The 115,343-nt window shown below is 70.4% G+C and carries 97 protein-coding genes, 1 tRNA gene, 4 pseudogenes and 2 riboswitches (2 of these 104 running past the window's edge); of the genes and pseudogenes, 50 read left to right on the top strand and 52 right to left on the bottom strand.

The genetic code is table 11. From position 1 onward, the window contains the following. On the bottom strand, window positions 1-344 hold the 5' end (the start) of the coding sequence (locus tag AC6JBM_RS01190) for a methyl-accepting chemotaxis protein (protein ID WP_497981748.1). It extends 1,225 nt beyond the left edge of the window; only the first 344 of its 1,569 coding nucleotides appear in the window; it begins with the start codon at window positions 342-344; the stop codon falls past the left edge of the window. A gap of 110 nt (window positions 345-454) precedes the next feature. Between AC6JBM_RS01190 and AC6JBM_RS01185 the strand changes: the two genes are divergently transcribed. The 3 genes from AC6JBM_RS01185 (at window position 455) to AC6JBM_RS01175 (ending at window position 3,212) form a co-directional block, all read left to right on the top strand. Further along, complete coding sequence (locus AC6JBM_RS01185; protein WP_497981747.1) at window positions 455-1,819, top strand: ferredoxin reductase family protein; 1,365 nt, start codon at window positions 455-457, stop codon at window positions 1,817-1,819. After that, window positions 1,819-2,244: an FMN-binding protein gene (locus tag AC6JBM_RS01180; protein WP_497986395.1), complete on the top strand. Its 426-nt coding sequence runs from the start codon at window positions 1,819-1,821 to the stop codon at window positions 2,242-2,244. Before AC6JBM_RS01185 ends, AC6JBM_RS01180 begins: the two co-directional genes overlap by 1 nt. A 98-nt stretch (window positions 2,245-2,342) precedes the next feature. After that, window positions 2,343-3,212, top strand: a complete 870-nt coding sequence (locus AC6JBM_RS01175; RefSeq protein WP_497981746.1) for a type 1 glutamine amidotransferase — start codon at window positions 2,343-2,345, stop codon at window positions 3,210-3,212. Window positions 3,213-3,215: 3 nt separating this feature from the next. Here AC6JBM_RS01175 and AC6JBM_RS01170 read toward each other — a convergent pair whose 3' ends face one another. Both AC6JBM_RS01170 and AC6JBM_RS01165 read right to left on the bottom strand, forming a co-directional pair. Continuing rightward, a complete protein-coding gene (locus AC6JBM_RS01170; protein WP_497981745.1) occupies window positions 3,216-3,410 on the bottom strand; it encodes a hypothetical protein in 195 nt (64 codons plus the stop codon). Next, entirely contained in the window at window positions 3,407-4,009 is a 603-nt protein-coding gene (locus AC6JBM_RS01165) for a TetR/AcrR family transcriptional regulator C-terminal domain-containing protein (RefSeq protein ID WP_497981744.1), read from the bottom strand. Before AC6JBM_RS01165 ends, AC6JBM_RS01170 begins: the two co-directional genes overlap by 4 nt. 49 nt (window positions 4,010-4,058) lie before the next feature. Here AC6JBM_RS01165 and AC6JBM_RS01160 point away from each other — a divergent pair, with 49 nt between their 5' ends. Beyond that, window positions 4,059-4,907, top strand: a complete 849-nt coding sequence (locus tag AC6JBM_RS01160; RefSeq protein ID WP_497986394.1) for a quinone oxidoreductase family protein — start codon at window positions 4,059-4,061, stop codon at window positions 4,905-4,907. On the opposite strand, the gene AC6JBM_RS01155 is transcribed toward AC6JBM_RS01160, so the two are convergent. The 4 genes from AC6JBM_RS01155 to AC6JBM_RS01140 all read right to left on the bottom strand — a co-directional run bounded on the left by AC6JBM_RS01155 (window position 4,848) and on the right by AC6JBM_RS01140 (window position 11,088). Next, window positions 4,848-6,080, bottom strand: coding sequence for a low temperature requirement protein A (locus tag AC6JBM_RS01155; RefSeq protein ID WP_497981743.1), 1,233 nt, complete (start codon window positions 6,078-6,080; stop codon window positions 4,848-4,850). The genes AC6JBM_RS01160 and AC6JBM_RS01155 overlap by 60 nt on opposite strands. A gap of 10 nt (window positions 6,081-6,090) precedes the next feature. Continuing rightward, entirely contained in the window at window positions 6,091-8,280 is a 2,190-nt protein-coding gene (locus tag AC6JBM_RS01150; RefSeq protein ID WP_497981742.1) for an MMPL family transporter, read from the bottom strand. Between the two features lie 16 nt (window positions 8,281-8,296). Continuing rightward, entirely contained in the window at window positions 8,297-9,697 is a 1,401-nt protein-coding gene (locus AC6JBM_RS01145; RefSeq protein WP_497981741.1) for an L-serine ammonia-lyase, read from the bottom strand. After that, window positions 9,689-9,790, bottom strand: a riboswitch (glycine riboswitch). Its footprint overlaps the gene before it by 9 nt. A gap of 4 nt (window positions 9,791-9,794) precedes the next feature. Continuing rightward, window positions 9,795-9,885, bottom strand: a riboswitch (glycine riboswitch). Between the two features lie 33 nt (window positions 9,886-9,918). Next, window positions 9,919-11,088: an AbfB domain-containing protein gene (locus AC6JBM_RS01140; RefSeq protein WP_497981740.1), complete on the bottom strand. Its 1,170-nt coding sequence runs from the start codon at window positions 11,086-11,088 to the stop codon at window positions 9,919-9,921. Between the two features lie 192 nt (window positions 11,089-11,280). On the opposite strand from AC6JBM_RS01140, the gene AC6JBM_RS01135 reads away from it, so the two are divergent. Beyond that, window positions 11,281-12,114, top strand: a complete 834-nt coding sequence (locus tag AC6JBM_RS01135) for an LLM class flavin-dependent oxidoreductase (protein ID WP_497981739.1) — start codon at window positions 11,281-11,283, stop codon at window positions 12,112-12,114. On the opposite strand, the gene AC6JBM_RS01130 is transcribed toward AC6JBM_RS01135, so the two are convergent. Then, entirely contained in the window at window positions 12,111-13,217 is a 1,107-nt protein-coding gene (locus AC6JBM_RS01130; protein ID WP_497981738.1) for a sugar kinase, read from the bottom strand. The genes AC6JBM_RS01135 and AC6JBM_RS01130 overlap by 4 nt on opposite strands. After that, window positions 13,214-13,861 carry a bifunctional 4-hydroxy-2-oxoglutarate aldolase/2-dehydro-3-deoxy-phosphogluconate aldolase gene (gene eda / locus AC6JBM_RS01125; protein WP_497981737.1) on the bottom strand — a complete coding sequence of 216 codons (648 nt, stop codon included), beginning with the start codon at window positions 13,859-13,861 and terminating at the stop codon, window positions 13,214-13,216. Before eda ends, AC6JBM_RS01130 begins: the two co-directional genes overlap by 4 nt. 29 nt (window positions 13,862-13,890) lie before the next feature. Between eda and AC6JBM_RS01120 the strand changes: the two genes are divergently transcribed. Further along, window positions 13,891-14,634 (top strand): IclR family transcriptional regulator, encoded by a 744-nt coding sequence (locus tag AC6JBM_RS01120; RefSeq protein WP_497981736.1) that lies wholly within the window; start codon window positions 13,891-13,893, stop codon window positions 14,632-14,634. A 160-nt stretch (window positions 14,635-14,794) separates the two neighbouring features. Here the strand turns inward: AC6JBM_RS01120 and AC6JBM_RS01115 are convergent, their stop codons facing one another. Continuing rightward, complete coding sequence (locus AC6JBM_RS01115; RefSeq protein ID WP_497981735.1) at window positions 14,795-16,030, bottom strand: ROK family transcriptional regulator; 1,236 nt, start codon at window positions 16,028-16,030, stop codon at window positions 14,795-14,797. 305 nt (window positions 16,031-16,335) lie between these two features. On the opposite strand from AC6JBM_RS01115, the gene mmsA reads away from it, so the two are divergent. The 6 genes from mmsA to AC6JBM_RS01085 all read left to right on the top strand — a co-directional run bounded on the left by mmsA (window position 16,336) and on the right by AC6JBM_RS01085 (window position 23,869). Further along, window positions 16,336-17,883: a multiple monosaccharide ABC transporter ATP-binding protein gene (gene mmsA, locus AC6JBM_RS01110; RefSeq protein WP_497981734.1), complete on the top strand. Its 1,548-nt coding sequence runs from the start codon at window positions 16,336-16,338 to the stop codon at window positions 17,881-17,883. Next, window positions 17,880-19,178, top strand: a complete 1,299-nt coding sequence (gene mmsB / locus AC6JBM_RS01105) for a multiple monosaccharide ABC transporter permease (RefSeq protein ID WP_497981733.1) — start codon at window positions 17,880-17,882, stop codon at window positions 19,176-19,178. The genes mmsA and mmsB overlap by 4 nt, the downstream gene beginning before the upstream one ends. 70 nt (window positions 19,179-19,248) lie before the next feature. Next, window positions 19,249-20,367, top strand: coding sequence for a substrate-binding domain-containing protein (locus tag AC6JBM_RS01100; protein ID WP_497981732.1), 1,119 nt, complete (start codon window positions 19,249-19,251; stop codon window positions 20,365-20,367). 127 nt (window positions 20,368-20,494) lie between these two features. After that, on the top strand, window positions 20,495-21,682 hold the full coding sequence (locus AC6JBM_RS01095; protein ID WP_497981731.1) for an ROK family protein: 1,188 nt from the start codon (window positions 20,495-20,497) through the stop codon (window positions 21,680-21,682). Between the two features lie 316 nt (window positions 21,683-21,998). Beyond that, on the top strand, window positions 21,999-22,487 hold the full coding sequence (locus AC6JBM_RS01090) for a SigE family RNA polymerase sigma factor (RefSeq protein WP_497981730.1): 489 nt from the start codon (window positions 21,999-22,001) through the stop codon (window positions 22,485-22,487). Continuing rightward, window positions 22,484-23,869, top strand: a complete 1,386-nt coding sequence (locus AC6JBM_RS01085; protein WP_497981729.1) for a hypothetical protein — start codon at window positions 22,484-22,486, stop codon at window positions 23,867-23,869. Before AC6JBM_RS01090 ends, AC6JBM_RS01085 begins: the two co-directional genes overlap by 4 nt. 7 nt (window positions 23,870-23,876) lie before the next feature. Here AC6JBM_RS01085 and AC6JBM_RS01080 read toward each other — a convergent pair whose 3' ends face one another. The 6 genes and pseudogenes from AC6JBM_RS01080 to AC6JBM_RS01055 form a co-directional block, all read right to left on the bottom strand. Then, window positions 23,877-24,566 (bottom strand): polysaccharide deacetylase family protein, encoded by a 690-nt coding sequence (locus AC6JBM_RS01080; protein WP_497981728.1) that lies wholly within the window; start codon window positions 24,564-24,566, stop codon window positions 23,877-23,879. 172 nt (window positions 24,567-24,738) lie between these two features. Beyond that, window positions 24,739-25,293: a DUF7158 domain-containing protein gene (locus AC6JBM_RS01075; protein ID WP_497981727.1), complete on the bottom strand. Its 555-nt coding sequence runs from the start codon at window positions 25,291-25,293 to the stop codon at window positions 24,739-24,741. A 344-nt stretch (window positions 25,294-25,637) separates the two neighbouring features. Further along, window positions 25,638-29,066: pseudogene (locus AC6JBM_RS01070) on the bottom strand (glycoside hydrolase family 38 N-terminal domain-containing protein); the annotation flags it as partial. Window positions 29,067-29,073: 7 nt separating this feature from the next. Beyond that, window positions 29,074-29,880 (bottom strand): carbohydrate ABC transporter permease, encoded by an 807-nt coding sequence (locus AC6JBM_RS01065; protein WP_497981726.1) that lies wholly within the window; start codon window positions 29,878-29,880, stop codon window positions 29,074-29,076. After that, the gene (locus AC6JBM_RS01060) at window positions 29,877-30,737 is read right to left on the bottom strand and encodes a carbohydrate ABC transporter permease (RefSeq protein ID WP_497981725.1); all 861 of its coding nucleotides are present in this window, start codon (window positions 30,735-30,737) and stop codon (window positions 29,877-29,879) included. Before AC6JBM_RS01060 ends, AC6JBM_RS01065 begins: the two co-directional genes overlap by 4 nt. Beyond that, on the bottom strand, window positions 30,734-32,086 hold the full coding sequence (locus AC6JBM_RS01055; protein WP_497981724.1) for an extracellular solute-binding protein: 1,353 nt from the start codon (window positions 32,084-32,086) through the stop codon (window positions 30,734-30,736). The genes AC6JBM_RS01060 and AC6JBM_RS01055 overlap by 4 nt, the downstream gene beginning before the upstream one ends. Window positions 32,087-32,192: 106 nt before the next feature. Here AC6JBM_RS01055 and AC6JBM_RS01050 point away from each other — a divergent pair, with 106 nt between their 5' ends. Next, a complete protein-coding gene (locus AC6JBM_RS01050) occupies window positions 32,193-33,203 on the top strand; it encodes a LacI family DNA-binding transcriptional regulator (protein WP_497981723.1) in 1,011 nt (336 codons plus the stop codon). A 101-nt stretch (window positions 33,204-33,304) separates the two neighbouring features. Beyond that, complete coding sequence (locus AC6JBM_RS01045; protein ID WP_497981722.1) at window positions 33,305-33,772, top strand: Rieske (2Fe-2S) protein; 468 nt, start codon at window positions 33,305-33,307, stop codon at window positions 33,770-33,772. Between the two features lie 81 nt (window positions 33,773-33,853). On the opposite strand, the pseudogene AC6JBM_RS01040 reads toward AC6JBM_RS01045, so the two are convergent. Continuing rightward, a pseudogene (locus tag AC6JBM_RS01040) lies at window positions 33,854-35,606 on the bottom strand (putative bifunctional diguanylate cyclase/phosphodiesterase). 654 nt (window positions 35,607-36,260) lie between these two features. Between AC6JBM_RS01040 and AC6JBM_RS01035 the strand changes: the two are divergent. Both AC6JBM_RS01035 and AC6JBM_RS01030 read left to right on the top strand, forming a co-directional pair. Continuing rightward, window positions 36,261-36,704 (top strand): DinB family protein, encoded by a 444-nt coding sequence (locus AC6JBM_RS01035; RefSeq protein WP_350624904.1) that lies wholly within the window; start codon window positions 36,261-36,263, stop codon window positions 36,702-36,704. 21 nt (window positions 36,705-36,725) lie between these two features. Further along, window positions 36,726-37,361: an acVLRF1 family peptidyl-tRNA hydrolase gene (locus tag AC6JBM_RS01030; RefSeq protein WP_497981721.1), complete on the top strand. Its 636-nt coding sequence runs from the start codon at window positions 36,726-36,728 to the stop codon at window positions 37,359-37,361. Between the two features lie 50 nt (window positions 37,362-37,411). On the opposite strand, the gene AC6JBM_RS01025 is transcribed toward AC6JBM_RS01030, so the two are convergent. Next, on the bottom strand, window positions 37,412-40,066 hold the full coding sequence (locus AC6JBM_RS01025) for a pectate lyase-like domain-containing protein (RefSeq protein WP_497981720.1): 2,655 nt from the start codon (window positions 40,064-40,066) through the stop codon (window positions 37,412-37,414). A gap of 214 nt (window positions 40,067-40,280) precedes the next feature. Beyond that, window positions 40,281-42,185 (bottom strand): diguanylate cyclase domain-containing protein, encoded by a 1,905-nt coding sequence (locus tag AC6JBM_RS01020; RefSeq protein ID WP_497981719.1) that lies wholly within the window; start codon window positions 42,183-42,185, stop codon window positions 40,281-40,283. A gap of 211 nt (window positions 42,186-42,396) precedes the next feature. On the opposite strand from AC6JBM_RS01020, the gene AC6JBM_RS01015 reads away from it, so the two are divergent. After that, complete coding sequence (locus AC6JBM_RS01015; protein WP_497981718.1) at window positions 42,397-43,812, top strand: diguanylate cyclase domain-containing protein; 1,416 nt, start codon at window positions 42,397-42,399, stop codon at window positions 43,810-43,812. On the opposite strand, the gene AC6JBM_RS01010 is transcribed toward AC6JBM_RS01015, so the two are convergent. The 4 genes from AC6JBM_RS01010 to AC6JBM_RS00995 form a co-directional block, all read right to left on the bottom strand. Then, entirely contained in the window at window positions 43,789-44,199 is a 411-nt protein-coding gene (locus AC6JBM_RS01010; protein WP_497981717.1) for a hypothetical protein, read from the bottom strand. The genes AC6JBM_RS01015 and AC6JBM_RS01010 overlap by 24 nt on opposite strands. Further along, window positions 44,190-44,984 (bottom strand): hypothetical protein, encoded by a 795-nt coding sequence (locus AC6JBM_RS01005; protein ID WP_497981716.1) that lies wholly within the window; start codon window positions 44,982-44,984, stop codon window positions 44,190-44,192. Before AC6JBM_RS01005 ends, AC6JBM_RS01010 begins: the two co-directional genes overlap by 10 nt. After that, window positions 44,981-45,271 (bottom strand): hypothetical protein, encoded by a 291-nt coding sequence (locus AC6JBM_RS01000; RefSeq protein ID WP_497981715.1) that lies wholly within the window; start codon window positions 45,269-45,271, stop codon window positions 44,981-44,983. Before AC6JBM_RS01000 ends, AC6JBM_RS01005 begins: the two co-directional genes overlap by 4 nt. A gap of 65 nt (window positions 45,272-45,336) precedes the next feature. Beyond that, window positions 45,337-45,732, bottom strand: coding sequence for a VOC family protein (locus tag AC6JBM_RS00995; protein WP_497981714.1), 396 nt, complete (start codon window positions 45,730-45,732; stop codon window positions 45,337-45,339). A gap of 105 nt (window positions 45,733-45,837) precedes the next feature. Here AC6JBM_RS00995 and AC6JBM_RS00990 point away from each other — a divergent pair. Together AC6JBM_RS00990 and AC6JBM_RS00985 are read left to right on the top strand one after the other, a co-directional pair. Next, window positions 45,838-45,911: transfer RNA gene (locus tag AC6JBM_RS00990), tRNA-Pro, on the top strand. Between the two features lie 195 nt (window positions 45,912-46,106). Then, window positions 46,107-47,312 (top strand): restriction endonuclease, encoded by a 1,206-nt coding sequence (locus AC6JBM_RS00985; RefSeq protein ID WP_497981713.1) that lies wholly within the window; start codon window positions 46,107-46,109, stop codon window positions 47,310-47,312. 159 nt (window positions 47,313-47,471) lie between these two features. Here the strand turns inward: AC6JBM_RS00985 and AC6JBM_RS00980 are convergent, their stop codons facing one another. The 4 genes from AC6JBM_RS00980 to AC6JBM_RS00965 all read right to left on the bottom strand — a co-directional run bounded on the left by AC6JBM_RS00980 (window position 47,472) and on the right by AC6JBM_RS00965 (window position 51,519). Beyond that, window positions 47,472-48,908 carry a pentapeptide repeat-containing protein gene (locus AC6JBM_RS00980; protein WP_497981712.1) on the bottom strand — a complete coding sequence of 479 codons (1,437 nt, stop codon included), beginning with the start codon at window positions 48,906-48,908 and terminating at the stop codon, window positions 47,472-47,474. A 297-nt stretch (window positions 48,909-49,205) separates the two neighbouring features. Further along, on the bottom strand, window positions 49,206-49,964 hold the full coding sequence (locus AC6JBM_RS00975; protein WP_497981711.1) for an HNH endonuclease: 759 nt from the start codon (window positions 49,962-49,964) through the stop codon (window positions 49,206-49,208). Window positions 49,965-50,083: 119 nt separating this feature from the next. Then, complete coding sequence (locus AC6JBM_RS00970) at window positions 50,084-51,316, bottom strand: tyrosine-type recombinase/integrase (protein WP_497981710.1); 1,233 nt, start codon at window positions 51,314-51,316, stop codon at window positions 50,084-50,086. Further along, a complete protein-coding gene (locus tag AC6JBM_RS00965) occupies window positions 51,316-51,519 on the bottom strand; it encodes a helix-turn-helix transcriptional regulator (protein ID WP_497981709.1) in 204 nt (67 codons plus the stop codon). The genes AC6JBM_RS00970 and AC6JBM_RS00965 overlap by 1 nt, the downstream gene beginning before the upstream one ends. Before the next feature lie 265 nt (window positions 51,520-51,784). Here AC6JBM_RS00965 and AC6JBM_RS00960 point away from each other — a divergent pair, with 265 nt between their 5' ends. Beyond that, on the top strand, window positions 51,785-52,264 hold the full coding sequence (locus tag AC6JBM_RS00960) for a hypothetical protein (RefSeq protein ID WP_497981708.1): 480 nt from the start codon (window positions 51,785-51,787) through the stop codon (window positions 52,262-52,264). A gap of 271 nt (window positions 52,265-52,535) precedes the next feature. Here AC6JBM_RS00960 and AC6JBM_RS00955 read toward each other — a convergent pair whose 3' ends face one another. From AC6JBM_RS00955 to AC6JBM_RS00910, 10 genes are all read right to left on the bottom strand, one after another. Then, the gene (locus AC6JBM_RS00955) at window positions 52,536-53,096 is read right to left on the bottom strand and encodes a hypothetical protein (protein WP_497981707.1); all 561 of its coding nucleotides are present in this window, start codon (window positions 53,094-53,096) and stop codon (window positions 52,536-52,538) included. Beyond that, complete coding sequence (locus AC6JBM_RS00950; protein WP_497981706.1) at window positions 53,012-54,109, bottom strand: hypothetical protein; 1,098 nt, start codon at window positions 54,107-54,109, stop codon at window positions 53,012-53,014. Before AC6JBM_RS00950 ends, AC6JBM_RS00955 begins: the two co-directional genes overlap by 85 nt. A gap of 73 nt (window positions 54,110-54,182) precedes the next feature. After that, window positions 54,183-55,334 (bottom strand): bifunctional DNA primase/polymerase, encoded by a 1,152-nt coding sequence (locus AC6JBM_RS00945; protein WP_497981705.1) that lies wholly within the window; start codon window positions 55,332-55,334, stop codon window positions 54,183-54,185. Further along, window positions 55,331-55,966, bottom strand: coding sequence for a DNA cytosine methyltransferase (locus AC6JBM_RS00940; protein WP_497981704.1), 636 nt, complete (start codon window positions 55,964-55,966; stop codon window positions 55,331-55,333). The genes AC6JBM_RS00945 and AC6JBM_RS00940 overlap by 4 nt, the downstream gene beginning before the upstream one ends. Next, window positions 55,963-56,304 carry a hypothetical protein gene (locus AC6JBM_RS00935; protein ID WP_497981703.1) on the bottom strand — a complete coding sequence of 114 codons (342 nt, stop codon included), beginning with the start codon at window positions 56,302-56,304 and terminating at the stop codon, window positions 55,963-55,965. The genes AC6JBM_RS00940 and AC6JBM_RS00935 overlap by 4 nt, the downstream gene beginning before the upstream one ends. Further along, entirely contained in the window at window positions 56,301-56,582 is a 282-nt protein-coding gene (locus AC6JBM_RS00930) for a hypothetical protein (protein WP_497981702.1), read from the bottom strand. Before AC6JBM_RS00930 ends, AC6JBM_RS00935 begins: the two co-directional genes overlap by 4 nt. A 156-nt stretch (window positions 56,583-56,738) precedes the next feature. Beyond that, window positions 56,739-58,940, bottom strand: a complete 2,202-nt coding sequence (locus AC6JBM_RS00925) for a cell division protein FtsK (protein WP_497981701.1) — start codon at window positions 58,938-58,940, stop codon at window positions 56,739-56,741. A gap of 79 nt (window positions 58,941-59,019) precedes the next feature. Next, window positions 59,020-59,634: a hypothetical protein gene (locus AC6JBM_RS00920; protein WP_497981700.1), complete on the bottom strand. Its 615-nt coding sequence runs from the start codon at window positions 59,632-59,634 to the stop codon at window positions 59,020-59,022. Continuing rightward, the gene (locus AC6JBM_RS00915) at window positions 59,631-59,966 is read right to left on the bottom strand and encodes a hypothetical protein (RefSeq protein ID WP_497981699.1); all 336 of its coding nucleotides are present in this window, start codon (window positions 59,964-59,966) and stop codon (window positions 59,631-59,633) included. The genes AC6JBM_RS00920 and AC6JBM_RS00915 overlap by 4 nt, the downstream gene beginning before the upstream one ends. A 73-nt stretch (window positions 59,967-60,039) precedes the next feature. Continuing rightward, the gene (locus AC6JBM_RS00910) at window positions 60,040-60,516 is read right to left on the bottom strand and encodes a hypothetical protein (protein WP_497981698.1); all 477 of its coding nucleotides are present in this window, start codon (window positions 60,514-60,516) and stop codon (window positions 60,040-60,042) included. A gap of 158 nt (window positions 60,517-60,674) precedes the next feature. On the opposite strand from AC6JBM_RS00910, the gene AC6JBM_RS00905 reads away from it, so the two are divergent. Further along, a complete protein-coding gene (locus tag AC6JBM_RS00905; protein WP_497981697.1) occupies window positions 60,675-61,934 on the top strand; it encodes a hypothetical protein in 1,260 nt (419 codons plus the stop codon). A gap of 5 nt (window positions 61,935-61,939) precedes the next feature. Here AC6JBM_RS00905 and AC6JBM_RS00900 read toward each other — a convergent pair whose 3' ends face one another. Continuing rightward, on the bottom strand, window positions 61,940-63,103 hold the full coding sequence (locus AC6JBM_RS00900; protein ID WP_497981696.1) for an NAD-dependent epimerase/dehydratase family protein: 1,164 nt from the start codon (window positions 63,101-63,103) through the stop codon (window positions 61,940-61,942). Continuing rightward, window positions 63,088-64,653, bottom strand: coding sequence for a hypothetical protein (locus tag AC6JBM_RS00895; RefSeq protein WP_497981695.1), 1,566 nt, complete (start codon window positions 64,651-64,653; stop codon window positions 63,088-63,090). Before AC6JBM_RS00895 ends, AC6JBM_RS00900 begins: the two co-directional genes overlap by 16 nt. 1,721 nt (window positions 64,654-66,374) lie before the next feature. Between AC6JBM_RS00895 and AC6JBM_RS00890 the strand changes: the two genes are divergently transcribed. After that, window positions 66,375-67,334, top strand: a complete 960-nt coding sequence (locus AC6JBM_RS00890; protein WP_497981694.1) for a tyrosine-type recombinase/integrase — start codon at window positions 66,375-66,377, stop codon at window positions 67,332-67,334. 89 nt (window positions 67,335-67,423) lie between these two features. Further along, window positions 67,424-68,482 (top strand): hypothetical protein, encoded by a 1,059-nt coding sequence (locus tag AC6JBM_RS00885; protein ID WP_497981693.1) that lies wholly within the window; start codon window positions 67,424-67,426, stop codon window positions 68,480-68,482. Between the two features lie 367 nt (window positions 68,483-68,849). On the opposite strand, the gene AC6JBM_RS00880 is transcribed toward AC6JBM_RS00885, so the two are convergent. Next, on the bottom strand, window positions 68,850-69,803 hold the full coding sequence (locus AC6JBM_RS00880; RefSeq protein WP_497981692.1) for a tyrosine-type recombinase/integrase: 954 nt from the start codon (window positions 69,801-69,803) through the stop codon (window positions 68,850-68,852). A gap of 496 nt (window positions 69,804-70,299) precedes the next feature. On the opposite strand from AC6JBM_RS00880, the gene AC6JBM_RS00875 reads away from it, so the two are divergent. Then, a complete protein-coding gene (locus AC6JBM_RS00875; protein WP_497981691.1) occupies window positions 70,300-71,067 on the top strand; it encodes a hypothetical protein in 768 nt (255 codons plus the stop codon). A 343-nt stretch (window positions 71,068-71,410) separates the two neighbouring features. On the opposite strand, the gene AC6JBM_RS00870 is transcribed toward AC6JBM_RS00875, so the two are convergent. Next, complete coding sequence (locus AC6JBM_RS00870; protein WP_497981690.1) at window positions 71,411-72,781, bottom strand: zeta toxin family protein; 1,371 nt, start codon at window positions 72,779-72,781, stop codon at window positions 71,411-71,413. Continuing rightward, window positions 72,778-73,089: a hypothetical protein gene (locus tag AC6JBM_RS00865; protein WP_497981689.1), complete on the bottom strand. Its 312-nt coding sequence runs from the start codon at window positions 73,087-73,089 to the stop codon at window positions 72,778-72,780. Before AC6JBM_RS00865 ends, AC6JBM_RS00870 begins: the two co-directional genes overlap by 4 nt. 207 nt (window positions 73,090-73,296) lie before the next feature. Here AC6JBM_RS00865 and AC6JBM_RS00860 point away from each other — a divergent pair, with 207 nt between their 5' ends. The 10 genes and pseudogenes from AC6JBM_RS00860 to AC6JBM_RS00815 all read left to right on the top strand — a co-directional run. Then, window positions 73,297-74,622 (top strand): M48 family metalloprotease, encoded by a 1,326-nt coding sequence (locus tag AC6JBM_RS00860; RefSeq protein ID WP_497981688.1) that lies wholly within the window; start codon window positions 73,297-73,299, stop codon window positions 74,620-74,622. 5 nt (window positions 74,623-74,627) lie between these two features. After that, on the top strand, window positions 74,628-76,040 hold the full coding sequence (locus AC6JBM_RS00855) for a type IV secretory system conjugative DNA transfer family protein (RefSeq protein WP_497981687.1): 1,413 nt from the start codon (window positions 74,628-74,630) through the stop codon (window positions 76,038-76,040). After that, window positions 76,037-77,272 (top strand): zinc ribbon domain-containing protein, encoded by a 1,236-nt coding sequence (locus AC6JBM_RS00850; RefSeq protein WP_497981686.1) that lies wholly within the window; start codon window positions 76,037-76,039, stop codon window positions 77,270-77,272. Before AC6JBM_RS00855 ends, AC6JBM_RS00850 begins: the two co-directional genes overlap by 4 nt. Further along, window positions 77,269-77,904: a hypothetical protein gene (locus AC6JBM_RS00845; RefSeq protein ID WP_497981685.1), complete on the top strand. Its 636-nt coding sequence runs from the start codon at window positions 77,269-77,271 to the stop codon at window positions 77,902-77,904. The genes AC6JBM_RS00850 and AC6JBM_RS00845 overlap by 4 nt, the downstream gene beginning before the upstream one ends. Window positions 77,905-78,110: 206 nt before the next feature. Continuing rightward, entirely contained in the window at window positions 78,111-78,620 is a 510-nt protein-coding gene (locus tag AC6JBM_RS00840) for an SMI1/KNR4 family protein (protein ID WP_497981684.1), read from the top strand. A 237-nt stretch (window positions 78,621-78,857) separates the two neighbouring features. Further along, window positions 78,858-79,301 (top strand): hypothetical protein, encoded by a 444-nt coding sequence (locus AC6JBM_RS00835; protein ID WP_497981683.1) that lies wholly within the window; start codon window positions 78,858-78,860, stop codon window positions 79,299-79,301. Window positions 79,302-79,350: 49 nt separating this feature from the next. Beyond that, a complete protein-coding gene (locus AC6JBM_RS00830; protein WP_497981682.1) occupies window positions 79,351-79,674 on the top strand; it encodes a transposase in 324 nt (107 codons plus the stop codon). After that, the gene (locus AC6JBM_RS00825) at window positions 79,671-80,456 is read left to right on the top strand and encodes an IS3 family transposase (RefSeq protein ID WP_497981681.1); all 786 of its coding nucleotides are present in this window, start codon (window positions 79,671-79,673) and stop codon (window positions 80,454-80,456) included. The genes AC6JBM_RS00830 and AC6JBM_RS00825 overlap by 4 nt, the downstream gene beginning before the upstream one ends. Further along, window positions 80,396-81,745 carry an IS30 family transposase gene (locus AC6JBM_RS00820; RefSeq protein ID WP_497986495.1) on the top strand — a complete coding sequence of 450 codons (1,350 nt, stop codon included), beginning with the start codon at window positions 80,396-80,398 and terminating at the stop codon, window positions 81,743-81,745. Before AC6JBM_RS00825 ends, AC6JBM_RS00820 begins: the two co-directional genes overlap by 61 nt. Window positions 81,746-81,755: 10 nt before the next feature. Further along, window positions 81,756-82,052: pseudogene (locus AC6JBM_RS00815) on the top strand (integrase core domain-containing protein); the annotation flags it as partial. A 132-nt stretch (window positions 82,053-82,184) separates the two neighbouring features. Here the strand turns inward: AC6JBM_RS00815 and AC6JBM_RS00810 are convergent. Beyond that, window positions 82,185-82,328 (bottom strand): hypothetical protein, encoded by a 144-nt coding sequence (locus tag AC6JBM_RS00810; RefSeq protein ID WP_497981680.1) that lies wholly within the window; start codon window positions 82,326-82,328, stop codon window positions 82,185-82,187. An 806-nt stretch (window positions 82,329-83,134) separates the two neighbouring features. On the opposite strand from AC6JBM_RS00810, the gene AC6JBM_RS00805 reads away from it, so the two are divergent. Continuing rightward, on the top strand, window positions 83,135-83,776 hold the full coding sequence (locus AC6JBM_RS00805) for a DUF4145 domain-containing protein (RefSeq protein ID WP_497981679.1): 642 nt from the start codon (window positions 83,135-83,137) through the stop codon (window positions 83,774-83,776). 538 nt (window positions 83,777-84,314) lie between these two features. On the opposite strand, the gene AC6JBM_RS00800 is transcribed toward AC6JBM_RS00805, so the two are convergent. Further along, window positions 84,315-84,647, bottom strand: a complete 333-nt coding sequence (locus AC6JBM_RS00800) for a hypothetical protein (protein ID WP_497981678.1) — start codon at window positions 84,645-84,647, stop codon at window positions 84,315-84,317. Between the two features lie 25 nt (window positions 84,648-84,672). On the opposite strand from AC6JBM_RS00800, the gene AC6JBM_RS00795 reads away from it, so the two are divergent. Further along, the gene (locus AC6JBM_RS00795) at window positions 84,673-88,134 is read left to right on the top strand and encodes an ATP-binding protein (RefSeq protein ID WP_497981677.1); all 3,462 of its coding nucleotides are present in this window, start codon (window positions 84,673-84,675) and stop codon (window positions 88,132-88,134) included. A 79-nt stretch (window positions 88,135-88,213) separates the two neighbouring features. Continuing rightward, a complete protein-coding gene (locus tag AC6JBM_RS00790; RefSeq protein ID WP_497981676.1) occupies window positions 88,214-89,587 on the top strand; it encodes an FAD-binding oxidoreductase in 1,374 nt (457 codons plus the stop codon). Here the strand turns inward: AC6JBM_RS00790 and AC6JBM_RS00785 are convergent. Continuing rightward, on the bottom strand, window positions 89,584-90,036 hold the full coding sequence (locus tag AC6JBM_RS00785; protein WP_497981675.1) for a DUF2267 domain-containing protein: 453 nt from the start codon (window positions 90,034-90,036) through the stop codon (window positions 89,584-89,586). The two genes, AC6JBM_RS00790 and AC6JBM_RS00785, sit on opposite strands and share 4 nt — an antisense overlap. 749 nt (window positions 90,037-90,785) lie before the next feature. On the opposite strand from AC6JBM_RS00785, the gene AC6JBM_RS00780 reads away from it, so the two are divergent. The 7 genes from AC6JBM_RS00780 to AC6JBM_RS00750 all read left to right on the top strand — a co-directional run bounded on the left by AC6JBM_RS00780 (window position 90,786) and on the right by AC6JBM_RS00750 (window position 102,275). Continuing rightward, window positions 90,786-91,403, top strand: a complete 618-nt coding sequence (locus tag AC6JBM_RS00780; protein ID WP_497981674.1) for a glycoside hydrolase family 31 family protein — start codon at window positions 90,786-90,788, stop codon at window positions 91,401-91,403. Further along, window positions 91,400-92,194 carry an NAD-dependent epimerase/dehydratase family protein gene (locus AC6JBM_RS00775; RefSeq protein ID WP_350624350.1) on the top strand — a complete coding sequence of 265 codons (795 nt, stop codon included), beginning with the start codon at window positions 91,400-91,402 and terminating at the stop codon, window positions 92,192-92,194. Before AC6JBM_RS00780 ends, AC6JBM_RS00775 begins: the two co-directional genes overlap by 4 nt. Before the next feature lie 97 nt (window positions 92,195-92,291). Then, on the top strand, window positions 92,292-94,994 hold the full coding sequence (locus tag AC6JBM_RS00770; protein ID WP_497981673.1) for a glycosyl hydrolase family 28-related protein: 2,703 nt from the start codon (window positions 92,292-92,294) through the stop codon (window positions 94,992-94,994). A gap of 32 nt (window positions 94,995-95,026) precedes the next feature. Continuing rightward, the gene (locus tag AC6JBM_RS00765) at window positions 95,027-97,702 is read left to right on the top strand and encodes a glycosyl hydrolase family 28-related protein (RefSeq protein WP_497981672.1); all 2,676 of its coding nucleotides are present in this window, start codon (window positions 95,027-95,029) and stop codon (window positions 97,700-97,702) included. 17 nt (window positions 97,703-97,719) lie between these two features. After that, a complete protein-coding gene (locus AC6JBM_RS00760) occupies window positions 97,720-98,004 on the top strand; it encodes a hypothetical protein (RefSeq protein ID WP_497981671.1) in 285 nt (94 codons plus the stop codon). Continuing rightward, window positions 98,001-100,658, top strand: coding sequence for a GH116 family glycosyl hydrolase (locus AC6JBM_RS00755; RefSeq protein ID WP_497981670.1), 2,658 nt, complete (start codon window positions 98,001-98,003; stop codon window positions 100,656-100,658). The genes AC6JBM_RS00760 and AC6JBM_RS00755 overlap by 4 nt, the downstream gene beginning before the upstream one ends. 12 nt (window positions 100,659-100,670) lie before the next feature. Then, complete coding sequence (locus AC6JBM_RS00750) at window positions 100,671-102,275, top strand: glycoside hydrolase family 13 protein (protein WP_497981669.1); 1,605 nt, start codon at window positions 100,671-100,673, stop codon at window positions 102,273-102,275. Here the strand turns inward: AC6JBM_RS00750 and AC6JBM_RS00745 are convergent. Further along, window positions 102,259-103,071 carry an alpha/beta hydrolase fold domain-containing protein gene (locus AC6JBM_RS00745; protein ID WP_497981668.1) on the bottom strand — a complete coding sequence of 271 codons (813 nt, stop codon included), beginning with the start codon at window positions 103,069-103,071 and terminating at the stop codon, window positions 102,259-102,261. The two genes, AC6JBM_RS00750 and AC6JBM_RS00745, sit on opposite strands and share 17 nt — an antisense overlap. Window positions 103,072-103,379: 308 nt before the next feature. Here AC6JBM_RS00745 and AC6JBM_RS00740 point away from each other — a divergent pair, with 308 nt between their 5' ends. Together AC6JBM_RS00740 and AC6JBM_RS00735 are read left to right on the top strand one after the other, a co-directional pair. Continuing rightward, window positions 103,380-103,748 (top strand): helix-turn-helix domain-containing protein, encoded by a 369-nt coding sequence (locus AC6JBM_RS00740; protein ID WP_497986763.1) that lies wholly within the window; start codon window positions 103,380-103,382, stop codon window positions 103,746-103,748. Between the two features lie 51 nt (window positions 103,749-103,799). Next, window positions 103,800-104,216 carry a hypothetical protein gene (locus AC6JBM_RS00735; RefSeq protein ID WP_497981667.1) on the top strand — a complete coding sequence of 139 codons (417 nt, stop codon included), beginning with the start codon at window positions 103,800-103,802 and terminating at the stop codon, window positions 104,214-104,216. A gap of 837 nt (window positions 104,217-105,053) precedes the next feature. On the opposite strand, the gene AC6JBM_RS00730 is transcribed toward AC6JBM_RS00735, so the two are convergent. Continuing rightward, entirely contained in the window at window positions 105,054-107,234 is a 2,181-nt protein-coding gene (locus AC6JBM_RS00730) for a malate synthase G (protein WP_497981666.1), read from the bottom strand. 87 nt (window positions 107,235-107,321) lie between these two features. On the opposite strand from AC6JBM_RS00730, the pseudogene AC6JBM_RS00725 reads away from it, so the two are divergent. Beyond that, window positions 107,322-107,495 (top strand): annotated as a pseudogene (locus AC6JBM_RS00725) (helix-turn-helix domain-containing protein); the annotation flags it as partial. 114 nt (window positions 107,496-107,609) lie between these two features. On the opposite strand, the gene AC6JBM_RS00720 reads toward AC6JBM_RS00725, so the two are convergent. After that, entirely contained in the window at window positions 107,610-107,999 is a 390-nt protein-coding gene (locus AC6JBM_RS00720; RefSeq protein ID WP_497986770.1) for a hypothetical protein, read from the bottom strand. A gap of 483 nt (window positions 108,000-108,482) precedes the next feature. On the opposite strand from AC6JBM_RS00720, the gene AC6JBM_RS00715 reads away from it, so the two are divergent. The 3 genes from AC6JBM_RS00715 to AC6JBM_RS00705 all read left to right on the top strand — a co-directional run bounded on the left by AC6JBM_RS00715 (window position 108,483) and on the right by AC6JBM_RS00705 (window position 112,077). Next, window positions 108,483-109,424, top strand: a complete 942-nt coding sequence (locus tag AC6JBM_RS00715; RefSeq protein ID WP_497981665.1) for a zinc-binding dehydrogenase — start codon at window positions 108,483-108,485, stop codon at window positions 109,422-109,424. Between the two features lie 459 nt (window positions 109,425-109,883). Then, entirely contained in the window at window positions 109,884-110,750 is an 867-nt protein-coding gene (locus AC6JBM_RS00710) for an SMP-30/gluconolactonase/LRE family protein (protein ID WP_497981664.1), read from the top strand. A gap of 10 nt (window positions 110,751-110,760) precedes the next feature. Further along, on the top strand, window positions 110,761-112,077 hold the full coding sequence (locus AC6JBM_RS00705) for an LLM class flavin-dependent oxidoreductase (RefSeq protein ID WP_497981663.1): 1,317 nt from the start codon (window positions 110,761-110,763) through the stop codon (window positions 112,075-112,077). On the opposite strand, the gene AC6JBM_RS00700 is transcribed toward AC6JBM_RS00705, so the two are convergent. From AC6JBM_RS00700 to AC6JBM_RS00685, 4 genes are all read right to left on the bottom strand, one after another. After that, window positions 112,069-112,332 (bottom strand): hypothetical protein, encoded by a 264-nt coding sequence (locus tag AC6JBM_RS00700; protein WP_497986762.1) that lies wholly within the window; start codon window positions 112,330-112,332, stop codon window positions 112,069-112,071. The genes AC6JBM_RS00705 and AC6JBM_RS00700 overlap by 9 nt on opposite strands. Window positions 112,333-112,370: 38 nt before the next feature. Beyond that, window positions 112,371-112,526 (bottom strand): aldehyde dehydrogenase family protein, encoded by a 156-nt coding sequence (locus tag AC6JBM_RS00695; protein WP_497986761.1) that lies wholly within the window; start codon window positions 112,524-112,526, stop codon window positions 112,371-112,373. A 93-nt stretch (window positions 112,527-112,619) separates the two neighbouring features. Further along, a complete protein-coding gene (locus AC6JBM_RS00690; RefSeq protein ID WP_497981662.1) occupies window positions 112,620-113,699 on the bottom strand; it encodes an ABC transporter ATP-binding protein in 1,080 nt (359 codons plus the stop codon). 3 nt (window positions 113,700-113,702) lie between these two features. Then, window positions 113,703-115,343, bottom strand: partial view of an ABC transporter permease gene (locus tag AC6JBM_RS00685; RefSeq protein WP_497981661.1) — the 3' portion only. 21 nt of this gene lie beyond the right edge of the window; 1,641 of the gene's 1,662 nt are visible here — the last part of the coding sequence; its start codon lies off the right edge, out of view; its stop codon occupies window positions 113,703-113,705.

Below are 115,343 nucleotides of genomic sequence, written 5' to 3'. Positions count from 1 at the left end.
TTCGACTCGAGCTCGTCGCCGACCTGCTGACCGGCGGCCGGGTCGCTGCGACGGTACTTGTCCAGCGCGGCCCCGAACGTCTTGACGTCGGCGGCGAAGGCATCCGCGTACTGCTGCTGCGTCGCCGCGTCCGACGAGATCATGTTGTTGGCCAGGTCGACCCGCGCCTGCTTCACGGCCAGGCGCAGATCGCTGACGGAGTTGATGGTCAGCAGGTTGCTGCTGTAGATCGACTGAGCCGCGTCGCTGGCCTTGCGCAGCGCCAGCAGACCGGTGACGCCGACGAGCAGGGCCACCGCCGCGGCCACGGCGATCGCCCCGAGAATCTTGACCCGAACACTCACATGATCCACCGTAAAACTTCCTCACCTTTCACCGTGGCCGATTCGCGCTCACAGGCAACTCCCAGTCCCGCCCCAGCACACGGGCAACAAGCTCCGAGATGGTTGAGCACATGACTACCGACGCCGTGCCGGTCCGGCGCGCCGAGACACCGTGGTGGTGGGCCGACGCCGCCGGGATCGCCGCGGCGGCCAGCCTGCTCGTGGTCGCCGTGCTGTGGATCGGCGGCGGCGGCGCGAGCGAGCTGATCGGGGGCGGCTGGACGGCGGTCACGGCCGCGGCCCGCCTCTTCGGCCTGCTCGCCAGCGACCTCATGCTGCTGCAGGTGCTGCTGCTGGCCCGGATCCCGGCGGTGGAGCGGGCGTTCGGGCAGGACCGGCTCGCCCGCTGGCACCGCTGGGTCGGGTTCGCCTCGTGCAACCTCATGGTGCTGCACGTGGTGCTGGTCGTGCCCGGCTACGCCGACGGCCGGGCGAACCCCTTCGCGCAGCTGTGGGACCTCGTCACCGGCTACCCCGGCATGCTGCTCGCCGCGGCGGGCACGGCCGCACTCGTGATGGTCACCGTGACGTCGCTGCGGGCCGCCCGGCGCCGGCTGCGCTACGAGTCGTGGCATCTGCTGCACCTGTACGCGTACCTCGGCGTCGGCCTGGCCCTGCCGCACCAGCTGTGGACGGGCGCGGACTTCATCGGCTCGGCCGCCGCGCGCGCCTACTGGTGGACGCTCTACGCCGCGGCCGCCGGTGCCGTGCTGCTCTACCGCGTCGGGATCCCGCTGTGGCGCAGCCGCCGGCACGCCCTGCGGGTCGGTGAGGTGCGCCCCGAGGGGCCGGGGCTGACGTCGGTGTACCTGCACGGCGAGCGACTCGACCGGCTGCCGGTGCGCGCCGGGCAGTTCTTCCTGTGGCGCTTCCTCGACGGCCCGGGCTGGTCGCGGGCGCACCCCTACTCACTGTCCGGCCCGCCCCGCTCCGGCCTGCTGCGCATCACCGTCAAGGACCTCGGCGACGGCAGTGCCCGGGTCGCGGCGCTGCGGCCGGGCACCCGGGTGCTCATCGAGGGCCCCTACGGCCGGCTCACCGGGGAGTCGTACCGCGGCGGCCCCGTCACGCTCGTGGCCTGCGGCATCGGCGTCACCCCGCTGCTCGCCCTGCTCTGGGACCTGCCCTACGCCGACGGGGAGGCGACGCTGCTGTACCGCGCCCGATCCGAGGCCGACCTGGCCTTCCGCGACGAGCTCGCCTGGCTCGCCCGGCACCGCGGGGTCCGCCTGGTGCCGCTGGTGGGCCCGCGCGCGCCCGGCTCCTGGCTGCCCGGGCCGGCCGCGGGCGCCTCGCTGCCGGGGCTCGTGCCCGGGATCGCCGGGCATCAGGTGTACGTCTGCGGCCCCGACGACTGGACGGCGACGGTCGTGCACGCGGCCCGCTCCGCCGGGGTGCCCGCCGACCGGCTGCACACCGAACGCTTCGCCTGGTGATGGGGGACTCGTCGATGCGCCGCATCGTGCTCTGGCTGGCATCCACCGCCGTCGCGCTCGTGCTGCTGTTCAGTTACCGTCCGTCATCGGGTGGCGCCCCGGCCGGCGTGGCAACTCCGGCCGGGGCCGGCACCGCGGCCGGCTCCGGCAAGACGTACGACGGCCCGGCCACGCCGACGCGGTGGGGCCCGGTGCAGGTGCGCATCACCGTGGAGGGCGGCAAGGTCACCGACGTCGAGGCGGTCACCTACCCCACGGCCAACCGGCGGGACCAGCAGATCAACGCGTACGCCCTGCCCCAGCTGCGCACCGAGGCCCTGCAGGCGCAGAGCGCGGACATCGACTCCGTCTCGGGCGCGACGGTCACCAGCGAGGGGTACAAGACCTCGCTGCAGGCCGCCCTGGACGCCGCCGGCATCGGCTGAGGCGGGGAGAGGATATTCGGGGGAACCGAAGCGCGGCCGTCACGCTATGCTCCACAATCGGCCAAGTCCGCCGACGTCTTCTCGGGAGCATGCCCAGCATGACGGCAACCGTCGACCACCGCGCCACCGCCCGACCCGGCGGCGCCCGGCGCCCGCTGCACGTCCGCCAGCGGTGCCGCCTGCTCTTCCTCAACATGCAGGAGCAGGCGCCGGTGCGGGAGATGGGGCTGACGCCGTACCGCGACTGGATCGCCGAGGTGACGCGCCTGTCCCCGGACCAGATCCACTGCGTGAACGTGGCCGACGGCGAAGCACTCCCGGACACCATCGAGGCGCACGGCATCATCGGCGGCGGCTCGGGCCACTCCTCCTACGAGGAGCTGCCGTGGATCCGCCGGGTGAAGGGGTTCCTGGCCGCGGCCCAGCGCCAGGGCGTGCCGGAGCTGCAGGTCTGCTGGTCCCACCAGGCCAAGGCCGAGGTCGCCGGCGCCGTGTCCAAGGTCGGCCACCAGGGCCGCCGCTTCGGCATCGAGACGCTGACGCTGACCCCCGAGGGCCGCCGGGACCCGCTGTTCCGCGGCCTGCCGGACTCCTTCGACGTCTTCACCTCCCACGTGGACGCGGTCTACGACGTGCCGCCCGCCTGCGAGTTCGGCCCCATCACCGAGCTGGCCTACGGCGTGTACCGCAACGAGGCCCTGGCCATCGGCGCGACCGCCCGCACCCTGCAGATCCACCCGGAGCTGACCTCGGGCATCACGGCGGCCCTGGCCAAGGTGCGGCGGCGGCAGCTGATCGCGGAGGGCCACCTGGGCCCGTCGGACGCCGACTACGCCGCCTTCCTGGAGTTCCTGGACTGGGCGGACCGGGACATCCGCGCCCGGATGCGAACCCTGCTGGACAACTGGCTGCGCTACTACGTGGCCCCGGCCATGTCCCCACCGGCCGCGGCCGCCCTGCACGCCTAGGCCTCACCCGCCGGCCCGGTCGTGGGCCGCGTCCAGGAGCGCGAGCTCGACGGCCCGGCGCAGCACCGCGATCGCCGACTCCCGGTCGCGGGGCACGGCCCGCGGGTCGAAGGCCGCCCCGACCTGCGGCAGCCGCATCGCGCCGAATCCGACCCGCCGCACGACGAGGTCCCCGAGCGGCCACACCCCGGCGCTCACGCGGCACCGATCCCGGCGAGCACGATCCGCAGCCCGAACTCGAAGTGCTCCTCCGGGTGGGGCGCCGCCACGTGCGGCAGCGCCGCGGCCAGGTTCGGGTGCCGCGCCGGGTCGACGGCGGCGGTCAGGCGCGAGGCCGCGGCGGCCGGGTCGGGCTCGGACGCGGCCATCTGCTCCTCGATGACGTGGCCGATCACGTGGTACGTCACCGTGTCCGCCGCCCACGCCGCCTCCCGCGCCCCGAGGCCCCCCGCGCGCAGGGCCGCGATCAGCGCCTCCCCGTAGGCGAGGGCGTTCGGCAGCGGGAAGAAGCGGCCCGAGAACAGCAGCGCCCCGTCGCGCCGGGACAGCAGCGCCCGCCGCAGCCGCCGCGCCAGCTCGGCCACCGGCGGCCCGCCCGCGGCCACCCCGGCGATCAGCGCGTCGGCCATGGCCTCCAGCAGCGCCTGTTTGCTGCGGAAGTGCCAGTAGGTCGCGCCGTTCTGCACGCCGAGCGCGGACGACAGCCGGCGCATGCTCAGCGCCTCCAGCCCGTCCGCGTCCAGCAGGTCCAGGGCGGCGGCCAGCACCCGGTCGCGGTCCAATCGGTTTGACGGCACGCCCGAGTATCGCAGAGACTTCAACACCGTTGAAGTCTTGGGGGTGTCGATGGAAGCGGCGGCGGGACAGCTGGTCGTCCGCGTCGAGGCGGCCGGGGTCGGGGTCGCGCTCCGGCGCGTGCTCCGCGACGATCCGGGCGCCGACCCCGGCGGCGAGATCGTCGGGCGGGTCGAGTCGGTCGGGGCCGGGGTCGACGGGTTCGTGCCCGGCGACCGGGTCGGCGGGGTGGTGTTCGCGGGGGCCTACGGCGAGCGGGCGATCGGCGTGCCCGGGCTCGTCAACCGCATCCCGGAGGAGCCGGACGCGGGGACGGCGGTCGCCGTCGTGCGGGGCGGGCTGGTCGCGCTCGGGGCGCTGCGCGCGTCCGGGTTCCGGGCGGGGGAATCGGTGCTCGTGACGGCGGCGGCGAGCGGGGTCGGGCATCTGGCCGTACAACTGGCGAAAACCCTCGGTGCGAAGCGGATCGTCGGCGTGGCCGGGCCGGGCGGCAAGGCCGGATTCGTGCGCGCGTGCGGCGCCGACGAGTGCGTGACCTACGACGAGGACTGGGGCGCGCCCGTCGACGTGGTGCTCGACGGCGTGGGCGGCGACGTGCTGCGGCGCGGGACCGGCGCGCTCGGGCCGTTCGGGCGGCTGGTGGCGTTCAGCGCGGGCGGGGGCACGCTCGACGCGGGCGAGCTGCTCGGCGGGGGCCGCACGGTCACCGGGTTCACGGTCGGCCTGTGGCACTGGCTCCGGCCGGCGGTCGTGGACGGGTGGCGGGCCGAGCTGTGGGACCTGCTCGCCGCGGGCCGGATCAGCCCCCGCTACCAGGAGCTCGACGACCTCGGCGCGGCGCTAGACCTCGTCGCCCGCCGGCGCAACCTCGGCCGGGTCGTCGTGCGGACCGGGCGCTGAGACCCCGCTGACCCGGCGGTACGCGATGTGCCACAGCGCGGCGGCCAGCACCACGCCGAGCAGCCCCGCCGCCGGCAGCGGGCCGCCGAAGATCCCGGCCGCGAGGCACACGAGCACCGACGGCAGGCCCCAGCCCAGCACCCAGCGCCAGCTCGCCCCGCCGCGGGCGCCGATCAGCGTCGCGGTCAGGAAGTACAGGGTCGCGCCGGCGCACAGGACGAGCCGCGTCGCCGTCTCGACGTGCCCCTGCGGGTGGGCGGCGGCCGAGCCCAGGCCGGCCGCGATGACCACGATCGAGACCGTCGTCAGGTAGTGCGCGGGCATGGTGAGGCGCAGGGTGAACACCCGCATGCCGTAGGTCGGGGCGGCGCTCGGGCCGTAGCGCAGCGTGAGCCACCACAGCGCGACGAGCAGCCCGAAGCCGAGCACGACCACGAACCACAGGCCGCTGCGCCAGTCCTCGACCCCGGCGGCGGCGTTGACGAGCTGGGCGACCGCCTCGCCGAGCACGATGATGACGAAGAGGCCGAGGCGCTCGCCGAGGTGCGGCCGGTCGGGCCGCGCGGCCTCCAGCTGGTCCAGCCGCGCGATCTCGGCCTCGCGGTGGTGGCGGCGCAGCGAGCGCTCGCGGTCCCGGCGCTCCTCGGCCAGCAGGGCCTGCGGGTCGCGGGAGCGGGCGATGGAGAAGACGAGGTCCAGCGCGATGCCCGCGAGCCAGAGCCAGTAGCGGGTCGGGGTCTCGAAGCCCAGCGACGCGATCCACGGGATGACGCCGACGGCCTGCTGCACGCCGGGCCACTCGGTCACGATCCGGTTCTCGCGCTTGAACGAGTTGATGCTCAGGAAGCGGCAGTACACGTACGCGAGCACGAACGCGGCCGGCTGGTCGCGCTCGACGAGCGGGATCGACGCGGCCATCACCGCGATGCCGAACATCGCCAGCAGCATGGCCCGCTGGCGGGTGCGGATGCCGGTGACGTTCGCGTAGAGGGTGAACGCGGTCCACACGCTCCACATCGCGTAGTACGCGACGCCGAAGAGCAGCACCTTCTCCCACGTGATGTCCTCGTGCAGCAGGTGCGCCAGCTGGGCGACGGCGGCGACGATGACCAGGTCGAAGAAGAGCTCCAGCCAGGTCGCGTGGCGTTCCTCGGCGCTTGCGGGGGTGGACATGATCGCCAGATTAATCGACGGTGACCGGTTCCGCGGTCCGGGCGGGCGCGGCCTCGGGCAGCGCGTGCTCCCGCAGGCCGATGCGCGCGTGCAGGCGCCGCAGCGGGCCGGGCGCCCACCAGTTGTAGCGCCCGAGGAGCGTCATCGTCGCCGGTACGAGCAGGCAGCGCACCACCGTCGCGTCGATCACGACCGCGGTGAGCAGCCCGAGCCCGACCTGCTCGATCTGGCCGAGATCGGCCGCGGCGAAGCAGGCGAAGACCACGACCATGAGCAGCGCGGCGGAGGTGATGATCCGGCCGGTGTGCTGCAGGCCGCGGCGCACGGCGGTGTCGGTGTCGTCGCCGCGCCCGACGTACTCCTTGATCCGCCCCAGCAGGAAGACCTCGTAGTCCATCGAGAGCCCGAACGCGAACGCGAACACGATCACCACGACGAACGGGTCCAGCCCGCCGACGGTGAGCGTGTGCAGGACCCCGGATCCCCAGCCGTGCTGGAACACGGCGACCATCACGCCGAACGTGGCCCCGAGGGACACGACGTTGGCCAGCACGGCCTTCACGGGTACGACCAGTGACCCCGTCATCGCGAACAGCAGCAGCACCATCGCCACGAGCGTCACCGCCACGGCGCCGGGCAGGTCCTCGACGATGAGCCCGACCAGGTCGATGAGGATCGCGGCGTCGCCGACCACCCACGACTGCACCCCGGCGGGCCGGTCGGCGCGCAGCCGGTGCACGAGACCCTGGGCCGCGTCGTCCTCGTTTCCGCCGCGCAGGGCGAGATCGACCGTCGCGACCCCCGGGCCGGCGGCCTTGGCGGGCTGCACGCCGGCCACCGCCGGGTCGGACGCCCACCTGGCGGCATACGTGTCGAGCGATGCGGCATCGGTACGGGCCACGACGGTCACCACCGGCCGGTACGCGCGGCCGAAGCGCGACCCGAGCTCGTCGGCGACGCGGGCCGACTCGATGCTGCGCGGCACGCCCTCGAGCCGGGGCAGCTTGAGCGTGAGCCCGAGCAGCGGCGACCCGGCGGCGAGCAGCACCACGGCGGTGCCGAGCGCGATGAGCACCGGGCGGCGCTGGACGAATCTCGACAGGCTCGCGAAGAATCCCCGCTCGTCGTCCTGGACGGTGACCCTCTTCGCGCGGGGCTTGATGCGCTTGTGGAACAGGCCGATGAGCGCCGCGGTGAACGTCAGTGCGGCCAGCATCGCGACGACGGCGATCGACACGCCCCCGGCGCCGAGCGCGCCGAGCTGGTGGATCGAGAACATCATGAGGCCGGAAAGGGCCGCGGCGACGGTGAGCGCGCTGAAGAAGATGGTCCGCCCGGCGGTCGCCCAGGCCCGGCCGATCGCCTCCGGGGGCTCGAAGCCGGCCGCGACCTCCTCCCGGTAGCGGGCCACGAGCAGCAGCCCGTAGTCGATCGACAGGCCGAGACCGAGCAGCGTGACCACGGTGACGACGTTCTGGTCGAGGTCGCTGACCCGGCTGAACACCCACAGCAGGGGCATGGCCGCGGCCACCGACACGACGGCGGCGAGCACCGGCAGACCGGCCGCGACCAGGCCGCCGAAGACGAACACGAGCACGATGAGGGTGAGCGGCAGCGAGATCAGCTCGGCCCGGCCGAGGTCGCGCTTCTGGGCCCCGCGCACCTCGGCGTTGAGCACCGGGTTGCCGCCGACCTCGACCGTCGCGTCCGGCACTCCCGCCGCGGCCAGGTCGGCGTCGAGCCGGTGCAGCCGGGTGCGCAGGGTGTTCAGCACGGTGTCGCGCTCGCCGATGTCGAGCTTGGCGAGGGTCGCGACGAGCAGCAGGCCGTGCCCGTCGGCGGCCAGGTAGGCGGGGGCCTTCGCGGCCGGCACCGAGAACGGGGTGTCGACCGCGGTGACGCCGGTCGACCCGGCCAGGTCGGCGGCCGCGGCGCCGACGGCGGTGCGGACGGCCGGGGCCTGCGGGTCGACGTGGTCGACGAGGCCGATGACGGTGCCGCTGGAGTCGTTGCCGGTCGCGATGGCGTCCAGCCCGTCGATCGACTCGACGTGCCTGGGGTTGCTCGCGTCCGCGATCGCGCTGAAGACCGGCCCGAACGTGAGGCCGCCGAGCACGACCACCACCAGCCACACCCCGATCACCGACCAGCGGTGCCGGAAGCAGAACCGGCCGATCCTCGCCATCACGCCGAGCGCCATAGCGCACAGCTTCGCATCAGCACTCGATCACGGTGACGGCAAGGCCTCCCCGGGCGGTCTCCTTGTACTTCACCGACATGTCCCGCCCGGTCTCCCGCATGGTGCGCACGACCTTGTCGAGGGTGACGTGGTGCGCGCCGTCGCCGTTGAGCGCGAGCCGGGCCGCGTTGACCGCCTTGACGCTCGCGATCGCGTTGCGCTCGATGCACGGGATCTGCACCAGGCCGCCGACCGGGTCGCAGGTCAGGCCGAGGTTGTGCTCGAGGCCGATCTCGGCCGCGTTCTCGACCTGGCCGGGCGCGCCCCCGAGGGCCTCGCAGAGCCCGGCGGCGGCCATCGCGCAGGCGGAGCCGACCTCGCCCTGGCACCCGACCTCGGCCCCGGAGATGGACGCGTTGCCCTTGATGATGATCCCGACGGCCGCGGCGGCGAGCAGGAACCGGACCACGCCGTCGTCGTCGGCGCCCGGGACGAAGCGGCCGCTTTTCGGAAATACCGCGTAGTGCAGGACGGCCGGGATGATGCCGGCCGCGCCGTTGGTGGGGGCGGTGACGACCCGCCCGCCGGACGCGTTCTCCTCGTTGACGGCCAGCGCGTAGAGGTTGAGCCAGTCCATGACGTGCAGCGGATCAGATATATCCGATTTTTCGCATAGATCCCTGTAGAGCCGTGGCGCTCGCCGACGCACCTTGAGCCCGCCCGGCAACACGCCGTCCGGACGCGTGCATCCGCTGCGCACACACTCCTGCATGACCGCCCAGATGTGGAGCAGCCCGGCGCGGACCTCGGCCTCCGAGCGCCAGGACAGCTCGTTGGCCAGCATCACGTCGGAGATCGAGCGGCCCTCGCAGTGCGCGAGCAGCTCGGCGCCGGTGGTGAACGGGAACTTGACCGGCACGTCGGCCTCGGCGACGGCGCCGTCCGGGCCGACCACGAAGCCGCCGCCGACGGAGAAGTAGGTGCGGGTGAGCAGCTCCTCGCCGGCCTCGGTCCAGGCCGTGAAGCGCATGCCGTTCGGGTGCTCGGGGAGGCTGCGGCGGCGGTGCAGCACCAGGTCGGCGTCGGCGCTGAAGGGGATGTCGTGCTCGCCCAGCAGCGCGATCCGCCCGTCGGACGCCACCTCGGTCCCGGTGTCCACGGTCGCCGGGTCCTCGCCCCGCAGGCCCAGGACGACCGCCCGGGCCGAGCCGTGGCCGTGGCCGGTCGCGCCGAGGGAGCCGAAGAGCTCGGCCTTGACGCGACCGGTGCGCGGCAGGAGCCCGGCCTCGGCCAGGCGGACGGCGAAGCGGCGGGCGGCGCGCATCGGCCCGACCGTGTGCGAGGAGGACGGGCCGATGCCGATGGAGTACAGGTCGAACGCGCTGAGCGTCACGGGAGGCTCCCTGTTGTCGAGGGTCGAGCCTCCCCGCTCTGTCATCGAATGCCTGAGAGCTTCACCGGCACGGCCGCCCGTAGGGTGGCCGGCGGTTTGCACCGTGGGCGCGGGACGCGGCGTCCCGGCTTTCCAGAGTCGCCTTCCCGCGGCGGTACGTGGGCCTGAGAGATTCCCGGGGAGGAGTTGCTCCTTCGGCGCCCCGTTTCCAGGGACTCTCCCGTCGCGGGTCGAGCAGCGCGTATGCGGTTGTCGGGCCGACCGTACTACGGGGCCCACGGCGCGGCAACGGCCCACGTGATGTCGGGAACCAGGCTGCCGGCGGTGTCCCGGGCCGCGGTGCCGCCGGGCGTGGCCAGCCACAGCTCCGCGTTGATGTGGCGCAGGTAGGAGCCGGGGAAGTTCCAGGACGCCAGCCGCACCCCGCCGGGGGCCGTCTTCGCGCACCAGGTCGCGTCCGCGCGGGTCAGGGCCGTGCCGTCGTCGGCGCTGATCTTCACGCGGCCGTTCTGGTGGCGCAGGTAGTAGCCCGGGTAGTTGCGCGACTGGAGGGAGTAGCACCCGCCCGCGAGGCCGGGCACCACGCGCCAGGTGGCGTCCTGCTTGAGCAGCTGGTCGCTGGAGGAGGACACGTTCTCGGTGTACCCGAGGCCGTTCATGTGGCGGACGTACCGCGTCGTGCAGCACGCCGTCGTGGCCCGCAGCGAGATGGAGGAGCCGGACGGCAGCGTGGTCGCGGCCCCGTCGTCGCCGGCCGAGCCGGGCACGGCGGCCAGGGCCGAGGCCCAGCGCACGGCCATCTTGTCGTAGCCGGCGCGGGTCGGGTGCACCCCGTCGGCGAGGTCGCCGGTGCCCAGCGCGGCGTGCATGTCGACGAAGTGGACCTTGGCGCCCTTGCCGGCCACGATGCCGGGGATGGTGGCGTTGAACGCGTTCGCGGCCGACTCCCGCCCGGCGTCGGCCAGCGGGATGATCGAGGCGACGAAGACGTCGGCGCCGGGCGCGGCCGCGCGCACGTGGTCGACGAGCGCGGACAGGCGCGCGGGCGCGTTGCCGAGGTCGTAGTTCTGCACCACGTCGTTGGTGCCCAGGTGGATGAGCACGCTGCGGGGCGCGGTGGACGACACCCAGGCGCTCGCGTTCGCGTCCACCTGGTCGATGCGCCAGCCGGGGTGGCCCTCGTGGTCGTGGTCGGGCAGGTCGGCGGGGCCGTTGAACTGGGAGCCCACGAAGTCGACGGGGTGGCCGGCGCCGGCCAGGGCGCGCCACAGGTTGATGCGGTAGCCGCCGGGCACGTTGAAGCCGTCGGTGATCGAGTCGCCGAGGGGCAGGATGCGCACCCCGCCGTTGGACTCGGCGTGGGCGGCGGAGGGCGCGGCGAGGAGCGCGGCGACGGTGGCGGCCGTCGCGGCTAGGGCGGTGAGCAGTCGACGCATGAGCCTGAAGGTATGTGTCGGTTTCATTGTTGTACATGTTTGGATTTTGTGGGTCTGGTACAGTCGGCCTTGGAACTCCGCATTCCGCGCCCCAGAGATACGTCGCAGAACGGGCGCGGGACCCCGCCGCAGTCGCGGGGAGGAGGTGGCGACAGCACTGTCCGCTGCCCACCTTGCTTCTGGGAGTACCACATGGAAATCGGTCTCGGCCTGCCCGTCAGCGACCCCGCGCGCCTGCCCGAGTGGGGCCGCCGCGCCGAGGCGGCCGGCTTCGCCACCGTCGCCCTGCTGGACCGGCTCGCCTACGACAACCCCGAGCCGCTCGTCGCGCTGGCCGCCCTGGCCGGCGCCACCACCCGCATCCGGCTGCAGACCGAGGTGCTGCTCGCCCCGCTGCGCGGCACCGCGCTGCTGGCCAAGCAGGCCGCGACCCTGGACCGCATGTCGGGCGGGCGCCTCACGCTCGGCGTCGGCATCGGCGGCCGCGACGACGACCACGCCGCCGCGGGCGTCCCCCTCGACCGCCGCGGCGCGATCATGGACCGGATGCTGACGGACCTGGCGGCCATCTGGTCCGGATCGCCGTACCCGCTCGCGCCGATCGGCCCCTCCCCCGTCACGCCGGGCGGCCCGCCGCTGCTCATCGGCGGGTTCGCGCCGCCCGCGCTGGCCCGGGTCGCCCGCTACGGCGCCGGGTTCCTGTGTGCCGCGCCGCTGCAGTGGGCCGGCGGCCTCGTGCGCACCGTGCGGGACCAGTGGGCCGAGGCCGGCCGGCCCGGTCGCCCGCGGCTGGTCTGCCAGCTCAACGCCGCGGCCGGCTCGCCGGAGTCGATCGCCGGGGCCCGCTCGGCGGTCGCGGCGTACTACGCGTTCACCGGCCGCGAGGGCTGGGGCGACCCGATCTCGGACCCGAAGCAGCTCGCCGACACCGTTGCCGCCTACCGCGACTTCGGCGCCGACGAGCTGGTCCTCTACTGCTGGGGCGACGACCCTGCGCAGATCGAGATCCTGGCTTCTTTGCTTTAGCGCTGCACCCGCGCGCCGGCCCCGGCGACGAGCGCCTCGACCTCCTTGAGGCTCGCCATCGAGGTGTCGCCGGGCGTGGTCATCGCCAGGGCGCCGTGGGCCGCGCCGTATTCGACGGCCTGTTGAAGGTCGCCGAAGGTCATCAGCCCGTAGATGAGGCCCGAGGCGAAGCTGTCGCCCCCGCCGACCCGGTCCAGGATCTCCAGGGCCGGGCGGTGGGTGGCCTCGGCGAAGTCCCCGCCGGACGCCGTTTTCCACCAAGCGATCGCACCCCAGTCGTTCACGGTGGCGGTGTGCACCCCGCGCAGGGTGGTCGCGACGACCTGGAAGTTCGGGTAGGCCGCGACCGCCGCCGCGATCATCGTGCGGAAGTTCGCCGAGTCCAGCGCGCCCGCGTGGATGTCGGTGCCGGGCACCTCGAGGCCGAGGCAGGCGGTGAAGTCCTCCTCGTTGCCGATCATCACGTCGACGAGCCCGGCCAGCCGCCGGTTCACCTCGCGGGCCCGCTCCTGTCCGCCGATCGCCTTCCACAGGCTCGGCCGGTAGTTGAGGTCGTAGGAGATCACGGTGCCGTGCCGGCGGGCGGCGCTCAGGCAGGCCTCGATGGTGTCCGGGGTGGTCTCGGACAGGGCCGCGTAGATGCCTCCGGTGTGCAGCCAGCGCACGCCCAGCTCGCCGAAGAGGTGCTCCCAGTCGACGTCCCCGGCCTTGAGCTGGGCGGCGGCGGTGTGCCCGCGGTCGGAGACGCCGACGGCGCCGCGGACGCCGAAGCCGCGCTCGGTGAAGTTGAGGCCGTTGCGGACCGTGCGGCCGATCCCGTCGTACTTCACCCATTGCACGAACGTCGTGTCCACCCCGCCCTGCAGGATCAGATCCTCCAGGAGCCGGCCCACGTCGTTGTCCGCGAACGCGGAGACGAGCCCGGTGCGCAGCCCGAAGCAGCGGCGCAGCCCGCGGGCCACGTTGTACTCCCCGCCGCCCTCCCACGCGCGGAACTGCCGGGCGGTGCGGATGCGGCCCTCGCCCGGGTCGAGGCGGAGCATGACCTCGCCGAGGGAGACAAGGTCGTAGCGGCACTCGGCGGCCGGCCGAACGGTGATCATCGGGCCTGCTCCAATGCGTCTCGGGTGCGGCTGGTGACGGCGGCCCAGTCGCGGGCGGCCAGCAACTCGGGCGCCACCATCCAGGTCCCGCCCACGGCCAGCACCGACTTGACCGCGAGGTAGTCGGCGAGGTTGGCGGTGTTGACGCCGCCGGTGGGGATGAACCGGACGGTGCGGAAGGGGGCCGACAGGGCCTTCACCATCGGTACGCCACCCAGCTGCTCGGCGGGGAAGAACTTCACGGTGTCCAGGCCGGCGTCCAGGGCCTGCATGATCTCGGACGGCGAGGCGACGCCGGGGAACACCGGCACGCCGTGCTCCTGGCAGCGCGCCACCACGGACGCGCTGAAGCCGGGGCTCACGACGAACTTCGCGCCCGCCTCGACGGCCCGGTCCACCTGGGCGGCGCTGAGCACGGTGCCCGCGCCCACGAGCATGCCGGGGCGCTCGGCCATGGCCCGGATGGCGTCGGCCGCGGCGGCGGTCCGGAACGTCACCTCGGCACAGCCCAGGCCGCCGGCGACGAGGGCGTCGGCCAGGTCGGCGGCGTCCGCGGCGTCCTCGAGCACGACGACGGGCACGATCCTCCCGGCCGCGATGGTTTCGACAACGGGGTGTTGTTCAGTATGCTGAACGTCGGTCACACATGTGACCATAGTGCACCGGAGGCCGCGTGACCACTCCCGTCAAGTCCGCCGACCGAACCCTCGACATCCTGGAGGCCCTGGCGACCGGCGGCCCGTCGACGCTGTCGGAGCTCACGCGCGCCCTCGACATCCCGAAGAGCAGCCTGCACGGCATCCTGCGCACGATGGCGGCCCGCGGCTGGATCGAGACGACGCAGACCCGGTTCCGGCTCGGGCTGCGGGCCCTGCAGGTCGGCGCGGCCTACCTCGACGCCGACGACACCGTGGGCCTGCTCGCCGGCATCCTCGACGATCTCGCCGCCCGCTTCGGGGAGACGACCCACCTGGGACGGCTGGACGGCGCGGACATCACCTACGTGGCGAAGCGGGAGTCGGTGCACCCCCTGCGCCTCTACTCCGCGATCGGCCGCCGCCTCCCGGCCCACGCCACGGCGCTGGGCAAGGCCCTGCTGGCCGCGCGCACCCCGGAGGAGGTCGACGCCCTGCTGCCCGACCCGCTGCCGGCCCTGACCCCGCACACGATCACGGACCGGGCCGCGCTGCGGGCCGAGCTGGCGTCGATCCGGGCGCTCGGCTACGCGGTGGACCGCGAGGAGAACACCGAGGGCATCGTGTGCGTGGCGCGCGTGGTGCCGGTGCGCGACCCGGCGACGGACGCGATCAGCCTGTCGATCCCGCGCACCCGCGTGTCGTCGTCCACAGTGGACGAGGTGGCGGCGGCGCTCGCCGAGGCCGTGGACAAGGCCTCCAGCGCGCGCCGGTTCCTCTAGGGCCTGTTTCACAACTGAGGCGGGGCTGCGGCGGGCCCAGATTTCGCCTGCGCGCACCCCGCGAAGGCCGGGTTACAACACCGGTAGCCAGGCCTCCGCGGGGCACACGCAGGCGAAATCTGGACTCCGCCTCGCTCCCACCCCAGTTGTGAAACAGGCCCTAGCCGGCCAGCAGCGCGGAGACCTGGGGCGAGTACGTCGAGTGCAGCACCAGCGCCGCGCCGCCGATCACGGCCGCGTCGTCGCCCAGCGGGGACAGGGCCACGTCCACGGTGCGGATGCGCCGGGCGATGGCCCGCTCCCCCAGCGCCCGCACCACCGCGGTGCGGAACTGCGACTCCACGTGCCGGATGCCGTGCCCGCCGACGATGATCAGCTCGACATCGACGATGTTCACCACGTTCACGGCCACCGCGGCGAGGCGCTCGGCGGCCCGGCCGATCACCGCCTCGGCGAGCGCGTCCCCCGCGGCGGCCGCCCGGCACAGGGCCCCGTGGTCCACAGTGGACGGTGACCGCCGGAAGGCCTTCGTGAGAGCGCTCTCACCGCCGGCCGCGAGCCGCCGGTGGGCGTCGGCGACGAGTGCCGCCGGGTTGATGAGGCTCTCGAGGCAGCCGCTGTTGCCGCAATAGCAGTCGGGGCCACTCTCCGTAACCGAGGTGTGCCCGAACTCGGCGGCGTTCATGGAGCCGCCCCGGTGGACCTGGTGGCCGAGCACGAGACCGCCGCCGACGCCGGTGCCGAGGAAGAAGTACGCGAAGTTCGCGACCCCCCGCCCGGCCCCCGCCCAGCGCTCCCCGATCGCCGCGGCGGTCGCGTCGTTGTCCAGCGTGACCGCCAGCCCGGTGGCGTCGGCGACCATCTGCTTGAGCGGCACCCGGGTCCAGTCCGACAGCTGCGGCGGCGAGATGACCTCGCCCAGCGACTGGTCGATCGGGCCCGGCGCGGCCAGCCCGACGCCGAGCACCCGCTCGCGCTCGACCCCGGCCTCCTGCAGAACCTCGCCCACGAGCTCGGCCATCGCCGCCGTGACCTTCACCGGGTCCATGTCGGCGGGGGTCGGGCGGCGGGCGGTGACCAGCGGCCGGCCCAGCAGGTCGACCACGACACAGGCCAGCTCGATCGGGTCGAAATGCAGCCCCACGGCCCGCCCGGCGTCGGCGTTGATGCGCAGCACGGTGCGCGGCTTGCCGCCGCTGGACGAGCGCGCGCCGTCCTCGCGCACGATCCCCTCGTCGATCAGCCGGCGCACGATGCCGGAGACCGTCTGCGGCGTCAGGCCGGTGTGCTCCGCGATCTCCACGCGACTCGTACCGTCGGCCAGCTGGATCTGATCCAGCACGACCGCCCGGTTGTACTGGCCGACCTTGGGGAGATTTGTCCCGACTTGCCGCACCCAGCCTCCCGCCTACGTACCGTTACCTACATGATGCCCTGCGCCGTTGACTTAGTAAAGCAATTAGATTTAGAGTCCGACACGCGCAGCTAACGCCCCGGACACGTGAGAGCGCTTCCCCGGCCGCTGCGATGGCGACCAGGGCACTAGATCATTGCCGGATTGTTACCAAGAAACGATCGGCGGGACTGGGCAGGATCGCCACACTGGAATAAGTTGGTCGTCACAACAAACCTGGCCTTGCGGCAGTGGTTCCAGCAGCCCCTCGGAGGCAACATGATGTCGGTGACAAGGGGGCTCGAGGTATGAGCACCGCACCGGTTCTGCTCGAGATGCGGTCCATCACCAAGGAGTTCCCGGGCGTCAAGGCGCTCAGCGACGTCAACCTGGTGGTTCGCGAAGGCGAGATCCACGCGATCTGCGGCGAGAACGGCGCCGGGAAGTCGACGCTGATGAAGGTGCTCAGCGGCGTCTACCCCTACGGCTCGTACAGCGGCCAGATCTTCTACCAGGGCTCGGAGAGCCGCTTCAACAACATCCGGTCGAGCGAGAAGGCCGGCATCGTGATCATCCACCAGGAGCTTGCCCTGGTGCCGCACATGTCGATCACGGAGAACCTGTTCCTGGGCAACGAGCCCCGGCGCAACGGGGCCTACGACTGGAAGGGCGCCAACCGCCGGGCGCACGAGCTGCTGGCCCAGGTGGGCCTGCGCGACGACCCCGACACCCTCATCAAGGACATCGGCGTCGGCAAGCAGCAGCTGGTGGAGATCGCGAAGGCGTTCGCGAAGGACGTCAAGCTGCTCATCCTCGACGAGCCGACCGCCGCGCTCAACGAGAACGACTCCAAGCACCTGCTCGACCTGCTGCGCGAGTTCAAGCGGCAGGGCATCACCTCGATCATGATCTCGCACAAGCTCAACGAGATCGAGGAGATCGCCGACTCCATCACGATCCTGCGCGACGGCAAGACGGTGGAGACCCTCGAGGTCGGCGCCGAGGGCGTCAACGAGGACCGCATCGTGCGCGGCATGGTCGGCCGCGACCTGGAGAGCCGCTTCCCCGACCACACCCCGAACATCGGCGAGGTCTTCTTCGAGGTCCGCAACTGGACCGTGCGCCACCCGATCTCGGCGGACCGGCTGGTCTGCAAGAACTCGAGCTTCAACGTCCGCCGCGGCGAGATCGTGGGCTTCGCCGGCCTCATGGGCGCCGGGCGCACCGAGCTGGCGATGAGCCTGTTCGGCCGCTCCTACGGCGTCTACCAGTCCGGGCAAATCTTCAAGGACGGCCAGGAGATCCAGCTCAAGTCGGTGGCCGAGGCGATCGGCCACGGCCTGGCGTATGTCAGCGAGGACCGCAAGTCCATCGGGCTCAACCTGCTCGACGACATCAAGACCTCGATGGTCGCCGCCAAGCTGTCGAAGATCACCCGCCACGGCGTCATCGACGAGGTCGCCGAGCACAAGGCGGCCGAGGAGTACCGCAAGGCCCTGCGGGTCAAGGCCCCCACGGTCGACGAGGGCGTCACCAAGCTCTCCGGCGGCAACCAGCAGAAGGTCGTCCTGGCGAAGTGGATGTTCACCGACCCCGACCTGCTGATCCTCGACGAGCCGACGCGCGGCATCGACGTGGGCGCCAAATACGAGATCTACGGCATCATCCAGCGGCTCGCCGACCAGGGGAAGGGCGTCATCGTCATCTCCTCGGAGCTGCCGGAGCTGCTCGGTCTGTGCGACCGCATCTACACGGTGTTCGAAGGCAACATCACCGGTGAGGTCCCCCGCAGTGAGGCCAACCCGGAACTCCTCATGAAGCAGATGACCTCTACGAAGAAGATGCCGACGCGATGAGCCGATTCAAGGACCTCCAGAAGAACCTGTTCGGGGGCACCACCTCGAACGCCCGTCAGTTCACGATGATCTTCACCCTCGTGGCGATCATCCTGCTGTTCCAGTGGCTGACCGACGGGCTGACCCTCAACTCCGGCAACCTGATCTCGCTGACCCAGCAGTACGCGTACATCTCCGTGCTGTCCATCGGCATGCTCATGGTGATCGTCGCCGGCCACATCGACCTCTCGGTCGGCTCGATCGCCGCGTTCGTCGGCATCATCGTGGCCAAGTCGATCCGCGACGGCGGCGTGCCGTGGTGGGTCGGCATCCTGATCGGCCTCGGGGTCGGCGCCGTGATCGGCGCGTGGCAGGGCTTCTGGGTCGCCTACATCGGCGTGCCCGCGTTCATCGTCACGCTCGCCGGCATGCTCATATTCCGAGGCGGCAACCAGTACATCGGCAACGCCGAGACGGTGGCGGTGCCCAAGGCGTTCACCCAGATCGGCGCCGGATACCTGCCGGAGTGGGGCCCCAACACGGGGTACAACAACAGCACGCTGATCCTGGGCCTGGTCGCGTGTCTGGCCGTGGTGTGGCGCGAGTTCCAGTCGCGCAAGACCCGCCGCCAGATGGAGGCCGAGCAGAGCCCGATGTGGGTGTCGATCCTGCGCATGGCCATCATGGTCGCCATCATCGTGTTCGCGACCCTGCGCTTCGCCGGCGGCCGCGTCGGCACCAGCTTCCCGATCTCGGGCTGCATCCTGGCCGTGCTGGTCATCGCGTACTCGTTCTACACCCGCAACACCGCGGGCGGCCGGCACATCTACGCGGTCGGCGGCAACGCCCGCGCCGCCGAGCTTTCCGGCGTGAAGCTGCGCCGCGTCAACTTCTTCGTCATCATGAACATGTCGATCCTGGCCGCGCTGGCCGGCATGATCTTCGTGGCCCGCTCCGGCGCCTCCGGCCCGCAGGACGGCCTCAGCTGGGAGCTCGACGCGATCGCCGCCGTCTTCATCGGCGGCGCCGCGGTCGCCGGCGGTATCGGTACCGTCAGCGGCTCCATCGTCGGTGGTCTGGTCATGGCCGTGCTCAAGAACGGCCTGCAGCTGCTGGGCATCGGCACCGACCGCGAGCAGATCATCCGCGGCCTGTTCCTGCTGCTCGCCGTCGCGCTGGACGTCTACAACAAGAGCCAGGGGCGGTTCTCGATCATCGGATCGATCATGCGCCCCTTCCGTCGGCAGGAGAACACCGATCCGGCCGCGCCCAACCAAGCCGGGCAGGAGTCCATCAAGGCTCCGGTCGGCGGCTGACCCACCCGCCGCAACCGCGGCAGACGCCCCTATCCCCAGTAACATCCCGAAAGAAAGGGCTTTACAAGCCATGCGCAAGTTCCTCACCAGGAGCCTCGCGGTCAGCGCCGTCGCGCTGGTTGCGCTGAGCACCGCCGCGTGCGGCAGCAGCGACCGCGACGACTCGTCCACCGGCGCCTCCGGCGGCGCGGCCAAGGGTTTCGCCAAGGACGCGCTGATCGGCGTGGCCCTGCCGTCGAAGACCTCGGAGAACTGGGTCCTCGCGGGTGACCTGTTCACCAACGGCCTCAAGGACGCGGGCTTCAAGTCCGACGTGCAGTACGCCGGTGCGTCGACCACGGTCGCCGACCAGCAGTCGCAGATCTCCTCGATGGTCACCAAGGGCGCGAAGGTCATCGTCATCGGCGCGACCGACGCCGCGCAGCTGGGCACCCAGGTCAAGCAGGCCAAGGACTCCGGCGCGATCGTCATCGCCTACGACCGGCTCATCACCGGCACCGCCGACCTCGACTACTACGTCGCGTTCGACAACTTCAAGGTCGGCCAGCTGCAGGGCCAGGCCCTGCTGGACGGCATGAAGGCCAAGAAGCCGACCGGCCCGTGGACCATCGAGCTGTTCTCCGGCTCGCCGGACGACAACAACGCCGGTGTCTTCTTCAACGGCGCCATGGACGTGCTCAAGCCGCTCATCGACAAGGGCGACCTGATCGTCGGCTCCGGCCAGAAGGACGTCAAGCAGACCGCCATCCAGGGCTGGAAGGCCGAGGGTGCGCAGTCGCGCATGGACACCATCATGACCTCGACCTACGCCAAGGGCGACAAGACGCTGGACGGCGTCCTCTCCCCGAACGACACCCTGGCCCGCGCGATCATCACCTCGGTGAAGGCCGCCGGCAAGCCGGTCCCGGTCGTCACCGGCCAGGACTCCGAGGTTGAGTCGGTCAAGAGCATCATGGCCGGCGAGCAGTACTCCACGATCAACAAGGACACCCGCAAGCTGGTGGCCGAGACCATCAACATGGTGAAGGCGCTCCAGGGCGGCGGCGAGCCGACCATCAACGACACCAAGTCCTACAACAACGGTGTCAAGGTCGTCCCGGCCTACCTGCTCCCGCCGGTCATCGTGACCAAGGCGAACGCGGCCGAGGCCTACGCCAACGACCCGAAGCTGTCCCCGCTCACCAAGTAAGACACACCGGCAACAGCGTCGTGGGTCCCCGGAGCGCCTTTCCGGGGACCCACGCGCGTTCCAGCCAAGACACAGCCCCGTCGGCCCGGACCCAGTCGGCCGGCGGCGGCGCCAGGAGGCGTGAAGCGTGTCCTCCTCGACCAGCCCGCAGGAGTCGGTGCGCCGGCAGAACCTGGGGGCCCTGCTCCGCTACATCCACGTCCGCGGCGCCACGTCGCGGGCCGAGCTGACGAGCCGGCTCGGCCTGAATCGCAGCACCATCGGCGCGCTCACGGCCGATCTCGCCACCGCCGGTCTGGTCGACGAGGGTGTACCGCACGAGACCGGTCGCGCCGGCCGCCCCTCGATCGTGGTGCGTCCGCGGTCGTCGCGCGTGTACGGGTACGCGCTGAGCCTGGAGCTCGACCGTCTGCGGGCCGCCCGCGTCGGGCTCGGCGGGAAGGTCCTCGACGGCCGCACCGCCGAGCGCCCGCCCGGCCCCGACCCCGCCCCGACCATCGCCGCGCTGGCCGGCTTCGTCGCCGACATGCAGCGCACCGCCCCCGCCGACGCCGTGCTCGTCGGCTCCGGCCTCGCCGTGTCCACATCGGTGCGCCACCACCTCGGCTGGGCGGATGAAACGATCGAATCCGAGCTCGCACACGGCCTGGCGGACGCCCTCCGGCCCCGGCTCGGCCCCTCGGCCGGCCCGTTCCTGGGCGGCATCGCCGACCTCGCCGCCCTGGCCGAGCACACCCGCGGCGCCGCGACGGGCGCCGACAACGTCATCTACCTGCACGGCGACGCGGGCATCAGCGCGGGCATCATCGCCGGCGGCCGGCGCATCACCGGCTACGGCGGCCACGGCGGCGAGGTCGGCCACATGGTCGTGAACCCGTCCGGCCGGCTGTGCGGCTGCGGCTCGCGCGGCTGCTGGGAGACGGAGATCGGCGAGCGTGCCCTGCTGCACCTCGCGGGCCGCCCGGTCCCGACCCCGGGCGCGGCGGTGACGGCCGCGGTGCACGCCGCCCGGTCCGGCGACCCGGACGCGAGCGCGGCCGTGGCCCACGCGGCGGACTGGCTCGGCTTCGGCGTGGCCAACCTCGTGAACATCTTCAACCCGACGGTGGTCGTCTTCGGCGGCACACTGCGGGAGTTGTACCTGACCGGCGCCGACCACGTGCGCAACCGCCTCTTCACGATGGCCCTGCCGGCGTGCCGCGCCCACGTGGCGCTGCACACCCCCCAGCTCGGCGACGACGCTCCCCTGGTGGGCGCGGCGGAGCTCGCATTCGAGTCCCTGCTGTCGGACCCCCTGTTCGCCGGCCGCCCCTGAGGCCGACGGCTCGGACGCGGTCAGGGCAGCAGCGCCAGCTTGCCGCCGGTGGCGCGGGCCTCCAGCTCGGCGAGCGCCTTCGGCCACCATCCGGGACCGGCTCACCCGCGGCGTCACCGACGGCGATCTGGCCGCGGCGCCCGCCGCCCTCGACGCCACCGCCCGCTACTCCACGACCATCGTGCAGGGCCTGTCGATCCAGGCCCGCGACGGCGCGACCCGGGCCGAGCTGGAAACGGTGCACTGACGTGCCGCTCAACCTTTCGCGCCGCTCCCGCGTGCATGCTGTGACGGCGTCCGACGGGAGGCGGCAGGCGTGCCGGGTGATGGCTTCGAGCAGTTCGTGCGGGTCCGGTACACGGAGCTGCTGCACACCGCGTATCTGCTCACGGGCTCGCAGCCCGCGGCCGAGGATCTCGTGCAGAGCTGTCTGCTCAAGATCATGCCGAGGTTCGAGCGGATCGCGGAGCCGATGCCGTACCTGCGCCGGGCCATGGTCAACCAGCGCACGAGCTGGTGGCGGGCGCTGCGCCGGGAGCTGCTGAGCCCCGAGCCGCCCGACGGTGCGCGGCCCGACCCCACCGGCGCGTTCGCCGAGCGCTCGGCGCTGGTCGCGGAGCTGGCCCGGCTGCCGGAGCGGATGCGGGCGGTGCTGGTGCTGCGGTACTGGGAGGACCTGTCCGAGGCCGAGACCGCCGAGGCGCTCGGCTGCTCGGTCGGGACGGTGAAGAGCCAGGCGTCGCGCGGGCTCGCGCGGCTGCGGGTGCTGCTGGAGTCGGGCGACGCGCAGAGGAGCGAGCGATGAGCACCCTGGAGGAGCGGCTGCGCGAGGAGATGGCGCGCTCGGTCGCGGGGGTTCGCCCGGCACCGGACCCCTTCGGCCGCCTCCTGCGCCGCCGCCGTCGCGGTCACTGGCGCTGGGGCGGCGCGGGCATCGGGGCCGTGGTCGTCGCCGCCCTGCTCGGCACCCAGGCCCTCACGGCGAGCAGCCCGAACCCGGCGCCGAGCCCGACGCCGACCCACACCACTTCCGGCTTCCGGCCCACGCGGCCGCTGAGCGTGTGGACGCGCCAGATGATCGCCGCACCGACCCGCGGCGACCTCGCCGGCGACACGGCCCTCGTCGAACAGCTGACCACGGCGCTGGACGGCGCGCGCACACAGCTGCGCATCCGCGCCGAGTTCGACCGGGTCAAGGTGTTGTACCTCGCCCGGTTCGGGGGCGACTGGGTGTACGGCGCGGCGTTCTACAACACCGAGGAGGCGGTGTTCTCCGGGGCCTCCGGCCCGGCCGGCAGCTCCGTCGGCGACCTCGTCACGAACCGCCGAGTCATCTCGGGCGGTGACCTGTCGGAGTTCATGGCGATCGGCCTGCCCGACGGCTACTCGGTCGCGTTCGCGCCGCCCGGCTGCGGCCTGGAGGCGGCCGAGTCGAGCACCGTGCGGCCCGACGGCACCGTCGAGCACACCTGGGCGAGTCACGGCGACTTCACGGTGCTGCCGACGTCCGACCATCTCTGGCGGGTCACCTGTGCCGGCACGGTGCGCGAGTTCGCCTACCGCTCCTTCGCCGACCCGCGGCATACGGTCGCGCCGCCGCCGGTCGAGCGCGGCACCGCCGACGCGCAGACGGCCGCCGCGGCGCTGTCGTACTGCCCGCGCGTGCCCGGCCTCGAGGTGCGCTCGTGGCGGGTGCTGTGGGGCGGCACCCCGCCGGGCGAACGCCGGCCGAGCGTCGTCATGCTCGGGATGCTGGATGGGGGCTTGAACGGTGGCGCGGCCGAGGTGTGCGCGCTCACCGGCACCGGCGATCCGATCCTGGTCAGCTATGTGCACGGCGAGCCGCCGCCCGCGAAGATCAAGGACTTCCCCACGGCCCGGCTGACCACGGCGCTCGCCGCGTCCGACGCGCTCGTCGTGGTGCGGCTGCCGCACGACGAGGACGTGGCGCTGTCCGACCGGCTGCTCGTGGTCGCCCCGCCCGGCGCGAACCGGCTGGAAGTCAGCGGCCACGGCCGGCTGACCCTCACCGACGGCGTGGGCGTCGTCGAGGCCCCGGTGCCGGCGAGCCTGAGCATCGAGGCGCTGGACGCCTCCGGCGCCGTCGTCGCCCGGACCACGGTCGCCGAGCCGACCGGCGCGGATCGGTTCACCGTGGGCGAGCCGTCGCTGCACGATTGGGGCTGACCGCGCCTCAGCTCACGTAGTCCTCCAGCAGCGCGGGCGTGAGGCCGGCGGCGGCGATGGCGTTGAGCACGGCCAGGAAGTCGTCGACGAAGGCGGGCCGGAAGTGCATGAGCACGATGTCGCCGGCCTTGACCTTCTGGCCGGACTGGTAGCGCACGATGCCCTTGTCCGTCGTCTCCTTCCAGTAGAACGCGGCCTTCATCCCGCAGTCGTGCACCACTCGCAGGGTCGTCGCGTCCTTGTCGCCGAAGGGCGGCCGGAACAGCAGCGGCCGTCGCCCGTAGAGCCGGCCCAGCTCGTCGGCGGAGCCGCAGATCTCGCGCTTCTGCACGTCGTAGGACTTGCCCTTGAGGTCGGGGTGGGAGATCGTGTGCGCCTCGATGACCGCGCCCGCCTGCTGCAACCGGGTGAAGTAGCCGGGGTCGGACTTGATCGCGTTGATCTCCAGGAACAGCGTGACGGGCACGTGCGCGGCCTCGAGCAGCGCGAGCGCGTGCGGGTCCTTCGTCCAGCCGTCGTCCATCGTGATGAACGCGACGGGCTGGCCGGTCGGGATCGCGCTGTACCACCCCGCGGACGGGCCGGCCGGGACGGTGACCGGCTGGGGCGCGGGCGCGGGGCCGAAGTGCGGGATCCGGGCCAGCTGCGCCGAGCTGAGCCCGGATCCACCGGGCACCTCCGGCCTCGAGGCCGTCACCGAAGGACCGGGCCGCCCCTGGGCGGGTTCGCCGCCATGGGCTGCACACCCGGACGCGAGCAGTGACACGGCGACGAGGGCCAGGAGACGTGACCGCACCGCCCAAGTCTCGGGGGCGGCGCCCGGGCCGGCCTCGGTGCCGTCCCGCACCCCGGTTGCGGGTTTCCCGCAGTCAGTGATGATGCGTGTAGTCGGGCTGGGCCGGATCGCCCGGGTGCTCGAAGCCGGGCATGAGCCGGACCCGGGCCGCGCAGCGCTCGTCCAGCCAGCGCGTGAAGTGCCGGTCGCGCGCCTCGCGCAGCAGCAGGGCGGCGATGGCGTCCCGGCACCGCGCGTAGGGCTCGTGGTGGCGGTCCCGGTTGCGGTCCCAGTAGTCGCGCACCCGCTCCTCGCCGACCGTCACGTCCGCGGTCACCGCCGCGTAGACGTCCGGGCGGGCGGCGAGGACGGCGGCCGTGACCCCGCCGAGCCGCAGCGCCCTGGGCAGTGTCGGCGGCAGGGCCGGCGGCTCGGCGGGCGGGGCCGCGGGCAGCCCGAGGCCGCGCGCCTCCTGCTCCACGACGGCGGTGGCGGCCAGCAGCTGCACGAGCCACCGGCGCAGGTTGCGGCCCTCGGCCGAGCCCGGGTGCGGCAGCCGCGCCGCCAGCGGGCCGGCCCGCATGCCGGCCAGGCGCGCGTTGACGTCGGCGACCGTGATGGGCACGTCACCGACCAGGGCGGCGATCACGGCTCGACCGTCACGGTGACGGGCTCGGTGTAGAACAGCGCCCCGGCGTCGGCGATCCGGGCCAGCAACCACCAGGTGCCCGGCGGATGCCCCTCGGGCACGCGCACCGCGAACTCCACCGTGGACCCGCCGGCGTGCACGGCCGGGGTGCGGACGAGCTCCCACGTGTGCCACGGGCCGATCAGATGCACCTCGGCGTCCGGCGCGGACGTGTCGAGCCGCAGCACCGCGGTGTCGCCGCGGCGCAGGCGCAGCGCGGGCGGGGACAGGGCGCCCGACACCGCCTCGTCGGCGCCGCCCGGCAGCCGGGCCACGTCGTAGACGCCGGACGGCAGCGAGGCCCGGAGGCGATGCGGACCCGGCGCGGGATCGGCCGGCGGGGTGACCGCGATCGGGAACTCGGCGTGGCCGCCGGGCGGAAGGTCGAAGTCCAGCGACGACGGCGATACCGTCCAGCCCTCGGGCGGGGTCAGCTCGACGGTGCCCGTAGCGCCGGTGTCCACCAGGCTCGAGGACACCGTGACGCGATCGGGGTCCACGAAGACCGACAGCGGCATGTTCCCGATCGGCGCCGGCCCGGTGTTGTGCAGCCAGTAGCGCGAGTAGGCGGCCTGCGGCGCGGCGACGGCGGCGGGCAGCGACCGGCCGACGCCGAGGAGCATCTGGCCGATCCCGGCACCATCCAATGTGGACGAGTCCAGGCGGTCGCGCTCCAGCAGGTCCACCGCGCGGGCGGAGAGCACCGGCGCCGGCAGTCCGATGTGGACGTCGGCCGGGGAGCCGGCGGACTCGTAGTACCGCGCCAGGATCGACGACACCGGCCCGGGCACGCGCCCGGACGCGAGCGGGTCGCCCGCCGGCTTCAGCGCCGTGAGCACCACTGTGGACGGCGAGACGGTGACCAGCCGCTCCTCGGCGGGCGGTCCGGGCGGGGCGAGCCGGGCGTGCAGCGGGTGGTTGACGGCGTGCCCGGCGGCGACCAGCCCCGCGGCCCGCCAGTCCCCCGCGCCCGCCACGATCGCGTAGTCGAACTCGTGCGTCCAGTGCTGCTGCTGGAAGGTGGACCCGTCGGGCGCGGTGCGGCGGGGCGGGTCGATCCACACGCCGGACGGCCAGCCGGTGCAGGAGCGGATCAGCGACAGGTGCAGGGCGCCGCCGGGGTCGACGGCGAAGCCGGGCATCCCCCGGTTCACGATGCCGACGGTGTAGTCCTCCAGCTGCGGGTCCGGGTCCCCGTCCGCCGCCGGGGCCGTGATCGCGCCGGTCTGTGCCAGCTCGGCACAGGCCGCGGCGACCTCGGCCGCGGCGAGGACGAGCACCGGCAGGTCGCGGGGGCCGGTCAGGTCGGCGTTCGGCGTCCACACCTCGGTCAGCGGGCGCTCGGCCGGGAGCCAGCGGCGCGGCACATCCGGGGCGTCCTCAATGCGGAAGCGCACGTCGGGGAGGTTGGAGTCGACGGCGAGGGAGCCGTAGCGCGGGCCCTCGGCGCTCGAGCAGGTGGCCGTGACCCCGCGCCGGACGAGCGCCAGGGCCAGGTCGCGCGCGGCCGGGCCGCCGCCGATGATCTCGGCGACCCCGATCGCGCGGGTGTGCCCACCGGCGCGGATCCGCGCCGTCGAGGACAGCGCGAACCAGTGCTGCGCCGGGTTGTCGAGAGTCCAGGGCGCCGGGCCGGCGTCGGTGTCGATGAGGCCGAAGCCGCGGCCGACCACCGCGTTGCCGACCTCGCTGACCGGGAGCGCGCCCGGGATCGCCGCGGGCCAGCGGACGCGGACGAGGTGGTCGGCGCCGGCGAACTCGTCGAGCCGGGTGCACACGTCCAGGCGGGGCACGCCGCGCCACAGGGTCAGGATCTGGGTGTACCGCGCCGGCCCGACCGCCCCCGTGACCGTCACGCGCTCCCCCAGCGGCCCCGCCTCGACGGTCACCGACAGCGCCGGGGCGTCCGCCGAGCCCACCGCCGGCGGCCCCTTGGGCAGCAGGTGCCACGGCCCCTCGTGCACCTCCGGGTGGGCCGGGTACTCGTCGTACACGACCAGCTCGTTGCCGACCCGCCCCGCCGCGAGCAGCTCCCGCCCGGCGGCCAGGTCCACCATGGACGAGACGGTCCCGCCGCGCGCGGGATCGACGGTGAGGCGGAAGGCCTCGTTCTCGATGGTCAGACCTTCCCGGGCCGTCCAGCCGTCCACTGTGGGCAGCTCGAAGGTCTTGTAGCCGACGCCCGGCACGTCCGTCGCGAGGAACTGCACGCCTTCGGCCCGCACGATGTCCGTGCGGGTCCACGAGGACGGGTTGAAGACCACCACCCGGCGCGGGCCGTCCCCCGAAGGCAGCCCGGCGACGAGCGCGTCCAGGGACTCGTCCAGCACCCCGGAGGCGAGGTCGTGGGCCTGGCGCCAGCCGGTGAGCAGGTCGAGGTACACCTGATCGGACTCCGAGCCCGTGATCCCGTCGTGGTGCGCGCCGAAGACGAGCTGCCGCCACGCCATGTCGATCCGCTCGTGCGGGAACGGAACATCGTCCAGGGCCGCCAGGGTCGCGAACATCTCGGCGTCGGTCAGCAGCGCCTCGGTGTGCCGCTGTGCCTGCTTGGTGTCGATGAACGACACGTCCTTGCCGGTGTAGATCGGGTTCATGTCCCGGGTCTGCGGCGAGAACCCGCTCGCCTGCGCGCGCACGGCCGCGAAGAACTCGCGCGGCAGCCCGCACACGAACCGCGGCCAGGTGTAGCGGGCGTTCCAGTCGCGGTGGATGTCGACGACCCACTTCGCCGGCGGGCTGTAGTCGGTGCCGACCGGCAGCAGGATGTTGCGGGTGCGGGCGACCTTCTTCAGCAGCAGGAAGAGCCGGTAGATGTTGTCCTCGGCGGCCTGCAGCGTCGGCTGCCCGTCGATGTGCCAGCCGGCCGAGTAGTGCGCGGGCATGTAGTGGGTCAGCACGCCGAGCCCGTTCGGCGACAGCCACTCGAACTCGGCGTCGAACTGCATGGTCGACGGGTCGCCCCAGCCGCGCTCGCCCGGCGTGTACGTGGTCTGCATCGGGCCCCACTGGTGGAACGGCCCGCGCGCCCACGACGAGGAGTCCAGGCCCGCGGCGGCGGCCAGGCCCGGGAAGTTCGGGTCGTGGCCGAACGCGTCGAGCTGCCAGGCGGTGCGCGGGTGGCCGCCGACGACGTCGCGCTGGAAGCCGATGCCGTAGCGGAAGTTGCGGATCGTGGTCTCGGCCAGGGTCAGGTTGGTGTTCGGCTCGTTGTAGGTGCCGCCGACCAGCTCCAGCCGGCCCTCGGCGAGCAGCCGCCTGATGTGGGCGCGGTCCAGCGGGAACGCGTCCCAGTAGGGCTTGAGGTAGTCCAGCTCGGCCAGGACGAACTTGTATTCGGGGTGCAGGCGCGCGGTCTCCAGGTGCAACCGGACGAGTTCGAAGCCGGTGCGCTGGAAGTCGCCGCGGAACTCCCCGCCCAGCAGACCCGGCTGATCCCAGGTGGCCGTATACGCGGCCTGGGTGTTCCACCACACCGGGTCGTAGTGGAAGTGCGAGACCATCCAGACGGTCCAGCCGGGCTCGGCCACCACCAGATCGGCGTGGCCGGTCTCACCGCCCGCCTGGACCGTGATGGGGATGACCGTCCCAGGTGGAGCGTCGACGCTGACCGGCACCTCCCCCGTGCCCTCCCCGAAGACGCCGTCGCCGCGGACGGTCGCCGGGCCGTCGACGTCGGACACCCGCACGACCTGGCGGTCGCCGATGAACAGCTCGGTGGACTCGATGCGCATGCTGTGCCTATCCCTTCACCGCACCGGTGAGGCTGAACGCCCCGCCGAACACCCTCGACAACACCGAGTACATCAGCACGACCGGCGCCGTGTAGAGGATCGCGAACGCCGCCAGCTGCCCGTAGGCGACCTGGCCGTAGGTCGAGAAGAACGTGTAGATGGTGACCGAGGCCGGCTGGCTCTCGGGCGCCTGCAGCAGGATGAACGGGACGAAGAAGTTGCCCCACTGCAGGACGAACGTGAAGACGAAGACGACCGTCAGGCCGGGGACCATGAGCGGGAGCACGATTCGGCGCAGCGACTGCGCCCAGCCGGCCCCGTCGGTCCACGCCGCCTCCTCGAGCTCGACCGGGACGCCGTCCATGAAGTTCTTCATCATCCAGATGCCGAACGGCAGCGAGGACGCGGTCATGAACAGGATGAGCGCGGGGACCGAGTCGGTGAGCTCGAAGCGGCTGTACAGCGTGTAGACCGGCACCATCACGGCGGTGATGGGCAGGCAGGTGGAGAACAGGATGGTGTACATCAGCGCCCGGCCCGAGCGGCTGTGGTGGCGCGACAAGGGGTACGCCGCCAACACCGCCGCGACCACGGTGAGCAGCGCGGTGCCGCCGGAGATGACGAGCGAGTTGAGCATCGGGACGAACACGGTCTCGGCGTCGAGCACGTCGGCGAAGTTGCGGGTCGTGAAGTGCCAGTCGATGTGGGCCGACAGCGCGGCCCCCGGCTGCACGGAGGCGACCAGCAGCCACACGAACGGCAGCAGGAACAGCACGGCGACGAGGGCGAGCACGGCCCGGGACGCGAGTCTCACGCCTCCTCCAGCCGGATCACACGCACGTAGACCAGCGAGAACACGGCGCCGATGAGCAGCAGGACCAGGGCCATCGCCGTGCCGTAGCCGAGCTTGTAGAACTGGAAGGACTCCTGGTACATGTAAATCGGCGTCGTCTGGCTGCGGTTGCCGGGCCCGCCCTTGGTCATCACGTAGATGAGCCCGAAGGACGCCAGGGTCTGCAGCGTGATGAGCATCAGGTTGCTCACGATCGAGCGGCGGATCAGCGGCAGGGTCACGTAGCGCAGGCGCTGCCACACCGAGGCCCCGTCGACGGAGGCCGCCTCGTGCAGCTCCGGCGGGACGTCGTCCAGCGCCGCCTGGTACACCAGCATCGAGAAGGCGGTGCCGCGCCACACGTTGGCGAGGATGACGGCGAGCATCGGGGCGGTGTAGAGCCAGTTCTGGCGCAGCCCGAGCGGCCCGGTCAGGGCGTTGAGGGTGCCCTCGCGGTGCAGGAACGAGTACCAGCAGAAGCCGGCCACGGTCTCCGGCACCGTCCACGCGGCCACCACGATGCCGGTGACCCCGGCCCGGGTGACCTTGCCGACGCCCTTGAGCAGCAGCGCGATGAGCAGCCCGAGGGTGTTCTGGCCGATCACCGCGGAGCCGACGACGAAGATGAGCGTCAGCTCGAGGGAGTTCCAGAACTGCTTGTCGTGCCACATGGTGACGAAGTTGTCGGCGCCGACGAAGTGCACCTCGGAGGTGCCGGTGAGCGCGAGGTCGGTGAAGGCGCTGTACACGCTCCACAGCAGCGGCCCCGCGAAGAACACGCCGAGCAGCAGCAGCGCGGGCGCCAGGGCCGCCGCCCGCGCTGCGAACGCGCGACTCATGACGCGGTCGTCACCTTGTCGTCCCCGCCGACCGCGGATCTCACCTGTTCCGCGAACGTCTTCGCGGCCGCCTCGGGGGTCGCCTGGCCGGTCATCACCGACTCCATCGCGACCTGGATCGCGTCGGAGACGTGCGGGTAGTCCGGGTACGCCGGCCGGAAGTGGGTCACCTTCACCAGATCCGTGAAGAACCGCAGGGCCGGGTTCGACTGGAGGTACTTCGGGTCGGCGGCGACATCGGCCCGCTCGGCGATCTGCTGGGCGGCGATGTCGTAGGCGAGCGCGTTGTCCCTGTTGAGCATCGTGGTGACGAAGTCGAACGAGGCCTGCTTGTTCTTCGTGTGCGCGCCGACGGAGAGCACCCAGCCGCCGGACATGCTGGTCCGGCCGGGCGCCTCCCCGTGCTGGGTCGGCATCGCGGCCTCCCCGAGCACCGTGCTCCACTGCGGCCACGGCTTGCTGCCCGTCGGAAGCCACGTGCTGGACAGCCACGAGCCGTCGAGGTTGATGGCGAGCTTGCCGGTCGGCAGCAGCTCGGTGGAGACGCGGGTGCCCCAGTTCGGGTCGAGGGCGTCCTGCGGCTCCGGCGCGAGCTTCTCACCGAAGATCGTCTTGATGAAGCCGAGCGAGTCGTCGAAGCCCGGGCTGCCGACGACCCACTTCCTGGACGCGTCGTCGTAGAGGGTGTGCCTCGTGCCGTACAGCAGCATCTCGAAGCCCTGCATGGTGGAGCCCTCGCCCGCGCCCTTGCCGGAGTACACGTTCAGCGGCGTGACCCCGGGCAGCTTCGCCTTGATCGTGCGCGCCGCGGCCAGGATGTCGTCCCAGGTCTTCGGCTGCCAGGGCACGGGCAGGCCGGCCTGCTGGAACAGGTCCTGGTTGTAGTAGAGGGCGCGGGTGTCGGTGCCCATCGGCACGCCGTACGTCTTGCCGTCGAGCCCCTTCGCGGCGCTCTTGGCGGCGTCGCTGAACTGGCTCCAGTCCGGCCACTTGGCGAGCTGGTCGTCCAGCGGCGCCAGGAACCCGGCCGCGATGTCGGTGTTGACCAGGAAGGTGTCCTCGTACAGCACGTCGGGCGCGGTCTTCGGGGACCGGTTCATGAGCGAGAGCTTGGTGTAGTAGTCGTTCTCGGACGCCTCGATCGGCAGCAGCTTGACGGTGTAGCCGGGGTGGGCCGACTCGTACTCGCCCTTGACCCGCTTGAGCTGGTCGTCGAGCTGGATGAAGGCGCCGAACTTCTGGTAGGCGACGGTGATCGTCTTGGCGTCGTCCCCGCTGGACGAGCCGCACGCGGCGGCCCCGGCAAGCAGCAGGGCGGTCAGGGCGAGGGTGGCTCCTTGTTTGAGCATGGCGTACCTCCCCAGGTGGCGGCCTGGTTTTAAAGATCAACGTCTATGTGAACGTTTTCAGAAAACGTAATCATGTACGGTATCCCCCGTCAAGAGAGGAGCCTCGATGTCCTTGCGCCGCCCCACGATGCACGACGTGGCGCGCGAGGCCGGCGTGAGCGTCGCGACGGTCTCGCGGGTGGTCAACCACGAGCGGTACATCCGCGCGGAGACCCGCGAGGCGGTCGAGCGCGCCATCGCCGCGCTCGGGTTCCGCCGCAACGAGTCGGCCCGCACGCTGCGCCCGGGGCAGAACACCCACACGGTCGCGCTGGTCATCGAGGACGTGGCGAACCCGTTCTGGTCCGGCATCACCCGCGGCGCCGAGGACGTGGCCCGGCGGCACCGGCACATGCTCGTGGTGGGCAGCACCCGGCAGAGCTTCGACACCGAGCGGGAGCTGCTGCACGACCTGGTGCTGCGGCGGCGGGTCGACGGGCTGCTCGTGGTGCCGACCTCCCATTCGCAGCGCGCGCTGCACGACGAGCTCGCCGGCTGGGCGCCGATCGTGTTCATCGACCGCGCGCCCGGGCGGGTCGCGGCCGACTCCGTCGTGCTGGACAACCACGGCGGCGCCCGGGAGGCGGTGGGACGACTGCTGCGGCTGGGGTACCGCCGCATCGCCTACATCGGCGGCGACCCCTCGGTCGGCACGGGCGCGCGGCGGCTGGCCGGCTACCGGCAGGCGCTCAAGGCCGCCGGGGTCGCGGCCGACCCGGCGCTCGTGCACGTCGGCGTGCACACGGTCGAGGCGGCCCACGCGACCGCCCTGGCGCTGCTGCGCGGCCCCTCCCCCGCCGACGCGGTCTTCGCCGACAACAACCGGATGGCGGTGGGCGTGCTGCACGCGGTGCGGGCACACGGGGGCGGGGCGGGCGTGGCCGCGTTCGACGACCTCGAGCTGGCCGACCTGCTCCCGACGCCGGTCACGCTCGTCACCTACGACGCGGCCGAGCTCGGGGCCCGGGCCGCGGAGCTGCTCTTCGCGCGCATCGGCGGCGCGGACGGTCCGCCCCGGCGGGTGGTGCTGCCGACCAGGGTCGTCACCCGCGGCGGCGGGCCGGCCAACTCTGGTTAATCTTCTATATGTCTATGTATCATTGCCGAGCCCTCAACTAGCCGCGCCACAGTGTGGTGGCGGGGTGTGCCGTGCCCGCACGCCGAGAGGACATCGTGGCAATGACCGAAGTACCCGCGCAAACGCTGCCGTGCGCCCACCGCCGGGCCCTGCTCGCCGGCCTCGGCGGCCTGAGCGCCGCTGCCCTGCTGGCCGCCTGCGGCGACAGTGACGCCACCGCGAAGGCCCCGGCCGCGGCACCGCCGGCCCCGGCCGAGTCGTCCGAGTCGTCCGGCCCTGCGAAGACCACGGTCGGGGACACCGCCCAGGTACCCGTCGGCGGTGGCATCGTCGCCAACGGCGTGCTGATCACGCAGCCGGTGAGTGGAACTTTCAAGGTGTTCGACGCCGCCTGTCCCCACAAGGGAATCCTGGTGACCGCGCCGCAGAACGGCATCGCGGTCTGCCCCGCGCACCAGTCGAGGTTCAGCATCGCCGACGGCTCGAAGATCGACGGCCCGACCCCGACGGGCCTGAAGCTGCTCAAGAGCGAGGTCGACGGGACCTCGATCGTGCGTCTGCCCGACTGACCGGGCGATGGCGGCGGCCCCCCGCCCGGGCCGCCGCCGTCAGCCCGCCGCTGCCAATCCGCCGCTGCCAATCCGCCGCTGTCAGTGCGCCGCGACCCGCCCGGCGGGGGCCTGGCCCAGCGTCGTGAGCTCCTCGGCCGGGACCGGGCGGCCGTAGAGGTAGCCCTGCGCGTACTGGTAGCCGAGCCGGCGCAGCGCCTGCGCCTGGGCCTCGGTCTCGACGCCCTCGGCGACCGCGCGCAGCCGCAGCCCGTCCGCGATGCCGATGAGCGCCTCGGCGATGACCGAGCGGGCGCCGGCCTCGGTCACGTTGTCCACGAAGGACTTGTCCACCTTGAGCACGTCGACCGGGCAGGTGCGCAGCAGGCCCAGCGAGGAGTGCCCGGTGCCGAAGTCGTCGAGGGCGACCTGCACCCCCAGCCGCTTCACCTCGTGCAGCTCGTCCAGCGCGGAGCCGCCGTCGAACACCGCCGTCTCGGTGACCTCGACCATGAGGCACGCCGGCGGCAGGCCCGCGGCGCGCAGCTCGTCGCGCAGGCGCCCGGCGAACCCGGACTCGCGCAGCTGGCGGGGGGGAGACGTTGACGGAGACGTACCGCAGCGCCTCCGGCCCGAGCTCGCGCCGCCAGCGGGCCGCCTGCCGGCACGCCTCGGCCAGCACCCACTGCCCGACGGGCACGATCATGCCGGTGCGCTCGGCGGCCGGGATGAACAGGTCGGGCCGGATCAGGCCGCGCTCGGGGTGCACCCAGCGCACCAGCGCCTCCACGCCGACCGGGCAGCCGTCGTCGAGGCGCACGATGGGCTGGTAGAACACGCGCAGCTGGCCGGTGTCCAGGGCGGTGCGCAGCTCGGCCGCGACCCGGGCCTGCTCGGCGCCGCGCTGGTCCATCGCCGGGTCGTAGGCGACCTGCCGGCCCTTGCCCTGCACCTTGGCCGCGTACATGGCCACGTCCGCGCGCCGCAGCAGCTCCCCCGCCGTGGTGCCCGGGCCGCCGATCGCGACCCCGATGCTGGCCTCGACCACGAGGGCGTGCCCGGACGCGTCGAGCGGGCGGCGCAGCCCGGTGGCGAGCGTGCCGAGGAACCGCAGCGCCGCGGGCTCGTCGGCGGCCGGGAACACCAGCGCGTACTCGTCGCCGCCGAGCCGGGCCACGAGCGACCCGGGGGCGACCAGCTCCTCGAGCCGCCCGGCCACCGCGCGCAGCAGGGCGTCGCCGGCCCCGTGCCCGAGGTCGTCGTTGATCGCCTTGAAGTCGTCGATGTCCACGAGTGCGACCGCGATCCGCGCCTGCCCGGTCAGCGCGCCGGCCACGTGCTGGCTGAGCAGGCGCCGGTTGGCCAGCCCGGTGAGCGAGTCGTGGGTGGCCTGCCAGGCGAGCGTCTGCACGAGCCCGGTGTTGTCGCGCAGCACGGTCAGCTGCCGCGAGGCCACGAGCACCAACAGCACGACGGTGCCGGCGGCGACGCCGAGGATGTCCCCGCCGCGCACCCAGGCGTCGGCGAGCAGGAGCACGCAGGTGGCGGAGACGGCCGTGTAGGACACGAACCCCGGCCGCTCCCGGCGCGCCGGCGTCGGCGGGGTCGCCCGGGCGGCGCGCCGCTGCCGGTCCGCGGCCAGCCCCAGCACGAGGCACGTGACGGGCAGGATGACGGGCGTGCCGTTGAGGTACGGGCGCGACTGCAGCAGCGGCGCGAGGGCCCCGCCGAGCGCCCCGACCCCGCCGGCCGAGGCGAGCAGGTACAGGGCCCGCCGGTCCAGCGGCCCGGTCCCGGTGAACGCGATCTTCACGAACGCGAAGACGCACACGGCCGCGCAGGCCAGCAGCGACATCACGGCCCGAGCCCCTGTCGCGTTGCCGCCGGACCATGCCTGCCAGTCGCTGAGCAGGAAGTGCCACGCGAAGGTCATGACGGCGACCAGGACGGTGGCCGAGTCGAGCCCGAAGCGCAGCCACTCCCCGCGGGTCCGCCGCGCCCCGGGGATGCGCAGCATCGCCCACAGCAGCACCGCCAGCCCCGCGACGTAGATCCCCGCGGTCAGCGGCCCGACGTGCTGCGGCCGCACGATCCCGCGCAGCATGTCGACGCCGTTGCTGATTCCGCCGAGCCCGACGAGGGCCATCGCGATCGCGACGTGCCGCCAGAACCGGGCCGCCCCGGGCGCGATCCCGTCCGCGGCGGCGGCCCGCAGGCAGCCCGCCACGGCGAACCCCACCGCGAGCGGCACCGCCACCCAGCTGACCAGCTCCGGCGTGGGGTGCAGCAGCCCGACCCCGAACCAGATCTCGGCCCCGGCCGCGAGCGTCGCGGCCGCGATGAGCAGCCGCGTCGGTCGCCAGGTCGCCACCCTCTCCACGCCGCCGAGATCGGCACCGCGCCGCCGTTCATGAACATTCCCGCCCTGTGGCCCCCGAATCCGCGTAGCGTGGAAAACGCGGGAATCCGTTCGGCCGGGCCCGAACGGTCGCGCCGCTAGGTTCCCGGCATGGAACTCGTGAACGTCATCGACGCCGCCGTCGACGAGGTGCTGCGCACGGCCGCGGCGTGGCTCGGGTGGGACGGGCGCCCCGTGCGCTTCGACGGCAACGCGTGGACGCCGCACAAGTCGCTGCGGCGGGTCACCGACCACCTCATCGACCACCTCGCCGAGATCGAGTGCCGCCTCGCCGGGCTGGACCCGCTCCCCGACCACTGGCACGGCCGCGCCGTCACCACGCACGCGGACTTCGCGCGGTTCACCGAGACCGACCTCGAGGAGGCCACCAGCCGGCTGACGCGGCTCGCCGTCTCGTACCGGGCCCGCCTGCACGGCCTGCCGGAGGCGACGCTGGACGAGCGGCCCGGCCCGGACACGTGGACCCTGCGCGAGGTCGTCCACCACGTCGCCGGGGTGACCTACTACGCGCGAGCGATGGCGGGCGATGCATGATGGTCGCCTAGGATCGGACGCATGGTGACGGCCAAACCGGCGGCCGGCGGCGGTCGCTGGGTGGAGATCTCCCCGGAGCGCCTGCGGGGCTGGCTGGACGGCTTCTACGGCCGGCATCAGGGCGCCGACGAGGATGGGCTGACCCTGACCGGCACGAGCAACGGCGACAAGGCGACCCTGCACCCGCCCCCCGGCCTGGACGCGGCCGAGGACATCGACGCGCTGCTGCGAGGGGTCGCCTCCCCGCCCCGCATCGGGCTCCTCCTGGCCCGCAAGGGCGCGGTGGCGGCTGGGATCGCCGACGGCGGCGCCATCACGTCCTCGAAGGTCGAGCGGTTCCACGTCCACGGGCGCACCGCCGCCGGTGGCTGGTCCCAGCAGCGCTACGCGCGCCGGCGTGACAACCAGTCCGACGCGGTCGCCGGCAAGTCCGCGGACATCGCCGAGCGGGTGCTGCTGCCCGAGGTCGCGAGCCTCGCCGCGCTCGTCTGCGGCGGCGACCGCGGGATGGTCGACGCGATCCTGGCCGACCGGCGCCTCGCCGCCCTGGCCGCGCTGCGCCACCCGCACCTGCTCGAAGTCGCCGAGCCGCGCCTGACCGTCCTGGAGGAGGCCGCGGTCACGGCCCGCAAGGTGCGCATCCACCTGGTGCCGTAGGCGGACGGGCCGCCCGGCGGGATGCCGGGCGGCCCGTTCGCGGTGCGGTCCTACGGGAAGTTGATCACGTTGTGCGGGACGACCGCGCTCGGCAGGGCGGCATCACCGGTGTCGTTGATGACGTGGGTGATGGAGCCCTTGCCCAGGGAGACGGTCAGGATGTTGTGGAACTTGACGTTGGCGTTGACCGGCGTCTCGTAGGAGTGGTAGGCGGCGATGGATTCGTCGCTGGTGAAGACGCAGTAGCTGCCCATGCCCCACGCCTCGTGCGAGGTGACATTGTTGGCGACCTTGTAGGCGGCGTAGCCGGTGATCCCGTCGTGGGACCAGGCGGCGGCCGACGGCGGGTCGTAGGGCAGCTCGTTCTGGAAGAAGATGGTCTTGCCGCCGTTGCCGTTCCAGATGACGTTGTACTTCTCGAAGTGCTCGACGAACAGGCCGTAGGCGGTCACGTTCTGGCCGTTGACGATGAGCCCGGTGTCGGAGGGGTTGGACGTCCAGCCCGCTCCGGCGCCGTGGTCGGCCCGCCAGGCCCAGATGTGGTCGATGATCGTGTTGTTGTTGTTGACCACGAGGGCGTTGGTGACCTTGGCCGCGCCCGCGCCGCCGACGCGCAGGAACACGTCGGAGATCAGGTTCGGGGCACCGGCGTGGTTGCCCGTCGCGCCGTTCGGGCCGACCTGCAGCAGGGCCGGGGAGTTCGTCGGGCCGGCGTCGAAGAGCAGGCTGGCGATCTTGACGCCGTCGACGTCACCGACGGCCATCGGCAGCGCGCCGTTGTCCGCCACGATCGTCGCGTAGCCCAGGCCCAGAACCACGGTGTTGGCGCGGTTGATGTTGACGGTCGAGTTCAGGTGGTACACGCCGGGGGTGAACAGCAGGTTCAGGCCCTGCGCGACCGCCTGGTTCAGCGTCGCCGCGGTCACGCCCGGCTTGGCCACGTAGAACTGGCTCAGCGGGAGCGAGGTGCCGGGGGTCTGGCCGTTGATCCAGGTCGCCCCGCTGCTGTTGGTCCGCAGCGACGGCACGAACACCCGGTAGCCCGACGCGTCCGCGTAGAGGTACGGCTTCTCCTGCGTCACCGGCGAGGTGCCCAGGACGGTGTACGGCGGGTTCGGGAAGCTGTTCGCCGGAGCGCCCTGCACGCCCGAGAACACCATGTTCCACACGGAGCCGTTCCAGCTGCCGATCGTGGAGTCACGGGTGAACCACTGCTGCTGCGAGCAGGGGTTGATGTTGCCGCTGACCCGCGAGTCGGCGATGTAGCCGCCCGACGCCCAGCCGCAGTTCGGCGACGCGAGGGTCATGCCGCCGTGCACGTCCATCCGGCGGAACGGCGCGGCCTGCGCGACGGCCCAGCGGTCGACACCGGAGACCGGGTAGACCGAGAGGTTCTCGGCCGAGCGCCAGAAGTTCTGGGTCGCGTTGCCCTGGAACCAGCCCGCGTCGACGGTGATGTCGCCGTGGATCTGCACGTCCTGCGGGTTCTGGCCGAGGCCGTTGATCGACGTGTAGAAGCCGATCTGGGCGTTCAGGCCGCTGTAGGAGCCCGGCTTGAACAGGAACTGGTAGCGCTCGGTGCCGAACTGGTTCGTCTCCTGAGCGGTGAAGACCTGGTCCAGCTTCGCCTGGATGGTGGCGGAGGACTGGCTCGGGTCGAACACGATCACGTTGGAGCCGAGGTCGCCGCCGCCGGGCAGCTGCGGGCCGGTCGGGGTCGGCGTCGGGCTGGTGGTCGGCGACGGCGACGACGTGGTCGGCGACGTGCCACCGGTGTTGACGATGAGCTCCCAGATCGAGTAGCCGTAGCCGGTGCCGCGGGCCGTGCCGTAGACGCGGATGTAACGGCCGGAGCCGCTCAGGCCGCTGAGCACCTGGTTGCCGCCGGTGCCGCCGGTGACCGTCTTGATGGTCGTCCAGTTGGCGTTGTCGGTCGACGTCTGGATCTGGAAGTCCTTGCCGTAGGCGGCCTCCCAGTTGATGGTGACCTGGCAGATCGACTGGACCGAGCCGAGGTCGACGCGCAGCCACTGCGGGTCGCTCGCGGCGCTGGACCAGCGGGTGCCGGCGTTGCCGTCGACCGCCGCGGAGGCCGGGGTGCCGCCGTTCTCGGTGCTGGAGGCGTCGGCCGCCTTGCCCTGCGCCGCGTTGGCGGTGGTGTCGCAGGGGCCGCCGGTCGGGTTCGTGGTGCCGAACGAGCCGTAGACCTGCATCTCGTACAGCGAGTAGCCGTAGCCGGTGGCCCGGACGGTGCCGTACATGCGCACGTAGCGGCCGCTGCCGGTGACGGTCAGCGTCTGCGTCCCGCCGGTGCCGGTCGTGGTCGAGTAGACGTTGGTCCAGGTGTTGCCGTCGGGCGAGGTCTGGATCTGGAAGGACTTCGCGTAGGCGGCCTCCCAGTAGAGCTTGACCTGCGAGATGGTCGCCGTCTGGCCCAGGTCGACGCGGATCCACTGCGGGTCGCTGAACGCGCTGGACCAGCGGGTCCCGGTGGTGTTGCCGTCGAACGCGGCGGAGGCGGGGCTGCCGCCGTTCTCGTCGGACGACGACAGGGCCGTCTTGCCCTGCGAGATCAGGGAGTCGGCGGCCGAGGCGGTGAGGGTGGTGGTGACCACGTACGTCGCCAGCACCACGAACGTGGCGATGGCGGCGAGGATCAGAGTTCGGCGGCGGCGGTTCGCCGTTGGCGGTGCGGCGGTGTGCATCACTGCTCCTGATTCAGGGCATGGCGGCAGCCGGACGATCCGCCGCGGGGGTGCGGCGGTCGCTCTTGTGTTCCGGCCGACGGGGTGTCAGGCTCACCGGACCGGGAACGGGCGGCCCGAGAACCGGGGTGAGGTTCGGAGAGCGCTCTCCAAGGACGAGGGTTATCCGTGGCAGCCGGGAAGTCAAGAGGCCTGCGGTTCCGGAACTGAAAATCTAGAGAGCGCTCTCTAGGAGTGAGCCCTCGGATCGAACCCTGTAATCGATCCCCGCATCACGCGCGAACCGGGCCGCGGCCTCGGCGAACGCCCGCGATCGATCGTCGTCGCCGGCGAGCGGCTCGACGATCACCGCGGTGAACGGAAGGGCACTGAGCAGATCCAGCCGCACCGTGTTCGTGCCGGTCTGGTCCAGGGCCAGCCCGACGCCCGCCGCCCGCAGCTCCCGCATGACCCGCCGCAGCACCCCGTCGACCGCCAGCTGCGCCGCCGGCAGCGCGAGGGTCAGCCCGCCCGGCTCCAGCCCGGCCTCGGCGAGCAGGGCGGTCAGCTCAGCGGTGAACCCGGGCGACACCAGGGCCGCCCGCCCCACCTCGAGCGTGAACGGCGGCCGGGCCGCCGCGATCGCCCGCCGCAGATCGCCCAGCCGGGACTCGGGGGTCATGAGCAGACCGCTGAGATCCGGGGTGTACCGCGCGAACGTGCCCTTCCCGCGCCGCTTCGCCGCATACATGGCGATGTCGGCGTGGCGCAGCAGGTCCTGGGCGCCGTCGCCGTCGGTCCGGGCCGCGACCCCGACGCTCGCCGTCACCGTGAGCACGTGACCGTGGGTGTGCACGGGCCGGTCGAGCTCGGCGAGGATGCGGGCCGGGAGGCCGTCCAGCCCGTCCTGCGAGCCCTCCGGCACCAGGACCGCGAACTCGTCCCCGCCCAGGCGCGCCACCAGGTCCGTCGGGCGCACCGCGGCCCGCAGGCGCCGGCCGACCTCGACGAGCAGGCCGTCGCCGACCGGGTGCCCGAGCGTGTCGTTGACGGCCTTGAAGTCGTCCAGGTCGACCAGGATGGCCGCGGTCGCGTGCTCGAGGCGCTCGTTGAACAGCGCCCGGTTCGGCAACCCGGTGAGCGCGTCGTGCGTGGCCTGCTCGTGCAGGAGCCGCTGGTGCTCGCGCAGCGACCGCAGCAGCCCGTCGTTGTCGCGGAACGCGAGCAGCTGGCGGGCGACGACGGCGCCGGTGGCCGTCACGGCGCCGAAGAGCACGGGCAGGGTGCCGAGCTCGTCGACCGTGACGGCGACGAGGAGGAGGTTGACGGCGGCGACGGCGACGTACGGCAGCACCGAATAGGGCCGTCGCCGCTCGACCGGGACCGTCCGGCCCGCGCCCGCCCGGCGCGCCTGCAGCACCCCGGCGACGGCGACCATGAGCGCCTCGCACATGGTGACCAGGTCGGAGACGCCGGCGAGGCGGGGGCTGGGCAGCACCGGCACCAGCGCGGAGCCGACCGCGCCGATCACGACCACGAGCGCGAGCGCCCGCAGGGCCCGGGCGTCGACGGCGTTGGTACCGGCGAGGATGAGCTTCACCACGGCCAGCACGGCGAGCAGGCACAGCACGCTCAGCACGCTCAGGCCGAGCACCTGCGGCAGCGGCGCGCCGGCGACCCCGCGCAGCACGAAGTGCCACAGGAACGTCGCCGAGCAGACCAGTACCGTGGCCGCGTCGAGCCCCAGCCGCAGCCAGTCGCGGCGCCCGCGGACCCGGGTCGGCAGCCGCAGCAGGGCCCAGAGCACGAGCAGCAGGGCCACGGCGAGCAGCCCGACGGCGGCGAAGAGCAGCGGGCCGGACTTGCGCCCGCCCAGGCTCGCCTCCGTGAACGGGCCGGTCGACGGGGCGATGAGCAGCGCGGCGATGGCGAGGTGACGCCAGAACCGGCGCCCGGCGGGGTCGAGCCCGGGCGTGCGGGAGGCGGCCAGCAGGTATCCGCCGCCGACGGCGATGCCGATCGCGCCCGGCAGCCAGCCCAGCACCAGCGCGCCCTCGTAGCCGGCCAGCCGCAGCAGCGCCCACGCGGCGGCGACGGTGAACAGGGGCGCGTACACGGCGAGGAGCCGGCTGGTCTTCACCGCCCGTCATCACCGCCTTCGCCCCGGCCGGCGGACCTCCGGCCGCCATACCTTCGGCCGACCCTGAGCCGAGATGAGCGGTATCGCCCACCCATCGCGGGCGGTGCGGACAGGGTAGCGCCAGGTGCGCGGCACGATCCAGTGCGCCGGAGCAGTGGATCATTACTCAGTTCGGCGTCCGCCCGGCCGATCGTGCGGGCATGATTCGGGCATGACCAGGGTGCTCGGGCTGCCGAAGGCGCTCGATGGACGGATCCGCTGGTTGTTCCTCGTGTTCAGGGTGTTCTGCCTGGTGCTGGTGCTGCCGCGGGTCGTCGCCGGCGGCAGCGGCGCGTCCGTGCCCGCACGGGTCGCGGCGGCCGGGGCAGCGGTGGTCCTCGGCTGCTGGTGGCTGCATCGGTACCGGCGGCAGAGCTACCCGCCGTGGTCCTGGCTCCTCGAGGCGTCCGCGCTGGCGGTCATCGGCCTCGGCGTGCACGACTGGACGAGCTCGCTCGGGCTCGCGTGCGTGCTCGTGGCCTACCGGGGGCTGTACGGCGCCTGGCCGCACGTGCTCGCCTACACGCTCGCCGTGCTGGTCGCGGTCACGGCCGCGGTCGCCCTGACCGAGCCGGACTCGCTCCTGCGGATGCTGCGGCAGGCGCCGGGAGTGCCGGCGCTGGCGCTGTTCACCGCCGTGATCGCCGAGACCACCCGGCGCCAGGAGCGCGCCGCGGCCCGGGAGCGGGTCTTCGCGCGGCTCGGCTCGTCGCTGGGCACGACCGCCGACGCGCGGGCGGTGTGCCGGCACACCGTCGAGGCGGCCGTGGAGCTGATGACCGGCGCGCCCGGCGCGTGGGCGGTGACGATCTGCCCGGGGCCGGAGGGCGAGGAGGTCACGGCGGCGGCCGGGCCCGCGCCGGCGACGGCGTTCGCGGGGGCGGGCGGGGCCCGGTCCGAGGGGTTCGAGCTGCGGATGTCGGCCGTGCGGTACGGCACCCTCCTGGTCGGTGCCGGCAAGCCCCTGCCCGCCGAGTCCCGCCCGGCCCTGCAGTCGCTGGCCGCGCAGGCCTCGCTCGGGCTGGCGTGTGCGGAGCGGGCGGCGGCGCTGCAGTACCAGGCGTTCCACGACGCGCTCACGGGCCTGGCGAACCGGCAGCTGCTGCGCGAGCACCTGACCCGCGCGATGGCCCGGGCCCGCCGCGGGAGCCCGGTCGCGGTGCTGCTGATCAACCTGGACGGGTTCCGGAAGGTCAACGACACGTACGGGCACGCCGCCGGCGACCAGCTGCTCGCGGCCGTGTCCCACCGGCTGCACGACTCGATCCGCGGCGGCGACATCGCGGCCCGCCTCGCCGGCGACGAGTTCGCGGTGATCCTCGACGGGATGGGCTCGACCGGCGACGCGGTGCACGTGGCGACCCGCCTGCTGCACGCGATCCGCGAACCGGTCCGCGTCGCCGGCGTCGAGCTGAGCACGGCGGCCGGCATCGGCGTCGCCTGCTGGCGCAACCACGCCGAGATCGACCAGCTGCTGCACGACGCGGACGCCGCCATGCACGGGGCGAAGCACGCGGGCCCCGGCCGGATCGGCATCTTCGCCGACGGGGCGGTGCGGGTCCTGTCACCGCTGGAAGCCGCAGCCTGAGCCCGCCGGTTGCCAGATTCGTCGTTTCAGCGCCCCGACCTGTTCCCGCTGGTCCCGGATGAGCGCCGCGGCCGCCTCCTGGACCCGGTCCCTCGTGACCTCGCCGGCGACGCGGAACACCCGCACTCCCCGCAGCTCCAGCCGGCCGTCCCGCGACCGTCCACATGCGACGATCTCGGCCCGCCGCCGCACGTACTCCTGCGCCCGCCATCCGACCGGCGCCGGCTCGCGCGTCAGCCCGGCCCGCCGCAGCGTCTCCCGCGTCCGGGCCGCCCACAGCGCCCGCCCGATCGCCTCGAGATCCCCGGCCGGGCACGGTCCCGAGATCTCGACGGTGTCGTCGTACAGCGTGGCGGTGGTCCCCCGCACGGTGACCGTTATCGCCATCCGAACAGCCCCGGCCGGTCCGTCAGCACCCGCCCCGTGTCCCGAAGCGCCCGGTGCACCTCGTCCTGCTTCTCGTGGACATGCCGCCGCAGCTGCGTGACGGCCTCCCGCACCCGGTCGGCGACCTCGGCCGGATCGTCGGCGCTGAACGTGGTCCGCGGCGCCTCGGCCGGCCCCGTGGCGGCGGCGACCTGCGCCAGCCCGGCGATCCCGCCCGCGGCCAGCGCCACTCCCCCGCCGACGGGGACGGCCACGATCGCCGCCACCGAGGCGACCACGGTGAAGGTGACCGTCCATTCGGTACGCGTACAGTCCCCGCAGGCCCCGAGCGCCGCCAGCCCCTGCTCCGCGATCTGGTCCGCGTCCTGCCGCGCCCTGGCCCAGATGTCGCGCTGCGCCTCGAGCCCCGCCTTGAGCACGACCCCGACGGTGTACTGGTTGCGCACGAACGCCGGCCACGGCTCGACGAACCCGGCCTTGAACCGCTCGGCGGCCTCCCCCTGCCAGTTGCGCAGCGAGCTGCTGAGGTCCCCGAGCCCCGGGGCGGCCAGCTCGCCGTCCCCAGTGGACAGTCCACGCAGGACATCCCGCACCCGCTCGATCCGCGCCTCGAAGACCCGCGGATCGGGAAAGCTCGCGATCGGCCGGAAGGCGTCCGGAAGGTCGGCGAACTCCCGCTCGATGCTCCGCCGCCGATACGGATCGTCCCCGATCCCCGCGGACGCCACCGAGACCGCGAGATCGCGCATGTCGGCGGCGTGGCGCATCAGCATCTCGTACGTCATCCGCGAAGCACCCCACCGGCGTCCCGCAGCCGCCGGAACTCGCGCCCGGCCCCCTCATCGGCCTCGGCGTACCGCGCCACCGCGACGCACACGGCCTCGGCGGCCTCCTCGACCTGCCCGCCCGCGGCGGCGAGCACCCCGGCCAGCTGCCACCGAAGCGAGATCCATTCGGCGTCATCGTGCGGCACGGCCCGCAGATCCCCGGCCGCCCGCCAGTACGTCTCCGCGAGCGCCGGCATCCGAACCCGCCCGACCCGCCACAGCTCAAACAGCTCAACACCCAGCACGGCGACGGACGCTAGGCCGCCGAGCCCTCCGCCCGCGACGCCGTTTCGTCCCTTTTTGCGGCTTCTTATCGCGGTCCGAGCAGGTCCCACCGGTTCCCGGCAATATCGCGGAACACCACGATCCGCCCGTACTCCTCCACACGGGGTGACCCTTCGATCACGACCCCGTGCTCGACGAGCCGCCGGAAGGCCGCATCAAAGTCCTCGACGCGAAGAAAGAACCCGACCCGCCCGGCCGCCTGCTCCCCCACCCCGGCCACCTGCCGCTCCCCATCGGCCTGCGCGAGGAGGATGCCGGTCTGCGCCCCGGGCGGCCGGACAACCACCCAGCGCTTCGCCCGCTGCCCGACACTCGTGAGCGAGGGCGAGTCCTCGACGAGCTCGAACCCGAGCACACCGACGAAGAACTCGATCGCCGGGTCGTACGCGTCCACCACGATCGTGACCAGCTCTAGGCGCATCGCACGAGCGTAGTGGGGGTTGGCTCGCGGGAGGGGGATACTGCTTGGGCGGGGGGCGGGGGGATGCGCTACGCTGTACCGGCTGCGCGCGTGAGCGTGGGGCACCGGGACATAGCGCAGTTTGGTAGCGCACTTGACTGGGGGTCAAGGGGTCGTGGGTTCAAATCCCGCTGTCCCGACAGCATGAAAAAGGCCGTTGAACTGGGCTTAAGTCCAGGTCAACGGCCTTTTACCGTGCTGGTCAGGTCGCGCTAGTGGATCTAGGCGGCTTGGCTCTGGGGACCATTTGGGGACCAGCCACCGTTCGGGTGGCGGGTTAGCGCCGACTTGCTGACCTATCAGTCCGGCTAGGAGCCGACCGTTACAGTCCTGCCGTGACCTTGCCAAGCACTGCGGTGCCGTTCGAAGCCCTCGCCGCGGCAGACCTCGTGCTGGACGCTGCGTATGCCGGCGGGACGGCCGGCACGAGCGCAGATGACCCGCTTCAGCGGCTGCTGCCCGTCGGCAACCAGGGCGGATTCCGATACAAGGGATCACCGACGGCGGGCGACGTGCGCCTCGTGGTCCTCTACACCTCGGGCGAAAACCCGGATTGGCCCGACGTCCTCGACGAACAGGCCGGGATCTTTACGTACTTCGGCGACAACCGAACCCCCGGGCACCTGCTACATGAGACGCCACGCCGCGGCAACCTCATCTTGAAGCAGGCGTTCGAGGCCTGCCACGCCGACGCAAGCGCCCGGCAGCACGTACCGCCGTTCCTGCTCTTCGCCAAAGCCGGCCCGGCCGGACGCGCCGTACGCTTCCGCGGACTCCTCGCGCCAGGTGGCGCCGCTCTGAGCTCCGACGAGGATTTGCAGGCCATCTGGCGCAGCACCGCCGGCCAGCGGTTCCAGAACTACCGCGCACGGTTCACCGTCCTGGACGTACCGGTAGTCACCCGCGCCTGGCTCACCCAGGTACTGGCAGGCGAACGCACCGGAGACGCCTGCCCACAGGCGTGGAAGGAATGGGTCGACGGCCGCGCTTACGACACCCTGGTCGCGCCGGCGACCAGGATCGTTCGCAGCCAGCGCGAACAACTCCCTGCCGATCCGGTCGGACGCGCAATGCTCCAGGCCATCCACGAACACTTCACGGACCGCTGGAGCGACTTCGAGGCATGCGCCGTTGAACTGTGGCGCATGATGGCTCCGGCAACCGGCGCGACGACGGTCACCCGCGCCGTGCGCGACTTCGGCCGCGATGCAGTCGGCATTTACCAGCTTGGGCCTGCCGCCGACCGAGTCTCGCTCGACTTCATCCTCGAAGCCAAGTGCTACGCCGATGACCACTCCGTCGGCGTCAAGGAGACCTCCCGGCTCATCTCCCGCATCCGCCACCGCATGTTCGGCGTGCTCGTCACCACCTCCTTCGTCAACAGCCAGGCATACGCCGAGGTCCGCGAAGACCAGCACCCCATCGTCATCATCTGTGGCCGTGACATCGTCGACATCCTTCGCGCCCACGGCTACAGCACCGCCGCCATGGTCCAGGCGTGGCTAGTGTCGGCATACCCAGCTACCGGAAGTCCGACCTAAGTCCTCCGGCCGGAATCTGCGCCGACAGAAACACGGAGTCCGGGCGCGAACCTTCGATGCGCTTTCAAGGCGGCCCTTCGGGCCGCTGCGCGTCCGAACACGACGATGCCCAGGGCTCGCCGATCGGCGGGCTCTGGGCATCGATAGAAGGCGTGGTTATCAGTCGTTTACCGCTTCCACCCCACGCTCACTGACGTGACCTTTCCTCACCAGCCGCAGCCGGTCCGGCGGCAGGCCGCCCCTCGGCAGGGTCCAGCCTTGAGGCAAGACTGCTCTCGACGTTACCGCCACCTGTGAAAGATCGACTTCTTGGCTAAACCGCACGTCACCTAGGTTGGCGACGCCATGGAACCGCGCCCTGCTCAGGTAGGCGTAGTCGTGGAACTGCGCCCCGCGTAGGTCGGTATCGCCGTAGACCTGCGCCTCCTGCAGATCGGCGGCGCCGTGGAACTGCGTCTCGCGTAAGTAAGCGTCGCTGTGGAACTGCGCCCCGGCCAGATCGGCACCGACGTGAAACTGTGCCTCGGCCAGACTGGCGTAGCCGTGGAATTGCACCTCGGCCAGTTGGGCAAGGTTGTGGAACTGCACCGCGGGCAGGAGGGCGTCACCGCGGAACTGCACTTCGCGCAGGTCGGCGAGGCCGTGGAACTGCGCCTCACCTAGGTAAGCGAGGCCATGGAACTGCGCCCCGCGCAGGTCGGCGTGGCTGTGAAACTGTGCAGTCATCAGGTTGGCGTTGCCGTGGAACTGCACCCTATGCAGGTCAGCGACGTCGTGGAACTGTGCCTCAACCATGTCAGTGCGACCATGAAACTGCGCCCCACTGAACGAACTACGCCCGACCTCACATCCGTCGAGACTGAAATCGACTAGTACCGCGCCGACGAGATCAATCACCATCCGGGCATCCTTGGCGTCAAGCCAATGCACCCCCGCGAGTTCCGGACCGAGGTGGGCCGCGAGCAGACGCTGCGCCGTCAGGCGCACCTGCAGTTCCTGCTGCCGCTCCGCCTCCTCCTTGACGTCCGGCGCTTCCTGATCGGCGCTGAGATACTCCGGCGACCGAGCATTGTTGCGTCGCCGCACCTCAACCGGCGGCACATACGGCATCCGAAGGTATGCACACCACACGTCGACCACCGTCTGCCGCAGCTTCACGTTGTCCTGACCAAGCCGCTCCAAGGCGTACAAACCAGCCAGCCGGACCGCAGCCTTGTCACTACCCAACTGGTCCGCCGCCGCCACGTACAACGCCGTCGAACGCTGCTCCAGCGCCTCGCTCTCGGCGAACCGCTGCGCCCGCTCACTGGACATCTGCCGACGCAACGTCATTAGCAACGTCGCACCGGCGGCCAGTCCGGCCGCCACCGTCAGCGCAGTCTTAATCCGATCCAGACGCAACTGATCCGGATCTTTAACTGTCGGCGGCATCGGCCTCCACACACCCAGCAGCCACATCGCCACCGCGCCGCCGGCCACGACCACTACCACAATGACAGCCGCCCACCACCACGGCAGCACCCGCAACGGCCTATCGGCAGACTGGGCAGGCTTGCCTCCTCGCCGGTCTGCCCACCAACGCTTCGGAATACGCACGCCCGCCATTGTGACCAACCGTGGCAACGGAACAACAGCGCAGAACGGTCCATCCGACGAGCCTGAGCAGCGCCCGCCGATTCCGCCAGGCCGGCATGACCTGCCCCTGGCGAGCAAGGCATCCCGGCCCTATAACCCGGAAACGCCTCCCGACATACTGCAAGGGCCCCTGACGACAGGGTGAAAACCCTGGTCAACGGCACTTTGCTTTTGAGTTGCAGATCACCCCAGTTGATCTAGGCGACTTTGCCGCCGGGGACCCCTTGGGGACCAACCCTCGTTACCCAGGCCGAACTGTCAGCCCCTGGTTGACGTCGAACCTTGGGGCGGTCTAGGCAAGCCGCCGGTTACCTCACCGGAACGAATCTTGTGCGAAAAACACTTTCCGACACCACAGTCGCACCGGTCATAGTCACCCGGGTTCAACGCGTCTGCGGTAATCCATCGATCGAGGAAGTCAAGCCCGGCCTCGGTCAGTCGATAATCTTCACGAAGCACGACTCCTGAAATGGAGATCTCCGACCCCGGAATCTGCTCAAGGTACCCATCACGAAAGAGTTGCCACAGTAGGAGTGTATGCCCAGCAGGCAAAGTTACAACATTGCCGGGGAACTTTTCTATGCCATCGAGCGCCTTGAGCACGACCCCTGACTCAAGCTTGAACTCGTCTTCGATGAGCTTCCGGAACGCCTCCTCACCGACGTGCCGGCGTATGTGAGCCGGAAACAGCGTCGCCCTCTTGGCGTCGCGGACCTTGGCAAAATGCTCAAGCACCCGCTTCTCAAGGTCACTGTAAAGCCCGTTAATCAGCGACAATTTCTGCTTGTAAATCTGCATCGCTTTGCGATCTATTTCACCCCTGTCGTATCGAGTATGACAGGTTGGACACAGCGCAATGAGATTGATCATTTCGTGACGCCGAACCCTTACCCAGGGAACGATGTGGGCAATTTCGACGGGATGCTGGCGGCACGTTGGTATTGCGCAGCGATGCCCCGCTTCGACGAGCACATCGCGCACTAACGAGGCCGGCACATCCGGACGATTTTGCGCCACCGCTACCTCCTGGTGATTCGACAAGAATCTCGGCGAATGTTACTACCAGGACCGCGTCCATCGTGCCAATGCCCAAAGGCCGCTGACGCTGGGCTCTAACCCAGGTCAACGGCCCTTATCTACGCAGGTTGGGCATTGTGATGAATCTGGGCGGCTTGAGGGTGGAGACCGCTTGAGGAGCGGCGGGCCGCTAGATGGGCACTTAGGGCCGTTCCGGCGTCCTCGATCGAGCGGCGGTCCGGATGCAGGTAACGCTGCGTCGTCGTGATCGACCCATGCCCCGCGATTTTCCGCAGAACGTGGACCGGCACCCCCGCATCGGCGAGCCACGTCAGGCCGGTGTGCCGCAGATCGTGGCGGCGTAGGTGCTCGAAGCCGAGCGCCTCCACCACCTCATCCCAGTGTGTGGCATCGCGCAGTACCGCCGTGCTGATCCGGCCGCCGCGCGGGCCGGTGAACAGCCGGGCGTCCGGTGTCTTCGCGGCATCGAGTCGCGGTTTGAGTAGGTCGCGCGCCTCCAGGGTGATCGGCACCCGGCGTGCCCGCTTGCCCTTCGTTCCCTTGTCGATCAGCCCGCCCGGCCCCGGAGTCGTCTGTCGGCGCACGGTCCATGTCCACGTGTCGGGGTCGATGTCCCCGGCCCGGACGCCGGACACCTCGCCGATCCGGGCGGCGGTGCACGCGGCGAACACGACCACCTCGCCCCACCCCGCGTACTGGCCGTGCGAGCGGGCCACGAGCGCCTCGGCGAGCCGGACCAGCGCCTCCCAGTCGGGCAGCGCGAGCGAGCGCGGGTCGTCCAACTCGTCCTCGGCGAGCTTGTACTCGTGCTGCCACCCGCTCACGCGCGCCGGGTTGCGGTCGATGATGCCGTCCCGGACGCCCTGCTCCATCACCCGCACGAGGATCGCGATGCTGTTCTTCACCGTCGAGCGCCCGCACTCGTCGGCGATCCAGCCGTGCACGGCCCGGTCAACGGCACCGTTCGTGATCATCCGCACCGGGAGATGCCCGAGGGTCGGCACGACCCGCTTCCGCCACCCGGCAAGGTAGGGGTCAAGGGTCTTGCGTTCCAGTCCGCGCGTCGCGAGAGTCATGACCGCCTCGCCGTAGTCGGCGAGCCGCATGGTCGCGGCGGTCGGATCGACCCCGCCCCGCGCCGCGCGCTGCATGCCCTCGATCCAGCGCTGCGCCTCTTCCGGATCCTGATGTGCTTCGGACTTGGAGCGCCGTTGGCCGGTGTGCGGGTCGACCCATCGAACCCTTGCCCGGTAAGGCTTCGCGCGGTCGGGACGGTGCTCGACATCGGCGGCCAGCTCCACGCCGATCGGCGGCATCTGGGGCGCGGCCATCAGGCAGCCTCGGGCACAACACGCAGGCCATCGAGCCACCGTTCGACATCCTCGGGCCGGTACTTGGTGACGCGCTCCGAGATCTGGATGAACGGCGGTCCCTGCACCGGGCGAGCGGTGCGCCACCGGCGGATCGTGGACGGGTCGACGTCGAGCAGCTCGGCCAGGTCTTCCGTGCTGAGCAGTCGCCGGGCAATGGTCACGGTGGCTCCCTCGTGGTTCGGCGCGCTGTACGGTTCCAGGTCCACGGAGAACGCCGGTTGAGCGTCCGTCCGTTCCGGCTCGGGATACGGGGCCGGTTCCGGCTGAATGGCTCTCGCAGGCCGCTGTACGGGCCGTGGAGCCAAGATCTTACGCATGTCTATGTCTTCCTAACCGTGGAAATGGAGCGAAGGCCCAAAGCGGGTCGGTAACACGGGGCCGCGGCCGCGCACCTGCCTCAGTGCGGACGACCGGCATGATGTACGGATGACTTACGAGATCTTCGATCCGTTCGAGAACGCGCCAGAAACTGTTGACGTCCGGGAATGGCTTGAGCAGCAGGGGTGGTCCGAGTTCTTGGGGATCGGCGGCGAGGAGTCGGACCTGCGGATTCGGTCGTACCGGCGAAGCGTTGACGGTCGGGACGAGTTCATCGTTGAGGTCTGGGACGCGGTGCAGGGCTCACCTTTCGTCAAGGTCGACAACTTCGGTGTGTTGATGGATCTGCTGGCAAGGTGGGCTCCCGCCGTTCAGGCGGCGTCGTTGACGTACTTGATCGACAATCTGCAGTCGTACAGCCTGAGCAGGGACGGCGTGATCGAGACCGTTGCGGCACGCGCGGCCTTCGGCGCCAACGAGGGCCTAGAGGCCCTCCGCAGTCACGAACGGCAAATGGCCGCGAGCCGGCGTCGGCGCCGCGAGGAGCGCCTCGAGTCCACGGACGGCAACCCGTCCGAGCCCGCATAGGGGCCGACGTCAAACCTCAGCAGGGCTGAAGCATCTCCGGAACTCCGGGATCTCCGGAAACATGGCCGTGACGTGCGCAAACGCTTCCGGAGATGAAGACCGTCAACTGGTCCCATCTCCGGGAGCGGGTTTGATCCCCGGAGAGCGTTCCGGAGATCCCGGAGATTGAAGATCGTCAACAAAACCCATCTCCGGGAACTGTTTGAGCAGGTCGGCGTACGTTCTTCCGGAGATCCCGGAGTTCCGGAGATGCTTCAGCGGTTTCGGCTTGTCATCCGGGGCGGTGTTCGACCCAGTAGACGCCGCGGTCGTCGTTGTCGTTGCGGCCGGTGCGGATCACGTAGTTGCCGCGCCAGCGTCCGACCTGTCCGGTGAGGAGCCGGCCGAGTTGCAGCGCGTTGGGCAGCCGTCCGGTGCCGGTCGTGATGAACTGCCCGTCCCACCGGTCGGTCTCGGTACCGCCGAAGTGTTCCGGTTCGCCGGTCCGGCGCAGTTCCGCGGCGGTCATGCGCCGGTCACCGTGGAGGTTGTGCCAGGTGGCCAGAAACGCGCGCCAGCGCATCGCGTCCTCGTCGATGGCGTAGACATCGGCGGTGTTGGTAAGGAATCCGTCGATGCCGTGGTGCGCGAGGAACCCGCCGAGGGCCTGCGCCCACGGGGTGAACTGCCGCATGTTCAGCCCGGCGGCGCGGGGCGCGCCGTGGCTGGTCCAGTCGAGTACAAGCACGAGCACGTGCCACAGCACGGTCATCTGGTTGGCCGGGGCGGTGATCCACTGGTCCAGGTGCGGAATGCCGAACTTGGACTGGTCGCGCTGTTCCGGGCGGGGCATGTTCGGGTCGAGGTGCACCCGCACGGTGCGGGAAGCCATGTCGCCCCGACCTGGAGGTTGTTGCCGGTGGCCAGCCACAGCCGGTCGTTGACCGTGGCGATGTTGCGTGACGCGCCCAACTGGCGGTCGGACCACACGGCGGCAGTGACCAGCAGTGCCAGTGTCGGTGAGTCGATCACGGTTCCTTCGGCAAGGTTGTCCCAGATGACAACGCCGACCTGCTGTGCGAACACGGCGGTGATCGCCTTGCGTAGTTCGTCGTCGGCATAGGACCAGGGCATGACTCGCTGGCCGTAGAGCATGCCCGGCCCGGCGGTCAGGATCGACTTGCCGGAGCCGGGCATGGTGGCGTCGATTAGCCCGAACGGGGTCAGCGACCGGGTAAAGTGCCGCAGGATCGGCGTGGCCAGCAGTGCCACGTAGTTGGCCCGGTCCGCCGGCGCGGCCCACGGAAAGTCACGCAGGAACCGGCTGAGAAGAAAATCCCGCGCGGCGGCGACCTGGTCCGGGTTGGGCCGGTCAGGCACCGGCGGCAGGTCCACCTTGGATGCCAGATACAGGCCGGTGGCCTCGTCGTAGCCGGGCCGCTGCAACAGGGTGCCGTCGCGGCGCAGCACCGGCGCGCCGATCACACCGCGCAGCGGCGGCACCTTCGGCCAGGTCTTGCCGGCTAGCACGGAGGCGAGCCGGTCCCGGGGCGGGGTCACTTCCTCCTCCACGAGCTCCACCCCGCCGGCCGCGTTCTTGCGCGGCGCCATCCGGTATACGTAGGCGTGTTCGGCCAGCAGCGCGGCCAGCGACGCGGGCGTGACGATGCTGGCCGAGACCGGCAGCGGCGAGTCCTCGTCAACTTCGGGCGCGGCGTGGCCGCCGGACACCTCTTCCATGTGGACCAGGGCGCCGTCGGAGACGTACGTGTCGGGCAGCAGCCCGTCGACCAACGCGGCCTTGAGAGCGCGGATGGTCTCCGGGCCGGACCCGACCGCCACCGGTGGGCGGCTCATCTCGGCCACCGTTCCGCCCTGCGCCGGGGCGTGCATGACTCACGGTTCATCGGCTGGCTCCTTCCGGGCTCAGAGCTGCGGTTCACGCGACATCGGCACCGCCGAGGCGGCGGGGGCGCTGGGCGCCGCGGCGGAACCCGGACCGGATCGTCCGGCGGGCCGGCCCGGCGGGGTGTTTCGCCGCAACCGCGGCGGCCAGCAACAGTTCCTCGGTGTGGTTCTCGCCGAGCGCGCCGCCGGCTACCAACTGGCCGAGGGACACCGCGGCACCCCACAGGACGTTGTTGAGGGTGCCGTCCGACGCGGCGGCGATCGCGTCGAGGCTGGCCCGGACGGCCTTGTCCACGTAGGCGGCGCGCCGCCCGTCGCCGAGGTCGAGCCGGATCGGCTCGACCGGCGCCGCCGGGGCCGGGCGTAGCCGTTCGGCCAGCCACCCGGGCAGCGGCACGGGGTCGAGATCGACCGTGACGGTGTAGGCCCGCCCGGCGACAGTGCTACCCGAGGCCACGACGTACCCGCCGTGGCCTCGAGTGTCGATGAGCCAGCCGAGGCCCTTCCCCCGCCCGCCGCCGGTGTTGCGCAGCTGCACCCCAGGCGGCTGGCGGAAGTACAGGTGGGTGCCGGCGCTACCCGTGATCACGGTGTACGTCTCGGTCGGCAGCGGCTGGCCAGCGTCGGCACAGAGCACCGCGAACACGTCGAACCCGTCCGCCACCCCGGGCAGGTCCCACTGCGGCGGGCGCGCCGTGCCGGGCTTGGGTCGATCGAGGTCGATGACCAGCAGCCCGGACGGGCCGCAGGCGATGCCGATGTTGTACGCCGTGGCGGCCCACGCCCGGCGGATGCGGTCCGGGTCGGTGGTCGCCCGCGGCTCCCAGCCGACATGGCCGCCGGCCGCGGCGCAGCGCCGGTCCCGCCCGGCGCAGTGCTCGCTGTCGTGGTCGGGAAACGCGGGCCGCTTGTCCCCGGGCCGCAACGGGAAGACGTGCCAGCCACGCGCGGCAGCGGCCAACGCGTTGCGCAGCAACGCCTGAGGGTCAGCACGCAGTGCCATATCGGCGGTTCCTTTCTGGTGCATCGAGGTCGACGGCAGCTCCGGCCGACCGGCCAGCGCCGCCGGGGTGTGCTCCGGGCAGCGCAGGCCGGGCAGGAAATGGCGCACGCCAGCCGCGGTATCGCAGTGCCGGGCGAGCGCGGCGAGCCAGAAGCCGCATCGACCGGCGGCCGTGGTCATGAGCGGACGGCGTCAAGGACGGCGGCTCGAAGCTGCTGCCCGATCCATGTGGTGTAGGCGGGCGGGATGGCCTCGCTCAGTTCATTGCGGACCATCCAGCTGATGCCCATAGCCTGGCGTGCCTGGGCGACGCCGGAGAAGTTGCCGACGACGTGCATGAAGTCGCCGTGCTGCGGCGGGCGGCCCATCTTGCGCAGTGGCGCCACATGCACCGGATGGCGGGGCTGGTCAACCTCGAACGAGGTTTCGAAGAGGCGGTGCCGGTAGACGGACAGGCCGGAGAACATGGCGCCGCACAGCACGATCGGGTCGTGCAACGGCGCGCCTTCAACGTTTTCGATGATCCATGGCCGCCCGCTGGCGATGAGCGCGGCCCGGGTCGGGGCAATCAGATCGGGATGCGCGCGGCCCTGGATGCGCTGCGCGAGGGTGAACGCTTGGCACGGCGGTGAGGCATGCACCGCGTCGAACTCGTGCCCATGCGCGGTCAGGAGCTCCACCGCATCGGCCTGCTGGAACTCGAACGGATACCGCGGCTGCGGATTGATGTCGACGCCGACCACGTCGAATCCCGCGAGGTGGTAGCCCATCCCGGCACCGCCGGCGCAGCAGTACAGATCCAGCAGCCTCACGCCGCCCTCCGCTCAGCGGCGTGCGCGGCGTGGCTGAGCATGGCGCGCAGGTCGGTGGCGACGCCGAGCAGCTGCACGCGGGCGGCCGGCTCGTCCTCGGCGAGCGCGACGGTGAGGGTCACCTCGGCGTGCTCTCGGCCGTCCCGGCCGCGCACGCGGGTGAGCAGCGCCCGGCCGAGGCCGGGCACGGCGATGACGAGCGGGTCGGCGCGGTGCTCGCCGAGGTTGCAGCGGTGCCCGCCGGCGCACCAATCGGTGTGCCGGCGCGGGTCGATCCGGCCGGCGTCGGCGCGGGTGCGGACGGTCGGGGTGGCGGTGCGGCGGGCGAAGCTGGTCATCGGTTGATGTCCTTTCCGCGGGTGGTGCGCAGGTAGTTGAGGGCGCGGCGGCCGGGCCGCAGGGTGCGGCCGGTGCCGTCGCAGCGGCGGCAGATGCCGAACGCCCGCCCGCCGAACAGGGCGGGTCGTTTGCCGGTGCCGTGGCAGCGGCGACAGGCCGTGAACGGCCAGAGCCAGCACGCCGCGGCGTAACCGAACGTGACGACGATCAGGGCGAGGATGAACATCCCGGCGAGCGCCGGATCAGGGGTAGCGGTAGCGGCGAACGTGGGCAGCACGAAGCCTCCAGGCCGTGAATCCAGGGATTTCGGGTGCCTGGCGCTACCCGCTACCGGGCCGGGTAGGAGCTGGCCAGGGCGGTAGCGGGTGAGGTAGCGGCGGTGCTACCGGGTAGGGGCACCGCCGCTACCGATCACCGGATCGGCAGCCGATCGTCAGTCGGACGGCCGGCGCGCGATCGCATCGTCAATCAGGGCAATTCGGATGCCTTGCCGGTTGACGCCGGACACCTTGACCTGCACGCTGCGTACATGCTTGCGCAGCAGCGCCGAGGCTGCCTCGGGGGTCAGATCGGCGTAGTGCTCCGGGTACCGCTCGGCGAGCCGGGCGGCGATGTGCTCCCAGTGCAGGCCGGGTTCGTCCGCGTGGAAGATCGACCGGACGTCGGCGAGGGTGTCTCGCACGTCGCGCGTGATCGTCTCGCCCGCGGCGAACCCGGTGAGGGTGCCGGCCGCCTCGCGATGCTTGCGCGCCGCGACCAGGATGCGTTCGGCGTCGGTGTGGTCGGCCAGGTACGACCGGACGGTCTTGGTGTCGTCGCTGGCGCCGTAGAGGATGCCGACCCCGCGGTACTGCGGGCCGTTGGGCAGCGATGATGCGTCGAACCCTTCGGCGTAGGCGTCCCCGCCGAGGATCGCCTCCGACACGATGCGGTTGCCGCACTTGAGCGCGAACCTGACGTCGTGGTTGTCGCGGTAGCGGTTGAACAGCCGCTGCACGTCCCCGGCGCCGACCCCGGACGGCTTCTGCGAGCTGGACAGGATGACCACGCCGGCCGAGGGGCCGACCGCCTTGATGAACGACAGCAGGGCGGCGATCTCCTTGTTGACGTCCTGGTCGTCGGTCTCGAAGTAGTTCTGGAACTCCTCCATGACCAGCACCCACACCCGCAGCAGCGGGTACTTGCGTGACAACGCCCGGGTGATCTTCCCCTCGGGGCACTCGGAGGTCGGCAGCTTGGCGAGGAAGTCGTTGACGTCCTCGATGTGCTTCTTGACCTCGCGCAGCATGTTGAGCATGTGGGTGATCGGGTCGTTGTCGCGGCTGTTCGGGACGACCCCGCACACGTAGCGGTGCGCGACAAGGCGGAACTTGTCCCAGTCGGCGGACATCTTCCCGTCGACCACCAGCAGCGTCACGTACGGGTCGAGCGCGGCGAACAGGGCCAGGAGCCGGGTGAAGAACGTCTTGCCCTTGCGGGGCTGCGCCCCGATCAGGACGCTGATCCACATCAGCAGCAGCCCGACCCGCCGGCCCCGCTCGTCCAGGCCGAGCGGCGCCTCAGTCCAGATGTCGCGGACCTTGCCGTCCAGCAGCGGCGTCTTGCCCGCCGGGATCGCCAGCGGGTCACGGTCGGCGACGAACAGCAGGTGCCGCCGGTGCGAGGACGGGTCGCGGGTGAGGAACACCTGGTTCACGGACACGTCGAGGCCGGACGCGATCGCACCCTTGGCTTTGATCACGTCTTCCCACGTCTTGCCGTAGGGCAGGTCGATGAGCACCTGCGACCCGGTGCCGCTGGTGTCGCGGGACATCGTGGACCCGAAGCCGATGTGCAGGTGCGGCTTGTCCGGGTTGCCGAGCCCGGCGGCGTAGTAGGCGCGCAGGATGATGTCCGGGTTGACCCGCCGGTACCGGCCCGCGACCACGGCCGGGCGCAGGATCGGCCGGTCCTGTGGGCGGCCGAGGCGGGCCAGCCCGCACACCGCACCGGCGGCGGCCAGCCCGATCACCCACCATGGGGCCAGGGCGTAGGCGACCGGGCCGCCGATGGCGAGGGCGGCGACCTCGGCGGCGAGGACGATGCCCCGCCACGCGCGGGTGGCTTTGACCTCGCGGTGCAGCTTGTACCAGGTGGCCGGGTCGTTGGCGTCGGCGGCGGCCTGCCGCAGGCCGTACTGCTCCGACAGCCACCACCACCGCAGTTGCCGGCCGAGCAGCCGGGCGACACCGACGACCGACCAGAGCCCGGCCTGTGCGGCGTACCAGGGTGCACGAACCGCGTGGAACGCGCCGCGGTGCAGCGTCTCAGCGGCGATATCGCGCAGCGTGGCCTTGAAGTTCTGCCAGCCCAGCAGCCGGGCCGGGATGACCGGCTGTCGCCCCGCCCGGCCGGCCGGGGGCGGGTCGACCAGGCCACCGCCGGACTCCGGTTCGTCGTCCAGCGGCACGTCAAAGTGCGTGTCGCTGTCGACAGCCGAGCCGACCGGCTCGCCGGTGTCCGGGTCGTGGTTGGGCGGGTCGGCGTTGGTGCGGCGGGCACGGGCCGCGGCCAGGTCGAGCACGTCAGCTGTCGACACGCTGTCGACAGCCGAACCGTCATCCCGGCCGTCACCGCCGAGCGGTTCGGACGTCATGATGGGTGCTACCTCCGTTGTGAGGGGGCCGGCGCGCGGCCACGGTTCCTAGGCCAGAGGGCCGCGCGCCGGGCAAAGGTCAGGCGGTGTCGTCGTCGCTGTCGGGCTGGATGTGGTCGTCGGCGGTGTCGGTCTGGGTCGGCCCGGCCGTCATCACGAAACGCGGCCCGTCCGGGGTCTGCACCCGCTCGAGCCGCCCCTGTCGCAGCAGGGCCGCCAGGGCTAGCCCGTACCGCGGTCCGATGGCGTGACCACGGTCGGCCGGGATGGTCCCGCGCCACCCGGCCGTGAAGTCCATCAGCGTCGCCTCGTCCAACACGTCGGGCGGTACCGGTCCAGGCGTGTCGGCGAGGCGGCGCAGATGCGCGGCGTAGGCTCGGGCACCGTCGACTGCCGCCGGCAGTTGCCCATCGAGGGCGGCCAGCGTCATGCGGGCGGCGGCGCTGTCGCAGTTGTCCGCGTACGCCAGCAGCGCGTTGCGGTCCGCGGCGACGTTGCCCGCCGTGAGGTACCAGGCCCGCCCCTGCTCGCCGAACAGCACCGCCGCCACGGCCGCCTTGTCCAGAGCGGCGGCGTCGGCGACGTCCAGCGCCTCCCGCGAGTCTGTCCCGTCTGCCACCTCCTGCCGGATGTCGGCCAGGAGCCGCCGCTGCCGGGCGTCGAGCGTGACCCGTGCATCGGCCACGTCGCTCACATCCCGTCCGTGTCGTCGTGCTCCGCGGTGCCGGTGTGGCTGTCGATCGAGGCGAGGTGTGCTGCCTTCGCGGCGAATCGGCGGGCGGCGTGCAGGTCGACGTCTGCGCTTGGCGTGTCGCGCCACCCTGCGGCAGCGTTGCGGATCGCGGTAGCGGTATGCCGTAGGACGCTGGCCCGGTCGCCGTCGCCGTCGGCGTCGAGGCGCTGTGCGGCCCGGTCGAACGCGTCCGCGTCGCGGTCGCATGACCGCGCTGCCTGCTCGATCGCCCGCTGCCTGAACGTGCCGGGATCGAACGTCGAGCTGGGGCCGGACTGCGAATCGGTGGTCATGCTGGGTTCCTCCAGTGAAGGGGCGAGCGCGCGGCCACGGTTCCTAGGCCAGAGGGCCGCGCGCCGGGCAGGATCAGAACTCGTCGCTGTCGCTGTCGGGCTGGGCGTGGTCGGCGATCTGGTAGTAGGGCGTGCCGAAGGGCTCCGACGTGTGGTAGTGCTCCAGCACGCCCTGATCGGTGAGGTTGTCCAGCAGTTCGGCCTGTTCGGTGCTGTGCCCGTCGAGACGGCGGCCGTCGATGAGGATGCCGCCGAGGCTGGCGGCATCGGCCATCAGGTCGGCCTGCCGCTGCGCCCGCTCGGAGACGTCCCCGCCGTGGTCGGCGGTGTCGCGCAACTGCTGGGCGTAGGCGCGGGCGCCGCGGGCGGCGGCCTGCCAGCGTTCGCCCGCCGCCCGGGCGTCGTCAGCACTCGGGTGGAAGCCGCGGCTTTCCAGCTCGGCGGCCGGGTCCAAGGCCCACGCGTCGAGGGCGTCGGCCCCTGCGTCGCAGCGCGCCGCGGCGTCGGCGAGCCGCTGCCGCGCGGGGCTGCTGTCGGGTGGGGTGGTCATGGTGTGGTCACATCCCGTCCGTGTCGTCGTCGTAGTCCTGATCGGGTTGTGTGGCAACGGTTTCCGGTGTCAGCCGCCAGTGCATCGGCGGCAGGGCCACGGTTTCCGGTGCATGCAACGCAATGCAACGCCGCCAAGGTTCGAAGGGTGGTTGGGGCGTGGAACGTCGCTGGACCGGCGAACTGGCCTGCGCGCTCCAGGCCGCAACCGGCCTGACCAACGAGCAGTTCGCCGAGCGTCTCGGCGTCGCTGTCCGCACAGTGTCCTACTGGCACAGCCGGCCGACGTGCTCACCCGTCCCCATGGCGCAGGACCTCCTGACAACGATGCTGGACCGCGCCAACGACGCCACACGACAGCGGTTCGCCGAAGCGACAGACCGAGCCGGGTCCGATCGTGGCGCACGCCGGAGCGGGAGCGTCGAGGAGGTCATGAGCGCCGCCGTTGCCGACGCTGCCGACGACCCGATCCTCAACGGACCACGCTCCGACCGCGAGTCGGTCGATGCGCTGCGGGCCGAGGCGATCGCGATAGCGCGTGCAGGCAACACCAAGGCACTCGACGTGTTCACTGCTGCGCGGAGAATCCGTGAGGACGCGCGGAATCTCGCGCGGCAGACACGCCGCGTCGGCGACCTCGCAGACCTGTACCTCGTCGTCGGCCAGACCGGCGCACTGATGGCCTCGACGGCGTTCGACCTGGGCCACTGGGACACCTCAGCAGCACTCGCCCGCGCCGCCCACAAGTACGCGGAACTGGCCGGGCACGCGTCCTTGCAGGCGTGGACGCTCGGACTCAGCGCGACGTTGGCGAACTGGGCCAGCGAGCCGGATATGGCGCTCGCGTACTTCGAGCAGGGGCTACGGATCGCGCCGGCCGGACAGCCGCGCCTGAGGTTGCGGTACATCGCGTCGCGCTCGTTCGCGCTGACCGAGGACACGCACTCCGTACGGGAGGTCCTTGCCGCCGCCGAGGACGACCGGGCCGCGGCGGAGTCGCATCCCGACCAGCTAAGCGAAGAGATCGGCGGGGAGTTCGCGTTCGGCGACGCCCGCGCCGCCGCATGCGCTGCCGCATCCTGGCTCGACCTCGCCAAGGGCGAAGAGTCCGAGCGGTACGCACTTCAGGCGCTTGAGCACTACCACCGGCTGCCGGCGGCCCGACGCCCGTACTCGCAGATCAACGGGACGACCATCGACGTTGCGACTGCCCGCCTGCACATGAACGACCTGGACGGCGCACGGTCCGCGCTCGCCGGCGTCTTCGGACTGCCGGCGGAGAAGCGCAATGTCTCCCTGTCGGGCCGGATGGCCAAAGCGCACAAGCTCCTCCGGGCGTCACGCGATCCCGAAGCCCAGCGACTGGCAACCGAAGTCGAGGAGTGGCAGACCAGCAACTCGGCGCAGCCGTTACAGTAAGTGGCTCAGAGCGACGCCAGGATCTCGCGCTCCTTGTCTGATGGGAGCCCGAGTTCGGCCGCCCGCTCATCGATCGGAGCGTGTTCCCCCAGCATCATCCAATCCCACGTGTCAGCGACGGTCCGAAGCAGCGGTCGACACTCCAGGCCTGCCCGCTGCGCGCGTGTCGTGTCGACGCGCCAGGTTCCCTCGTACGTCCGCCAAAGCGGCAGCTCCGACCACTGTCGCACACCATGGCAGAGCAGGATCTCGTCAGGAACCCACGAGAAAGCGGCCGACGAACCGGTCACGTTGGCGCACGCCGCCAGCAGTTCGCCGAACGTCTCGCTCCCGACCGGAGCCGTGACGTTGTAGGCGCCGCTCACGCCGGCCTGGACCACGTGCACCATGAACGCCGCGACGTCGCGAACGTCGATGACCTGGATGGCCTGGTCACGATTCCCCGGCGCCACGACGTTGCCGCCGGCCGCAACCCGACGCAGCCACCACGGCAGACGACCCACATACTCGCCCGGTCCGAGGATCACGCCAGGCCGCAGAATGGTCGCCCGCGCATCGCCAAAGGCTTCACGGACAGCAGACTCACACCCCGACTTCTGGTAGCCGTACCGCGTGGGGCCATCCTCGACGTCCACACCGAAATCGGGGCCTGCGTCCGGGGGGCACAAGAGCAACGGAGACTCTTCGGTGAGCGGCTTGACGGGCCAATCCTGGTACACGCTCGTTGTTGAGACGAAGACGTACCGGCCAACGACCGGCTCCAACGTGCGCGCAACCGCAAGCGTGTCCCGCGGCACGTAGCCCGAGGTGTCAACAACTGCGTCCCACGGTCCCGATTTTGCAAGCTGGGCCAGATCAGCTGTCGCACCCCGTCGCCCCGGATCGCATGCACGCCAGGAACATCCGGCGCCGAGCGTCCGCGGTTGAATGTCGTCACGTCCCAACGGGCCGCAAGCGCAGCCGCGGCAGCAGCCCGGCCAACGAACCTTGAGCCCCCGAGAATCAGGAGTCGCATGGGTCCATCTTGCCCGAGCAGCTGCGGGAGTCCGGTTCGCGCCGGCCCTCCAGACGGTTCGTCCCGTAGGCCCACGACCCACGAAACCACACCCCGGATCTAAAGTAAATGGGATTCGATCTGGCCAAGGAAAAGCGCCTAGGCTCGCATCCATGGAATCTCGGTGATGCCAAAGAGGAAGCGTAGACGGTGGCCAGTTGTGTCACTGTATTCCCATGGCAGGTTGACTCGTGATGGGTTGTCTAGTAATGAACTATAACCTGGTACCCGGTTCAATGGTGTCAACTTCATGATTTCGTCGAGGCTTTCCAAGCATGCCGGAAAAAGCCTGTTCACGAAACTACGAGCATCGACGACCAGCTGGCCGTCGAGCGGATCTGCGGGTCTCGGCGCGTTAACGTTCCGCACGGTATAGCTGGCGCGGCCCGTGCCTTCTAGCCACTTATCGGCAGTCGCCCCACCGGGCGGTTGCACCCGTATGCCGAGGTCCGCCATCGTCCAGCCGGTGTGGCCGGCACGCAGGAACCCTCGCAGTGCATCTTGGGTGTGCGCATCCAGCGTGACGTAGAACTGCCCGTTGTCCGTGGTCAGGTTGAGCGCCTCATTATGGACGCTGTTGCGAAGCCAGCGCAAAACCTTGAACGCCCGCTGCATTTCGGTATCAGGAGCGGTGTAGTCATAGAGATCCTTCGCGACCGGCTCCAGCTTTGTCTGCCACTCCTTGTTGTCGGTTTTCTGCCAGCCAATCTGCTGCGGCCTACTGCCCAAGCCGAGCACTAGATCGGCGATGATCGCAGCGATGTCGAACGCGCCGACAAGCGAGAACAACAACGAGTCCAGCTCGCACAGCATCTCCTCCGGCTCGGCATCGATCATAGTTGCAGACAGGGCGAAAATACTGTCTCGGAACTGAAAGGCACGCGAGATCCGGGTCAGCAGCGTCTGGTTGAGCCGCTCCAAGGTCAGGTCACCGCCGGGCGTGTTGTCATGCCAGGCTCGGCCAGCCTGGTTCCAGCGTTCGAAGGCATGCATCGCCGTGAAGGCAACGCTGCGACGCGTCAACGTGGGATGCCACCGAACTGAGGAGCCACCAACGATCACCGGATGGTGATGCCAGCGCAGAAACAACCCGATGAGCGCAAGCGCCTCGTCGGGTGAAAACAGGTTGGCGAGATGCTTGCCATGCGGCCGGCTGCGCTCCGACAGGAGCCACCGCCGGTCGGTCACAGTCACGTCGGCCTCGAGTTCGTTGCCCAGGCGATAGAGCACGACGCCATCGTGGGCATCGTCGGCGTCGATGCCGTACTTGGTCGCGAGTTCTGCCGCCTCCACGCGGACCTGGCTGTAGTAGTCAATCCCGCTGTAGTAGCCCCCGTCTGCTGCCTTCCGCTCGAAGGACAAGGTGTCGTGAATACCGGGTTCGCCGAGAACTACGTCCCCGACTTCGCGCAGCTCGTCGGATACCCGCATGATGTCTAGCCCGGGATGATTCAGATAACTGCGGAGCACCGCCGACGCATCCGGAAAGCCCGTGCTGCCGCTGCCGATGAACGGGTAGCCGTGGTACTCACCTTGGCCATCAACCGGGCCACTGACGAGCGGCTGGTCCACAAGAAGGCGGAGGCTTGGTGACAGCGTCTGGTCGAACGGGTTCGGCTCGGCGGCCCTGCGCAAGAAGGGGAACACGTACCGCGGAATCGGCATCAGTCAACTAGACATCAGACTTCAGCCGGAAGCGATCAGGAAACCGGGCTGAAGACTGAGTGTCGACCTGGGTGACAATCACGGCGCTCCCCGACGGACGTCCACGGACGACGTGCACTCAGAGCCGTTCCGGCGTCCTCGATCAACCGGCGATCAGGGTGCAGATACCGTCGTGTCGTGGAGATCGACCCATGCCCGTCGATCTTCCGCAGGGACGTGAACCGGCGCCCCCGCATCGGGCGCAGCGTCCGACACGCCGCCCGACTTCCCGACTCGGCGGCGTTGGCGCGGTCACATCCGTCGGGTAGGAGAACTTGTGCGGGTGAGGCGGCCGACCGGTCAGGAGGGGTCAGCAGTTGCTGCGGATAACCAGACGCGGGACCCGGCTCAGGACCGCCGGGCTCGGGTGCTCACCCGAGCCCGGTCCAGGCGACCGCCTACCTGAGGAGCCTGAGCAAAACCGCCAGCGCGGCTAGCACCTCGGCCAAGCCGGCAAGCGGCTGACCAAGTACCACCAGCATGAGGGCGATGCCCAAGGCAAGCAGGCAGATGGCGACCCTCGCCCATGGCGCAACCACGCCGGACGCCTTACCTTTGGGTTGACGGTTCAGATCTTGGGCAAGCCTTTGCCCAGGCTGTAGTAGCCTCACGTCGTCAGGTTCTCCTCAGCGGCTTGCACGGCCTAGTACGGGTATGGACTTGACGTTCCTCGGGTCGCCGGTGCCAGCCGGCGACCCGAGGCATGCTCCGCGGGACATTCACCTAGAGCCGATGCGATTTCGGTGGCATCGACTCCTCCCTCGGCGAGTTGCCCCGGCGGCATCCGTACTATACGGGCAGTCACTGCGGCGAGCCCGGTGCGACATCCCGATTCGGGGCCGGGCGAGCCCAATTCCTTGACTCAATATCCTTTACTGGCAACGGTTCTACTCCACGCACTCGGATACATTACGTCAAGTAGACACGGCCAGCGTTCGCTACTCGGAGTTACATTCACTGCCCCCGGGTGGAGATCCTTCGAGGCACGCCGCAGGACTACCAAATCGGTGTCGCATAGGACCACTTGGAACCCGAAGGGGATAGCCGCCGACTTCGACGGATGGTTGCGCGCCTACAGAAAGTAGCGCGTGACGGGAAGGAGGGTGGAGCCACCAAGCTCCGCTGCGGGCGCGATCAACGACCGTGGCGACCAGCCGCCAAACCCACCCAAAAAGTTGGTCTGTGATTTCAGTCACCAAGAGTGAGGTGGTGCGACGCCGCGCGGTGGGCTTGCCCGGCCCCAAGGCATAACCGGGGGATCACGAGGTGAACAGCCACGTACGGCAGTAAACGCCCACGGCGGCTAAACCCTTACGGTGCAACGGTTTCGGCGTGTTGGGTGTGACGATCATGGCATTCAGGCCGAAGTGGTCGCCCGCTCGACACCATTGAACAGGTGAGAAAAGAAGTTCCGGGGACCAGTTGGGGACCACACGTGACGCACGATCCCCGACGACACACACTTAGGAACACGTCTTGGCCACGGGCATACCGCGCCTGACGTGCGGATACATCAAACCCAATGGCCTGGGGGTCAAGGGGTCGTGGGTTCAAATCCCGCTGTCCCGACCGGCTAGGGGTTTCCGCAGGTCAGCGACTTGCGGGAGCCCCTTTTCCATTGCTCGGCATCACTGCCAGGTCTAGCACGCCGCTGTTGGACCCCTTGACTAGGCAGGTTTTGGATGCCGCTGTTGAAGATCGAAAAGCTCACCGAAGGCCTCGCCCGGGACTGGTCCGGGTTCCTCCGCGACTGGGACCGGACCCTGCGCGCCGGGAACTACCCGGAAACCACCCGGTACAACTACCTCCTCGCCGCCGCGCAGCTCGCCCGGTACCTCTCCGAGCACTCCCCCGACCCAGACGCCGACGACGCCGCCGAAGACCCGACCGAGGTCACGAAGAAGCACATCGAGTCCTTCCAGGCGTGGATGATCGACACCCGCTCGGCGTCCACTGCCCTGAACAAGCACAAGGGGCTGCAGCAGTTCTTCCGCTGGCTGCTCGACGAGGACGAGATCACCCGTTCCCCGATGGACCGGGTGAAGCAGCCGAAGACGCCGCAGAAGCTCATCCCGGTCATCCGCGACGACGACACCCGCCGCGTCCTGGACGCCTGCCGAGGTAAGGGCTTCGCCAGCCTGCGCAACGAGGCGATCGTCCGGCTCTACTGCAACACCGGCGCCCGCCTGTCGGAGATCGGCAACCTCCTCGTCACCGACGTCGACCTCAACACCGAGTCGATCCACGTGCACGGCAAAGGGGCGAGGGATCGTCGCGTCCGGATCGGACCGAAGACTTCCCGGGCCGTCTCCAAGTACCTGCGGGCCCGCAACAAACGGCAGGGCGCCGACGAGGTACCCGAACTGTGGCTCGCCGAGCGCGGCTTGAAGCCGCTCCGCCCGAACGGCATCAAGATCCTCCTCAAACGCCTCGGCGCAGCCGTCGGGATCGACGGGCTGCACGCCCACCGGTGGCGGCACAGCTACGCCCACGAGTGGAAACTCGCCGGCGGCGACACCGGTGACCTCATGCTGCTGCTTGGCTGGGCCTCGGACGACATGCCCCGCCACTACGGTGCCAGCGCCGCCGCCGAACGCGCCCAGGAAGTCCAGGTCCGCCTCGGCATCGGCGAGCGGGTCTGAAAAGTGGCTAACCCTGGCCAACTACACAACACAGCGGGCGGCAGGCAGACTGCGGCCCGGCACACTGCCATCCGAAGGAGTCTATGATAGTGACCCGCTACGCGATCCACGACGACCGCAACGAACTCATCGCCTGCTGGTCGGCCGGCTACGGCGAGAGAGCCGTGACCGTCGCGGCCCTGCCTGAGACGACGAACCCGCTGCAGCGCCTAGCGCTGGCCGAGTCCCTGACGCGGCTGTCGGCCGTGGTGTGGCGCTGCTATACCCACCCGGTGTCCGCAATGGTCGACACCTCACCGAACAGCGAGGGCTGGCAGCGCCAGCAGACGCGGGCGTCGTTCGGCCTCGTGCTCGACATCATCCGTGAGCCGAACCTGCCGGACGACGACGGCACGCTCATGGTCTCCTACGACCCCGTTGAGGAGGCCGCGCACCGCATCGGCCGATCACTGCACGAGTTGGCAACGCCTGAGGTGTCCGCCGCGGTCATCGCCGATGTCGAGGCGGAACTCGCAGCCGTGGAGCGAGCCGAACGCGGCGACCTCACCGGCCGCGCCCAGCAGGCGGTCACTCTCACCCGCGAGGGCGTCTCTCCCGTCCAGGTCGCCGCTGCCGACCAGTTGTTCGCCGAGCACACCCTCGGTCCCGACGACTTGTTCCTGCACTACGACCCGACCGCAGCCTGTGTCGCGGCGGCCCACTGGCTCACCGCCGCGGCCGAGGTCCTCGAGGATCTCAGCGGCATCCCCGCTTCGGCGGTGCTCGAACGAGCCGACGGCATCGAAGCCTTCCCCTACGCCACTCCGGCGCTCGTCGTCGAGATGATCAGCGATGGGCAGACGCCGGCGGAAGCGGTCCTGACCCTCCTGCAGGAGGCCATGTTCGTCGCGGACGGGCAGCTCTCGCCGCTGAGCGCAGCCGTGGACGACGTCGCGGATGCCGTCCAGCGGGGCGCAGTCGCACCCGTCAGGATCACGACTATCGACCCTCGACGACCGGCCCGCGACCTTCTGGAAGATCTCCTCGCCGGTATCCGGGGCTGCTGGCTGCTCTATGAGGAAGAGGCCGCCGAGGACGATGACGCCGGCACGTCCTTCGACCGCGCCGTGCGAGACCGGGCCGCAGCGGACCACGAGCGACTGCTGTGAGAGCGGGTCAATCGGAACCCCTAACCTTCTGATCCGTAGTCGGAGGGTCCGATAGTCCTCAGACAGAGCTCCGCTCTGCTCCCCCTGCACCGGCCTTTCGCCTTCGTCGGCGCGCAGCAGCAGATCGCTCGGCCAACTGCAGCATGTGGCCTTCCTCGCGTGTGCGGCCATGGTCCGGCGGACGTCGTCCGGCAGGGTGCCAAGCGGATCGACTTGGCGCTCGAAGCGTTCTAGGAATGCTGACGTCGCCGGTGCCGTCCGAGACGTCCGGTCCGCGGTATTAGCCCAGGACGCATGCGCCGCGATCCGAGCACGTCGCATGCGCTGCTGAGATGTCAGGCCGACCGAGTCCTTTCGGCTGTCGGGGTCAGACTCGTTCACCGATACCCATCCGAACCTGGACCTGCTGGGCTCGTTCGGCCGCAGCGCTGGCGCCGTAATGGCGGGGCATGTCCTCGGATGTCCAGCCAAGCAGCAGCATGAGATCGCCGCTGTCGCCGCCCGCGAGCTTCCACTCGTGGGCGTAGCTGTGCCGCCACCGGTGCGCATGCACTCCTTGGACACCGGCCCGCACGCCACGCCGCCGCAGCATGAGTTTGATCCCGTTCGCCGACAGCGGCTGCCCTCCTCGTTGCGCGAGCCACAGTTGTGGTGAGCTGAAGCCGGGATGACGGCTGCGTGCGCGCAGGTAGCGGCTGATCGCCCGGCCGGCCTTCGGCCCGAACCTCACCCGCCGATCCTTGGACCCCTTGCCGCGATAATGCAGCCAGTCCTTGTCGAGGTCGACGTCGTACACACGGAGGTTCGCCACTTCCGACAGCCGGGCACCGGTGTTGTAGTACAGCCGGACTATCGCCTCGTCACGGACGTCCTCGAATCGCGTGCCCTTGCAGCTGTCGAGGATCTTCTTCGTTTCGTCGTCCCGGATTATCGGGATGAGCTTGCGCGGCGTCTTGGGCTGGCGGACTCGCGCCGCCGGCGACGTGTCGATCTCCTCTTCGTCGACGAGCCACCTGAAGAACTGCTGCAAACCCTTGTGCTTGTTCAAGGCGGTCGCCGGTGACCGAGTGTCGATCATCCAGGTCTGGAAGTCCTCGACGTGCCCTTTCACCACCGCAGCAGGATTTCCAGCTGCTTCGCCGACCCGGCACTCCCCTGCGCCCACCGCGAGGTACCGCGCGAACTGCGTGGCAGCGAGGAGATAGTTGTAACGGGTGGTCTCCGGGTAGTTGCCAGCGCGAAGGGTCCGATCCCAATCCTTCAGGTAACTCGCCCAGTTCCGATCGATGCCCGCCACCAGCACGGCGATGTCGAACGCCACGGCAACTCCCCCGGCCTCAGCGTCGGCCGCGTCCAACAGCGGCCCCGCACCTATGGTCGGTCACCCGGGTCCCCGGCAACAGTTGGCCAGGGTTAGCCAACGGAGTCTTGGACTTCCACGATCCAGCCGCGTGGTCTTCGCGACGGATCTGGTGGTTCCACGGGGTAGCGGCTCGGCACTGACGGCTATGGACGTGATTCTCTGGCTTCCATTCATAGCCGCTGTCCGGGCGCGTGCGGCCACGCGACCAGGTCGTGGCCGTTGTTCATGATCGAGCTGGCCGCGGGGGACGCAGGCGCAATGCCGTAGCGTCGCGTCGTGTACTTCGTCCACCGCTCCGCCTATGACGGTCCCCTGAGCAAGCGGGTGGTCCGGCTGCCCGACCCGACGGTGCTCGCTTGGTTCCAGCGGATGTGGAACCGCCCGGCGCCTCGTGAATGGATTCAGGCCGAACTGGGGCGCGTGTACGGGTTCGCCACCATATTCGAAGCGGTACATGAGCATGCTCTACCGCAGCCGGGAACCACCGACGAGCTGCGGGCACTGCTGCACGAGCATCTCTACGTCGAGGGCCTGGCAGCCGACTACATCCGCCTCGACGAGCACAGTTTTGCGGGTCCGGACCGACGACGACGAAGCCGACGTCGCGTACTACTTCCTCGACGAGGAGATCGTGGCTGCGGCGCCCGATCGGCTGGCGTATCTGATCCACGAGGCATTGCCGCTGCCAGACGACGTCGACGAGGCGACCCGCCCAGACGCGGTACACACGTATGCAATCTTCATCAGCGCCTTCGACCGCGACTCGTACGACGGGGTGAAGCCCGTGACGCTCGCCCACGTCGGGCTGCCGCGGCTGGCGGCCCAGCTGCGGTTCCTCGACCCGCGCAGACATCCGGACTGGCCGGACGAGCTGCTGGTGCTCCGAGCACTCGTCGCGCCCGACGATGTCGCGATCGACTCGGCGCTGCAGCGCTGCAACCGCTGGCCCGAGTTCCGCCTCGACGCGACACCCTGGCCGGACCTGCCGGCCGAACACGACGCCGCACACACTGCGGCGATGCCCAGGCTCGCGAGCCGTGGGCCGGCGACGTCGTTGCTTCGCGTCAGCGACCGCTTCGCGCAGGTCGCGCTGCACTACGACGAGACCTTCGGCTACCAGCAGTGGTTCCTGTTCGACAGCGTCTGGGCCACGAGCCATCCAGACCTGGCGCAATCACTGCACCACTACGTCGAACACTGGGACCCACTCACAGGCCGATAACGCAGCACCAAACCCTCAACCCACGCCAAACGCAACCGGTGCTGAGGAGTGCCACACCAGCCTTCGCAGATGGGCGAGGCAGCCAGCCAGAATGCCACGGCCGGGCGTCCGGAGCGCCACGATCGCCCGCGGCCTGCGCGCCCGCGGCATGTCCCGCCGCGGACCTGCTCGAAGGGCCGCGATCGGCAGTCGGGAAGCGGCGGCGCGGGACGCTGGGTACCGCGCCGGCCGCTACCACGCCGAGCCGCCGGTGCCGTATCTGCCTGACGTCATCGGCCAGCGCTGACAGAACGGTCCATGCATGCGGTGCCTGGCCGCGGCCTGCCGACGGTGGCACGACATCTCAGCGGTCGAGGTCGCGGTCCGGTCGCGGCTCGTCCGGCTTGGGTGCGGGGGTGTGCCGTTCGGCCTGCTGTCGTGCGTGGTGCAGCGACGCGGCCGCGCGTCGGATGCCGTCTAGCGCCGCCGGGTCGACTTCTGGAGTCGGCGGCTGCTCATTCGCTGCGGCCCGAAGATCGGGCAGGGACACGTCCGGGCTGGCCAGGGACTCGGCCGGCGCGGTGATATCGGCCAGTTCGGGGGGCCCCTGGGGGTCGGCCGCGACTCGTCGTGGTTGGACCGCATGCTGGTCGTCAGGCCGCCCTGGAGCCGGCTGGTCGTCTGGAGCCGGCTGGTCGTCTGGAGGTTCAATGCGGTCGGGTTCGACCGCGCTGGGCTCCGGCGCTGAGATCGGCTCGGCGGATGAGCCTGCATCGGTTCCTGCGAGTTGCTGTCGCAGGCCCTGCAGGTCCACAGCCGGGTGGGCGTAGGGCAAGGCCGTGGTGACTACGTGGGCCAACTGAGGCCACCAGGGGCGGCCGAGCTTCGTCGATCCATCCGGAAGGCCGGCCAATTCGGCAGTTCTGTCACGAAAGGTTTGGGTTTGGGGTTTCGGCCATGGCGCGTGCCGCTTGGCCTCCATGGCTTCGACGAATCCGGGCGGGCCCAGGTACCGATCAGCAGCGACCAGCTTGTTGCTGTAGGCCGGAACAGATTCGCCGCGGCCGAAGACGTAGGTTTCGTCGGCAAGATACTCGCGTTCGACCATTGCGGCGGTCTCCAGGACACCCGGGTAGCCGCGATCGGCGTTATCGACGTACCGGCCGCCGCCCTTGTTCTCGCGCTCCCATTGTAGTCGCGACAGTACCGCCAGATCGGCTTCTGCCTGCGGGGCGGAGACGCCTACGAACAAAACGCGACACAATGGCCGCCCATGCTCGTCCGGAACGCGCAACCGGTTGAGCAGGTCACGCGTGCGGTGCGGGTTGTCGGAGTTGGTGTCCACGACGAAGTCGAATCGGCGATCCAGGCACTCCTCGACAGCTCGGGCCACCATCTTGCGAGAGTCGTAGTACACCACCGAGCCAGCCGTGAGGTCATCCCGGCTGAGCAGATCCGGCCATCGAGGATCGAGGGTGCCGAACTCGTCGCCGGAGATGATCACCGGTTCGCGTGGCAGTGAGCGCGTCAATCGCGCGATCACCGAGGACTTTCCCACCGCCGGGCGTCCGCTGAGCACGATGACCTGGATCTGTTCTGATGGTGGAACCGGCTCGCGGACGGCGCCCGTGCTGGTGACATCCAGGATCTCGCGGCGAACTCGATTGACGTAGGTCCGCTCGTGGACCTCCGGAGGCAGCGCCTCGGGCGGACGCTGCTGCGGCTGGTTGGTCATTCCTTGCCGAGCAGGCGCCGGGCGACCGGGCCGTACTCCTCCAAGACCTGCTGTATCGCGGCGCCGTCCATGAGCGGCAACTGGCGCTTGCGGTTCCAGTACTCATCGTTCTGAGCACGCAGGGCCGCCAGTCGCTCAGGGTCCGGATGCTCGCTGGCCTCTGCCTCGTCGAGCTGATTCCCCGCCCAACCACACAGGAGACCAAGCAATGAGGTGGCGACCTCCCGTCGGCTAATCTCTTCCGAAGACTCCTCTGGTCCCAGGTCGAGACCCTCCAACGTGGGCCGTGTCTCCGGCTGATCTGTCATGTCGAGCTTCTCCCGTCGCCGTCTTGTCGTCGATGCCGTTCGTCCGGGCCTCCTGGACGACTCGCTGTTCGAGGTCGGTTCCATCGTCGCGTGCTGATCTACGGAGGCCTCCTTCGTCGAACGGTACGGGCACGCTCAGCGTAGCCGTGTCCGGCTAGGCTGACGTCCTGCTATATCGAGGCCGGTGCGTGCCGAGGGGGAGGTTGCATGTACTGCGATCAGTGCGGGCAGTTGCTGCCGCCCGGGGTGGCGGCCTGTCCCCGCTGTGGTGCGCCGGCCGAACCCGTCCCGGTGCTGCCGGCCCAGCGGGCGCCGGCGGCGGGCGAGTGGATGCGGGCCCTGATGACGCCCGCCGTCCAACTGGGCCGTGGTCCGGGCGCCCGTGCCTGGGTCGGGGCGATCGTGCTGCGCAACCTGCGGGGCACCGCGGCGGGCATCGTCGGGGCCTGGTTCAACGTGCCGTTTACCGTCATGATGGCCGTGGCCGGTGCCGTGATCGGCGCGTTGGTGGGTCTGTTCCACGGCTCGTTCCTCGGCCCGCAGATCGTCGCCCGCGTCGATCGGCTGCTGCAGTGGGTACTGCCGCTGCCGTTCAGCGCCGGCAAGCTGCTGCCCAGCGCGAGCATACAGATCGGCGGCATCGTGGGTGCGATCGTCGGCGGCCTCAACGGCGCCTGGACGTTGGGCGTGATGGCCTTCGCCGAGCCGTGGAAGCGGATGTACGCCTCCGACGCGCTCTGGCCGGTGTCGTTCGCGATCGGCCAAGTGGTGGTCGCCGTATTTGTGGGCGTGCTGTACCTGCTGTGGTCGGTGGCGACCGAGCCGCTGCGGCTGCGGATCTCCGGGGCGCGCCGGCTGTCGCGGCGTGAGGCGGCGTGGCTGATGCCGATGGTGCACGAGGTCGCCGACCGGCTTGGACTGCGTTCACTGCCGCACATCCTCATCGACGACCGGCGGGAGGCCAACGCGTCCGCGGGCATCCGCCACATCGTGGTCAACCAGGGCCTGCTCGAACAGCTCGACCACGACCGGGGCCAGGTGTCCGCGGTCATCGCCCACGAACTGGCGCACTGGCGCGACGGCGACGCCATCGCCCTGGCCTGGGCCAAAGGAGTGACGCTGCCGCTATACCTGCTGTACGAGATCGCCACCCGGCTCACCCGGGCGGTGCGCAACCGGCCGCTGCACTACCTGATCCGGTTCGTGTTCTGGTCCGTGATCGTCACCGTGCGGTACCTCGTCATCCCGATCCAGGCCTCGGCATGGCGCTCCGCCGAATACCGCGCCGACGCAGCGGCCGCACGGGCCGGCTACCGCACCGGGCTCCACCAGGCCCTGAGCTACCTGCGCCACTCCTTCGACGGCGAACGCTCCGGCTGGGACGCCGCGATCCTGGCCACGCACCCGCCGACCGAACTGCGGCTCGAGGCGATCGAGGAGCCAGGCCGAACCTACCCGCTGCGTGACGACGGGCCGGCCCGCATCACCATGCCGGCCCGGCCGGCGGTGTCGACCGTCGAACGGGACCGGTGAACGCCATGACCCAACCGCCGCTGCCACCGTTGCGGGTCGAGCCGCGCCACCAGGTCTACCTCGGCCTGGACCCCGCCGACGGCCTGCGCCGCTGCTGGTCCAGCCCCGAGGACTCCGTCGGCATCGTCGGCCCGCCCCGCTACGGCAAAACCTCCGGCCTCATCATCCCGGCCCTCATGAACTGGGCCGGCCCGGTCGTCGCCACGTCGACCCGCGGCGACCTGCTGCGCTTCTGCGCCGGCTGGCGCGGGCACCTCGCCGCCGGGCGCGGCGGCCGCGTCCACGTCTACGATCCGTTCGGCTCGGAGCCCGGCATCACGGGGCTGCGTTGGTCGCCGCTGGCCGGATGCGCCGACCCGGCGGTGTGCTACCGGCGCGTCGCGGCGATGACGGCGGTCGCCTCGCGGGGCATCTCCGACGGCGAGCACTGGCGGGCCGGCGCCGCGGTCCTGCTACGTGGCGTCTTCCACGCCGCCGCGCTGGCCGGGGCCGACCTCACCCAGGTCCGCCGCTGGCTGGCCCAGCAGGATGTGCGCACCGCCGCCGACATCCTGCGCCACAGCAAAACCACCGCCCGCGGCTGGGCCGACGACCTGCAGGCCGTCGAACACATCGGCGAACGCGAACGGGGCGGCTTCTTCTCCGTGGCCCGCAACTGCCTCGACGCCACCGCCGAACCGACGGTCCTGGCCTCGACCGCCGTCACCGACCTCGACCTTGACCAGTTCCTGCTCACCGGCTCGACCCTGTTCATCGTCGGCCCGTCACATCACCAGGACGCGATCGCCCCGCTCATCGTCGGCCTGGTGGACTCGATCGCCCAACGGGCCGCCGAGCTCGCCGCCCGCTCCCCCGGCGGCCGGCTCGCCGACCCGCTCCTGCTCGCCCTCGACGAGGTCGCCAACATCGCCCCGCTGCGCAGCCTGCCGAGCCTGGTCAGCGAGGGCGGCGGCCGCGGGATCGTGACGATGTGGGCGGTGCAGTCCCTCGCCCAGCTGCGCGCCCGCTACGGCGCCGACGAACAACAGGCGATCCTCGCCGCCACCACCGCCAAGCTCATCTACGGCGGCATGAGCAACGGCGAGGACCTGCGCAACGTCTCCAGCTGGGCCGGCGAGGCCCGCGACCCGCAGGTCACCTACTACGCCGGCGGCACCACCAACACCGCCATGATGCGCGGCCCCCGCCCGGCCGGCGGGCTGACCGGCGACGACGACACCGGCCGGCCGTACTCCGTCAGCGCCCTCTACCGGCCGGCCCTGCCCATCGAGGCGATCCAGCAACTCCCACCCCTGCACGCCTGGCTGTTCTACCGCTCCGACCCGCCGCTGCTGGTCGAAACCCGCCCCGCCGGCCTCATGGAGCCCTACCGCGCCCTGTCTGGGCCGGCCCCGACCCAGGCCCAGGTGACGTCGTGAACCTGCCTGTGCCGGCGTCGAGCTGCCCGCACTGCGCCGCTCCGGCCCGGCCGCAGGCCCGCTTCTGCCGCGCCTGCGGCCAGCCGCTGCACCCGGCCGGGTCCGAAGTTGAGGTCGGCGGGCCGTCGGCGTCGGCTCTACCTGCGGTGGAACGCCCGCTGGTGGTGGCCGAGCCGCCCGACGCACCCCGCGACCGCCGCCGGCTCCGGCTGCGGCTGTTCATCGGCGGCGGGCTCGTGCTGGCCCTCGTCCTGGGCTATCTGGCGGCGCTCGTGTCCGACCGGGCCCTGTACCCGCCGGAGCGAGTGGTAGGCGCGTTCTTCGCCGCGCTCACGGCCAAGGACACCACGGCCGTGCAGCACCTGGCGAACTGCCGCTACGGCCCGCTGTGTAATCCGGGCGCCCTCGACAGCGGCTACACGCCGCCGACCGGCCTGCAGATCAACGACGTCGACTACGGCGGCGGCACACCGTCGGAACCCACCCGGCTGCCGGACCGCGCCCACGCCGCCGTCCACGTGCGCTACCAGGCTGGCGGCAAGTCTTTCGACGACGTCATCGGACTCGGCCGGACCGGCTGGTTCCACGACTGGACCATCATCGCCGCGCCCGGCTGGCCGGTGATCGTGGACAGCGCGCAACTGCCGAAGGTGCGGATCGCCGCCGCAACCGTCACCACCGCGCAGACCACACCGGTTGGCGCCGACCGCACGTTCACCGGACGTGTGTGGGCGCTCCCCGGCGTCTACACCATCACCGTCCCCGACGACCCCCTGTACACCGCCGACCCGATCACCCTGACCGTCGGCGGGACCGGACCAGAAACGAAGATCAGCCCAGCCGCACGCCTACGCGACCATGTCGCCGCCGAAGTCAACCGGCAGGTCAAAGCCCGCATCGACGCCTGCGCCGCGCAAAACAGCTTCCGACCCGACACCGACCCAGCGCTGCTCACCTGGCACGACTGCCCGTTCGCAGCCGACGAACGCTACACCATCACCCGCAACGTCACCTGGCACATCACGCGCTACCCCCAACTGGAACTCACACCCGGCAACAGCCGCCCCGTCCCCGTCAAAACCGTCACGGAAGGCGAGGCGATCGTGAGCTACGACTGGTCAACGGACATCCTCGAACCCCGCCACTGGACACCGATCAGCCAGACCATCCCGTTCTCCGTCGACGGCCAAGTCACCACCAGCGACGACGGAAAAGTCGTCTGGTCACCATGAGCCAGAACGACGACATCGCCCAGCTTCGCGCCCGGCTGCAGGACGTCGAACGGCGGCTCGCGTCCGTCGTGGAAGCCGTCAACAGCCTGGCCGGCATCGCCGCCGACGTCACCGCCCTCAGCGAACGCCTCGGCGAACCCGGGCGCGCCCGGCCCACTGGGTCACCACGCCCCAGCTGGTTCACCGCCGACACCGACCATGCCGTCACCCTGCTCACCGACCTGACCACCTGGATCGCCGACGTCCTGGTCCGCTACACAGCCGCCCGCGAAGCCCTGCCGCCATGCTGGATGCTGCACGGCGAAGTGGTCGAAGAACTCCTCTGGCTCCGCGACGCCTGGACCGACGCCTACCAGAGCCCCGACCCCGGACCAGTCGGCGACTGGCACGAACGCCGCATGCCCGGCGTCATGAACCGCATCCGCCGGTACCCAGGCCAGAACTGCACCTACGACGAACACCACGGCACCGCAGGCGCCGGATATCGCCTCCGCGACGAGCACGACCCACACGACCGGCTCCCACGCATCGAACCCGAAGCCGCAGCCGCCTACGCACGGTGGTGGGTCCACACACGAGGTCTCGGACCGGCAGCACCGCCCACACCGGGAGCCAGCCAACGACCCTCATGATCACGGCAATCGCGCCGAGGAGAGGATCAATCCGCCGTCCAGCTCGACGGCCCACTGGACGGTGGTGGCCCTGCCGCTGAAGCTGCACAGTCGAACGGCCGGGGCTATGGTCTGCCATCCTGATCGTGTGCGGGGTCTGGGCGCAGGTCGGTCCATCTGCTCCTGGTCTGGTCCGGCGGCCTGACTGCCGTCAGTTTGGAGGCGGCGTGTTGGACGAGCAGCGGCTGGTCAGCTGGAGTACGTCGATGCAGGCCGCGGTGGCGCGGGCGTTGCGCGACGTGCTGGCGACGTACCCGTTCCAGCCGGGAGCGCAGACGGTGGGACCGCCGGCGTCGGAGGCGGACCTGGTCGCGCTTCGGTCGCGTGTGCCGTGCGTGCCCGACGATCTGGTCGCAGTGTGTCGGTGGGTGGGCGAGGTCTCGCTGCCTGACATTGCCAACGGCTACTTCATGTTCGGGCCGCAGTACATCCACGACGGGCGTGCGGATCGCATCGGTGAGCCGTTCGCGGAGGATGTCGACGTGGTCGTCTTCGGCAGCGACGGCGGCGGCGCGACGTACGCCATGGCGGTGGATGGTGTCGGCACGGTGTATCGGCTGGATGGATGTGCGCACCCGGGGGTGACCGGGGTCGTCGACGATCTGGACGACTTTCTCGAGAGACTGCTGGCCGCGGTCGAGGCGTTCGCCGACGACGGCCAGATCAGCGGCCTCTGAAGCGTATCGGTCCTGGACATCGCCGCCCGGCCCTCACCGGATCCGTGGTCCACGGAGGCCGTTCATCGAGCCAATCACGATCGGTGACATCATTCCCAGCTACCGAGCGCCCACAGCGGCAACGCCGTACACCGGATTCCGGCTCCCGACCGAGTCCGCCGGGTCGCGTGGAAAGATCACTGGTGTTGGAACTCTGGAAGGAGCGCGCTGATGGGTTCGTCTGCATGGTGGTACACCGTGGACTACCAACCCGATGTCAACGCCGCGCTTCAGCAGCTTCGGCAGCAGGTCTACGAGCGGGGCGACTACTACCGCCAGGCCCACGACCCCGACCTGGACCTGACGGAAGCCGAATTCCGGGACAGCCTCGCCCCACGCGACACCAACCCCGAGCGCTACGACGCCATCGTTGAGGATTGGCTGGAACGCAAGTCCAGACCGGTGGCGGCCGACCCGGACTCCCTGTTCGCAGCACAGCCGCACTCGGGAACCCACTCCATCATCGACATGATCTACGGCGTATCCGCCGAGCCGGCATTCGCGACGGTCTCCCCGCTGGCCGCCGACAACCTGATGTACACCTTCGGCACGCTAAGGCCCTCGGCAGACCAGGTGGAGGCCTGGATGAGCGCTCATGTCGCCGATGAACGGGATCGCTGGGTCGGCACGTACTGGGCCTGACCCGCTTTGACGGACATCCGAGATCAGGAGACTTGGGGTCTCCGGGAGGATGTCCAGCATCATGGAGAGCGTGGGGAAGAAGCGATCGCGGCCGCGGCGGGCGTTCACGCCGGAGTTCAAGGCTGAGATCGTCGAGTTGTGTCAGCGCGGGGATCGCACCGTTGGGCAGGTAGCCAGGGATTTCGACCTGACCGAGACCGCGGTTCGGCAGTGGGTGAAGCAGGCCGAGCTGGACGCCGGCACCCGCGATGACGGGCTGACCTCGGATGAGCGCGCGGAGCTGGCGCGGTTGCGGCAAGAGAACCGCCGGCTGCAGCAGGATGTCGACATCCTGAAGCGGGCGACGGCTTTCTTCGCGAGGGAGACCCGGTGAACGTGTATCCGTTCATCGAGGCGGAGCAGGTCGGCAAACACAGCGTCAAACGCGCGTGCGAGCTGTTGAAGGTCTCCCGGTCCGCCTACTACGCCCGCAATGAGCGCAGCACCCGCGAGCTGGTCGACGAGCAGCTCACCATCAAGATTCTCGAGGTGCACGCGGCGTCGAACGGCACGTACGGGGCGCCGCGGATCCACGCCGAGCTTGCCGACGCGGGCCTGCGGCATGGCCGTAAACGCATCGCCCGGCGGATGCGGGCCGCCGGGATCTGGGGCAAGAGCCCACGCCGGTGGCAGGCCACCACGATTCCCGACCTGACCGCCGCAGCGCGGCCGGACCTGATCGGCCGGGATTTCACCGTCGACCCGGCGGCGATCGACACTCGATGGTGCGGCGACATCACCTACGTCAACACGTGGGAAGGCTGGCTGTATCTGGCCACCGTCATCGACCTCGCGTCGCGCCGGGTCGTGGGCTGGGCCGTCGCCGATCACCTCAAGACCGACCTGGTCGACGCCGCCTTGACCGACGCGCTGCGCCGCCGCCGGCCCCGCGACGGGCTCATCTTTCATTCCGACCGCGGCTGCCAAGGCGAATTCAACCGATCGTCGCAACACCTTCATCGCGGAGGTGGGCGATGGGTAGGAACACGAAGCTGGAGCGGGTGCCGGAAGGGGCGCGGAGGCAGTGGGCGGCGGACCGGGCGTTGCGGGCGCCGATGCGGTCGCCGGGTCGGCCTGAGCCGTCACGCGCGGTGCAGCGGCAGTTCTGGCGGCTGATCGCGACGGGGGTCACGACGGTCGAGGCGGCGCTTGATGTTGGCGTGTCGTGGCCGGTGGGGGCGCGCTGGTTTCGGAACGCTGGAGGCATGCCGCCGATCAGCCTGGACGAGCCTTCGGGCCGCTATCTGTCCTTCGCCGAACGGGAGGAGATCGCGCTGCTGCGGGCGCAGGGCAAGGGCGTGCGGGAGATCGGCCGCAGGATCGGCCGCGACGCGGGGACGATCTCGCGTGAGTTGCGGCGCAACGCCGCAACACGCGGCGGCAAGCTGGAGTATCGGGCTGTGGTGGCGCAGTGGAAGGCACAGCAGGCGGCCAAGCGTCCGAAGACAGCCAAGCTGGTGTCGAATCCGCGGCTGCGCGAATACGTCCAAGAGCGCCTGAGCGGCAGCGTCCGCCAGCCTGGCGGCGAGCTCGTGACCGGGCCGAGGGCTCGGGCCTGGAAGGGACGCAACAAGCCCCGCCGGGAGGACCGCCGCTGGGCGACCGCGTGGAGCCCGGAACAGATCAGCAACCGGTTGCAGCTGGACTTCCCGGATGATGAGTCCATGCGCATCTCGCATGAGGCGATCTACCAATCGCTGTTCATTCAGGGCCGGGGCGCGCTCAAGCGTGAACTGGTCGCGTGTCTGCGCACCGGCCGGGCACTGCGGGTGCCGCGCGCCCGGGCCCGGCAACGCCGCGACGGCATGGTCACCCCCGAAGTGATGATCAGCCAACGGCCGGCCGAGGTCGAAGACCGGGCCGTGCCCGGACACTGGGAAGGTGACCTGATCATCGGGCTGGACAGGTCCGCGATCGGGACCCTCGTGGAACGAACCACCCGCTTCACCATGCTGCTGCACCTGCCCCGCATGGACGGTTGGGGCGTCGAAGCGCGGTCGAAGAACGGCCCGGCCCTGGCCGGACACGGCGCCGAAGCCGTCCGCGAAGCGATCGCCGCGACGATCACCGCCCTGCCCGAGCAGTTGCGCCGCACGCTCACCTGGGACCGCGGCAAAGAACTCGCCCAGCACGCGAAGCTGACGATCGACACCGGCGTGCAGGTCTACTTCGCCGACCCGCACAGTCCATGGCAGCGCGGCACGAACGAGAACACCAACGGGCTGCTCCGGCAGTACTTCCCCAAAGGCACAGACCTCGCCCGCTGGAACACCAGTGAACTCGAAGCGGTCGCCGCAACGCTGAACAGCCGGCCACGCAAAGCGCTCGAGTGGAAGACGCCTGGCGAAGCCTTCAACGAGCTGTTATCGTCCACTCAGGACAGTGGTGTTGCAACGACCGGTTGAAACCGGTCAATACACCAGCGCGCAGCATGCCCGCCTCGCCCGCCAGAACGGGGTGCGGCTCTCGGTCGGCCGCCGGGGTCAGTGCTGGGACAACGCGGTCGCCGAATCGTTCTTTGCCACGATCAAGACCGAACTCATCCACCGCCAGGCCTGGCCCACCCGCACCGCTGCCCGTCAGGCGATATTCGAGTACATCGAGGGCTGGTACAACACTCGCCGCCGGCATTCCAGCCTCGGCTACCTCAGCCCGGCCGCCTACGAAACCCCCACCAAAGTTCGGCCGCTTACCGCCCTCAAGGTAGCTTGAGGATCAACACATCGACCCTGTCCGTCAAATCGGGTCAAGCCCACCCCGGCGGTGCGCTCGCCCGAGCGGGACACGCCGAAGCCCCGGACATCCTCACCGCGAGGAGCCGGGGCTTCTATGACTGACCGATCGCTATTTCAGGAACAGCCCGATGATCGTGGCGGCAGCCAGCAGGATCGGGGCGATGTACGGCGCCCACCTGAACGCTTCATCGCGCCAGGTCAGCGATTCCGTACGTGCGCGGTCGTGTCGTTCGGTGTGTTCCGTCGTCCTCAAGGGTCGTCTCCTATCTCAGGCCAGGGTGGTTGGCCCTCACACGACTGTGGTGAACCGTCTGCGGCTCTACGGTCACACGAAACCGGGTGATCGATGACGGGTGATTTCCTGTCACCCAGCCGTCACCCGGGGCGCCGCGTGGGTGGCCCGCAGGTCGCCTCCGGCAGGCAGGGCCTCCGGCCCTGCACCCGGGTATCGGCCTCCGGCGGCCAGGGCAACCCGCCCTGGACCCGACGCTCCGGGATGCCGGCCGTGGGTGGTTGCGGTAGCCGCATGGCCTCCCGCCGCGCACCGAAGGCAGCCAGACCGCGCCCGCCCACGCCAGACCAAGCCGCTTCGCGGTCGCCTACGGCGAGTCCGGCGCGGACGACCACGGCCCGGCCGGGCGAGCCTGCGCGACGGGATGCCATGCAGGGGAGGTGTGGTTTGGCGGGACGCTTCGCGTCTCCGCCGTTGGCCGGCTGGAAGAGATCTGGGAGACGGTCACGTAAACGCCCCCAGAAGGAGCATCGCAGACCAGCCCTTTGACCAGGCGTTTCGCGATCCGACCGAGCTAGGCGGACGGAGTTGACCTTGTTCACACCGGAGAAGTTGTTCGCTCGACCGCAGCCACGAAAGCCCGGGAGCAACTGGGGAGCAAACGCACTCGCGTCGACCTCACCAGGCCAACCGAGACCGACCCCGACCAACGCCATGACCAGCACATATAGACGTATCCGCAGCGCAACGTGCGCCGTACCCTTAATTCGGGACGAAGAGGCCGTCGATTCAGACCGTCCCGTTTCGCCGCGAGTAGGCTGCCCGCCATGGCTGGCCACAACAACATTGCGCACTTCGGGTCGAATGGATCGAACGTGTCGCTCCTCGACACGTACCAGGACCGAGCGTTTAGGGCGCTCACCTGCCCCCACTGCGGCAGCATCGCCACTGGGGCCGTGATCGCGATCGTTGTGAACGAAACGCCTGGTGTGCGCTGGATCCGCTGTCCGGGATGCGGCAACGGCATCGTTGAGAACAACGGCCGCCTCTCCCCCAGCCCCAAGCTCGGCGAGAACGTTGACGGCCTTCCGGCGGAGGTCGCGGAGGCGTACGACGAAGCCCGCCGGACGGCAGGAATCGAGGCATATACATCCTGCGAACTGATGTGTCGAAAGATCCTGATGCACATCGCCGTAGACAAAGGCGATCAGGAAGGCAAGTCGTTCGTCACCTACCTCGACTTCATCAAGCAGTCCGGATACATAACCCCACCGATGCAGCCGTGGGCGGACTTGATCCGCTCCCATGGGAACCAGTCGACCCACCGCCTGCAGCCGGCCAGTCGTGAACGCGCGCTCAACACCCTGGCCTTCACAACTCAACTGCTGCGCCTGGTGTACGAGATGGACTCGCGAGCGCGGCAGTACACGACGCCCGCCGCCGGGCCAACGCCCGGCGCACAGCCGTGACAACACGTCAGCGATCCGGCTAAACCTTCGCTGCCGGGAGAATCTCGGGAGACGATCTTGCTCATACGACCGCCGACCACCGACGCAGACCAGCAGCTTCCACCGGCCTGAGCTGGCAACTCTCGCCGGGCGGCAGGCTCCGCAACCCGTCTGACCATGCTGGGGGTCAAGGGGTCGTCGGTTCAAATCCCGCTGTCCCGACACGGAAGATGGCTTGAGCTGGGAAAACAGGCTCAAGCCATCAGTGTTTATAGATGATCCAGATGAATACTCCCCGTAAACCCCCCGCTTTCAGTCTCCACGACAGCCCGGCGCCACAGCCCAACGGGCGACGGGATCAGTCGGACGGAGCGGCCCGCATTCGTGCGCCTCGCGCGATCCCCCGAGCCGGGCATCCGAGCTCAGCACCGCCACCGGAATGCCAACGACGCCGTCACCACCCCTCGCTGGCGTCAGCCTGATCACCGCCCGCCAAGTCTCAGTCCTCCGGGTCGCCCACCCAGCCCTGGACGGTAACCCTGTGCAACTCAGCCATCACCTATACACCGCGGGTGAGCTGGCCCGTTTCACGTAGGCGTCGCAGGTTCGTGCCGGCGTCGGCGAAGGCGGTGTGCCAGTCGCCGCGGGCGCGGGTTTTGCCGAGCAGGAGCCGGCGCGTGTCGCTGGTGAAGCGTTCCCAGGTGACCTGATCGACGATGGCGGGTCGGTCGGCGTATTGCGCACGGTGTTCCAGGGTTTCTGCCCAGACGTCGCCTTGTTCGTTCGGCTGGAACGTGGCGATCGACAGCGCCGACGTCACCCCGTAGGGCGTGCCGGGGACGCCCGTCAACAGGCGCCCCGGCAGGTCCCGCTCATACCTGACAGAGATCACGCTGAACCGCCGTTATGGTTGCGGCGTGACGCGGCTCGACTTCCGGATCCTCGGACCGCTTGAGGTGCGGACGCCGGCCGGCGAGCCGCTCGATTTCGGCGCCCGCAAGCAGCGCGCCGTCCTGGCGCTGCTCCTGGTGGATCCCGGCCGGGTGGTGTCGCTGGACCGGATCGTCCACGGGCTGTGGGCCGGCGAGGCGCCGTCGAGCGCGACGGGCACCCTGCAGGCGTACGTCTCCCAGCTGCGCCGGGTGCTCGAACCCGACCGGCCGCCGCGCACCCCGCCCGCCGTGCTCATCACCCGCGACCCGGGCTACGCGCTCGCCGTGGAGCCGTCCCAGGTCGACGCCGCGCGCTTCGCGACGGCCGTCGAGGCGGCCCGGGCCGACCTGCGCTCCGGCGCCTACGACCGCGCGGAACGTTCCCTGACCGAGGCGCTGCGAGAGTGGCGCGGCGCGCCGTTCGCCGACTTCGCCGACGAGGAGTTCGCGGTCGCGCCGGCGGCGCAGCTGACCGAGCTGCGTGACAGCGCGGTCGAGGAGCTCATCGAGGTCCAACTGGCCACGGGTCGCCTCGCCGGCGCCGCGGCCTCGGCCCAGGGCCTGCTGGAGCGCCACCCGTTCCGCGAACGGGCCTGGGGTCAGCTCATGATCGCGCTGTACCGTAACGGCCGGCAGGCGGACGCGCTGGCCGCCTACCGCCGGGCCCGCGAGGTGCTGGACGCCGAGCTGGGACTCCCACCAGGCCCCGACCTCCAGGCGCTGGAGGCGGCCATCCTGCGCCAGGATCCCGACCTCCACCCCGCCGGCAGGGCGCCCGTCACACCGGATATTTCCGAAAAGTCGGTAATGTCAGGCCAAGGTAGCCGAGCTTTCGGAGCGGCGGGGGGTCAGGCGCGGCGCGTGGCCACGGGTGAGGAACGAGGGCCGTCGGCCGGCCGCGGGGCAGCGTTCGCTGGAGGGCCGCCGGCCGGTGACGTCGAGCCGCTCGTCGGGCGGGCGGCCGAGGAGCAGCGCGTCGCCGAGCGCATCAACCAGGCCGGCGCCGGGCGCGGCGGCGTCCTGCTCGTCGTCGGCGAAGCCGGCGTCGGGAAGAGCCTGCTGGCCGAGTGGGCCGCCGCCACCGCCGAACGGCACGGGCTCGCCACCGCCTGGAGCCGGTGCGTCGAGTCCGGGGCCACGCCCGCGTTCTGGCCGTGGGCGCAGGTGCTGCGCGCGCTGCCCGACACCCCGGAGCGCCGGCATCTCCGCGACGTGCTCGCCGGGCGGGGCGAGAGCGAGTGGCGCCGGCAGGACCCCGACGCCGCGCTGTTCCACCTGCACGAGGCCGTGGCCGAGACGCTGCGGGAGGCCGCCCGCGAGCGGCCGCTGCTCCTCGTGGTCGACGACCTGCACGTCGCCGACGCCTCGTCGCTGCAGCTGCTCGCGCACCTCGCGCCGGCCCTGCACCGGCTGCCGATCCTGCTGCTCGCCACGCTGCGGCCGGAGGCCGGCGACGCCGACCCGGCGCTGCGCGAGGCGCTCGCGCTGCTCGCCAACGAGCGCGGGGCGGAGCGGCTGCGGCTCGGGTCGTTCACGGCCGCCGACGTCGCCGACTACCTCGGCGGACGGCCGAGCGCCGACGTGGTCGAAGCCCTGCTCGAACGTACCGGCGGAAACCCGTTCTATCTCAAGGAACTCCTGCGGCTGCTGGCCAGCGAGCACCCCGGCGGCTGGGGCTCGGCGCAGGCCGTCGTGGACACCGGCGTGCCCGAGAGCGTCCGGGACGTCATCTCCCGCCGGGTGTCCCGGCTGCCCGACGACACCCAGGTCCTGCTGCACGCCGCCGCCGTGATCGGCCGCGACGTGAGCCTGCTCGTGCTGGAGGCGAGCACCGACCGGCCCAACGAGGCGGTGCTGGAGGCCCTGGAGCCGGCCGTCGCCGCCGGGCTGCTCACCGAGGTGCCGGGGACCTGGGACTACCGCTTCTCGCACGCGATCGTGCGCGACACCGTCTACGGCGGGCTCAGCCGGCTGCAGCGCGCCCGGCTGCACAAGCAGGTCGGCGAGGCCCTCGAACGCACCGAGGACCCAGCCCTGCTGCCGCTGCTCGTCCACCACTTCACGATGGCCGCGCCGCTCGGCGTCGCCGACCGGGCCGTGCGGCACGCCCGCCGCGCCGCCGAGCTGGCGATGGCCCAGCTCGCCTACGACGAGGCCGCGCGCTACCTGGAGACGGCGCTCGGCGCGACCCGGCCCGGCGCCAGCCAGGACCGCGGCCGGCTGCTCGTCCAGCTCGGCGTCGCCCGCCGCGCCGCCGGCGACGTGGCCGGCACGCGGGCCGTCCTCGACGAGGCGCTCACCATGGCCACCCAGCTCGGCGACGACGAGCTGGCGATCGACGCGGCCACCCTGTTCGGCGGCGTCACCCTGTGGAACTGGCGCCCGTACCTCGGCGTCGACGAACGCATGATCGGCATCCTGCGCGCCCAGCTCAGCCGGCTCGACCCGGCGGACGACCGGCGGCGCGCGATGCTGCTCGGCACGCTCGCGGTCGAGTTGTACTACAGCGCCGACCGCGCCGAAGGCGAGGAGCACGCGGCGCGGGCCGTCGCCCTGGCCCGCGGGAGCGGCGACCCCGACCTGCTGGTCCGCACGCTGAACAACTACTGGGTCGCCGCCTGGGTGCCGCAGCGGGAGGCGCAGCGCCGCGCGGTCGTCGACGAGCTGCTCGCCGTCGAGGCGCTCGCGCCGACCGTCGAGGTGACCGCCCGCGTCCACCGCATGATGTCGGAGACGATCGCCGGCGACCTCGGCGGGTTCGACGCCGATCTCGCCCGGTGCGTCCGGCTGGTCGAGGAGATCCGCACGCCGGTGCTGGGCGCGCAGGTCAGGTACGCGCGGGCCGGGCGGGCCCTCGGCGCCGGCGACTGGGCCACCGCGGAGCGGCTGGTCGACGAGGCGTTCGCGATGCAGCAGCACACCAGCCTCTGGGGCACCCAGTGGATCCGCCTCGCCATGCTGCACACCAGCCGGCGCTTCCAGGGCCGGCCGGGGGACCTGCGCGACGAACTGGTGCGCACGGCCGACGAGCCGCTCCTGGAGCTCCTGCGCCCGATCGCGGTGCTGGCGGCCTGTGAGTCCGGTGACGAGGACCTGGCCCGCGAGTTGGTCGACCGCTGGGGTACCACCCGGGAACACCTCTGGTCCTGGACCTTCATCGCGTTCCAGTGGGGCCTGGTGGCGGCGCGGCTGGGAACGCCGGACCCGCGGGAGTTGTACGACGAGATCCTGCCCTTCGCCGACCAGTGGTCCTCGGTCGGGAGCGGCTGCGCGACGTGGGGCACGCTGCACTTCGTGCTGGCCGAGTTGGCCGCCCGGCTCGGCGCTCCCGCGGCGCTCGAGCACGCGACGGCGGCCCTGACCGAGCACCGCCGGGCCGGCATCGCCCACCTGGTGGCCGCGAGCGAGGCGCAAGTCGCGCGGGTGGCGGCGCAAGTCACGGCCTAGTTGCCCACAATTGGTGCCCCACAGAGTGACTCCTGCACGGCCCCCGCCCCGGGAGCCTCTGTTCTAGGGCAGTTCTTCGATGACGCTTTCTGACATTTCGATAGATGACCTGACCGCCGCCGTCGCCGGCCCGGTGTTCGTGCCGGGCGACGAGGGGTACCCCGCCGAGATCTTCGCCTGGAACGCCGCCCACCAGCACAAGCCGCACGTCGTCGTCGGCGCGACCAGCGCCGCCGACGTGGCCGCCGCGGTCCGCTGGGCCGGCCAGCACGGGCTCGCCGTCGCGGTCCAGGCGACCGGCCACGGCGCGGTACGCCCGGCCGAGAGCTGCGTGCTCGTCTCCACCACCCGCATGCAGCACCTGAGCGTCGACCCGGCCGCCCGCACCGCCCGCGTCGGCGCCGGCGTGTGCTGGGCGCAGGTGATCGAGGCGGTCACCCCGCACGGCCTGGCTCCCCTCAACGGCTCGTCCTCGAACGTCGGCGTGGTCGGCTACACGCTGGGCGGCGGCATGGGCCCGCTCGGCCGCGCGTACGGCTTCGCCGCCGACCACGTCCGCTCGATCGAGATCGTCACCGCCGACGGCGCGCTCCGCACGATCGACGCCGACCGCGAGAGCGACCTCTTCTGGGCCGTCCGCGGCGGCAAGGGCAACTTCGGCATCGTCACCGCCATGGAGTTCGGCCTGGTCGAGGTGGCGTCGCTGTACGCCGGCGGGATTTACTTCGCGTCGACCCACGCCACCGAGGTCCTGCACGCGTACCGCGAGTGGGCCCCCACCCTGCCCGAGCGCACGAGCACGTCGATCGCGGCGCTGCGCCTGCCCCCGCTGCCACAGCTGCCCGAGCCGCTGCGCGGCGCGTTCGTGGTGCACCTGCGCTTCGCCCACCTCGGCCCGGCCGAGGAGGGCGCCGAGCTGCTGGCCCCGATGCGGGCCGTGGCCCCGGCCGTCATCGACGGCGTCGGCGAGCTGCCGTACCGGGCCATCGACGCCGTCCACGAGGACCCGGTCGACCCGATGCCGTCCCGCGAGCGGGGCGCCCTGCTCGGCGGCCTGTCCGCCGAGTCGGTCGACCGCCTGCTGGAGGTCGCCGGCCCGCAGATCGCCGACCTCCCGGTCGTCATGGTCGAGCTCCGGCTGATGGGCGGCGCCCTGTCCCGCCCGGCCGCCGTTCCCAACGCGGTGAGCGGCCGCAACGCCGCGTTCTCGCTGTTCGTCATCGGCCTCGGCGTCCCCGATCTGGCCCCGGATGTCGACGCGGTGAGCGCCGACATCCTGGCCGCGGTGGCCGCCGACACGGTGCCGGGCGGGCTGGTGAACTTCTCGGGCAGCGCGGTCCACGAGGCGCTGCTGGCCAACTGGTCGCAGCCCGATCGCGACCGCCTGCTGCGGGTCAAGCGCTCCTACGACCCGACGAACCTGTTCTCGACCAACCAGGCGCTGCTTCCCTAAGCGCCCGTTCCGGCCAGTTCGCGGTACTCGGCGGGAAGCCGGCCCAGCGCGTGCCGCACCCGCGCGCTGTCCGGCAGCCCGCTGAGTGTCGCGAGGACGACCCGCAGCCCGCGGGTGACCTCGTCCTGGTTGAGCCCGGTGCGCTCGCGCGGGTGCCGGGTGAAGTCCCGCAGCGGCTGCGGGTGGGCCTGCCCGTCGTGCTGGGTCACGTGCCCGGCCAGCTCGATGGGCAGGTCGAGCGCCAGCTCCCGGCCCTCCCCACCGCTGAGCTGCTCCAGCGCGGCCCGGATGACTGATACCGGCGCGACGCTTCGGTCCGGGCCTCCAGCTGGCCCGGACCCAAGGGTCGCGAGGATGCAACGCCGCTGCCGGAGAGGCAGGCCCGTCTCACCGCTGCTGTGAGCCTCGTTAGCCGGCAAGGAGACGGATGCCGAGCAGGCGTCCACCATCCTGGCCAATCCCGCCGTCCCGACGTAGCGAAAGGCCAGCTCAGCTGGCCTTTTTTGTGACATTCGCCGATACGGCGATCGCCTCACGACACGAGTTTTGTCCCGTACGGGCGTACTGTTTGTCATCCCGCAGCGCCTTGACCTGCGGCTTCGCTCCTACGCCCGGCGCGTTCGGGCACGTCGACAATCCGGCTCCGGGACGTCCTGACCCGCGGTTACACGGTTTCGACGGGCGGCACGCCACTCAGCGACCCCTTTGCTCACCCGTCCCGCAGGACGCGCAAAATGTGTCCACTGTGGACGATCATGACACTTCGCCGACACGTACGTCCGTACTGCGATCAACAGGAGCGGTCCAGATCGCACCGGACGCACATCGGCACATCCGAGGCGCGATCCAAAGATCGCCGACGGCCACGCCGGGTGAGCCCACTCAGCTGATCATGGTTACCGGATCTGCCGAGATCAGTGCGCCCGATCAACGATCAGGTCCTCGTCAAGGCTCAAGCGTCGATCTTGGCTGGAGGCCAATCGCGGACAGCCGGTCACCGGAGGGTGCATCGGTGTCGCGCACGCATCGCCCTTCTCCCCAGTAATAGTCTGATCAAACAGTGCACTGCGGCCTCTTCGCGGCGTAGTCCGACAGCGTTTGATCCCTTGACACGCCTCCGCGCTAGACAGTTTAATCTGACTTTAACGCGAGCGTACGGAGCTGGTCACAGGAAGGGGACGCGAAGGTGCACCTGGTCGTGGCCGATCCCATGCGGATTCGGCTGTCGCGAGATCTCGCGACGGCGGTGGGCGAGGGCGTCTCCTGGGACTTCGTCGGCTCGTATCGCCCTGACGTCCTGGCCGAGGTGCTGGCCGGAGCGGACGTCTACGTCGGCTCGAAGCTACCCGCCGTCGCGGCCGTCGACGCCTCGGCCCTGCGGCTGGTGCAGGTTGCGGGGGCGGGGTTCGAGGGAATCGATCGGTCCGGCCTGCGTCCCGGCGCAGTTGTCGCGAACACCACGCATCACGGCCAGGCGATTGCCGAGTACTGCGTCAAGGCGGTGGCCGACTCGACGGCGCGGGGTATTCCGCTGATGCGGCCGCTGTTTCTGGCTTACCTGGACCAGGCCCCGTCATGGGAGGTCGACGACGAGTTCCTCTTCGGCCCGGACATCCTTGCCGTGCCGATCCTGGACTACCAGGCGCGTACGTGCGAGGTCTGGCTTCCCGGCGACGAGACGTGGCTCGACCCGTGGACCGGCCAAAAGTACAAGGGCGGCCAGTTGGTCACGATCGACGTTCCGCTGCAGCGGGCCGCCTTCTTCCTGCGCTCGGGCTCCCCGATGATTGCCGCCGTCGCCGAGGTCGTGCCATGAGCCGGGTTCTCGTCACGGGCGGCAGCGGGATGATCGGCGCCGCCACCGCGCTTGCGCTGGCCGCGGCCGGATACAACGTGACCACGCTGGACATGACGGCCACCGGGCCGCTGCCCGCGCATGTCCGCTGCGACGTACGGGACCTGCACGGGCTGCTCGACGCCCTGAAGGACGTCGACGATGTCGTGCACTGCGGTGGTCTGGCCAGTGACCGGACCGGTCACGAAGACGAGACGTTCTCGGTCAACGTCGCCGGGACCTGCACGCTCCTGCAGGCCGCGGTGCAGGCGGGCATACGCCGGGTCGTATACATGTCGAGCATCAACGCGCTCGGCTGCGTCGGCCCCGGCCGGCCCGAGTACCTGCCGGTGGACGACGACCACCCGCACCGGCCGGTCTCGGCATACCAGATGTCGAAGCATCTGTCCGAGGAAGCCTGCCGCCAGTACGCCCACCAGCACGGGCTGACCGTCATTAGCCTGCGCCCCTGCTACGTCATCCAGCCCGGCGCCAAGGACGGTACGCGTCCCGCCGGGCCCGGCCGCACGGACCTGTTCGCATACATCGACCTCCGTGACGTGACCAGCGCGGTCAACGCCGCACTGGCGGCCGATCTCGAAGGCTTCCACGCCTTCCTCCTCGCGGCGCCCGACCCCTGGGACGGCGCCGGTACCATCCGTGCCGCGGCCGAGTTCCCGGACATACCGCGACGCGGAGCCAACCCATCCCTGGTGGACTGCGGACGCGCCCACGCCCTGCTCGGCTGGGCGGCCCGCTTCAGTCCCGCATAGAGATCGCACCCCTTCCACATCCCGCACCCTCCCTTTGTGATCGACGTCCGCCCGGACGCCGAGCGTGCCGCCGTCCGCTCGTTTCTGGAGGTCAGTGATGTCACACCGGCTCAGCCGCCGCACGTTCCTCGCCGCGGCCGGTCTCGCCGCCGCCGGGATCGCCGCCGCCGCGCGATCTCGTCGCGCCTTCGCCGATGCCCCGCTCGGCAACCTCGTCGGCGGCGTCATCCAGGACCTGCCGGCAAGCTTCTACAACCGGCCCGGCCTGGAGAACATGCCGCACATCCCGTACTCGACCATGGCTGTCAAAGATGTGACGGCCTACGGCGCATACGCCGACGGCAGCCACCCGCAGAACACCGTCGCCGCCTTCAACGCGGCCATCACCGCGCTGGGCACCGCCGGCGGTATCGTCTACATCCCGCCGGGCCGCTACACGTTCCCCGCACCCGCCGGCAGCGCCACCAGCTGGTGGATCCGTGGCGGCACCGCCAAGCTGAACAACATCCACTTCGTGGGCGAGGGCGACGCTTCCGTCCTGGTCTTCCAGCGCGACGCCATGCCCGCCAACGCTTCCACCACCAACCCCCGCGACTCCGGGCAGGGCTGGGAGTTCGACGACGCAATCAACGTATCCGTCCGCGACGTGGCGTTCCAGTGGACGCCGTTCCTCATGACCCGCCACTGCGTCACCGCGACCGCGTTGCTCACGCGCCGGCCAACCAGCGTGCAGGTGCTTCGGGTGAGCGTCGACCACTGCCAGCCCGGCATCATCATGCCCGACGGCACGAACTGCTACATCGTTGACAGCGTCATCCGCAACAGCGCCTCGGACGCCTTCAACCTCGGCGATGCCAACGGCTGCGTCGCGGCGTACAACTGGGCCGAGAACATCACCGACGACGGCTTCGCCAATTTTATGAACACCGATACAAACCCGAACAGCGCCGCCTTCAGCAACGTGCTGTTCCAGTCCAACACCGTGATCGGCGTGGCCGGCGGGCGCGGCATGACCCTCGGCGGCACGAACCACTCCGTCGTCGGCAACTGGGTGGAGACCGCCCTCGCCTCAGGCATCTTCAGCGACATCTCCACGACCAACATCGCAACCCGGCCCAACGCCGTTCTGCGCGGGGCACGCGTCCTGGGCAACACCCTCATGCGCTGCAACTTCGAGATGCGCCCGGACAACCGGGTCCGAACCGGCAACAGCGGCTTCCACGGCGCCATCGCAGTGCACGACCTCGTCGACGACCTGAAGATCCTCAACAACACCATCCTCGGTTCACAGGAGTTCGACATCACGCTCGGCATCGACTCCTGGAGCACGATCACCGCCACGAAGATCGACATCGGCGACAACGTCCTCAGCCACGCCGGCAGCACCGGCATCCGCATGCGGCCCACCTCCACCATCGACGACCTCAAGATTCACTGCAACGAGATCCTGGGCAGCGGCGGCCCGGCGGTCAAGATCGGCGGCTCGGCCACAGCCGTATGGACCAGCAACAATACCGTCACGAACGCGGCCGTGGTCGACTCCGGGGGCTCGGTCTCCGGGCACTTCACCGGCTTCACGGTCGTGGCCACCCAGCCCGACTTCGTGGACACCTACGCCACGATCCGCGCCGCAGGCAACGAAACGGCATGGGACCAACCTTTCGTCCCGTCCACGACCGGCCTGTCATCCTTCAACGTACGCGACCACGGCGCGGTCGGTGACGGCGTCACCGACGACGGCCCCGCCTTCCAGGCCACGCTCGACGCGATCAGCGCGGCCAACGGCGGCATCCTCTGGATTCCGTCCGGCCAATACCTGATCAACCCGATCGCCGGCCACACGACATACCCGAACACGAAGCTCCAGCACCACCTCGGGATCCTCGACCGGAACAAACTGTTCATCAAGGGCCAGGGTGACACCAGCGAGCTGATCTTCACCAACCCCGACTACCACGGCATCCGCTTCGTCAACTGCACCAACAGTTCGGTCGACCGCGTGAAGCTGCGCATGGCCAGCAAGCCGGCGCTGCGCCGCGTCCGGGCGCTGCTGAACTTCTCCGGCACCGACACCTGCTCGATCACCAACACGACACTGGTCGACTCCAGCGGCTCGAACTTCCTGCTCGACTCCAGCCGCCGGACTCTGATCACCAACATGAACAGCCAGGCGGCCGGCAACCACGGCATCCAGATCGAGTCCAGCCGCCAGGTGGAGGTGTCGGGCAGCACGGTCACCGGCAGCCGCGACAGCGGCATCCACATCGGATGGAACGGTGTCATCTACCGCGAGACGCAATACGTCCGCGTCCACGACAACACGGTTGACGGCAGCGCCGAGCACGCCGGAATCAGCGTCAGCAGCGGCGCCAACGTCACGGTCGGCAACAACCAGATCAGCAACACCGCGCTGGCCGGAATCTACCTGGTGGGCCGCGTCGGCGCGTTCCCCATCTACAGCGTCGACATCACCGGCAACACGGTGACCAACGCGTGCTCCTCACCGCTGAACTTCTGCCCAGGCGCGATTGCCATCCACAGCATCCGCGAGGGGTCCGGCCAGACCGACGGGTCGACCATCACCATCACCGGCAACACCATCACCACCGCGCCGTGGGCCGGCATCTGGGTCGGCGGCCAGTGCCCCGTCACCCGGGTCGTGTGGCCGACCGGGCTGCGCTACCTGTCCGAACTGGACACCCTGACCATCAGCGGCAACACCTACAGCGGCCTCGGCGGCACCACCGTCCTCATCGACGCCAACCAGCAGGCCAAGATCAGCCACCTCACGATCATCTGACCTGGCGATGCCCCGCGGAAGGTAGCAACCACATGCAGTACGACATACCCCGAGACATTTCGCGGCGTACGATCCTCGGCGCCACCGCCGCGACCGCCGTCAGCCTGGCCGGCCTGACCGCCCTGGGCAGCCACCCCGCCTTCGCCGATCCGGTCGCGGCCATGGAGCCGGTGGAGAACCTGACCCCCGGCGGGACGGTGACGAACCTGCCCGCCTCCTTCTACGAGCGCCCCGGCCTGGAAGGCATGCCGCGCATCGACTACGCGAGCATGCCCGTGGCCAACGTCGTCGATTACGGCGCGGTCGGTGACGGCCGCACCTCCGTCGTCCCCGCACTCAACGCATCCGTGGCCGCACTGCGGGCGCAGGGCGGCGGCGTCATCTACTTCCCGCCCGGCCGCTACCTGTTTCCGGCACCGGCCCTGCCCAGCAACAACTGGTGGTACCAGGCCGACATCCGCAACGTCCACTTCGTCGGTGAGGGCGAATCCAGCGTCCTGCTCTTCCATCGCCCGGTGATGACCCAGAACGGCAAGGAGGCGCCGCCGTACCCCAGCGGCGCGGCCTGGCAGTTCCAGACGGCCGTCGACGTCTCGCTGCGCGACCTCGCCATCCAGTGGGCGCCGCTGAACCTGTTGCGGCACAACGCGACCGCCACCGCACTGATCATCCGCGCGCCGCAGGCGGTGCAGATTCTGCGGGTCACCGTCGACCACTGCCAGCCCGGCATCATCCTGCCCAACGCCCGGGACTGCTGGATGGTCGGCAACGTGATCCGCAACAGCGGCTCCGACGCGTTCAACTACGGCGGCGCGAACAACTGCGTCGCCGCGTACAACTGGGCGGAGTTCATCGGCGACGACGGCATCGCGAACTGGCACGACAGCACCCGCTACCCCGACAGCACGGCGATCGCCGACGTCCGCTACGTCCACAACACGATCATCAACGCCTGCTACGGCCGGGGGATGACGCTCGGCGGTGCGCGACAGACCATCGCGTACAACTGGATCGAGAGCACGATGGGGCCGAGCGTCTTCAGCGACATCACCACCACGGCCAACCCGGCCACGCTGATGAACGCCGTTGTGCACGACAACGACCTCATCCGCGCGACGATGGAGATGCGGCCGGACAACCGGATCCTGCGCCCCGGCGGGGGCTTCCACGGCACGGTCGCCTTCATCAACAAGGTCGCGACGGTCGCGGTCACCGGGAACCGAGTACGCGGATCGCAGAGCAACGACATCACCGTGGGCATCGACAACTGGCTGCCTGTGGCCGGTTCCAACGTCACGATCTCGGGCAACGACCTGCTCGGAGCACAGGCCGCGGGCGTACGCCTCGCGCCCGGAACGGTGGTCGGCAGACTGGTGATCACCGGCAACACCGTGCTGGACAGCGGTCAGCCGAGCGTCTCCGTCGCCGGGACGGCGACGCAGGTCGCGACGTCGGGCAACGAGGTCACGACGCTGCCAGTCCTCGACGGCGGCACGATCGACGGCGACTTCACCGGGTTCACCCTGTCCGACGAGTCCCATCGCGACCCCTACGGGCCGCGGCAAGCCGAGCCGGCCGAGACCGCGTGGGACGAACCGGGCGAGCAGACCGTCCACGGTCTGAAGCTGGCCAACATCCGCAAGTTCGGCGCCCGCGGCGACGGCGTACACGATGACACCGCGGCATTCCGCGCCGCGCTAGACAGCCTCCCGGCCGGCGGCGGTGTCATCCACATCCCCGCCGGGCGTTACCTGCTGCGACCGGACGCCGCGAACGGCGCCTTCCGCGACACCCGGATCGAACACCATTTCGCGGTCGCCGAACGCGACAACGTCCACCTCGCCGGAGTCGGCCGCCAGAGCGAGATCGTCCTGTCGAGCCCCGACCACCAAGGCATCCGTTTCATCGCCGGCGAAGGCTGCTCGGTATCCAAACTGCGCATCACCCTGCCGCGCCGGCCCGATCTGCGGCACAACCGGGCACTGCTGGACATCAGCGGCGTCAAGAACTTCTCCGTCACCGATGTCGAGCTCGCCGGGGCCAGCGGCAGCAACCTGCTGGTGGACACCTCGACCGGCGTGCTCGTGCGGGGCGTACGCACCGAAGACGCGAACATGTACGGCATCGACGTCGAGGCCAGCCGCCAGGTACGCATCACCGGCTGCACAGCAGTCGGCAACCGCGACGCCGGAATCCAGATCGGCTACGCCGGAACGGTCTTCCGGGACGCGCAGTTCGTCCGGGTCGACGCCAACACCGTTTACGGCGTCAGCGAAGGCGCGGGCATCCAGCTGAGCAGCGGCACCAGCGTCGTCGTCACCGGCAACACGATCCGCAACACCTGCCAGGCCGGGGTCTACCTGTGGGGCCGCTCGCCGCTGTTCCCCATGTACAGCGCCGACATCACGCAGAACACCATCACGGCTGCCAACACCGGAGCGTTGTGCGTGACCCCCGGCGCGATCTCCATCCACAGCATCCGCGAGTCCGCCGGGATGACCGAAGGCTTCGTCACCATCACCGGCAACACGATCGCCGACACGCCGTTCAGCGGCGTATGGGTCGGCGGGCAATCGCCGATCGGCAAGATGTTGTCGCAGCTCAACACCCTGACGATCACCGGCAACACCCAGGTGAACGTCGGCGGCAGTCCCGTCCTCATCTACCCCGACCAGCAGGCGATGATCGCCAACCTGACCATCGGCTAACAGGAGCACGCGTACCAATGAAGATCGTCAAGGTAGCGACATACCGGCTGCCGCCACGATGGCTGTTCCTCGCGGTGTCGACCGATGAGGGCATCACCGGATGGGGCGAGCCCGTCGTCGAGGGCCGCTCGGAGACCGTGCAGACCGCGATCTCCGAGCTGTCCGACATCTCCACCGACGCCGACGTTCGCGTACAGGACGCGCAGGTGCTGCGAATCCACGGGCGGGCGCTGCGGGTCTCGGAGGCCGTGGCCGCCTTCCGCGCCGGTCATCCCACGCCGGACACGGGCAGCCTCCGATGAGAGCGATCGCGCACCATCAGGGAAGGCACATCGCACTGCCCCTCGGCGGGATCGGGACGGGCAGCTTCGCGATCGGCGCGGACGGCGGGCTGCGCCAATGGCAGCTCACCACCATCGGCAATCATCTCGGCACGCTTCCAAACAGCTTCTTCGCCCTTCGCGTGGCGCGGACGGAGCCGCCCGTCGACGTCCTGCGGGTCCTGCAGGCTCCCCCGCCACCCGTGCCCGGGCCGGTGACACCGCTGGTCAACGACGACGTGATCCCGTCCTGGCAGCGCGAACTGCCTGACGGGGTGACGGCGACGACCTTCCGCGGCTGCTACCCATTCGCCCAGATCGACTATCACGACCCCGCGCTGCCGGTGACGGTGTCGCTGGAGGCGTTCACCCCGCTCGTACCACTGGATCTCGATGCCAGCGGCCTGCCGGCCGCAATGTTCACCTTCACCATCACCAATCCCAGTCCGCTCGCCGTGCACGGCTGGCTGGGCGCCGCGCTGCAGAACGCGGTCGGCTCGGACGGCACGATCCCACCCGACGGCTGTTCCGCTCCCGGCTACGGCGGCAATGTCAACCGGCTGCGGCGTACTGCAGGATGGACACAGCTCGTCCTCGACAACCCGTCCGCGACCGGCCCCGGTGCTGGGCAGATGGTGCTGGCCTGCGACTCGGCGGATGCCCCGGCCGCTCTGCAGTGGACACACCCGGACCAGTTCCTGGCGTTCCTGCGCGGCCGCCACCCGGCCACCGACCGCCACCACCGCGCGGCGCCCTGTCCGCCCAGCCCCGCCGGCACGACATGGGCGGCGGGACTGGCAGCCGGCTTCGCGCTCGCTCCCGGCGCGACGGCCGCTGTCCGGGTGGTCGTCGCCTGGCATTTCCCGCACGCGTACGCCGACTTCCAGCAGTTCGGACCGCCGCGTCCCGAACGGCAGGACCGGTTCGTCCTCGGAACCCGCTACAGCACCCGGTTCGCCGACGCGATCGACGTCGCCGAGCACCTCGCCGAACGGTGGGGGCCGCTGCGCCAGGCCTCGCGGACGTGGACGGACACACTCCTGAACTCCAGCCTGCCCACAGAGGTGGCCGAAAGGCTTGCGGCACAGCCGGTCGCCTTGCGTACGCCCACGACACTGTGGGCAGCGAACGGCAAGTTCTTCGGATTCGAAGGCGTCCTCGGGGCGTCCACCCGAATGTGGGCCGGCGACATCGGCGGCTCCTGCGCGATGAACTGCACCCACGTCTGGAACTACGCCCAAGCGCCCGCGCAACTGTTCCCGGCAATCGAACGCGACATGCGCGAGACCGAATTCGACGTGATGCAGGCCCCAGACGGGCACCTCCCGCACCGCGTGATCGTGCCGACCTACCTACCCCAACTGTGGGACGGCATGGTCGGGGCGCCGGGCCATCCGGCGGTCGACGGGATGCTCGGCGCGGTCCTCAAAACCTATCGTGAAGTGCGGTCCGGGGCCGGCCTGGACTGGCTGGACCGCTACTGGCCGCGCGTACTGCGGCTGCTGGAGTACATCCGCGCGACTTGGGACCCCGACGCGACAGGCATTCTCACCGGTCGCCAGCCGAGCACGCACGACATCGACCTGCACGGGGCCAACCCGTTCATCGGCACGCTGTGGCTGGCGGCGCTGCGCGCGGCCGAGGAGATGGCGTACCTGATGGCGGACTCCGCTGCCGCCGAACAATTCCATTCGCTCTTCGACTCCGGCGCCACCGGATACGACGAGCTGCTCTGGAACGGCGAATACTACGAGCAGGCGCTCGCCGGGGACACGACGTTCCAGTGGGGTGGCGGTTGCCTGTCCGATCAGCTGATCGGACAGTGGTGGGCACACCAGCTCGATCTCGGCTACATTCTGCCGGCCGAGCACGTACGCACGGCGCTGCGCTCCATCGTGCGCCACAACCTGCGCAAGGGTTTCCGCGACTTCGCCCACGGGTTCCGGGTGTTCGCCGACGCGGACGACACAGGCCTGTTGCTGTGCACCTGGCCGCGCGGCGGGCGTCCCAACGTCCCGACCCGGTACGCCGACGAGGTATGGAGCGGCGTCGAATACCAAGTCGCCGCGCACTGCATCCGCGAGGGCCTGACCGACGAGGGCATGTCCATCCTGCGCGGCACATGGGCGCGCCACGACGGCAGCCGGCGCAACCCTTACAACGAGATCGAATGCGGCGACCACTACGTGCGCGCGATGGCCGGCTGGACCGTGCTGGACGCCTTGACCGGCCGGCAGTTCGACGCGGTCACCCGGACCCTCACCGTCGAACCGTCGACGGCCTTGGCGCCAGAGCGCGACGGAACTGCCTGTTTCCCGTTCATCGTGGACACGGCCTGGGGAGCCATCCGGTACGCCCACGGCAGCCTGACCGTCGAATGCCGCTATGGAGACCTGAAAGTCGACCGGCTCAGGCTGCCAGGGCTGGACTGGACGACGGCGACCGCCCTCGTCGACGAACGTGTGCAGACAGTGGGCGTGACCGCCGAACAGACGGGCTGCACGGTCACCTTCGCCTCGACAGTATGCGTCCCCGCCGGTGCGACGTTGCGGCTGACCGGAGACGGGTCATCGCCCGCGCGTTCCTCGACGCCGCAGCGCGCGGCACAGCGATCGGATCGGCCGTCGAGCAGCTGATACCGATTACCAATGAAAGGAGCACACGTGTCCACAGTTGACCCTCAGTGGTGGCGCCACGCTGCGATCTACCAGATCTACCCGCGCAGTTTCGCCGACATGAACGGCGACGGCATCGGCGACCTCGCCGGCATCCGGTCCCACTTGGAATATCTGCACGACCTCGGTGTCGACGCGATCTGGTTGAGCCCGTGGTACCCGTCGCCCATGGCGGACGCGGGCTACGACGTAGCCGACTATCGTGACATCGACCCTGTCTTCGGCACGCTCGCCGAGGCAGAAGCCCTCATCGCCGAGGCGCATGCCGTCGGAATCCGGACGATCGTTGACATCGTGCCCAACCACACGTCGACCGCGCACGTGTGGTTCGCGGAGGCGCTCGCCGGAGGCCCCATGCGCGACCGGTTCTACTTCCGCGCCGGACGCGACGGCCGGCCGCCGAACAACTGGGAGTCCATCTTCGGCGGGCCGGCCTGGACGCAGGTGGCCGACGACCAGTGGTATCTGCATCTGTTCGACTCCGGCCAGCCCGACTTGAACTGGGACCATCCGGCCGTACGCGCCGAGTTCGACGACATCCTGCGGTTCTGGTTCGACCGCGGCGTAGACGGCATCCGCATCGACTCGGCGGCCATGGTCGCGAAGGACCCCGCGCTACCCGACTTCGATCCGCTGATGCCACCCGACCCGCATCCGTGGATCGACCGCGAAGCACTGCACGAGCTCTACCGCGGCTGGCGGCGCATCGCAGACTCCTACCATCCGTCGCGCGCGCTCATCGGCGAGGTGTGGCTGCCTGATCCACAGCGCTTCGTCCGGTACCTGCGCCCAGACGAGCTGCACACCGCCTTCAACTTCGACTTCCTGGGCTGCCCCTGGGACGCCAAGGCGCTGCGGCGGTGTATCGATGAGACGCTGACGACACACGCCGCCGTCGGCGCCCCAGCCACGTGGGTGCTGTCCAACCACGACGTTACCCGGCACGTCACCCGCTACGGTCGTATGGACACGGGCTTCTCGCACGATCTGCGCCAGGCCCGCCACCAGCTGCCCACCGACCTCGCACTTGGTACACGCAGAGCCCGGGCCGCGGCACTGTTGACCCTCGCCCTGCCCGGCTCGGTCTACGTGTACCAAGGGGAGGAGCTGGGACTGCCCGAGGTGGAAGACATCGCGGCGGCGGACCGCCAGGACCCGATCTTCCTCCGGTCGGCGGGAACAGATCCAGGGCGCGACGGCTGTCGCGTACCGCTGCCCTGGTCGGGTTCGGCGCCGCCCTATGGCTTCGGCGGGACCGGCTGGCTGCCGCAACCCGACGATTGGGCCGAGCGAACGGTAGCGACACAGATCGCCGACGACCAGTCGATGCTCAACCTGTACCGACGCGCGCTCCGGCTGCGGCGTGCCCTGCCCGGACTCGGCGACGGGCCGTCCGAATGGCAGGACAGCGCCGATGACGTCCTCGCCTTCGACCGTCCGCACGGATTCACCTGCGTGGTCAACCTCTCCGCCAGGCCGGTAGCCGTGCCAGCGGGAACGGTACTGATCGCGAGCACACCCATCATCGACGGCGTGCTGCCTCCCGACGCCGCGGTCTGGGTCAGCACCGCCCTTTGAGAACGTCGTCGAGGAAGTCCGCGCTCTGCTCGATAAGGCCGCCGATGTCGTCGTGTCCGTTGAAGCAGTGCGCGGCACCCTCCACCACCACAAGCTCCGCACGTGCGCCCTGCGCTTGCAGCGCCTTGGTGAACGCAACGCCGTCGCTGAGGAGAACCACCTCATCAGCCGTCCCGTAGACGTTGAGGAACGGCGGCGCCTCCTGGTGAACGTGGCTCATCGGGCTTGCCCACGCGGCGAACTCGGTCCGCTCCACAAGCTCGCCGCCGAGTAGGTCGGCCAGCGCTCCTTCCAGTGAAGCGCCGGCGTACAGCCGCAGGTCCGTCGGGCCGTACCAATTCACGACCGCTCGCAACGACGCATCGTCCCTGCCGAGAAGGCCGGCAAGACACGCAAGGTGCGCGCCCGCGGACTCGCCCAGCGCGGCGAACCGGGCCGGGTCGAGGTTCAGCTGCGCCGCGTGGTGGTGCAGCCATCGCAGGGCAGCCTGTACGTCGACGAGCTGCGCCGGGAACTGCGCCTCACCGCTGAGCCGGTAGTCGACGTCGGCCACGGCGTACCCGTGTGCGAGGAAGCGCTCGTGGAACCGATGCGGCGAGATCGAACTCGGCAGCGACACGCGGCTGCCCGCCCGCCAACCGCCGCCGTGAACGTAGACGAGCACGGGGAACGGACCGTCACCCTCCGGCAGGTGCACGTCGAGGCACAACGGCCGGAAGCCCGGGACCACCGAGTAGGCACAGTCAGCGTACGTGACCGTCGGGCGGCGTCTGGTTGGCGGGAGGAGCTCGGTCATTCACCTACTGTATGGGCCATGAGCGCCTTGCACGGGCCCGAGAGATCAGTTGATACATGAGGGCGTCAGCGCGCAGGATGGCGACCGTCGGGTCACCCGGCGCGGCGGCCTCCCAGACATCCAGCCACTGCCCGGCGTGCCCGGCCGCATTGCCGAGCACCCAGAGCCGGCGTGCCCGCAGCTACCAATCCCGGCCGGTGGCATCGATCAGGTCGCGAGCCGCGGTCCAGTCGCCGCGGTCGACGGCCCGGTCGCGTTCGACGCGCAACTCCAGGTCAGGTGACACGCCGGTCAACGTTCTCCGGTTGATGTTGGGTGGGGTTCAAGCTGTCGGGATGGCGGAGCCTGTGCGGGCTCGCCGGCTCAGTGATGACGAGGGCCGGCGACTACAACAGATCGTGCGGCGCGGGACTGGGTCACCGATCCGGTTGCGGCGGGCGATGGTCATCATGGCTTCGGCCAGCAGGAACACGGTCCCGGCGATTGCCCGGCTGGTCCAGGGCGACGAGGACGCGGTGCGTGAGGTGATCCGCCGGTTCAACGAGATCGGTCTGGCCTGCCTGGACCCTCGGTGGGCGGGTGGCCGTCCCCGCCGGATCAGTGAAGACGACGTAGCGTTCATCGTCGCGACGGCCACCACCAGACCACAGGCGCTCGGCCAGCCGTTCACCCGGTAGAGCCTGCGCAAACTCGCCGATTACCTGGCGCATAACCGCGGTCCGCGCCGCGTGGTCGTGGGCCGGGAACGGCTCCGCGAGTTGTTGCACCAGCACGACGTCACCTTCCAGCGCACGAAGACGTGGAAGGAGACCAACGACCCGAACGCCGAGGTCAAACTCGCCCGGATCGAGGAGGTCAGCACGGCATTCCCGGACCGGGTGTTCGCGTTCGACGAGTTCGGGCCGCTCGCGATCCGGCCGCATGCCGGAGCAATCCTGGGCCCCAGCCGGGCATCCGGACCGGCTGCCCGGGCAACTACCACAAGCTGCACGGTGTCCGGCAGTTCCACGCCTGCTACAGCATCGGCGACGACACCATGTGGGGCGTCGTGCGCCGCCGTCACCGCCCAACGCCGAGAACACGCCAGAATCCGCTCCGGACGGCAACGCCGCTGGGGTCAGACCACCGCTCAAGCGGCGGCCTGACCAACCCGGCCAACGCTTCCGGTCAGAGCACTAGCAACTTGCCGGAGTGCGCACTGACAATCCCCACCGTGTCGTCGAGGGCCGCGATGGCGAGGTACGGTCCGTACGGGCTGTATACGGTCGGCCAACACGGAGTAGGACGACATAGACGAGGAGTTGCCCCAGTCTTCGCGAGCGATCTGAACTCGACCGGAGCCGATGAGCCAATGCCATCTGCGCTTTGAGTCGTCGGCCGACGACATGTCCACCGAGTGCTCATCGGCCCAGGAAAAGTTGTTGTAGTCGCCGGTCAGTTGGTCGAGTAAGGCTCCCGTCCGCGCGTCCCATACTTGTACATGGTTCGGCGAGCCGCCGGAATACGAGGTCGAGGTCAGGATGGCACCTCCACCTGGACTCCAGTCCACGTTCGACAAGTTTTCGCGCTGCGTCGTGAACCGGGAAAGCGTGCTGCCGGTGCGCGCATCGTGAACCTCGACAACGCCTCGCACCTGGGCGTCGCGGCCGCTGGCGGTCCAGATCAAGAACATACGGCCGCCCTCGCCGGACGAAGTCAAGTACTCACTGTCTCTAAAAGCGTCACACCGGAGTGATCGGTCGGGTCCACGACGATCGAGTGCCCGTCGGACGGGTAACGGGCGAATGCGCCGTGCTCGTCGAGGTAAGCCGTCGCGGCGCCGGTCTGGCGGTCGTACAAAGTAACGGCCCCGTGGGTACGCCGCACGATAAACGACGTGTGATCGTCAGCAAACCTGACATCGACACTTCGTCCAGCTCTACGCTCAGCGGCATGCCCTGCGCACTTGTTTCGTTCCGTAGAGAGAGACGAACGCGAGAGCGTCATGCCTGTGGCTGCTGCTCGGCCGCTTTCACGGCTCGGCGGCACCTGTGCAGGATCGGCTCGGTGTAGCCGGACGGCTGGGTGAGCCCCTCAAAGACCAGGTCGTGCGCGGCGCCGAACGCGGCGCTGTCGTACGACGGACCCATCGGCCGGTAGTCCGGGTCCGAGCCCTGCTGCTCGTCGACCACCGCGGCCATCCGCTGGAACGCGTCCTCGACCTCCTCGGCGGTGACCACGCCGTGACGCAGCCAGTTCGCGACGTGCTGGGCGGAGATCCGGCAGGTGGCACGGTCCTCCATCAGCGCGGTGCCGTGGATGTCGGACACCTTCGAGCAGCCCACGCCGTCATCCACCCAGCGCTTCACGTAACCGAGGATGCCCTGCAGGTTGTTCTCGAGTTCGGCCTTCGTCTCCTCAGCGGTCCACAGCGGCGGGTCAGCGAGGGGGACGGTGAGCAGCTGCTCGATCGTCGTACGACGTCCGTGCCGTTGGGCGGCGAGGAGCTCACGCTGCCGGGCCGCCACGTCGACCTGGTGGTAGTGCAGCGCGTGCAGTGTCGCGGCGGTCGGCGAGGGCACCCACGCGCACGAGGCGCCGGCCCGCGGGTGGACGATCTTCTGCTCGAGCATCGCGGCCATCTCGTCCGGCATCGCCCACATTCCCTTGCCGATCTGCGCCTTGCCATGCAGCCCACAGGCCAGGCCGATGTCGACGTTCTGGCTCTCGTAGGCCGTGATCCACTCCGTTGACTTCATGTCGCCCTTGCGGATCATGGCGCCGCCCAGCATCGAGGTGTGCAGCTCGTCGCCGGTGCGGTCGAGGAACCCGGTGTTGATGAACGCCACCCTGCCACGCGCCGCGTGGATGCACGCCTTGAGGTTGGCCGAGGTGCGCCGCTCCTCGTCCATGATCCCGAGCTTGATCGTCCCGCGCCCGAGCCCGAGCAGGTCCTCGACGGCCGCGAACAGGTCGTCGGTGAACCGCACCTCGTCGGGGCCGTGCATCTTGGGCTTGACGGCGTACATCGACCCGGTGCGCGAGTTGCGCAGCTCGCCGCGGCCCTGGATGTCGACCAGGCTGCAGAGTCCCGTCAGCACCGCGTCCAGGATCCCCTCGGGGATCTCCTCGGCTCCGTTGCCGGCATCGAACAGGATCGCGTCGGTGGTCATAAGGTGGCCGACCTGGCGTACGAACAGCAGCGACCGGCCGGGCAAGACGATCTGGCCATTCGGCCCGTCGTACCGCCGGTCCTTCTCGAGCCTGCGGGTGAACGTCTCCCTGCCCTTGCTCACCTCGGCTGTGAGCGTGCCCCGGTTGAGCAGCAGCCAGTTGCGGTAGCCCGCCACCTTGTCCTCGGCGTCCACCGCGGCCACTGAGTCCTCGAGGTCCATGATCGTCGAGACCGCGGCCTCCAGGAGCAGGTCCTTCACGCCCGCGGCGTCGTCCTTCCCGATCGGGTGCAAGCGGTCGACCTGGATCTCGACGTGCAGCCCGTGGTGGACCAGCAGCACACCCTCGGGGCCGGCCGAGTCGCCGCGGTGGCCTACGTACTGGCCCGGGTCCTGCAACGGCGACGACGACGCACCCAGCGCGACGGTCAACACCCCGCCGCTCGTCGTGTACCCGGTCGCGTCCGCGTGTGACCCGCGCTCGAGCGGGAAGTGCTCGTCCAGGAACGCGCGGCCGTGCGCGATCACTGCGGCCCCGCGGGTCGGGTTATACGAGCTCCCCTTCTCCTTGCCGCCGTCCTCCGGGATGACGTCGGTGCCGTAGAGCGCGTCGTACAGCGACCCCCACCGCGCGTTGGCCGCGTTGGCCGCGAACCGCGCGTTGAGCACGGGTACGACGAGCTGCGGGCCGGCCTGCACCGCGACCTCGTCGTCGACGTTCGCCGTCTCGATCGAGAAGTCGGCCGGCTCCTCGACCAGGTAGCCAAGGTCACGCAGCAGCTGCAGGTACGCCGCCTGGTCGCGCACTGGCCCCGGGTGCACGGTGTGCCACTCGTCGAGCCGCTGCTGCAGCTCGTCCCGGCGGGCCAGGAGCGCGCGGTTGCGGGGCAGGAAGGAACGTAGGATCGCCTCGACCCCGCTCCAGAACGCAGCCTCGTCGATCCCCGAACCGGGCAGCGCCTCGTCGCGCACGAACGCGTGCAGCACCCCCGCGACCTCGAGCCCACCCACGATCACTCGGTCCACCGCGATTCGCCCTACTTTCCATCATACGAAAGAATCTATTCATGTAAGTACCGGCTGTACGGGTGTTGTGGAATGGGAGTCGCCAGTGACCGGAGTGCAGTCCGTGGAGGGGAGCTTCGCCGTGCTCGAGCACTGGGCAGAAGTGAGGGCGTCCTTGCGCTCTCGGAGCTGGCGACGGAGTCCGGGCTGTCGCTCGGGACGGTTCACCGGCTGCTGCGAACGCTGGTCGAGCTCGGGTACGTCCGCCAGGAGCCGTCGTGCACGTACCTCTTGGGCGCCGGCCTCATCCACCTCGGCGAGCGGGCGACCTCCGGGCTGGCCTCGTGGTCCCGTCCGCTCCTCGAAGTGCTGGCTCGGGAGCTAGAGGCGTATACGCTCCTCGTCCCACCACTCCTCCTGATGCGACCGGGCCGACTTGAACCAGCCCTCGGCGTCGGCGGCGTTGGGGAATCGGTTGGTGGCTGCGACGGCGTAGCTGCGCATGACCGGGAACATGGTGCCTGGCCAGTGCCGGTTGGTCTGCGTGGCGACCTGGGGCGGTAGGTATCCTACCCGGCGGCCGCTCATTGCGAACGCCGCGAGCTCGTCCGCCGAGCACGGGCAAGCCGGCACCACGATCTCGAGTCCGGGCACGGCCGCAGCGCGATCGACCCATAGCCATTTCTGCAATGCGGTCTGCTGCGCCGTTGCGAGTGGCTGAGCCGTGAGCTCAGCGATCGCATTGGTCGATGCCTTCACGTCTTGTGCCACAGCAACTCCTTCGCGTCCGCAGCGGTCAGGGCGTAGTCGCGATCCCGCTCCAGATCAGCAGGAACTGCATGGTGGCGAGTCTTCGAGTATGAGCCGGGCAACACCCTGCCGCGAGGCGCGAGTTCCTCCTGCCAGAACATCCCGGGAGATTCACGCCGTCGGCCGGAGCTGCTCCGCAGCCCGGATCTCCGCGGTACATCTCGAGATGGCGGACGGCGGAGGGCGCCGCGCGGGTCGATGACGGGTACCGCTAGGGCGCTCAGTTGCTGGCGGGGCCGGTGAACCGGATCGGGCGGCCCAGCGCGCCCGCCGGCTAACTGTCGGGCGGGGCCGGAGCGTGAAGCGCTATGAGACGTGGCTGGCCGAGGCACTGAGTCGCGAGCTGCCGCCGCGCGTGTCACTGTCGAATGCCGGCGACATATGAGATCTGATACGCTAAATTGATCGCGAAGCCCATCGCCGTCCAGCACGGAGGAGCCTACTGTGACCTCAGTCCGGGCCGTACTCGTCGACGACTCCGCCGCCGGCCGGCTCGCCGTCGGGACCACCCAGCAACGATCGCCCCGGCCCGACGAGTCGGTCGTCCGAGTCGGGGCGATCTCGCTGAACCGCGGCGAAGTGCGCCAGGCCCAGATGGCACCAGCGGGCGAACGACCGGGTTGGGACCTCGCCGGCACGGTGGAGTCCGCCGCGGCCGACGGCACCGGCCCCGAGCCCGGCCAGCGGGTCGTCGGCCTGCTGCGCAACGGCGCCTGGGCCGAGTCGGTGAACGTCCCGACGACCAACCTCGCCGTGCTGCCGGACTCGATCCCGTTCGAGTCGGCCGCCGCGCTTCCGGTCGCGGGCCTGACGGCGCTCTACGCGCTCGACCAGGCCAACGGTCTGGCCGGCCGGTCCGTGCTCGTGACCGGAGCATCCGGCGGAGTCGGATCGTTCGCGGTGCAGCTCGCGTCCGCGGGGGGCGCCCGCGCAGTGGCGCTGATCCAACACGGGCGGCATCTCGCGGCCGTGCAGGCCGTCGGCGCCGACCACATCGTCGTTGACCCCACCGGCGAGCAGGCCCGACCGTTCGGTCCGTACGACCTGGTACTCGACGCGGTCGGCGGGCCGGCGTTCACGGCTTTGGCGACGATGCTCGCCCCGCACGGCCGGCTGGTTTCCTACGGGATGGCCGACCTGACACCCCCGCCGCTGGACATAGTCCGGCTCCTGCAGGCTCGGGCCAGCCTCAGCGCATTCCACGTGTTCGAGGAGATGAACAGGGAGACCGCGGGCGTCGGGCTAACCCGGTTGCTGCGGCTGATACAGGCCGAACGACTCACGCCGATGGTCTCGCTGCAGGACGATTGGAACAACATCGGCCGCGTCGCGGAGCAGCTCATCGGCCGCAGCTTTCCCGGCAAGGCGGTCTTGACCGTCGCGTGATCGCGACCGGCCCCGGGTCCGGCTGACGCCGCTCGACTGAAGCCGCCGGCCAGGCACCGCTGGGGCGCGCTACTGAGCGTGGAGGTAGCCGTCGTCGAGATGATTCCGGAGCGATCGTCCGACGTTCAGCGACAGTCGCGACAGATCGTTGACCATCGATGCCGACGCGAGCAGGAGGCCACCCGGTACCGCCAGTTGAAGTGGATGCCAACCTTCATGAGCGTCTCCAGATTCAAACGAAACTTGAATATCACGCGCAGGCTACGAAACGGTTCCAGATCTCAGAACTCGCCACGCCCGGCGACGAGACCTCCGTGGTACTCATGCACCACGAGCCAGACAGGGGAGCGATAAGATGGCAGATTCGTTCGTGGCGCTCAGCTTCGTCGCGTCGACGACGCCGAAGGGCGGCCCGGTGCGCGCTATCCATGTCGTTCGCGACTTGGCCCGGCGCTAGCCATGGCCGCAGCGGAAGCCGAGTTGCTGCTCGACGGGCTCACGTTCGCCGAGAGCCCGCGCTGGCACGACGGGCGGCTGTGGTTCGCCGACATCTTCGCCGGTCGCGTGATGGCCGTCGACGAGGACGGCAATGCCGAGGTGATCGTGGAGTTCACCGAGGGAGAACGTCCATGCGGTCTGGGATTCCTGCCTGACGGGCGCCCGCTGATCGTTGACATGAGCCGGCCCCGGATTCTCCTCCTTGACCGGCCCGGCGTGGTGAGCGTGCATGCGGATCTGACCGAACTGGCTGTCGGTGGCCTCAACGACATGCTCGTCGATGGCACGGGACGCGCGTACGTCGGCTCGATGGGAACGCACAGCGCACGGGAGCCGAGGCCGGTCGACGCCGACGGCAACGTCATCCTCGTCGAACCGGACGGCTCGGCCCGTGTTGTCGCTGAAGGGCTGGACGCGCCGAACGGCGCCTGCCTGATCGACGATGGCCGGACGTACGTGGTCGCCGAGTTCCCGGCGGCCCGCCTCACCGCCTTCGACCGCGCTGCCGACGGCTCGCTCGGCGGCCGTCGTCTCTGGGCGGATCTCACCCCTGGAAGCGCCGACGGGATCTGCGCAGATGCGGCGAACGGCATTTGGACGGCCTCGCCGCGCCAGTTCGCCTGCCGGCGTGTGGCTGAAGGCGGGGAGGTCACGCGGGTGGCGGCGTTCGGGGACAAGATGCCACTCGCCTGCTGCCTTGGCGGGCGGGACGGGCGGACGCTGTTCGTCCTCAGCGCGGTGGGCGGCGAGGAGCGCATCGCCGCGCGGACCTGCACCTCGGTCATCGAGACGGTGCGCGTCGACGTCGGGGCATTCAGATCGGTTTGAGGAGCAACGGATGCGGATCGGCCTGCAGTTCTTCCTTCAGCTCCCCCGACCGTGGTCACCCGGCGCCGAGTGTCAACTTATCGAGAACGCGCTGGCACAGATGGAGCTGGCCGATGCGCTTGGCTACAGCCACGCGTGGTTCGCCGAGCAACACTTCCTCGAGGAGTACTCGCACTCATCAGCACCCGAGCTCATCCTGGCCGCCGCGGCCCGCACGACGAGCCAGATCCGGCTGGGCCACGCAGTCGTGCTGACACCGCCGCCGTACAACTCGCCGGTCCGCGTGGCCGAGCGCCTCGCGACGCTCGACCTCATCTCACACGGCCGGGTCGACTTCGGCTTCGGGAACTCGAAGTCACGGATGGAGCTCGAGGGCTTCGGCGTCGACCCTGCCTTGCGCCAAGAGATGACCCTCGAGGCGGTGGAGCAGATCGCGGCGATGATGAGCCGCGAGCCCTATCCGGGCCACACCGGTCGATTTTTGTCGATGCCGGCGCGCAACGTCATCCCCAAGCCGGTGCAGCGGCCGCACCCGCCGCTGTGGATGGCATGTTCGACCGAGGCCTCGGTACTGCTCGCGGCCCGGCTCGGCGTCGGCGCGCTCGCCCACACGTTCGCCGATCCGGACGAGGCCCGGCGGATCGTCACGGCGTACTACGAGACGTTCCGGAACGAGTGCGTGCCGATCAGCGCCACGGTCAACCCGAACGTGGCGATGCTCATGCCGTTCCATTGCGAGGCGGACGGCGATGCGGCCCGGGCGCGAGGGCTCGAGGCGCACGGCTACTTCACCTTCGCGCTCCGCCACTACTATTCGTTCGGCCGCCACCGCCCCGGACGGACCGACATCAGCGAACTCTACGAGGCCACGCGTCGGGAGATGGGCGGCGATCCCGTCGTCGGCACCAGCACCGCGTTCGGCACACCCGACCAGGTGGCCGACTACCTCGCGGAGTTCGCCGCCGCCGGCCTCGACCAGGCTGTGCTGCTGCACGATGCGGGCGGGCTGAGTCAACAGGCCGTGCTGGCGTCGTTGGAGATGTTCGGCCGGGCCAAGCTGCCGCGCTTCGCCGAGCAGGATGCCCGGCGGCAGCGGCGCAAGGACGCCGAGCTCGCACCGTTCGTCGCGCAGGCACTGGACCGGCGGGCCCGCGACGCCGGCAGCGGGGCCAGCACGGCTGTCGAGGCGTACGGCCGGAACCGTCCGAGCCCGTCGCGCGACGGGCTCACCGCCGGACAACGCGCTCAGCTCGAACGGCTCGACGAGCTCAAACGCGTCGCGATGGCGGTGGAGCAGGACGCGGCCGACCGACCGCGTCTAGATTGACATCCCACCGCCCATGTCGACCATGACCCCGACCGTCGCGCTCGCGGCGTCCGAGGCCAAGAAGGCGACCAGGTTGGCAACCTCCTCGGCCGGCTCGTAGCGCTGGATCGCGGTACGCCCGCGTGGGTAGAGCGTCTCCGGGCGACAGCACCGGGGTCGACGTCGTCGAGCAGAATCGCCGGGTCGTTGCCACCCAGCTCCAGCGTCACCCGAGCCCGTGAACGAGATCTTGCGCAGAACCGGATGCTCCGTCATCCACGCGCCGAGGGGGTCCTTGCCGGTGACGACGTTCATCACGCCGGGCGGAAGGATCCGGCCCAGGATTTCCCCATTTTCAGCGTGGCCAGCGGTGTGAAGGGCGAAGGTTTGAGCACCATGGTGTTTCCCGCCCGGAACGCTGGTGCGATCTTCCACGCGGCAAGGCTGAGCGGGAAGTTCCACGGCGTGATCGCCGCGACGACACCGAACGGTCGACGGTGTACCTGTATTACGGCTTCGCCGATTCCCTGAGCCCATCGTGGCTGCCTGCCTCGACACCCAGGTCAGGCTGCGGCCCCCGATCGGAAAACGACCGCAGACTTCAGCTCAAACCCCACGACCACCTGCTCGCCCACCATCGCGACGACATCGTGGTGGCCGCTGGTCGCGCGGATTCGTGAATCGCCCAGTTGCAGGATCCACTCCGTCACCTCGCCGGCGAAGACCTTGTCATGGACGGTCGCCTCCAACTTCACGCCGTACCCCGCCATCGCCGCCGGAGTGCCGATGCTGATGTCGCTCGTCCGCAGGAAGAGGTCGTACCTGCCCTCGTCCAGCCCGTGCCCCTCGGCGACCTGCGCGGGCAGTCCATTGGCCAGCCATCCTCCCTGCCTATTCTCGAGGGCGACGCGGTTGTCGATGCCCAGAAAGTCCGCGACATAGGGCGACTTCGGCGACCGGAAGAGCTGCTCAGGTGTCCCGACCTGCGCCACCTTCCCACGTTCGAGTACGACCACTCGGCTACCGAGCTGCATGGCCTCGGTCTGGTCATGTGTCACGTAGACACCGGTGAACCCGAGACTCCGGTGCAGCTCGCGGATCTGCTGGCGCAGCTGAACACGCAGGCGGTAGTCCAAGTTCGACAAGGGCTCGTCGAAGAGGATGAGGCTCGGCTCGCCCACGAGCGCCCTCGCAAGGGCGACGCGCTGCTGCTGGCCCCCGCTGATCTGCGAGGGCAGCCGGTCAGCGAGGTGCTCACATTCAATCAGGCTCAACGTCTCGTACGCGCGACGTCGCCGCTCCTCGCGGGGCAGACGGCCGCGGTAGCGCAGGGGAAACTCGACGTTCTTCACCACCGACATGTGTGGCCAGAGCGCATAGTTCTGGAAGACCATCCCGAGATCGCGGCGGTGCGTCGGAACTTCGCCCCAGTCTCCGAAGACCTGCTGATCCGCGATCGATATCTCGCCGCTGTCGGGACGCTCCAAGCCTGACAGGCAGCGGAGCAACGTCGTCTTCCCACACCCACTCGGGCCGAGGAGCACCAACATCTCACCTGGCTCGATCGCGAGGCTGAGCTCATCGATCGCGAGCACGTCGCCACCGAAGGTCTTGCACAGTCGGGCGATCTCGACTCCGGGCATCTTCTAGGTCCTTTCCAGCGACTTGGTGCCACCGATCAGCACCGCCGCGACGATTCCGATGGAGCTCACGACCACCATGAGCAGGGCTACGACGGCGATCTGGGGAGCGGTGCCGAAGTTCGTCGCGTCGTAGAGCAACGCGCCCATCACCCGGCGCCCCGGCGAGGTGACCATGAGCGAGACGGCGAACTCGTGGACGACCATGATCACTACCAGTGAGGCGGCCACGCTGATCCCGGTGCGGGTCAGCGGCATGCCCACCCGCCAAGCGGTGGCCAGCGGGCCGGCCCCACCGACCCGGGCCGCTTCGGCGTACTCCGGCCCGACGGTCATCATCGCGCTCAGCTGCGGCCTGATGGCGTGCGGCACCATCAGGCTGACATAGGCGACCACGACCATTGCGGTCGTCCCGTACAGCCGGAAGGGCGGCTCGGTGTAGGTGAGCAGGAAGGCGAACCCGAGCAGGACCGCCGGCATGCTCAGACTGACGCTGCTGAGCATGTCGACGCTGCGCCGTGCCAGTCGCGACGCGCCGGAGCGACCGACCAGCGCGAGCGCGCACAGATAGCCCAGCGGTACGACGATGATCACGGTGAACAGGACCGCCCAGCCCGTCGTGGAGATCGCCTCCTGGGTCGCCGGGTTCGACAGCGCGCGGTCCCAGTTGGCGAAGGTGAACGACGTGACGTCGATTCGACCGGACCAATAGGGTACGAGCGACACCACGATCAGCGCGGCGAGCGGCAGCACTACCGCGACGCCGAGGTAGAGCGCCACCGGGATGAGCGCCCACCAAGAGCTTCGGGTGCCGACCTGTCCCCCACGACCCGACATGGCGACGAACCGGCGCTCGTCGCCGATCGCCCACCGCTGGCCGACGACCACGAGGACACCCAAGAGCAGCAGCGGGACGGCGAGAACGGCCCCCATCGCGTAGTCGACCGGCGGCGCGCTGGCCACGCGGTACATCACTGTGCTGATCACCTCGATGTTGCGCGGGCCGCCCAGGAGCAGCGGCGTGGTGAACTGACCGAGCGCGAGCAGAAACACGATGCCGGTCGAGTAGGTCAGCGCCGGCCTGAGCAGCGGGAGCGTCACCCTCCCGAAGGTCTCCCACCCGTTCGCCCCGAAAGTCGACGCCGCCAGCTCCAGCTCGACGCCTCGCTGGCGGAGGCTCGCGCTGACGAATAGGTAGACGAACGAGGTCAGGGTGATCCCGGAGATCGCGATCATCCCGGCCATGGTGTAGATGTCGATCGGGCCCGTGTCGGAGGAGAAGAGGCCCGTCTCACGCAGCAGTTGGTTGATCACGCCGGTCCGCGGCGAAAGCAGGTAGGTCCAGCCGGCCACCTTGGCCACCGGGGGCAGCATCAGCGGCACCATCGGCAGGAAGGCCACGACCCCGCGCATCCGCGGCGGCGTCCGCAGCGTGACCCAGGCGAGCGTAGTCCCGCTCGGCACCGCGATCACCACCGTGCCGACCGCCAGCACCAGCGTGTTGAGCAGCGCGGTGCCGAGGCCGGGGTAGTCCAGGGCACGCCGGAAGGCGCCGGTGTCGGTCGCCATCTTCGCCTCGAGGTTGACCAGCGGCCACAGGATCAGCATGGCCATGACCAGCACCAGGGCCCACCAGGCGATGCCTCG

This window comes from Dactylosporangium thailandense, assembly GCF_059739745.1.
Note: the sequence above shows the minus strand (reverse complement) of the source record. Positions and strands in the feature narration are given on the sequence as shown.

Bases quoted from the DNA above. Each gene is read 5' to 3' on its own strand.
- AC6JBM_RS01185 (WP_497981747.1), top strand. From the start codon at position 455: ATGACTACCGACGCCGTGCCGGTCCGGCGCGCCGAGACACCGTGGTGG.
- AC6JBM_RS01180 (WP_497986395.1), top strand. From the start codon at position 1,819: ATGGGGGACTCGTCGATGCGCCGCATCGTGCTCTGGCTGGCATCCACC.
- AC6JBM_RS01175 (WP_497981746.1), top strand. From the start codon at position 2,343: ATGACGGCAACCGTCGACCACCGCGCCACCGCCCGACCCGGCGGCGCC.
- AC6JBM_RS01160 (WP_497986394.1), top strand. From the start codon at position 4,059: ATGGAAGCGGCGGCGGGACAGCTGGTCGTCCGCGTCGAGGCGGCCGGG.
- AC6JBM_RS01155 (WP_497981743.1), bottom strand. From the start codon at position 6,080: ATGTCCACCCCCGCAAGCGCCGAGGAACGCCACGCGACCTGGCTGGAG.
- AC6JBM_RS01150 (WP_497981742.1), bottom strand. From the start codon at position 8,280: ATGGCGCTCGGCGTGATGGCGAGGATCGGCCGGTTCTGCTTCCGGCAC.
- AC6JBM_RS01145 (WP_497981741.1), bottom strand. From the start codon at position 9,697: ATGACAGAGCGGGGAGGCTCGACCCTCGACAACAGGGAGCCTCCCGTG.
- AC6JBM_RS01140 (WP_497981740.1), bottom strand. From the start codon at position 11,088: ATGCGTCGACTGCTCACCGCCCTAGCCGCGACGGCCGCCACCGTCGCC.
- AC6JBM_RS01135 (WP_497981739.1), top strand. From the start codon at position 11,281: ATGGAAATCGGTCTCGGCCTGCCCGTCAGCGACCCCGCGCGCCTGCCC.
- AC6JBM_RS01130 (WP_497981738.1), bottom strand. From the start codon at position 13,217: ATGATCACCGTTCGGCCGGCCGCCGAGTGCCGCTACGACCTTGTCTCC.
- mmsA (WP_497981734.1), top strand. From the start codon at position 16,336: ATGAGCACCGCACCGGTTCTGCTCGAGATGCGGTCCATCACCAAGGAG.
- mmsB (WP_497981733.1), top strand. From the start codon at position 17,880: ATGAGCCGATTCAAGGACCTCCAGAAGAACCTGTTCGGGGGCACCACC.
- AC6JBM_RS01100 (WP_497981732.1), top strand. From the start codon at position 19,249: ATGCGCAAGTTCCTCACCAGGAGCCTCGCGGTCAGCGCCGTCGCGCTG.
- AC6JBM_RS01085 (WP_497981729.1), top strand. From the start codon at position 22,484: ATGAGCACCCTGGAGGAGCGGCTGCGCGAGGAGATGGCGCGCTCGGTC.
- AC6JBM_RS01060 (WP_497981725.1), bottom strand. From the start codon at position 30,737: ATGAGTCGCGCGTTCGCAGCGCGGGCGGCGGCCCTGGCGCCCGCGCTG.
- AC6JBM_RS01055 (WP_497981724.1), bottom strand. From the start codon at position 32,086: ATGCTCAAACAAGGAGCCACCCTCGCCCTGACCGCCCTGCTGCTTGCC.
- AC6JBM_RS01050 (WP_497981723.1), top strand. From the start codon at position 32,193: ATGTCCTTGCGCCGCCCCACGATGCACGACGTGGCGCGCGAGGCCGGC.
- AC6JBM_RS01045 (WP_497981722.1), top strand. From the start codon at position 33,305: ATGACCGAAGTACCCGCGCAAACGCTGCCGTGCGCCCACCGCCGGGCC.
- AC6JBM_RS01035 (WP_350624904.1), top strand. From the start codon at position 36,261: ATGGAACTCGTGAACGTCATCGACGCCGCCGTCGACGAGGTGCTGCGC.
- AC6JBM_RS01030 (WP_497981721.1), top strand. From the start codon at position 36,726: ATGGTGACGGCCAAACCGGCGGCCGGCGGCGGTCGCTGGGTGGAGATC.
- AC6JBM_RS01025 (WP_497981720.1), bottom strand. From the start codon at position 40,066: ATGCACACCGCCGCACCGCCAACGGCGAACCGCCGCCGCCGAACTCTG.
- AC6JBM_RS01015 (WP_497981718.1), top strand. From the start codon at position 42,397: ATGACCAGGGTGCTCGGGCTGCCGAAGGCGCTCGATGGACGGATCCGC.
- AC6JBM_RS01010 (WP_497981717.1), bottom strand. From the start codon at position 44,199: ATGGCGATAACGGTCACCGTGCGGGGGACCACCGCCACGCTGTACGAC.
- AC6JBM_RS01005 (WP_497981716.1), bottom strand. From the start codon at position 44,984: ATGACGTACGAGATGCTGATGCGCCACGCCGCCGACATGCGCGATCTC.
- AC6JBM_RS00995 (WP_497981714.1), bottom strand. From the start codon at position 45,732: ATGCGCCTAGAGCTGGTCACGATCGTGGTGGACGCGTACGACCCGGCG.
- AC6JBM_RS00970 (WP_497981710.1), bottom strand. From the start codon at position 51,316: ATGGCCGCGCCCCAGATGCCGCCGATCGGCGTGGAGCTGGCCGCCGAT.
- AC6JBM_RS00960 (WP_497981708.1), top strand. From the start codon at position 51,785: ATGACTTACGAGATCTTCGATCCGTTCGAGAACGCGCCAGAAACTGTT.
- AC6JBM_RS00955 (WP_497981707.1), bottom strand. From the start codon at position 53,096: ATGCCCCGCCCGGAACAGCGCGACCAGTCCAAGTTCGGCATTCCGCAC.
- AC6JBM_RS00945 (WP_497981705.1), bottom strand. From the start codon at position 55,334: ATGACCACGGCCGCCGGTCGATGCGGCTTCTGGCTCGCCGCGCTCGCC.
- AC6JBM_RS00935 (WP_497981703.1), bottom strand. From the start codon at position 56,304: ATGACCAGCTTCGCCCGCCGCACCGCCACCCCGACCGTCCGCACCCGC.
- AC6JBM_RS00925 (WP_497981701.1), bottom strand. From the start codon at position 58,940: ATGACGTCCGAACCGCTCGGCGGTGACGGCCGGGATGACGGTTCGGCT.
- AC6JBM_RS00915 (WP_497981699.1), bottom strand. From the start codon at position 59,966: ATGACCACCGATTCGCAGTCCGGCCCCAGCTCGACGTTCGATCCCGGC.
- AC6JBM_RS00910 (WP_497981698.1), bottom strand. From the start codon at position 60,516: ATGACCACCCCACCCGACAGCAGCCCCGCGCGGCAGCGGCTCGCCGAC.
- AC6JBM_RS00900 (WP_497981696.1), bottom strand. From the start codon at position 63,103: ATGGATGCGAGCCTAGGCGCTTTTCCTTGGCCAGATCGAATCCCATTT.
- AC6JBM_RS00895 (WP_497981695.1), bottom strand. From the start codon at position 64,653: ATGCCGATTCCGCGGTACGTGTTCCCCTTCTTGCGCAGGGCCGCCGAG.
- AC6JBM_RS00890 (WP_497981694.1), top strand. From the start codon at position 66,375: ATGCCGCTGTTGAAGATCGAAAAGCTCACCGAAGGCCTCGCCCGGGAC.
- AC6JBM_RS00875 (WP_497981691.1), top strand. From the start codon at position 70,300: ATGAGCATGCTCTACCGCAGCCGGGAACCACCGACGAGCTGCGGGCAC.
- AC6JBM_RS00870 (WP_497981690.1), bottom strand. From the start codon at position 72,781: ATGACCAACCAGCCGCAGCAGCGTCCGCCCGAGGCGCTGCCTCCGGAG.
- AC6JBM_RS00865 (WP_497981689.1), bottom strand. From the start codon at position 73,089: ATGACAGATCAGCCGGAGACACGGCCCACGTTGGAGGGTCTCGACCTG.
- AC6JBM_RS00860 (WP_497981688.1), top strand. From the start codon at position 73,297: ATGTACTGCGATCAGTGCGGGCAGTTGCTGCCGCCCGGGGTGGCGGCC.
- AC6JBM_RS00855 (WP_497981687.1), top strand. From the start codon at position 74,628: ATGACCCAACCGCCGCTGCCACCGTTGCGGGTCGAGCCGCGCCACCAG.
- AC6JBM_RS00845 (WP_497981685.1), top strand. From the start codon at position 77,269: ATGAGCCAGAACGACGACATCGCCCAGCTTCGCGCCCGGCTGCAGGAC.
- AC6JBM_RS00830 (WP_497981682.1), top strand. From the start codon at position 79,351: ATGTCCAGCATCATGGAGAGCGTGGGGAAGAAGCGATCGCGGCCGCGG.
- AC6JBM_RS00820 (WP_497986495.1), top strand. From the start codon at position 80,396: ATGCGGTCGCCGGGTCGGCCTGAGCCGTCACGCGCGGTGCAGCGGCAG.
- AC6JBM_RS00805 (WP_497981679.1), top strand. From the start codon at position 83,135: ATGGCTGGCCACAACAACATTGCGCACTTCGGGTCGAATGGATCGAAC.
- AC6JBM_RS00790 (WP_497981676.1), top strand. From the start codon at position 88,214: ATGACGCTTTCTGACATTTCGATAGATGACCTGACCGCCGCCGTCGCC.
- AC6JBM_RS00785 (WP_497981675.1), bottom strand. From the start codon at position 90,036: ATGGTGGACGCCTGCTCGGCATCCGTCTCCTTGCCGGCTAACGAGGCT.
- AC6JBM_RS00775 (WP_350624350.1), top strand. From the start codon at position 91,400: ATGAGCCGGGTTCTCGTCACGGGCGGCAGCGGGATGATCGGCGCCGCC.
- AC6JBM_RS00770 (WP_497981673.1), top strand. From the start codon at position 92,292: ATGTCACACCGGCTCAGCCGCCGCACGTTCCTCGCCGCGGCCGGTCTC.
- AC6JBM_RS00765 (WP_497981672.1), top strand. From the start codon at position 95,027: ATGCAGTACGACATACCCCGAGACATTTCGCGGCGTACGATCCTCGGC.
- AC6JBM_RS00760 (WP_497981671.1), top strand. From the start codon at position 97,720: ATGAAGATCGTCAAGGTAGCGACATACCGGCTGCCGCCACGATGGCTG.
- AC6JBM_RS00755 (WP_497981670.1), top strand. From the start codon at position 98,001: ATGAGAGCGATCGCGCACCATCAGGGAAGGCACATCGCACTGCCCCTC.
- AC6JBM_RS00750 (WP_497981669.1), top strand. From the start codon at position 100,671: ATGAAAGGAGCACACGTGTCCACAGTTGACCCTCAGTGGTGGCGCCAC.
- AC6JBM_RS00745 (WP_497981668.1), bottom strand. From the start codon at position 103,071: ATGACCGAGCTCCTCCCGCCAACCAGACGCCGCCCGACGGTCACGTAC.
- AC6JBM_RS00740 (WP_497986763.1), top strand. From the start codon at position 103,380: ATGTTGGGTGGGGTTCAAGCTGTCGGGATGGCGGAGCCTGTGCGGGCT.
- AC6JBM_RS00710 (WP_497981664.1), top strand. From the start codon at position 109,884: ATGGCCGCAGCGGAAGCCGAGTTGCTGCTCGACGGGCTCACGTTCGCC.
- AC6JBM_RS00705 (WP_497981663.1), top strand. From the start codon at position 110,761: ATGCGGATCGGCCTGCAGTTCTTCCTTCAGCTCCCCCGACCGTGGTCA.
- AC6JBM_RS00700 (WP_497986762.1), bottom strand. From the start codon at position 112,332: ATGACGGAGCATCCGGTTCTGCGCAAGATCTCGTTCACGGGCTCGGGT.
- AC6JBM_RS00690 (WP_497981662.1), bottom strand. From the start codon at position 113,699: ATGCCCGGAGTCGAGATCGCCCGACTGTGCAAGACCTTCGGTGGCGAC.